This window comes from Halostella pelagica, assembly GCF_004762015.1.
In the GTDB taxonomy this organism is placed as follows: Archaea; Halobacteriota; Halobacteria; order Halobacteriales; family Natronoarchaeaceae; genus Halostella; species Halostella pelagica.
Genome location: NZ_SJES01000002.1, coordinates 272,581 through 384,905, shown reverse-complemented (window position 1 = coordinate 384,905; position 112,325 = coordinate 272,581). Strand labels below are relative to the sequence as shown.

The 112,325-nt window shown below is 62.6% G+C and carries 116 protein-coding genes and 1 pseudogene (2 of these 117 only partly in view); 57 read left to right on the top strand and 60 right to left on the bottom strand.

What is annotated here, in order from left to right; all coding sequences use genetic code 11:
* Positions 1-249: the 3' portion of an acyl-CoA thioesterase gene (locus EYW42_RS06380; protein WP_135534417.1), read on the top strand. The gene continues 192 nt to the left of window position 1, outside the view; only the last 249 of its 441 coding nucleotides appear in the window; the start codon falls outside the window, past its left edge; its stop codon occupies positions 247-249.
* On the opposite strand, the gene hflX is transcribed toward EYW42_RS06380, so the two are convergent.
* Positions 250-1,545: a GTPase HflX gene (gene hflX / locus EYW42_RS06375; protein WP_135534760.1), complete on the bottom strand. Its 1,296-nt coding sequence runs from the start codon at positions 1,543-1,545 to the stop codon at positions 250-252.
* A 214-nt stretch (positions 1,546-1,759) separates the two neighbouring features.
* On the opposite strand from hflX, the gene EYW42_RS06370 reads away from it, so the two are divergent.
* Positions 1,760-2,071, top strand: coding sequence for an FUN14 domain-containing protein (locus EYW42_RS06370; RefSeq protein WP_135534416.1), 312 nt, complete (start codon positions 1,760-1,762; stop codon positions 2,069-2,071).
* Between the two features lie 188 nt (positions 2,072-2,259).
* Here the strand turns inward: EYW42_RS06370 and EYW42_RS06365 are convergent, their stop codons facing one another.
* The 5 genes from EYW42_RS06365 to EYW42_RS06345 form a co-directional block, all read right to left on the bottom strand.
* Positions 2,260-2,985: a ribosome assembly factor SBDS gene (locus EYW42_RS06365; protein WP_135534415.1), complete on the bottom strand. Its 726-nt coding sequence runs from the start codon at positions 2,983-2,985 to the stop codon at positions 2,260-2,262.
* Positions 2,986-3,053: 68 nt separating this feature from the next.
* On the bottom strand, positions 3,054-3,845 hold the full coding sequence (gene psmA, locus EYW42_RS06360; protein ID WP_135534414.1) for an archaeal proteasome endopeptidase complex subunit alpha: 792 nt from the start codon (positions 3,843-3,845) through the stop codon (positions 3,054-3,056).
* A gap of 4 nt (positions 3,846-3,849) precedes the next feature.
* Positions 3,850-4,329, bottom strand: coding sequence for an Rpp14/Pop5 family protein (locus tag EYW42_RS06355; protein ID WP_135534413.1), 480 nt, complete (start codon positions 4,327-4,329; stop codon positions 3,850-3,852).
* A complete protein-coding gene (locus EYW42_RS06350) occupies positions 4,326-5,039 on the bottom strand; it encodes a class I SAM-dependent methyltransferase (RefSeq protein WP_135534412.1) in 714 nt (237 codons plus the stop codon). The genes EYW42_RS06355 and EYW42_RS06350 overlap by 4 nt, the downstream gene beginning before the upstream one ends.
* Positions 5,023-5,727: an RNase P subunit p30 family protein gene (locus EYW42_RS06345; protein ID WP_135534411.1), complete on the bottom strand. Its 705-nt coding sequence runs from the start codon at positions 5,725-5,727 to the stop codon at positions 5,023-5,025. The genes EYW42_RS06350 and EYW42_RS06345 overlap by 17 nt, the downstream gene beginning before the upstream one ends.
* 157 nt (positions 5,728-5,884) lie before the next feature.
* Between EYW42_RS06345 and EYW42_RS06340 the strand changes: the two genes are divergently transcribed.
* Positions 5,885-6,595 carry a DUF2270 domain-containing protein gene (locus EYW42_RS06340; protein ID WP_135534410.1) on the top strand — a complete coding sequence of 237 codons (711 nt, stop codon included), beginning with the start codon at positions 5,885-5,887 and terminating at the stop codon, positions 6,593-6,595.
* 26 nt (positions 6,596-6,621) lie between these two features.
* Here the strand turns inward: EYW42_RS06340 and EYW42_RS06335 are convergent, their stop codons facing one another.
* Together EYW42_RS06335 and EYW42_RS06330 are read right to left on the bottom strand one after the other, a co-directional pair.
* Entirely contained in the window at positions 6,622-6,900 is a 279-nt protein-coding gene (locus EYW42_RS06335; RefSeq protein ID WP_135534409.1) for an acylphosphatase, read from the bottom strand.
* Positions 6,901-6,981: 81 nt separating this feature from the next.
* Complete coding sequence (locus EYW42_RS06330; RefSeq protein WP_135534408.1) at positions 6,982-7,914, bottom strand: DNA-3-methyladenine glycosylase family protein; 933 nt, start codon at positions 7,912-7,914, stop codon at positions 6,982-6,984.
* A 91-nt stretch (positions 7,915-8,005) separates the two neighbouring features.
* On the opposite strand from EYW42_RS06330, the gene EYW42_RS06325 reads away from it, so the two are divergent.
* On the top strand, positions 8,006-8,464 hold the full coding sequence (locus EYW42_RS06325) for a DUF555 domain-containing protein (protein ID WP_135534407.1): 459 nt from the start codon (positions 8,006-8,008) through the stop codon (positions 8,462-8,464).
* Between the two features lie 155 nt (positions 8,465-8,619).
* Here EYW42_RS06325 and EYW42_RS06320 read toward each other — a convergent pair whose 3' ends face one another.
* Complete coding sequence (locus EYW42_RS06320; RefSeq protein ID WP_135534406.1) at positions 8,620-8,859, bottom strand: UPF0058 family protein; 240 nt, start codon at positions 8,857-8,859, stop codon at positions 8,620-8,622.
* A gap of 304 nt (positions 8,860-9,163) precedes the next feature.
* Here EYW42_RS06320 and EYW42_RS06315 point away from each other — a divergent pair, with 304 nt between their 5' ends.
* Positions 9,164-9,568 (top strand): translation initiation factor IF-2 subunit beta, encoded by a 405-nt coding sequence (locus tag EYW42_RS06315; protein WP_135534405.1) that lies wholly within the window; start codon positions 9,164-9,166, stop codon positions 9,566-9,568.
* Here EYW42_RS06315 and EYW42_RS20085 read toward each other — a convergent pair whose 3' ends face one another.
* The 8 genes from EYW42_RS20085 to EYW42_RS06275 form a co-directional block, all read right to left on the bottom strand.
* Positions 9,569-9,748 carry a DUF7836 family putative zinc-binding protein gene (locus EYW42_RS20085; protein ID WP_135534404.1) on the bottom strand — a complete coding sequence of 60 codons (180 nt, stop codon included), beginning with the start codon at positions 9,746-9,748 and terminating at the stop codon, positions 9,569-9,571.
* 353 nt (positions 9,749-10,101) lie between these two features.
* Entirely contained in the window at positions 10,102-11,898 is a 1,797-nt protein-coding gene (gene glmS, locus EYW42_RS06305; RefSeq protein WP_135534403.1) for a glutamine--fructose-6-phosphate transaminase (isomerizing), read from the bottom strand.
* A gap of 1 nt (position 11,899) precedes the next feature.
* Positions 11,900-13,066, bottom strand: coding sequence for a sugar phosphate nucleotidyltransferase (locus EYW42_RS06300; RefSeq protein WP_135534402.1), 1,167 nt, complete (start codon positions 13,064-13,066; stop codon positions 11,900-11,902).
* 36 nt (positions 13,067-13,102) lie between these two features.
* On the bottom strand, positions 13,103-14,323 hold the full coding sequence (gene glmU, locus EYW42_RS06295; RefSeq protein WP_135534401.1) for a bifunctional sugar-1-phosphate nucleotidylyltransferase/acetyltransferase: 1,221 nt from the start codon (positions 14,321-14,323) through the stop codon (positions 13,103-13,105).
* A gap of 31 nt (positions 14,324-14,354) precedes the next feature.
* Positions 14,355-15,299: an NAD-dependent epimerase/dehydratase family protein gene (locus tag EYW42_RS06290; RefSeq protein ID WP_135534400.1), complete on the bottom strand. Its 945-nt coding sequence runs from the start codon at positions 15,297-15,299 to the stop codon at positions 14,355-14,357.
* A gap of 59 nt (positions 15,300-15,358) precedes the next feature.
* On the bottom strand, positions 15,359-16,255 hold the full coding sequence (locus tag EYW42_RS06285) for an NAD-dependent epimerase/dehydratase family protein (protein WP_135534399.1): 897 nt from the start codon (positions 16,253-16,255) through the stop codon (positions 15,359-15,361).
* Positions 16,251-17,393: an NAD-dependent epimerase/dehydratase family protein gene (locus EYW42_RS06280; protein ID WP_135534398.1), complete on the bottom strand. Its 1,143-nt coding sequence runs from the start codon at positions 17,391-17,393 to the stop codon at positions 16,251-16,253. Before EYW42_RS06280 ends, EYW42_RS06285 begins: the two co-directional genes overlap by 5 nt.
* Before the next feature lie 311 nt (positions 17,394-17,704).
* Positions 17,705-18,553 (bottom strand): TrmB family transcriptional regulator, encoded by an 849-nt coding sequence (locus tag EYW42_RS06275; protein ID WP_135534397.1) that lies wholly within the window; start codon positions 18,551-18,553, stop codon positions 17,705-17,707.
* A 94-nt stretch (positions 18,554-18,647) separates the two neighbouring features.
* On the opposite strand from EYW42_RS06275, the gene EYW42_RS20310 reads away from it, so the two are divergent.
* Positions 18,648-18,782 carry a hypothetical protein gene (locus EYW42_RS20310; RefSeq protein WP_259371278.1) on the top strand — a complete coding sequence of 45 codons (135 nt, stop codon included), beginning with the start codon at positions 18,648-18,650 and terminating at the stop codon, positions 18,780-18,782.
* Positions 18,783-19,125: 343 nt separating this feature from the next.
* Complete coding sequence (aglJ, locus tag EYW42_RS06270; protein ID WP_135534396.1) at positions 19,126-20,220, top strand: S-layer glycoprotein N-glycosyltransferase AglJ; 1,095 nt, start codon at positions 19,126-19,128, stop codon at positions 20,218-20,220.
* Here the strand turns inward: aglJ and EYW42_RS06265 are convergent.
* The gene (locus tag EYW42_RS06265) at positions 20,217-20,543 is read right to left on the bottom strand and encodes a hypothetical protein (RefSeq protein WP_135534395.1); all 327 of its coding nucleotides are present in this window, start codon (positions 20,541-20,543) and stop codon (positions 20,217-20,219) included. The two genes, aglJ and EYW42_RS06265, sit on opposite strands and share 4 nt — an antisense overlap.
* A 101-nt stretch (positions 20,544-20,644) precedes the next feature.
* On the opposite strand from EYW42_RS06265, the gene EYW42_RS06260 reads away from it, so the two are divergent.
* Complete coding sequence (locus tag EYW42_RS06260; RefSeq protein WP_135534394.1) at positions 20,645-20,854, top strand: ribbon-helix-helix domain-containing protein; 210 nt, start codon at positions 20,645-20,647, stop codon at positions 20,852-20,854.
* A 97-nt stretch (positions 20,855-20,951) separates the two neighbouring features.
* Here the strand turns inward: EYW42_RS06260 and EYW42_RS06255 are convergent, their stop codons facing one another.
* Positions 20,952-21,365 (bottom strand): hypothetical protein, encoded by a 414-nt coding sequence (locus EYW42_RS06255; RefSeq protein WP_135534393.1) that lies wholly within the window; start codon positions 21,363-21,365, stop codon positions 20,952-20,954.
* Positions 21,366-21,597: 232 nt separating this feature from the next.
* Here EYW42_RS06255 and EYW42_RS06250 point away from each other — a divergent pair, with 232 nt between their 5' ends.
* The 5 genes from EYW42_RS06250 to EYW42_RS06235 all read left to right on the top strand — a co-directional run bounded on the left by EYW42_RS06250 (position 21,598) and on the right by EYW42_RS06235 (position 26,131).
* Positions 21,598-22,416, top strand: a complete 819-nt coding sequence (locus EYW42_RS06250) for an undecaprenyl-diphosphate phosphatase (RefSeq protein ID WP_135534392.1) — start codon at positions 21,598-21,600, stop codon at positions 22,414-22,416.
* A 120-nt stretch (positions 22,417-22,536) separates the two neighbouring features.
* A complete protein-coding gene (locus tag EYW42_RS06245) occupies positions 22,537-23,019 on the top strand; it encodes a hypothetical protein (RefSeq protein ID WP_135534391.1) in 483 nt (160 codons plus the stop codon).
* Between the two features lie 15 nt (positions 23,020-23,034).
* Complete coding sequence (locus EYW42_RS20420; protein WP_310732942.1) at positions 23,035-23,160, top strand: hypothetical protein; 126 nt, start codon at positions 23,035-23,037, stop codon at positions 23,158-23,160.
* Positions 23,118-23,525, top strand: a complete 408-nt coding sequence (locus EYW42_RS06240; RefSeq protein ID WP_310732941.1) for a hypothetical protein — start codon at positions 23,118-23,120, stop codon at positions 23,523-23,525. Before EYW42_RS20420 ends, EYW42_RS06240 begins: the two co-directional genes overlap by 43 nt.
* A gap of 140 nt (positions 23,526-23,665) precedes the next feature.
* Positions 23,666-26,131 (top strand): STT3 domain-containing protein, encoded by a 2,466-nt coding sequence (locus EYW42_RS06235; RefSeq protein WP_135534390.1) that lies wholly within the window; start codon positions 23,666-23,668, stop codon positions 26,129-26,131.
* A 34-nt stretch (positions 26,132-26,165) separates the two neighbouring features.
* Here EYW42_RS06235 and EYW42_RS06230 read toward each other — a convergent pair whose 3' ends face one another.
* Positions 26,166-26,849: a hypothetical protein gene (locus tag EYW42_RS06230; protein ID WP_135534389.1), complete on the bottom strand. Its 684-nt coding sequence runs from the start codon at positions 26,847-26,849 to the stop codon at positions 26,166-26,168.
* A gap of 118 nt (positions 26,850-26,967) precedes the next feature.
* Between EYW42_RS06230 and EYW42_RS06225 the strand changes: the two genes are divergently transcribed.
* Both EYW42_RS06225 and EYW42_RS06220 read left to right on the top strand, forming a co-directional pair.
* A complete protein-coding gene (locus EYW42_RS06225) occupies positions 26,968-27,648 on the top strand; it encodes a VOC family protein (RefSeq protein ID WP_135534388.1) in 681 nt (226 codons plus the stop codon).
* 207 nt (positions 27,649-27,855) lie between these two features.
* Positions 27,856-28,614, top strand: a complete 759-nt coding sequence (locus EYW42_RS06220; protein WP_135534387.1) for an MBL fold metallo-hydrolase — start codon at positions 27,856-27,858, stop codon at positions 28,612-28,614.
* 124 nt (positions 28,615-28,738) lie between these two features.
* On the opposite strand, the gene EYW42_RS06215 is transcribed toward EYW42_RS06220, so the two are convergent.
* The 4 genes from EYW42_RS06215 to EYW42_RS06200 form a co-directional block, all read right to left on the bottom strand.
* The gene (locus EYW42_RS06215) at positions 28,739-29,974 is read right to left on the bottom strand and encodes a Cdc6/Cdc18 family protein (RefSeq protein WP_135534386.1); all 1,236 of its coding nucleotides are present in this window, start codon (positions 29,972-29,974) and stop codon (positions 28,739-28,741) included.
* Between the two features lie 967 nt (positions 29,975-30,941).
* Complete coding sequence (locus EYW42_RS06210; RefSeq protein ID WP_135534385.1) at positions 30,942-31,652, bottom strand: sugar phosphate nucleotidyltransferase; 711 nt, start codon at positions 31,650-31,652, stop codon at positions 30,942-30,944.
* 233 nt (positions 31,653-31,885) lie between these two features.
* Entirely contained in the window at positions 31,886-32,185 is a 300-nt protein-coding gene (locus tag EYW42_RS06205; RefSeq protein ID WP_135534384.1) for a DUF5779 family protein, read from the bottom strand.
* A 65-nt stretch (positions 32,186-32,250) separates the two neighbouring features.
* Positions 32,251-32,706, bottom strand: coding sequence for a ferritin-like domain-containing protein (locus EYW42_RS06200; protein ID WP_135534383.1), 456 nt, complete (start codon positions 32,704-32,706; stop codon positions 32,251-32,253).
* A 480-nt stretch (positions 32,707-33,186) separates the two neighbouring features.
* On the opposite strand from EYW42_RS06200, the gene EYW42_RS06195 reads away from it, so the two are divergent.
* From EYW42_RS06195 to leuD, 7 genes are all read left to right on the top strand, one after another.
* Positions 33,187-34,431: a LeuA family protein gene (locus tag EYW42_RS06195; RefSeq protein ID WP_135534759.1), complete on the top strand. Its 1,245-nt coding sequence runs from the start codon at positions 33,187-33,189 to the stop codon at positions 34,429-34,431.
* A 586-nt stretch (positions 34,432-35,017) separates the two neighbouring features.
* A complete protein-coding gene (gene ilvB, locus EYW42_RS06190; protein WP_135534382.1) occupies positions 35,018-36,814 on the top strand; it encodes a biosynthetic-type acetolactate synthase large subunit in 1,797 nt (598 codons plus the stop codon).
* 55 nt (positions 36,815-36,869) lie between these two features.
* Positions 36,870-37,460, top strand: coding sequence for an acetolactate synthase small subunit (ilvN, locus tag EYW42_RS06185; RefSeq protein ID WP_135534381.1), 591 nt, complete (start codon positions 36,870-36,872; stop codon positions 37,458-37,460).
* A 28-nt stretch (positions 37,461-37,488) separates the two neighbouring features.
* Complete coding sequence (gene ilvC, locus EYW42_RS06180; RefSeq protein ID WP_135534380.1) at positions 37,489-38,541, top strand: ketol-acid reductoisomerase; 1,053 nt, start codon at positions 37,489-37,491, stop codon at positions 38,539-38,541.
* Complete coding sequence (locus EYW42_RS06175; protein WP_135534379.1) at positions 38,534-38,803, top strand: hypothetical protein; 270 nt, start codon at positions 38,534-38,536, stop codon at positions 38,801-38,803. The genes ilvC and EYW42_RS06175 overlap by 8 nt, the downstream gene beginning before the upstream one ends.
* 55 nt (positions 38,804-38,858) lie before the next feature.
* A complete protein-coding gene (leuC, locus tag EYW42_RS06170) occupies positions 38,859-40,277 on the top strand; it encodes a 3-isopropylmalate dehydratase large subunit (RefSeq protein WP_135534378.1) in 1,419 nt (472 codons plus the stop codon).
* A complete protein-coding gene (gene leuD / locus EYW42_RS06165; RefSeq protein ID WP_135534377.1) occupies positions 40,274-40,900 on the top strand; it encodes a 3-isopropylmalate dehydratase small subunit in 627 nt (208 codons plus the stop codon). Before leuC ends, leuD begins: the two co-directional genes overlap by 4 nt.
* 21 nt (positions 40,901-40,921) lie before the next feature.
* On the opposite strand, the gene EYW42_RS06160 is transcribed toward leuD, so the two are convergent.
* The 3 genes from EYW42_RS06160 to EYW42_RS06150 form a co-directional block, all read right to left on the bottom strand.
* Positions 40,922-41,368, bottom strand: coding sequence for a RidA family protein (locus EYW42_RS06160; protein WP_135534376.1), 447 nt, complete (start codon positions 41,366-41,368; stop codon positions 40,922-40,924).
* Positions 41,365-42,675, bottom strand: a complete 1,311-nt coding sequence (locus EYW42_RS06155; RefSeq protein WP_161972914.1) for an acyl-CoA thioester hydrolase/BAAT C-terminal domain-containing protein — start codon at positions 42,673-42,675, stop codon at positions 41,365-41,367. Before EYW42_RS06155 ends, EYW42_RS06160 begins: the two co-directional genes overlap by 4 nt.
* 112 nt (positions 42,676-42,787) lie before the next feature.
* A complete protein-coding gene (locus tag EYW42_RS06150; protein WP_135534374.1) occupies positions 42,788-43,321 on the bottom strand; it encodes a hypothetical protein in 534 nt (177 codons plus the stop codon).
* 468 nt (positions 43,322-43,789) lie between these two features.
* Between EYW42_RS06150 and EYW42_RS06145 the strand changes: the two genes are divergently transcribed.
* The 3 genes and pseudogenes from EYW42_RS06145 to EYW42_RS19750 all read left to right on the top strand — a co-directional run bounded on the left by EYW42_RS06145 (position 43,790) and on the right by EYW42_RS19750 (position 45,376).
* Positions 43,790-44,770 carry an isocitrate/isopropylmalate dehydrogenase family protein gene (locus EYW42_RS06145; protein WP_135534373.1) on the top strand — a complete coding sequence of 327 codons (981 nt, stop codon included), beginning with the start codon at positions 43,790-43,792 and terminating at the stop codon, positions 44,768-44,770.
* A 137-nt stretch (positions 44,771-44,907) separates the two neighbouring features.
* Positions 44,908-45,093 (top strand): annotated as a pseudogene (locus EYW42_RS06140) (twin-arginine translocase TatA/TatE family subunit); the annotation flags it as partial.
* A 136-nt stretch (positions 45,094-45,229) separates the two neighbouring features.
* Entirely contained in the window at positions 45,230-45,376 is a 147-nt protein-coding gene (locus tag EYW42_RS19750; RefSeq protein ID WP_168192963.1) for a DUF7557 family protein, read from the top strand.
* A 77-nt stretch (positions 45,377-45,453) separates the two neighbouring features.
* On the opposite strand, the gene EYW42_RS06135 is transcribed toward EYW42_RS19750, so the two are convergent.
* The 3 genes from EYW42_RS06135 to EYW42_RS06125 all read right to left on the bottom strand — a co-directional run bounded on the left by EYW42_RS06135 (position 45,454) and on the right by EYW42_RS06125 (position 47,396).
* Positions 45,454-45,924 (bottom strand): DUF5799 family protein, encoded by a 471-nt coding sequence (locus tag EYW42_RS06135; RefSeq protein ID WP_135534371.1) that lies wholly within the window; start codon positions 45,922-45,924, stop codon positions 45,454-45,456.
* A gap of 91 nt (positions 45,925-46,015) precedes the next feature.
* Complete coding sequence (locus tag EYW42_RS06130; protein ID WP_135534370.1) at positions 46,016-46,399, bottom strand: OsmC family protein; 384 nt, start codon at positions 46,397-46,399, stop codon at positions 46,016-46,018.
* A 262-nt stretch (positions 46,400-46,661) separates the two neighbouring features.
* Complete coding sequence (locus tag EYW42_RS06125) at positions 46,662-47,396, bottom strand: metal-dependent hydrolase (protein WP_135534369.1); 735 nt, start codon at positions 47,394-47,396, stop codon at positions 46,662-46,664.
* Positions 47,397-47,656: 260 nt separating this feature from the next.
* Here EYW42_RS06125 and EYW42_RS06120 point away from each other — a divergent pair, with 260 nt between their 5' ends.
* Both EYW42_RS06120 and EYW42_RS06115 read left to right on the top strand, forming a co-directional pair.
* On the top strand, positions 47,657-47,920 hold the full coding sequence (locus EYW42_RS06120) for a hypothetical protein (protein WP_135534368.1): 264 nt from the start codon (positions 47,657-47,659) through the stop codon (positions 47,918-47,920).
* A 50-nt stretch (positions 47,921-47,970) separates the two neighbouring features.
* On the top strand, positions 47,971-50,022 hold the full coding sequence (locus EYW42_RS06115) for a DHH family phosphoesterase (protein ID WP_135534367.1): 2,052 nt from the start codon (positions 47,971-47,973) through the stop codon (positions 50,020-50,022).
* Positions 50,023-50,069: 47 nt separating this feature from the next.
* On the opposite strand, the gene EYW42_RS06110 is transcribed toward EYW42_RS06115, so the two are convergent.
* Positions 50,070-51,410 (bottom strand): hemolysin family protein, encoded by a 1,341-nt coding sequence (locus EYW42_RS06110; RefSeq protein WP_135534366.1) that lies wholly within the window; start codon positions 51,408-51,410, stop codon positions 50,070-50,072.
* Positions 51,411-51,647: 237 nt separating this feature from the next.
* On the opposite strand from EYW42_RS06110, the gene EYW42_RS06105 reads away from it, so the two are divergent.
* Complete coding sequence (locus EYW42_RS06105) at positions 51,648-53,300, top strand: tRNA uridine(34) 5-carboxymethylaminomethyl modification radical SAM/GNAT enzyme Elp3 (RefSeq protein WP_135534365.1); 1,653 nt, start codon at positions 51,648-51,650, stop codon at positions 53,298-53,300.
* Positions 53,301-53,366: 66 nt separating this feature from the next.
* Here EYW42_RS06105 and EYW42_RS06100 read toward each other — a convergent pair whose 3' ends face one another.
* Together EYW42_RS06100 and EYW42_RS06095 are read right to left on the bottom strand one after the other, a co-directional pair.
* Entirely contained in the window at positions 53,367-53,699 is a 333-nt protein-coding gene (locus EYW42_RS06100) for a HalOD1 output domain-containing protein (RefSeq protein ID WP_135534364.1), read from the bottom strand.
* A 142-nt stretch (positions 53,700-53,841) separates the two neighbouring features.
* A complete protein-coding gene (locus tag EYW42_RS06095; protein ID WP_135534363.1) occupies positions 53,842-54,663 on the bottom strand; it encodes a ZIP family metal transporter in 822 nt (273 codons plus the stop codon).
* Positions 54,664-54,784: 121 nt separating this feature from the next.
* Here EYW42_RS06095 and rqcH point away from each other — a divergent pair, with 121 nt between their 5' ends.
* Complete coding sequence (rqcH, locus tag EYW42_RS06090) at positions 54,785-56,890, top strand: ribosome rescue protein RqcH (protein WP_135534362.1); 2,106 nt, start codon at positions 54,785-54,787, stop codon at positions 56,888-56,890.
* 114 nt (positions 56,891-57,004) lie between these two features.
* Here rqcH and EYW42_RS19435 read toward each other — a convergent pair whose 3' ends face one another.
* Positions 57,005-57,334 carry an EthD family reductase gene (locus EYW42_RS19435; protein WP_161972913.1) on the bottom strand — a complete coding sequence of 110 codons (330 nt, stop codon included), beginning with the start codon at positions 57,332-57,334 and terminating at the stop codon, positions 57,005-57,007.
* 671 nt (positions 57,335-58,005) lie between these two features.
* Positions 58,006-59,073, bottom strand: a complete 1,068-nt coding sequence (locus tag EYW42_RS06080) for a S66 family peptidase (RefSeq protein ID WP_135534758.1) — start codon at positions 59,071-59,073, stop codon at positions 58,006-58,008.
* 476 nt (positions 59,074-59,549) lie between these two features.
* Between EYW42_RS06080 and EYW42_RS06075 the strand changes: the two genes are divergently transcribed.
* Positions 59,550-59,966, top strand: coding sequence for a VOC family protein (locus EYW42_RS06075; RefSeq protein WP_135534360.1), 417 nt, complete (start codon positions 59,550-59,552; stop codon positions 59,964-59,966).
* Positions 59,967-60,029: 63 nt separating this feature from the next.
* On the opposite strand, the gene EYW42_RS06070 is transcribed toward EYW42_RS06075, so the two are convergent.
* On the bottom strand, positions 60,030-60,812 hold the full coding sequence (locus tag EYW42_RS06070) for an IclR family transcriptional regulator (protein WP_135534359.1): 783 nt from the start codon (positions 60,810-60,812) through the stop codon (positions 60,030-60,032).
* 339 nt (positions 60,813-61,151) lie between these two features.
* Here EYW42_RS06070 and EYW42_RS06065 point away from each other — a divergent pair, with 339 nt between their 5' ends.
* The 6 genes from EYW42_RS06065 to EYW42_RS06040 all read left to right on the top strand — a co-directional run bounded on the left by EYW42_RS06065 (position 61,152) and on the right by EYW42_RS06040 (position 68,113).
* On the top strand, positions 61,152-63,212 hold the full coding sequence (locus tag EYW42_RS06065) for an oxidoreductase (RefSeq protein ID WP_135534358.1): 2,061 nt from the start codon (positions 61,152-61,154) through the stop codon (positions 63,210-63,212).
* Positions 63,213-63,394: 182 nt separating this feature from the next.
* Complete coding sequence (locus EYW42_RS06060; protein WP_135534357.1) at positions 63,395-63,574, top strand: hypothetical protein; 180 nt, start codon at positions 63,395-63,397, stop codon at positions 63,572-63,574.
* A complete protein-coding gene (locus tag EYW42_RS06055; RefSeq protein WP_135534356.1) occupies positions 63,571-65,187 on the top strand; it encodes a sodium:solute symporter family transporter in 1,617 nt (538 codons plus the stop codon). The genes EYW42_RS06060 and EYW42_RS06055 overlap by 4 nt, the downstream gene beginning before the upstream one ends.
* Positions 65,188-65,306: 119 nt before the next feature.
* Positions 65,307-66,575, top strand: a complete 1,269-nt coding sequence (locus EYW42_RS06050) for a M24 family metallopeptidase (RefSeq protein WP_135534757.1) — start codon at positions 65,307-65,309, stop codon at positions 66,573-66,575.
* Positions 66,576-66,807: 232 nt separating this feature from the next.
* Positions 66,808-67,524, top strand: coding sequence for an EthD domain-containing protein (locus tag EYW42_RS06045; protein WP_135534355.1), 717 nt, complete (start codon positions 66,808-66,810; stop codon positions 67,522-67,524).
* Position 67,525: 1 nt separating this feature from the next.
* Entirely contained in the window at positions 67,526-68,113 is a 588-nt protein-coding gene (locus EYW42_RS06040) for an HD domain-containing protein (protein ID WP_135534354.1), read from the top strand.
* A gap of 146 nt (positions 68,114-68,259) precedes the next feature.
* Here the strand turns inward: EYW42_RS06040 and EYW42_RS06035 are convergent, their stop codons facing one another.
* Both EYW42_RS06035 and npdG read right to left on the bottom strand, forming a co-directional pair.
* Positions 68,260-69,621 carry an NAD-dependent succinate-semialdehyde dehydrogenase gene (locus EYW42_RS06035; protein WP_135534353.1) on the bottom strand — a complete coding sequence of 454 codons (1,362 nt, stop codon included), beginning with the start codon at positions 69,619-69,621 and terminating at the stop codon, positions 68,260-68,262.
* 129 nt (positions 69,622-69,750) lie between these two features.
* On the bottom strand, positions 69,751-70,416 hold the full coding sequence (npdG, locus tag EYW42_RS06030; protein WP_135534352.1) for an NADPH-dependent F420 reductase: 666 nt from the start codon (positions 70,414-70,416) through the stop codon (positions 69,751-69,753).
* Between the two features lie 529 nt (positions 70,417-70,945).
* Here npdG and EYW42_RS06025 point away from each other — a divergent pair.
* The 3 genes from EYW42_RS06025 to EYW42_RS06015 all read left to right on the top strand — a co-directional run bounded on the left by EYW42_RS06025 (position 70,946) and on the right by EYW42_RS06015 (position 72,814).
* On the top strand, positions 70,946-71,950 hold the full coding sequence (locus tag EYW42_RS06025; protein WP_135534351.1) for an LLM class flavin-dependent oxidoreductase: 1,005 nt from the start codon (positions 70,946-70,948) through the stop codon (positions 71,948-71,950).
* A 225-nt stretch (positions 71,951-72,175) separates the two neighbouring features.
* A complete protein-coding gene (locus EYW42_RS06020) occupies positions 72,176-72,427 on the top strand; it encodes a BolA family protein (protein ID WP_375137123.1) in 252 nt (83 codons plus the stop codon).
* Positions 72,428-72,472: 45 nt separating this feature from the next.
* Positions 72,473-72,814 carry a glutaredoxin family protein gene (locus EYW42_RS06015; RefSeq protein ID WP_135534350.1) on the top strand — a complete coding sequence of 114 codons (342 nt, stop codon included), beginning with the start codon at positions 72,473-72,475 and terminating at the stop codon, positions 72,812-72,814.
* Positions 72,815-72,988: 174 nt separating this feature from the next.
* On the opposite strand, the gene gfo6 is transcribed toward EYW42_RS06015, so the two are convergent.
* The gene (gfo6, locus tag EYW42_RS06010; protein ID WP_135534349.1) at positions 72,989-74,059 is read right to left on the bottom strand and encodes a D-xylose 1-dehydrogenase Gfo6; all 1,071 of its coding nucleotides are present in this window, start codon (positions 74,057-74,059) and stop codon (positions 72,989-72,991) included.
* A gap of 262 nt (positions 74,060-74,321) precedes the next feature.
* Here gfo6 and EYW42_RS06005 point away from each other — a divergent pair, with 262 nt between their 5' ends.
* Positions 74,322-76,268 (top strand): archaea-specific SMC-related protein, encoded by a 1,947-nt coding sequence (locus tag EYW42_RS06005; protein ID WP_135534348.1) that lies wholly within the window; start codon positions 74,322-74,324, stop codon positions 76,266-76,268.
* A gap of 446 nt (positions 76,269-76,714) precedes the next feature.
* Here the strand turns inward: EYW42_RS06005 and EYW42_RS06000 are convergent, their stop codons facing one another.
* The 4 genes from EYW42_RS06000 to EYW42_RS05985 form a co-directional block, all read right to left on the bottom strand.
* Complete coding sequence (locus EYW42_RS06000) at positions 76,715-77,485, bottom strand: creatininase family protein (protein ID WP_135534347.1); 771 nt, start codon at positions 77,483-77,485, stop codon at positions 76,715-76,717.
* Between the two features lie 157 nt (positions 77,486-77,642).
* Positions 77,643-77,864 (bottom strand): hypothetical protein, encoded by a 222-nt coding sequence (locus EYW42_RS05995; protein WP_135534346.1) that lies wholly within the window; start codon positions 77,862-77,864, stop codon positions 77,643-77,645.
* Between the two features lie 130 nt (positions 77,865-77,994).
* On the bottom strand, positions 77,995-79,182 hold the full coding sequence (locus tag EYW42_RS05990; RefSeq protein ID WP_135534345.1) for an AI-2E family transporter: 1,188 nt from the start codon (positions 79,180-79,182) through the stop codon (positions 77,995-77,997).
* A gap of 53 nt (positions 79,183-79,235) precedes the next feature.
* A complete protein-coding gene (locus EYW42_RS05985) occupies positions 79,236-80,462 on the bottom strand; it encodes an iron-containing alcohol dehydrogenase family protein (protein WP_135534344.1) in 1,227 nt (408 codons plus the stop codon).
* A 201-nt stretch (positions 80,463-80,663) separates the two neighbouring features.
* Between EYW42_RS05985 and EYW42_RS05980 the strand changes: the two genes are divergently transcribed.
* Complete coding sequence (locus EYW42_RS05980; RefSeq protein WP_135534343.1) at positions 80,664-81,005, top strand: helix-turn-helix domain-containing protein; 342 nt, start codon at positions 80,664-80,666, stop codon at positions 81,003-81,005.
* Between the two features lie 2 nt (positions 81,006-81,007).
* A complete protein-coding gene (locus EYW42_RS05975) occupies positions 81,008-81,310 on the top strand; it encodes a DUF7521 family protein (RefSeq protein ID WP_135534342.1) in 303 nt (100 codons plus the stop codon).
* 98 nt (positions 81,311-81,408) lie between these two features.
* Here the strand turns inward: EYW42_RS05975 and EYW42_RS05970 are convergent, their stop codons facing one another.
* The 5 genes from EYW42_RS05970 to EYW42_RS05950 all read right to left on the bottom strand — a co-directional run bounded on the left by EYW42_RS05970 (position 81,409) and on the right by EYW42_RS05950 (position 86,523).
* Entirely contained in the window at positions 81,409-82,008 is a 600-nt protein-coding gene (locus tag EYW42_RS05970) for a SprT-like domain-containing protein (protein WP_135534341.1), read from the bottom strand.
* An 81-nt stretch (positions 82,009-82,089) separates the two neighbouring features.
* On the bottom strand, positions 82,090-82,752 hold the full coding sequence (locus EYW42_RS05965; RefSeq protein ID WP_202613820.1) for a sirohydrochlorin chelatase: 663 nt from the start codon (positions 82,750-82,752) through the stop codon (positions 82,090-82,092).
* A gap of 243 nt (positions 82,753-82,995) precedes the next feature.
* On the bottom strand, positions 82,996-83,805 hold the full coding sequence (locus tag EYW42_RS05960) for a class I SAM-dependent methyltransferase (RefSeq protein WP_135534340.1): 810 nt from the start codon (positions 83,803-83,805) through the stop codon (positions 82,996-82,998).
* Complete coding sequence (locus tag EYW42_RS05955) at positions 83,798-84,544, bottom strand: phytanoyl-CoA dioxygenase family protein (protein ID WP_135534339.1); 747 nt, start codon at positions 84,542-84,544, stop codon at positions 83,798-83,800. Before EYW42_RS05955 ends, EYW42_RS05960 begins: the two co-directional genes overlap by 8 nt.
* A gap of 68 nt (positions 84,545-84,612) precedes the next feature.
* Positions 84,613-86,523: an ABC transporter ATP-binding protein gene (locus EYW42_RS05950; protein WP_135534338.1), complete on the bottom strand. Its 1,911-nt coding sequence runs from the start codon at positions 86,521-86,523 to the stop codon at positions 84,613-84,615.
* A gap of 900 nt (positions 86,524-87,423) precedes the next feature.
* Between EYW42_RS05950 and EYW42_RS05945 the strand changes: the two genes are divergently transcribed.
* The 3 genes from EYW42_RS05945 (at position 87,424) to EYW42_RS05935 (ending at position 90,384) form a co-directional block, all read left to right on the top strand.
* Positions 87,424-88,251: a class I SAM-dependent methyltransferase gene (locus tag EYW42_RS05945; RefSeq protein WP_237561285.1), complete on the top strand. Its 828-nt coding sequence runs from the start codon at positions 87,424-87,426 to the stop codon at positions 88,249-88,251.
* A 244-nt stretch (positions 88,252-88,495) separates the two neighbouring features.
* A complete protein-coding gene (gene hisD / locus EYW42_RS05940) occupies positions 88,496-89,770 on the top strand; it encodes a histidinol dehydrogenase (protein ID WP_135534337.1) in 1,275 nt (424 codons plus the stop codon).
* A gap of 245 nt (positions 89,771-90,015) precedes the next feature.
* Positions 90,016-90,384 carry a HesB/IscA family protein gene (locus EYW42_RS05935; RefSeq protein ID WP_135534336.1) on the top strand — a complete coding sequence of 123 codons (369 nt, stop codon included), beginning with the start codon at positions 90,016-90,018 and terminating at the stop codon, positions 90,382-90,384.
* Here EYW42_RS05935 and EYW42_RS05930 read toward each other — a convergent pair.
* From EYW42_RS05930 to EYW42_RS05895, 8 genes are all read right to left on the bottom strand, one after another.
* The gene (locus EYW42_RS05930) at positions 90,381-91,622 is read right to left on the bottom strand and encodes an MFS transporter (protein ID WP_135534335.1); all 1,242 of its coding nucleotides are present in this window, start codon (positions 91,620-91,622) and stop codon (positions 90,381-90,383) included. The two genes, EYW42_RS05935 and EYW42_RS05930, sit on opposite strands and share 4 nt — an antisense overlap.
* 137 nt (positions 91,623-91,759) lie before the next feature.
* On the bottom strand, positions 91,760-91,960 hold the full coding sequence (locus EYW42_RS05925) for a dodecin (protein ID WP_135534334.1): 201 nt from the start codon (positions 91,958-91,960) through the stop codon (positions 91,760-91,762).
* 46 nt (positions 91,961-92,006) lie between these two features.
* On the bottom strand, positions 92,007-92,852 hold the full coding sequence (locus EYW42_RS05920; protein WP_135534333.1) for a phosphatase PAP2 family protein: 846 nt from the start codon (positions 92,850-92,852) through the stop codon (positions 92,007-92,009).
* A 66-nt stretch (positions 92,853-92,918) separates the two neighbouring features.
* Positions 92,919-94,700, bottom strand: coding sequence for an ABC transporter substrate-binding protein (locus tag EYW42_RS05915; protein WP_135534332.1), 1,782 nt, complete (start codon positions 94,698-94,700; stop codon positions 92,919-92,921).
* 63 nt (positions 94,701-94,763) lie between these two features.
* Positions 94,764-95,429, bottom strand: coding sequence for a hypothetical protein (locus EYW42_RS05910; protein WP_135534331.1), 666 nt, complete (start codon positions 95,427-95,429; stop codon positions 94,764-94,766).
* The gene (locus EYW42_RS05905; RefSeq protein ID WP_135534330.1) at positions 95,426-96,043 is read right to left on the bottom strand and encodes a hypothetical protein; all 618 of its coding nucleotides are present in this window, start codon (positions 96,041-96,043) and stop codon (positions 95,426-95,428) included. Before EYW42_RS05905 ends, EYW42_RS05910 begins: the two co-directional genes overlap by 4 nt.
* Before the next feature lie 161 nt (positions 96,044-96,204).
* Positions 96,205-97,182 carry a metal-dependent hydrolase gene (locus tag EYW42_RS05900; protein WP_135534329.1) on the bottom strand — a complete coding sequence of 326 codons (978 nt, stop codon included), beginning with the start codon at positions 97,180-97,182 and terminating at the stop codon, positions 96,205-96,207.
* A gap of 71 nt (positions 97,183-97,253) precedes the next feature.
* Positions 97,254-97,811: a mechanosensitive ion channel family protein gene (locus EYW42_RS05895; protein ID WP_135534328.1), complete on the bottom strand. Its 558-nt coding sequence runs from the start codon at positions 97,809-97,811 to the stop codon at positions 97,254-97,256.
* Between the two features lie 87 nt (positions 97,812-97,898).
* On the opposite strand from EYW42_RS05895, the gene EYW42_RS05890 reads away from it, so the two are divergent.
* Positions 97,899-99,095: a pyridoxal-phosphate-dependent aminotransferase family protein gene (locus EYW42_RS05890; protein WP_135534327.1), complete on the top strand. Its 1,197-nt coding sequence runs from the start codon at positions 97,899-97,901 to the stop codon at positions 99,093-99,095.
* Here the strand turns inward: EYW42_RS05890 and EYW42_RS05885 are convergent.
* On the bottom strand, positions 99,092-99,412 hold the full coding sequence (locus EYW42_RS05885; protein ID WP_135534326.1) for a DUF7116 family protein: 321 nt from the start codon (positions 99,410-99,412) through the stop codon (positions 99,092-99,094). The genes EYW42_RS05890 and EYW42_RS05885 overlap by 4 nt on opposite strands.
* A gap of 59 nt (positions 99,413-99,471) precedes the next feature.
* On the bottom strand, positions 99,472-99,711 hold the full coding sequence (locus EYW42_RS05880) for a DUF5816 domain-containing protein (protein ID WP_135534325.1): 240 nt from the start codon (positions 99,709-99,711) through the stop codon (positions 99,472-99,474).
* Between the two features lie 193 nt (positions 99,712-99,904).
* Here EYW42_RS05880 and EYW42_RS05875 point away from each other — a divergent pair, with 193 nt between their 5' ends.
* Complete coding sequence (locus EYW42_RS05875; protein ID WP_135534324.1) at positions 99,905-100,309, top strand: universal stress protein; 405 nt, start codon at positions 99,905-99,907, stop codon at positions 100,307-100,309.
* 83 nt (positions 100,310-100,392) lie between these two features.
* Here the strand turns inward: EYW42_RS05875 and EYW42_RS05870 are convergent, their stop codons facing one another.
* Positions 100,393-101,358 (bottom strand): mechanosensitive ion channel family protein, encoded by a 966-nt coding sequence (locus EYW42_RS05870; protein ID WP_310732940.1) that lies wholly within the window; start codon positions 101,356-101,358, stop codon positions 100,393-100,395.
* A gap of 84 nt (positions 101,359-101,442) precedes the next feature.
* On the opposite strand from EYW42_RS05870, the gene EYW42_RS05865 reads away from it, so the two are divergent.
* Both EYW42_RS05865 and trmB read left to right on the top strand, forming a co-directional pair.
* On the top strand, positions 101,443-102,186 hold the full coding sequence (locus EYW42_RS05865) for a proteasome assembly chaperone family protein (RefSeq protein WP_135534323.1): 744 nt from the start codon (positions 101,443-101,445) through the stop codon (positions 102,184-102,186).
* 90 nt (positions 102,187-102,276) lie between these two features.
* Complete coding sequence (trmB, locus tag EYW42_RS05860) at positions 102,277-103,341, top strand: HTH-type sugar sensing transcriptional regulator TrmB (protein ID WP_135534322.1); 1,065 nt, start codon at positions 102,277-102,279, stop codon at positions 103,339-103,341.
* An 82-nt stretch (positions 103,342-103,423) separates the two neighbouring features.
* Here trmB and EYW42_RS05855 read toward each other — a convergent pair whose 3' ends face one another.
* A complete protein-coding gene (locus EYW42_RS05855) occupies positions 103,424-104,215 on the bottom strand; it encodes a hypothetical protein (protein ID WP_135534321.1) in 792 nt (263 codons plus the stop codon).
* Between the two features lie 240 nt (positions 104,216-104,455).
* Between EYW42_RS05855 and EYW42_RS05850 the strand changes: the two genes are divergently transcribed.
* From EYW42_RS05850 to EYW42_RS05815, 8 genes are all read left to right on the top strand, one after another.
* Positions 104,456-105,445 carry an aldo/keto reductase gene (locus tag EYW42_RS05850; RefSeq protein ID WP_135534320.1) on the top strand — a complete coding sequence of 330 codons (990 nt, stop codon included), beginning with the start codon at positions 104,456-104,458 and terminating at the stop codon, positions 105,443-105,445.
* Between the two features lie 58 nt (positions 105,446-105,503).
* Positions 105,504-106,580 (top strand): TrmB family transcriptional regulator, encoded by a 1,077-nt coding sequence (locus tag EYW42_RS05845; protein WP_135534319.1) that lies wholly within the window; start codon positions 105,504-105,506, stop codon positions 106,578-106,580.
* Positions 106,581-106,719: 139 nt separating this feature from the next.
* Positions 106,720-108,162 (top strand): substrate-binding domain-containing protein, encoded by a 1,443-nt coding sequence (locus EYW42_RS05840; RefSeq protein WP_135534318.1) that lies wholly within the window; start codon positions 106,720-106,722, stop codon positions 108,160-108,162.
* A gap of 3 nt (positions 108,163-108,165) precedes the next feature.
* Positions 108,166-109,188 carry a carbohydrate ABC transporter permease gene (locus tag EYW42_RS05835; RefSeq protein ID WP_135534317.1) on the top strand — a complete coding sequence of 341 codons (1,023 nt, stop codon included), beginning with the start codon at positions 108,166-108,168 and terminating at the stop codon, positions 109,186-109,188.
* Position 109,189: 1 nt separating this feature from the next.
* The gene (locus EYW42_RS05830; RefSeq protein ID WP_135534316.1) at positions 109,190-110,146 is read left to right on the top strand and encodes a carbohydrate ABC transporter permease; all 957 of its coding nucleotides are present in this window, start codon (positions 109,190-109,192) and stop codon (positions 110,144-110,146) included.
* Between the two features lie 3 nt (positions 110,147-110,149).
* Positions 110,150-111,340, top strand: a complete 1,191-nt coding sequence (locus EYW42_RS05825) for an ABC transporter ATP-binding protein (RefSeq protein ID WP_135534315.1) — start codon at positions 110,150-110,152, stop codon at positions 111,338-111,340.
* A 1-nt stretch (position 111,341) separates the two neighbouring features.
* A complete protein-coding gene (locus EYW42_RS05820; RefSeq protein WP_135534314.1) occupies positions 111,342-111,545 on the top strand; it encodes a hypothetical protein in 204 nt (67 codons plus the stop codon).
* Positions 111,546-111,628: 83 nt separating this feature from the next.
* Positions 111,629-112,325, top strand: partial view of a Gfo/Idh/MocA family protein gene (locus EYW42_RS05815; protein ID WP_135534313.1) — the 5' portion only. It continues 398 nt past the right edge of the window; 697 of the gene's 1,095 nt are visible here — the first part of the coding sequence; the start codon lies at positions 111,629-111,631; its stop codon lies beyond the right edge, outside the window.

Below are 112,325 nucleotides of genomic sequence, written 5' to 3'. Positions count from 1 at the left end.
GTACCGACTGGCGACACCGTCGCCATCGAGGCGTACGTTCACGGGTCAGGGCGAACGAGCGTCCGGACGCGGGTCCGGGCGTTCCGTGAGAACCCCCGGACTGGGGAACGCGAACAGACCACGGAATCGCAGTTCGTCTTCGTCGCCGTCGACGAGAACGGAACCCCGACGACGGTCCCGGACCTCACCGTCGAAAGCGACCGCGGCGAACGTCTGCTACGGGACGCTAAAGCGGGCGAGAACGAGTAACTACGCCGACTCGACGACCGAGAGGTCGGACGCCTTCGCGCGGGACTGTTCGACGACGGCGGGACGGGCCTCGAACTCGATAACCACGTCGCCATCGCCGTAGGTCACGTCCTGAACGCGGGCGTGGTCGTGGAGCCACGAGACGACGCTCATCGTGTCGTCGGTCATCGGCATGACGAGCGTCTCGTGTTCCCAGTCCGGGAGTTCGCTGTCGATGCGCTCGCGGAGGCGGTCGATGTCGATACCCTCCTTGCCGCTTACGGGGATCGGGTTCGGAGCCAGTGCCGACAGCGCTTCGCGCTTCTCGTCGAGTTCCTCGTCGTCGACGATGTCGACCTTGTTCAACACCGTGACGATCGGCGCCTGGTTGCGCTCGTAGAGGGTGTCGTGACTGGTGACGAGTTTCTCGCGAATGTCCGCGACCGGTTCGCTCACGTCGACGACGAGCAGAACGAGGTCGGCCTGATACACCTCGTCGAGCGTGGATTTGAACGATTCGACGAGCCAGTGCGGGAGATCGCTGATGAATCCGACGGTGTCCGTAAGCAACACGTCGCGCCGTTTCATGTCCATTCGGCGTGTCGTCGTGCCGAGAGTGGTAAACAGCTGGTCCTCCGACTCCGCGGTCTCGTCGAGGTCGGGGTGGAGGTCCTCGTTCTCATCGACGTCTAGGTCTTCCGCCAGGCGGCGCATCAGCGTCGACTTGCCGGCGTTCGTGTAGCCGGCGAGAGCGACGAGGTCGAACCCGGACTCGCGTCGCTGGTCACGCCGGTGTTTCTCGGTCTGTTCTATCTTCGCTAGCTCGTCCTTGATACGGCTTATCTGGGCCTTGAGGTCCTGTTCGCGGCTCTCGTCGTACTCGCCGAGACCCATGAACCCGGGCCGTTCCTCCCGCTTTGCGAGGCTGGCTTTCGCCTCGGCCCGCGGGAGTTCGTACCGCAGTTCGGCCAGTTCGACCTGAAGTTGGGCCTTTCGCGTTTGCGCTCGCTGGCCGAAGATGTCCAGAATGAGCGTGAAGCGGTCGACGACTTCGACCCCACCGGGGAGTTTCTTCCCGAGATTGAACGTCTGGTAGGGGCCGAGTCGGTTATCGAAGATAACGGTCTCTGCTCCGGTCCGTCTCGCCTTCGCCGCGAGTTCCTCGACTTTCCCCTCCCCGAGTTCCAGCGCGGAATCCTCCTCGCGGGTCTGGGTTACTTCGTCGACGACGGTGTATCCTCCAGCGCGTGCCAGGTCCGCGATCTCCTCGGTGTCTGCGGTCCCTGAGTCGACGCGCTTGGCGATTATGGCCTTCATCGTGTGTCCGCTGGTGCGTGCGATATCGCTGTCACCCTTTGTCGGGAGTACGCGCTCGACCCATTTAAACCCGGTCCGCCCCGCGGCGATGCGTTCAGAGTCCAAGAGATACTGGTGCTGATGTATCTGCAGTGACGGATACCTGCCGGCAGGGTTCCGTTCCTGTCGATTCATGGCACAAAGCTCATAACTACTAGCGCTCGTCGTATCGAACATGATAGAACTCGACCCACAACAGCTGGGTCTGGAGTTTGGAAGCGGGGCCTTTATCGGCGCGGTCATCGGCTTCGCGGCCAAGAAAATAGCCAAGATCCTCGCGATCATCGTCGGCGTCCAGCTGGCGCTTTTCAAGTTCCTCGAAGCGAAGGGTATCCTGTTCGTCGACTGGAACCGCCTCTCCGCGGGTCTGCTGAAAACAGGCGACACGGTCGAGAACACAAACGACTGGATTCAGCCGATCATCTCCACGCTCTCTCTCGGCGTCGGATTCACCGGCGGCTTCCTGGTCGGATTCAAGAAGGGGTAGTCCGCTCAGAAGGAATTCGAAACCGAAAGGAGTCGATTCGAACGGACCCCGAACTTTTCTGCGTCTACGTGCGGTTCCCACCGTCTCGCGGTACGCTGTCGGCGTCTCGTAAGGACCGTTGCAACTGTGTACCGGTATTCGCCGTCACCGCGTCGTCGAAAAACCGAACTGAATTACGATAGTCCCTCTCAGCGCGTGCTGATCTCGTCTTCGTCACGGACGATCTGAGTTTCCGCCTCGCCGCTCGTCAGTTCGTTCACAGTGTCGTAGAAGTCGTTCTGGAGTCCGGCCGGGAACGTCAGGACGCCTATCCACGACCCGTCAGGTTGCCACTCTTCGCGCTCTAAGTCGCCGTACTCGCGGATCTTTGCCTGCGCGCTCCCCGCGTGGTCCGCCGGAACGCTGACCGCGACAGTCACCTCGTCGAACCGGATCGGAATGATCGGGCGGAGGTCGTCGAGCGCCTCGTCGACCTGGTTCTCGACGGGTTCCATCGGGTCGACGGTGAAACCGGCTTCCTCCAGCGCGTTCTCGATGCGGTCGGGAGGATGGGGAGCGTCGTCCATCTGGGGGTTGACCGCGTTGCGCGCGATGCGCTGAACGAGTTGTTTGTGCTTTTGCTCTTGCATCTCCCGACGCTGGTCGGCGGTGATCTGGATCTCTCCGCGCTGTATCACCTCGGGGATGATCTCCAGTGGGTCTGTCGTTCCGAACACCTCTTCGAGGTCGGCTTCCGCGGGACGGTCTCCCCTGCTCGCGTTTTCGAAGACGTCCTCCGCGGCGATAACGTCCTCCAGTTCACCCTCGAACTCGTCTCGTTTGATCTCGAGGGCAGCGTCGGGGTCGACGAGTACCTCGAAGCGCGCCCCGTGGGACTCGAGCCGCGCCGTCACCGCGTCCTCTAGCGAAATCATATCCGTCAGTAACGCGGCCCGGTTAAAAGGTGTTTCCCGCGAGAGAACTCTCTGTCGAGCGAGCGAGATTACTCCTCGCTGCCGTCGTCGTCGGACTCCTCGCTGTCGGCGGGTTCGTCGCCGGTCTCGTCGGCAAGCAGGTCGTGCTCCGAAAGGTACTCGGCTATCTCGTCGTCGGTGAGTTCGATGTACGACTCCGATTCAGCGTCGACCGTCGCGAGACCGAGCCGCTGCGGCGAGAGTTCGCCGTCGTTGGCGGTAGCGAGCGCTTCGAGCGCCAGCGTGATGCCGCCGTCGAGATCACCGTCCTCTTCGTAGTTCTCTTCGAGGTACTCTTGGATCTCGCCGCGGTCAGCGCCGACGGCGAGCGCCTTCCACTCGTAGGGAGTTCCCGACGGGTCCGTCTCGAACAGGCGCGGTTCGCCGTTCTCGATACCGCCGACGATGAGGGCGACGCCGAACGGGCGAGCGCCGCCGACCTGCGTGTACTGCTGTATGTGGTCGGTAACGTCTTTCGTCAGCATCTCGACGCCGATCGGTTCGCCGTAGCGCAACTGGTTGACCTGTGCGCGGCGTCGGGCGAAGTCGATGAGCTGACGCGCGTCGGCGACGTGGCCGGCGCTCGCGATGCCGACGTGATCGTCGACCTTGTGCAGTTTCTCGACGCTCGTTCCCTCGATGAGCGGCGAGCGGATGCGCTTGTCGACGGCGAGAACCACGCCGTCCGCCGTCCGAACGCCGATACTCGCCGTCCCTCGCTTGACAGCCTCGCGAGCGTACTCGACCTGATACAGACGGCCGTCCGGTGAGAAGATAGTGATTCCGCGGTCGTAGGCCTGCTGTTTAGCTTGTCCCTGCATAGTATCACTCGAAATCGAGTTCCGTCGCGCCCGAAAACGATCCGTCGGTTCGAACGTCGTAGGTGCCGTTTCGAACGACGGCAGTCCGTTCCTGGTTCTCGAACGCGACCGTTCTCTGGGCTGAGAATTCCCCACGCCGTCCTAAATACTTTTCTTCACAGGCGCGAATGGTCCCACTCATCCCCCGAACGACGACGCCGACGGGGTGACCGTCGACCTCGTCGATACAGGCGATCGCCGCCCGCGCCTCGTCCGTGTGACCGTGGCGGACGCGGACGATGGTCTCGCCGTACCCGTCCTCGAACTCGAAGTCGAGCAGCGTCAGATCCGCGTCCGCGCTCCCGGCATCGCCGACGAGGTTCTGGGCGGCGTACCACAGTTCGCGCTGGAACGGGCCGCGCTCTACCTCGCCGTCAGGCCAGGTCTCGATGCCGACTGCGAGGTAGCGCCATTTCGGTCTGAGATGTTTCGGGAGGTGCTTCATGCGCCCCGGTCAGGCTCGTCGATAGACGGGACGCCGTCAGTGTCGGCCGCCACGCCCGGGACGCGTTCCGCGGCGAGGACGCCGACCTGGTCGTGGACCATCTCGACGGCCGTCAGCGCGAACCCGGAGTCGGTCAGTGCGTCAGCGAGGACGCCGACCGTCGCGGGGTCGTCGACCTCGGGGCTGTAAAACGGCACGTCCGGGTTCGGTTCCCCGAAGAACATCACGTCGCCGATGACGACGCGTCGCGGCTCCAAGTCGGCGATTGCGGCGATCCCCTCTCGCTTCTCGTCGTCGCTCAGATGGTGCATGGCGAAGTTGGTTGTCACGACATCCACGTCCGCGTCGGCGGGGGCGTTAGGGTCTCGAAAGCGTCCCTCCCCGAACTCGACGTTGCCGAGGCCGCGTTCCTCGGCCTTGGACTCGGCCTGTTCGAGCATCCCCTCGCTGATGTCGCGGCCGATCACGCGGCCGGCCGGGGCGGTTCCCGACTGACCGTTCGGTGCCCCGGAGTCGCTTTCGTCGGAGGCAAGCGCCAGTGCGATAGCGCCGGTTCCACAACCGAGGTCGAGAACGGTGTCGTCAGCCTCGGGAGCGGCGTGTTCGACCACAAGGTCCGCACAGGCACGGTACTCCGGCGAGTTATCGTCGTCGTACTCGTCGGCTATCTCGCTGAACCGCGCTGCGTGTTCCTCAAGGCTCTTTTTCATACGTACCTCGTTTGACTCCGGGTTCAATGAATGACTCGGACTGGCGCTCCCGATTGCGCTCCGCGAGACGGTGCCACTCCCGGAGGCCGTCCGCCATCCACTCCCGAGAGAACCCGACCAGTTCGCCGACCGCGATCAGTTCTCGTGGCGCGCGGAGCTGTAAGTGCGAATAGGGGTTCGCGCTGACGACGTACGGCGCGTCGTACTGGTCGACAACCTCCCGGAGTTTCCGCATGTCGGAGAGCGCCTGCACGCGCGGGCCGCCGGTGAGGCCCAGGACCGGCGAGAAGTCGAACTCGACGCGGACGCCATTTTCGCGGGCGGCCTTTGCCAGCACGTGGTTGAAATCGCCGTCACCGGCCATCGGCCGCGCAAGTACGTCGACGCGTGGCTGTTCGACGGCGAAGCGGTTCAGTTCGGGCGTTCCGCCCTCCAAGAGGAGAACGGTCACGTCGCGGCGGTAGTTTCCGACGTACCCACTCGCCTGCTCTGGGCCGTCGGCGCGGATTTCCAGCCCGTCGACCACGTCGACGCCGTACTCGTCGCCGATGCGGTCGGCGTCGTAGTCGGGGCGTGCGTCGCTCCGGTTGCGGACGACCACGCCGTCGTAGCCGTACTCGCCGGCCGTTCGGGCGAGCCTGGCGACGGTGCTGTCGCCGTCCGGGTGGGCGTGGACCGCCTCGTACATGCCACGATAACGGCGGCGACGGGTCTTTGCAGTTGCGAAAGCCAGCCGAGGCTGGCCCAACCTGTTCGTTTCCTCCGGTCCGTACCGAACGGAACCGCCGGACTCGTCGGCCACGGGGAGTTCGGGAACTATGGCTGTGGCCGTGGACAGTCGTCGCATGGCTGCTGACGACGAGCACACGGATAGACCGCTTCATCGAGAGGACGAGGATATCGCCGCCGAAATCGCCGACGACACTGAAACTCTCCTCACGCTCCTCTCCGATTTTTACAGGGGCGGGATCAGCCAGGCGACCAGTAATCAGAACCGGATCGACCAGACGACGAACTGGGCGATAACCCTCATCGCCGCACTGCTATCAGTCGTGTTTTCAAGCCCGGATATGCCGGCGTATCTGCTAATAGTGGGAATCGTCATACTGTGTGTCTTCCTCTCGTACGAAGTGCGTCGCTACCGCTTTTTCGACCTGTACCGTTCGCGCGTCCGGTTCGTGGAAGAGAACGTTTACGCGAACGCGTTAGAACCGACCGGCGTCGAGCATTCGAACTGGCGCGAAGAGTTGAGTGACGACCTCCGAAACCCGACGTTCAAAGTGACGGTGACCGAAGCGTTGTCTCGGCGCGTTCACCGCGTATACGGGCTCTTGTTCGGCATTCTCGGCATCGGGTGGGTCGCGAAGGTCACGATGTTCACACCGGAAGCGCGGTGGACCGAGGCGGCGGAATTACCGGGCGTTAGCGGAGTCGTCGTGGCCGTGATTCTCGGCGCGTTTTACCTCAGTATCGTCGTGATCGCAAAGTGGCCGAGCGACCGCGAAGCAAAGGGCGAAATACACGGTGAGGAGCCCGGAGAGTGGAAAAACCAGTGAACGGTCACAGCCGGTGCCACGACCCGCTACCGCCGTATCCGGAACCCGTCCTCGCTCTCCGGTTCCTCGTACTCTACCTCGACTGTTTCCACGTCGGCGCTCGAACTGCCCTCGTGACAGAACTCGACCATCTCCTCGACGGCGTCCTCGGGACCCTCGAAGACGGCCTCGACGCGGCCGTCTTGCAGGTTACGAACCCAGCCGTCGACGCCGTTCTCCCGGGCGGTGTCCCGGGTGGTCGCGCGGAAGTAGACGCCCTGAACCCGGCCCGAGACGAACACGTGTGCGCGCGAGCGGTCGCTCATGGCTGGCGTATCGACTGCACACAGTAAGAAGCTATCGCGTCCAGATCGGGGTTCGAGACAGGCGTCCGTTGTCCTCGTCGCTCACGCCGTCCGGAGATGATGAAATACGTAGGTCTGGACGTAACCGGCGTACGTCCCCTCGCCAGCCGACCCTGACGAACCGCCGTCCGCGGCGCTTGCCGGTGCGCCGAAGCGTTGGCGGATCGCGCGCGAGGTGTCCGCGTAGTTCCCGCGGTCGGCCTCGGGGTAGTACTCCTCGATAGTCGATCGGATCCAGGTGTCGAGCGGAACGGCTTCGAGGAAGTCGAGCGAGAACAGCAAGACGCAGTCGGCCACCTTGTCTCCGACGCCGACGAACTGCGTGAGGTAGTCGCGGGCCTCCTCGTACGGCAGGTCCCGCGCGTCGGCGGGGTGTGCCTCGCCGTCGGCGACCATCTCGGCGGTGCGCTGGACGTAGGGTGCGCGGTAGCCCAGTCCGAGATCCCGGAGTTCCGCCTCGGTCGCGCCCGCGAGTTGCTCCGGCGTCGGGAAGGCGTAATACGTCCCGCCGTCGAACTCGACGGGAGTGCCGTAGGCCTCGGCGAGTGCAGTCACCATCGAGTGGATGCGAGAGACGCGCATCTGTGCCGAGCAGATAAAGGAGACGAGACAGCCGAACGGGGGGTCCCGGACGAGTCGCAGCCCGCGGTAGGTGTCGTACGCCTCGCGGATCAGGTCGTCGTTGGGCGACGCCGCGACGATAGCCTCTAGGTCGTCGTCGAGTCGAAGGAGGTCGAACAGGTACGGTTCGGCGTCGGTCGTCGATTCCCACCGTAGTTCGGTCCCCTCCTGGCGCGCCCGGATCACCTCGCCGTCGACCACGGTGTAATACTGATCCGACCCGCCGTAGGGGTCGTCGGTCTCGTACATCCGTCCGTCTTCACGCCGCCAGAGATACGATTGACCGCTCTCGACAGTCGATTGCAGATCGAAGCCGCCGGGGAGCGCCGCCACGTCGATAACACCCGATTCCATCGGTCGTGTACAGGGCGGGACGGGGCTTGTCGGTTTCGAGTTCGGGGAGGGCTAAGCTTCTTACTGTTGGCCAATGAAGAACAATATACAGATGAACTGCAGAGTTGTCGTTGAGGCGGCAGTGCCGGTGTACGACGTAGGGAGTTCGGACGAAGCCGTCCGGATTGCCATCTCGAAAACGGGCGAGATGTTGAATCCGGATCTCAACTACGTCGAAATAAATATGGGAGAACGGACCTGCCCCCACTGCGGTGAGGGACAGGACCCTGCGTTCATCGCGGCCGACGAGAGCCTCGTCGCGCTGGAGCTCGAAATGACGGTGTTCAACGTCGAGCGCGAAGAGCACGCCTCTCGCATCGCCCGAAAGGAGATAGGGCAGCGACTGGAGAACATCCCGCTGGAGGTGATCGAGGTCGAAGTCATCGAAGACGAATCGGCCGACGAGGATTCGGAGGAACAGACCACCGACAGCGCCGACACGGACGAGGAGGCGGCGTCCGAGAGCGACGACGACGAGGTTCTCCCCGAGTTCGAGGACCTCATCGAGTAACGCAGGTCGTTCCGTACCGCTCGTCGACGAAACGACATTTCTGCAGTTTTCCCGAACGCCGAGGTGTAGCAGTGAGAACGAAAGAGAACGTGAGTTCTACTGGAACGCAGTAGCTACGGGGTGTAGTGAGCCACAGAACGCACGCGAGTTACCGTTCAGTCGGCGGTTGCGTGGACCGTTTCCGACTCTTCGTCGCCTTCCATCTGAGAAGTAATGCCGTTTGCCAGTGCAAAGACTGCGGCCTTGTGGTCTGTTTTTGATTTGTGAATCGATGTCGGTCGTACACCGAGAGCCTCGTATTCACTCAGATCGACGGTAACCTCGTGTCGCTCTTCGTGGTGATTGGAAACCTCTGCAAGCAGGCCGTGAAGGTGGATGAGCTCCTGCTTTTTCATAGACATCCACTGCTTACGACTGGAGGGTTATATTATTATCTTGAGTCCCGTTAACACATATCTCTCTATAGCCGGAGTATGAGGCTTAATACCAATGATTCTGCACGGATCGGATTGTAGATGTAACCCGAAGTACGTTGCAGTTCAAAGCCCTGGACGACGAAGTGATCTGACGGTGATATTACTCAAAGAGGGTGCAACTTCTCCGGCCCGAGTGACGCCGTTGCCCCCATGCAGGGGCCATCAGCACCCTCAATTGAGGAAAGCCGACAGTAATTTGTTCAGGAATCGGCATTGTACGCGTATGGATTACGACGATCAACTGAACCGTGCCATCGAAAAGACACCGGAGATAGAGGGGAGCAGCGACCGGTTCGACGTTCCGGAACCCGACGTACGCCAAGAGGGGAAATCGACCGTGTACGAGAACTTCCAGGACACGGTCGACACGCTCGGCAGGGACCACGACCACGTCGTGAAATATCTGCAGGACGAACTCGGAACCAGCGGCCACATCGACGAGAGCGGCCGGGCCAGACTGACTGGTGAGTTCGGCCAGGATCGGATCGCAGATGCCGTCGACGAGTACACTGAGGAGTTCGTTCTCTGCGACGAGTGCGGCCTACCCGATACGCGGATCGAACGCGAACAGGGCGTCCCGGTTCTCCGGTGTGAGGCTTGCGGCGCGCGCTCGGCGACCAGTTCGTGACTACTGGAGCGATTTCAACGTCTCCAGGTCGCGATTGGTCCGCGCGAACTCTGCCGTGCGTCGAGTGGCGTGACAGTTCGGGCAGTGGAACATACTGTCGTAGCGAGGCAGTTCGCTCGGCGACGACTCCCAATCTTTGGTACATTCAGGACAGACCAACTGGACAAACGCTTCCTCCATGAAAGGGACCCTCACGCGGAAGGGTGAAAAATCTTGTCGGCAGTTCGAGCGCCGGTGTGCAACGTAGCTAGCTTCGGACGAATCCGACAGTTCGGGTCCGCCTTTCGGTTGTCTCGCCGTCTGAGAGGGACTACTGTATAGTAGCGCTTGCAAGTCATCACACACTCGATCGCACGACTGCGTGCGATCGGATCTGTAAACAGTTGCAAGCGCTACTATAACTGTTTCCCGCTACGACCGCACGAGAACGTGCGGTCGATGCCGAAATGACTCACAGCAGTCCCTATCAGTGGCCGACCGCGTCGGAAGGGACGCGAACCGCCTCAGCCCCTACCGACCGCGGGGACTACTGGCTACTCGACTGTGACGCTTTTCGCGAGGTTCCGTGGCTTGTCGATAGAGCGCCCCATGATCTTCGCCACGTGGTAGGCGAACAATTGCAGGTAGACGTTCGCCAGGAGCGGTTCCAGTCGCCCGAGTTCGGGCACGTCGAACGTCGCATCGAGGAACTTTTCGGCTCCCTCATACGAGGAGATGCCGATGACGGGCGCGCCGCGGGATTCGACCTCCTTTACGTTGTTGAGCGTCGCCTTCGGGTTCGCCCCCTCCGTGAGAACCGCAAGCACGGGCGTGTTCGGCGTCACCAGCGCGAGGGTGCCGTGTTTCAGTTCGCCCGCGGCGAACCCCTCCGCGTGGGCGTAGGATATCTCCTTGAGTTTCAGCGCGCCTTCCAGCGCGACTGGACAGCCGAGTTTTCGGCCGACGAAGAAAAACGCCTCGCCGTCTACGTACTCCTCCGCCACCTCGCGGATCTCGTCTTCGACGTCCAGGATCTGCTGGATAGCCCCGGGGAGTCCGCGAGCGTTTTCGAGCAGTTCGCTCGCGTCGTCGGCCGACAGCATACCGCGTTCGCGCCCGAGATAGACGGACAGAAGCGACAGCGTCGTCACCTGCGCGGCGAACGTCTTCGTCGCCGCCACGCCGATCTCCGGGCCGGCACGGATGTAGATAGCGTCGTCGGCCTCGCGGGCGGCCGTGCTTCCGACGGTGTTCGTGACCGCCATCGTCCGAGCGCCGGCGCGGGCGGCCTCGCGCATCGCCGAGAGCGTGTCGGCCGTCTCGCCGCTCTGGGTGACGGCGACAACGAGCGTCCGCCACGGGTCGCGCCCGCCGGTGAACTCGTACTCGCTCGCAACCTTCACGGAGACGCGAACGTCCGCCAGTTCCTCGATCAACTGCTGGGCGTACAGGCCGGCGTGATAGGACGTGCCGCAGGCGACGACCTGTACCTCCTCGACGGACTGGAGATACTGCTCGGGCATGTCGAGTTCGAGGTCGACATCTCCGCCGACCGCGTCGACCCGACCCGAGAGCGTCTGGCGGAGCGAGCGGGGTTGCTCGTGGATCTCCTTCAGCATGTAGTGATCGTAGCCGCCCTTCTCCGCCGCTTCGGCTTCCCAGTCGACCGTCCGGACGGCCCGGTCGACGACACCCTCGTCGCCGTACACCGTGATGCCGTCGGCCGAGGCCGAGACGACGTCGCCGTCCTCGACATAGGACACCTCGCGGGTGTGTTCGAGGAACGCGGTGACGTCGCTGGCAAGGAAGTTCCCGTCCTCTCCGTGGCCGACGACGAGCGGGCTGTCCATCCGCGCGGCGACCATGCCGTCGTGGCCGACCGCCGTAACCGCGAAGGCGTAGCTCCCTTCCAGTCGGTCGAGAACGGCCTGTACCGCGCCGACCAGGTCGTCGCCGACGTACACCTCTTCCAGCAAGTGCGGGATGACTTCCGTGTCGGTTTCGCTGGTGAACTCGTGGTCCGAGAGTTCGTCCTGCAGGCTGTCGTAGTTCTCGATGATCCCGTTGTGGACCACGGCGATCCGCCCCTCGCAGTCGGTGTGCGGGTGGGCGTTCTCGTCGGTCGGTTCGCCGTGAGTCGACCAGCGCGTGTGGCCGATACCCAGTTTCGCGTCCGTCGACTCGGGCAGTTGGAGGTCGTCGATCTCGCCTTGCTGCTTGTACACCTCGATGGCACCGTCGTTGAGGGCGACCCCCGCGGAGTCGTAGCCGCGGTACTCCAGGTTCTTCAGGCCGGTCGCGACGACCGAGATGGGGGACGTATCGCCGACGTAGCCGATGATTCCACACATGCTATCCCCCCCGCACCTCCGCGTCGGGCGGAACGCGCCCGGAGACGGTGACCCCGTCTCCGACGCGCGCGCCGTCGCCAATGACCGTTCCCTCGTCCAGGACGACGCCCGCCCCGACGCTCGCGTTGTCCCCGACGACGGCCCCGAGGTCGACATCCTCGAAGTACGTGCCGTCGACGATCACGTCCGCGGGACCGCCGGGGGACGTGGAATTCGGCCCCACAGTCGCGTTCTCCGCGACGACGCAGTCGCGGAGGACCGCGCCGTCGTGGATAGTGGCGTCGTCGAACGCGACGACGTTCGAGAGGACGGCGTTCGCGCCGACAGTGACGTTGTTTCCGAGCGCTGTTCCCCGCCTGATGGTCGCGTTGGAACCGACGCGGGTCCCCGACCCGATCCGAACGTTATCGGCGACGTGGGCGCCCGCCTCGACGGTGCCGTTCTGTACCGGGTCGTCCGCCGCATCGAGAACCTGCGCCGTGACGGCCGTAACGTCCCAGAGATAGGAGACGTCGACCCAGAGGCCGCGGTATCGGACTGCGCGTACCGGACGGTCGCCGATCATGGCCTCTATCGCGGCGGTGAGCGCACGCTCGCCGTCGGAACCAGGGTCGATAGCGCGGATATACTCGAACACGGACTGGTCGAAGGCGTACACGCCGGCGTTGACGATATCGGACGGGACAGCGGCCGCGCGCGGTTTCTCCGTAATCCCCGAGACGCCGTCCCCGTCCAGCGTGACGACGCCGTACTCGCTCGGGTCGTCGGCGGGCGTGACGGCCATCAGCGTCCCGTCCGTCTCGGCGTGGTTTTCGACCAGCCGTTCGACCAGGCCGGCGGTGATGATCCGGTCGCCGTTGAGTACCAGAAAATCGTCGCCGACGGCCGATTCGGCCTGCAAAACGGCGTGACCGGTCCCGAGCTGTTTCCCCTGAGTCGCGTACTCGATGTCGACGCCCCAGCGGTGGCCGTCGCCGAAGTACGTCTGGATGCGTTCGCGCTTGTACCCAACGACGAGGACTATCTCGTCGATCCCCGCGTCTGAAACGGCTTCGATGACGTACTCCAGAAGCGGCTGGTTGGCGATGGGAACCATCGGCTTCGGTCGGCGGTTCGTCAGCGGTTCGAGCCGCTGGCCTTCGCCCGCCGCGAGGATAACTGCTTTCATAGCACGGTCCCTCTCATTGTGACTCACCGGTCGGATTCATATCGAATCACCTCTGTCTTCCATGACGGACTCCCCCGGCCGCGTCATCGCGCCGGCACTGAGTTTCGTCCCGGGGTTGAGACTCGTGTTGATCCCGGTTTTTACCCCGTCACCGAAGACGACGCCGAGCTTGCGACGGCCGGTGTCGACGCGTTCGCCCTTGACCGTCATCTTCACGTTGTCGTCGTCGTGCCGGAGGTTGGCGACGGTCGTCCCGGCCCCGAAGTTCGCGTCGCGGCCGACCACCGAATCGCCCACGTACGAGAGGTGGCCGGCGGACGCGCCGGCCATCAGGATGGAGTTTTTCACCTCGACGGCGTTGCCGACGCGGACGTCCGGCCCGATGACGCTCGCGCCGCGAACGTAGGCGTTCGGCCCGACGTCGGCTCCGGACTGGATGATCACCGGCCCTTCGACGTACGCGCCGTCGCGAACGCGAGCCCCTTCCTCGACGACGACGGGGCCTTTCAGCGTCGCTCGTTCCTCGACCTCGCCGTCGATCCGGCTCTCCAGGTCGTCGAGTTTCGCCTCGGTGGCGTCAAGCAACTCCCACGGCCGGCCGACGTCTAGCCAGCGGTCGTCGTGTTCGACGACGGCGACCTGATGGTCATCATCCAGCAGCATCTCCAGCGATTCGGTTATCTCGTACTCGCCGCGCTGGCTCATTCCGGTCCGCTCGATGTAGTCGAAGATAGCCGGGTCGAACGCGTACAGGCCGAGGTTCGCCAGGTTAGACGGCGGGTCGTCGGGTTTCTCGACGATGCTGTCGGCGTGCCTGAGACCGTCCGCACCGGTGCCGTCCAGTCCGACCACGCCGTACGAGGTGGGGTCGTCGACGCGCATCGTGGCGATGGTCGTCGTCCCGGTCTCCGCGAGGCGTCGGACGAGGCCGGGGTCGAAGACGACGTCGCCGTTCAGCGCGAGGAACCGCTCGTCGACGTGCGGTTCGGCTGTCCCGATGGCGTGGGCCGTTCCGAGTTGTTCATCCTGTTCGACGTAGTCGACCGGGAGGTTGCGAAACTCGTCGCCGACGTGCTCGCGGATAGCGTCGGCGTGATAGCCGACGACGAGGACGTAGCCGTCGACGACGCTCTCGCAGGCATCCATGACGTGTTCGAGCATGGGTTTGCCCGCGACGGGGAGCATCGGCTTCGGCCGGTTCGCGGTCAGCGGCCGCATCCGCGTCCCCTCGCCGGCGGCGACGACGACCGCTTTCATCGCGCCACCTCTCGGACTGTGCGGTCGACGGTCATCGTATCATCTCCCGGACCGCGCGTTCCACGTCGTACTCGGCCTCGAAGCCGATAGCCGTCTCGGCCTCGCTCGTGTCGACGGTGAAATCGCTCACGTCCGTCTCGCTCTCTCGGGGGTTCTCGACCATCTCGATAGGGACCTCGTATCCGCGCTCCTCGGCGACGGTAGCCTGGACGACCTCCGCGATGTCCTTGATGCTCCGGTCGTCGCCGCTCGCGAGCGTGAACGTCGTCGCGCCGTCGTCGCTCCCGACGAGTTCGTCGAGCGAGTGGGCGTACGCCCGGGCAACGTCTTTCACGTGTATGAAGTCGCGGGCCTGAGTGCCGGGTTCGTGGACGGTCAGCGGTTCCTCGGAGAGCGCCTTGTCGACGAAGATGTTGATGACGGTGTTCTTGCCGATCTCGCGGCCGCCGAGTTCGTGGTGGCCGTAGAGGTTCGATTTGACGTACACGTGTGCGGGGAACTGCCCGTCGGCGAGCTGATGGATGTCGTCCTCGGAGAGCGCCTTGCTCCGCCCGTAGAAGTTAAGCGGGTTCCGGGGATGGTCGGACGAGATGGGGAACTCGACGGGGTCGCCGATGATCGCCATGCTGCAGGGGAACACGAGCGGCGTCCCCCACTCGTGACAGAGCCACGCGACGTTTTCGGTGCCGCCGACGTTGACGTCGAACGCCCGCTCTTTGTTCTCTTCGCAGTCCGGAACGCCGCTAATGCCGGCCAGATGCATGATCGCATCCGTGTCGCTGAAGGCGGTACGGAGCGCGTCGCGGTCGCGGATGTCGACGCTCTCGACGGGTAGCCCGTCTATCTCCTCGACGTCGCCGGTCGAGAAGTCATCGATCGGGACGACCTCGTGGCCGGCGTCGAGCAGTATCTTCGTGACGCGGGAGCCGATATAGCCCGCGGCCCCGGTCACGCCTACGGTGTGCGTTTCTGTCATGTATGGGTTCTCAATGTGGTATCGGAAAGGCCTTCTGTGGGTTTTCGTCGTACGGTTCGTCAGTTCGCCGGTCCGTCGAACCTGTTCGAGAGGTCCGTAATGCCGTCGTGGAGGGAGTACTCGGGGACGAACTCTCGGTCCGCCATGCGGTCGAACGTCACGCTGTACGACGGCCCCGGGTCCTCGTCTTCGAGGTAGTCCGTTTCCACTTCGGTACCGACCGCGTCGGCCACCGCCGCGGCGATGTCCTCGATACGGTAGTTGCCCTCGCCGACGTTGTATCGGCCTTCCGGCCAGTGGAGGGCAGCCGCGAACGCACGGGCGGTGTCCTGGACGTGGAGGAACGGCCGCCAGTTCCGACCGTCGCCGTAGACGGTCAACGGTTCGCCCATCGTGGCGCGGAAGACGAAGGAGTTGACGACGAGGTTGAACCTGACGCCCGGACTCCACCCGTAGTTCGTCGCCAGGCGGAGCGCCACGGTTTCGACGTCGGCGTCGAAACAGGCGTCCTCCGCGGCGAGTTTGGACTCCGCGTAGGGGTTTCCGGGGTCAGTCGGGGAGGACTCGTCGAGGTCCGTCTCGTACGTTTCGCCGTACACGTTGCACGAACTGGCGAGGACGACCCGGTCGACGCCGGCGTCCTCCGCCGCCCGCAGGACCGTCTCGGTGCCGCCGAGGTTCACGTCGAACGTCTCTTCCCGGATGTCGTGAGTCTGGGCCGCGCCGGTGATCGCCGCGAGGTGGATCACCGCGTCGATGCCCGCCATGGCCTCTCGCACCCGTTCCTCGTCGCGGACGTCGCCGCGGACGAACTCCACGGCGGGCGCGTCGAGCAGGTTTCGCGGCGAGGACAGCGAGAAGTCGTCGAGGACCCGTATCTCGTGGGCCTCCTCGTCCAGCACCGGCAACAGGGCGCTGCCGACGTAGCCTGCGCCCCCCGTGACGAGGACGTTAATCGAGCAACACCTCCGGCAAGAACCGGTCCTCGTGTGCGGTGATCCGGCCGTCGTGGCGGGTCAGCGTGGTCAACACGTCGCGGATCCCCGCTTCGAGCGACTGCGGTTCGCCGACGAGGTCACCGAACTCCTCGTTTTCCATCTCCATCTTATGTTCCTCGTCCTCGTCGCGCGGGTTCTCGACGTGGGTGATCTCCACGTCCAGGTCGAACTCCTCGCCCACCTCCTGGATGGTCTCGGCGAGTTCGATGATCGAGACGGGGCGTGCGACCTGGTTGTACACGTCGACGTCGCCGCTGTCGCTGTGACCGCGTTCGACGAGCGTCGCGAGGCTCTCGACCGTGTCGCGGAGGCCTACCATCGGCTTGCGCTGTTCGCCCTTGCCGTAGACGGTGAGCGGGTAGCCCGCGACGGCCTGAGCGCAGAAGCGGTTGACCACGGTCCCGAAGTAGTAGTCGAAGTCGAACCGGGTCGGCAGTTCGAGTTCCTCCGTCTCCCCGGTTTCGGTCCCGAAGACGATAGCGGTACGGACGTCACTGACGGGTTGTCCCCACTGCGTGTTGGCGAGGCGCGCGTTCGCGTTGTCGAAGGACTTGGTGACGTGGTACCAGGACCCGCCCATCGCCGGGAACGGCACGTCGTCTCGCTCGCCCTGGTTCTCCATCGTCGCGCCGCCTTCGGGGATGGGGAACTCGGGCGCGCCGTAAACGCCGGTCGTGGTCGTCTCGATGAAGTGCGTGTCCTCCAGACCGGCCTCTTTCAGGCCGTAGAGCAGGTTGACGTTCATCGAGAGGTTGTTGCGCTGCGTGTACAGCGCACGTTCGCCGTTGATCTGGGAGTACGGCGCGCTCGGTTGGGCCGCCGCGTGGACGACCGTGTGCGGTTCGTGAACGTCGAGCAACTGCGTCACTTCGTCACGGTCCGCCAGGTCGGCGTAGACGAAACTCAGGTTCGGTTCCGCTGCGAAACGATGTTCCGGGTCGTCGACAGGGACCGCGGAGACGCTCCCCGCGTCTTCTACCCAATCGCGCCGTGCGAGGTTGTCAACGCCGACGACTCGCTCGTCGAGTCGTCGCGCCAGTCTGAGAGCGGTCGGCCAACCGACGTAGCCATCTGCACCGGTGACGAGAACCGTCATAGTTACTCAGGATATGAGTAACTTGGTTCATAAGCCTTTTGTCTGCCATACAATGTTTCGAGGGCTGAGGCCGCAGATCACCCGATAGTGGACGACAGACGGTGCGTCCTCGATAGCCGGTCTACGGCCAGCAGTCGGTACGGGCTCGGCAATCGATGCGTATTCGACAGACGGTGCACACTCGACAGTAGGAATACGGTCCACAGTCGATGCGACCTCGTCAGTCGAGACACTCTCGGCCGAGCGCTTGCGGCGGTCGATACGAGAATCAGTCCGTGGGAAATCGTTCCGTATGCGACCAGTGCGGACCGTTACTCTGGGTACTCGGTGACGCTCTCGTACTCCCAGATGAGGTCGAAATACCGTTTCATTCCCGCCACGAACGATCCGTTCTCGGTGATCGCCGCCTGCCGTCTGTGGTTCGGTACGTCGCGCTCTTCGACGAGGAAGAGGGCTTTCCCGCTGTCGTACTCCATGCTAGGGTCGACGAACGTCCCGCGCCACGGGAGCCGTTCCTCGGAGAAACGGATGTCGACCTGCGGGTACTCCTCGGCGATCCGGTCGACGATGTCCGCCTGGATCTCCTGTTTCTCCTCGGGGAGGTGCCGCGGGTGAAGGAAGAGAACGTCGACGCCGACGCGGTCGACCGCGTCGCTGAAGGCGGATTCGATCCCGTCGAAGTACTCGAAGCTGTTCGTGATGACGTGGACGCCGTCAGTCGCCGAGTTGTACAGCTGCCGCGTCTCCGATTCGCTTGGCTCGCCCACGTCGACGACGTAGAACAGTTCGGCAGTGGGCGAACGGTCCTGGTCCGCTTGCTCGAACCGCGGGCGGAACTCCGCGAGGAACTCGTCGCGGAGGTCCTCTACCTCGTTACAGTACCGTTCGTACTCCTGGCGACGGTTTTCCTTCACCCGTTCGAGGATCGTTTCCGGCGGTTTCGGCTGGTACTCCTTCGGCCGACCGGGATACACCTTGATGTATCCCATCTCCGCGAGCGAGTCGAGCACGCCGTAGATGCGAGCCTTCGGAATCCCTGTCGCCTCCGCGATGTCCGGCGCAGTCGTCCGGCCGGCGGAGAGCAGATGCGACAGCGCAGTCGCCTCGTACTCTTTCAGATCGAGTTGTTCGAGAAGTTCTGTTGGGTCACGTGCGGCCATTAGACACCGATTGAGACCCATCCCACGTAAATCGGCCGTTGCTCCCAAAGGTTTATGTCCCGCTCCACATTTGTTACTCACGAACTGAGTAACTATGTCCGACGGTACACCCGAAGACGAACCGGAAGCGTGCAGGGTCGACGACCACCTCGACGACGTCGACGACGGATGCGGGTGTACCGAGATCTGGGAACACCTGAGCGAGCGTCGCGAGGCGGCGGACGACTAACCGGACGTTCGGTCGGTGACTGCACGACGGACAGACGGATGTACGACTGGTGACTGTCTGGCTGACGGTTCTACGGCTGACAACTGACGGTTCTACGACAGACGGTTCTACGGCTGACAACTGACGGTTCTACGACAGACGGTTCTACGACTGACGACTCTACGAGGTTCGATTGTACACCGGGCGACTGCCTAGGAACGTTCTATGGTGACGGCGAGTGCGCTACTGATGAACTGCCGAGCGATCTTTCTCTGTCGAGCGATCTATCGAAGTGGACGGACTCGCCCGACGACCGATATCTGTGAAAGCAAACCTTTTGCGCCCGTGGATCGGAGTCACGGTAATGGCGGACTACCGGGACGTATGCGTGCTGATCCCGACACTGAACGAGGCGGCTACTATCGGCGAGGTCATCGACGGGTTTCGCGACCAGGGACTCGACACCATCCTCGTCATCGACGGCGATTCGTCGGACGGGACCCGAGAGATCGCCGAAGAGCACGGCGCTCGCGTCGTAACGCAGTCCGGGTCAGGAAAGGGACAGGCGATCCAGGAAGCGCTCTCGTACATCGACAGCGAATACGTACTGATGCTCGACGGTGACGGCACCTATCGCCCGGAGGACGCGCCGACGATGCTGGAACCGTTGCTCGCGGGCGACGCGGAACACGTCATCGGCAACCGCTTCGCCGACATGGAGGAGGGAGCGATGACTAGCCTCAACCAGTTCGGAAACGGGATCATCGACCGCGCGTTCCACTACATCCACGGGAAAGAACAGTACGACATCCTCAGCGGCTACCGGGCGTTCACCCACGAATCGGTCGACCGCCTTCGTCTGAACTCCGAGGGATTCGGCATCGAGACGGAACTCGCCGTAGAATGCGTGAAAAACGGCGTCGAGATAACCGAGGTCCCGATCAGCTATCTTGCTCGGCCCGAATCGTCCGAGACGAACCTCCACCCACTCTGGGACGGCGGCACGATCATCCTGACGCTGTATCGCCTCGCGAAAACCAACAACCCGCTGTTTTACTTCGGCAGCGTGGGGCTATCGGGGGGTCTGATCGGCGGCGGCCTCGCCGCGTACGTCGGCTACGAATGGTTCGCTCGGGGCGTGAGCCACGAAGTGATCGCCATCGTCGCCGCGTTTTTCGTCCTGTTCGGCGTCCAGTTGCTCATCTTCGGCGTCCTATCGGACGTGATGGTGACGCTACATCGCGACCAGATGCACCGGTTAGAGCGGATCGAGACTGAGCAAAAGCGGACTGATTCGCCTGGGATGCGTGACGAACCCGCACAGACGGGAACGGACCCAGTGGGCGAACACGTCGAGTCCGAACCTGAAGGCGAACACGTCGAATCCGAACCTGAAGGCGAACACGTCGAATCCGAACCTGAAGGCGAACACGTCGAATCCGAACCCGGAGACGACTAGAAGGGGAGCATCGCCTTCACCTGGTCGATGATGCCCGCGGGTGACGATCGGTGTTTCTCGAAGACCGGATGCAGAGCGTTCAGGAGGTCCTGTTCGGACTCGAACTCCCGTCGGCCCGTCTCCTCGATGGCGTCTGCGAGCGAAACGGTGCGCCCGGTCGCGTCGTACGGCACGTCGGGGTGATTCAGCACACCGACGATGTCGCCTCTGGTCGCCGGGAACGTCACGTCCACGCCGTCGAGTCTCGCGTCGACCGCTGCGATACCGAACTCGACCGCGTCGGGTTCGTCACCGTCGTCGTTCGCGGGCGGTCGTACTCCCATGCTCGCGGATACGAACGCCGCGGCAAAAAAGTTCGCTGAAACGCCGGACCTGCCCTCTGCGGGACGCAAAACCTTTCGGTCGGCCGACCCGCATCTCTGGTATGACTGACTACACGACCGTCTCGATCCCGAAAGACCTCGCCGACCGCGTCGACGAGACCATCGAGGGGACGAGTTTCCAGAGCACGAGCGACCTCGTCCGGTTTCTCCTCCGGAGCATCGTCATCCAGCACCAGCAACAGGGGGAACTGACGGAGGCCGAGTTCGACGAGATAACGGACCAGCTACAGGATCTCGGCTATCTGGAGTGAACGAGGTTCTCGGCTGTCTGGAGAGAATCAAGGTCCCAGCTATACGGAGTGAGCCGCATCCGACTACCGCCGCATCACGCTGCGCCCGATCGGACGGTCACGCTATCGTGTCCTGCGGCGGTTCTGCGTCGACGATCGTCAGTTCCTGGCGGCGGCCCCGGCGGTCGAACGCAGCGAGGGTCTCCGCCTCCCAGGGCGGGACTGCAACGAACACGACCTGTGCCAGGTCGTCCGTTCGGGACACTTCGAGATCCCCCTGGGGGTGCGAGACGAACCGGCCCTGCGTCTGGCCAGACGGCGTGGAGAGGTCCACTCCGAACACCGCCGTGACCGACCGGCCGCTGTCCGGGAGATAGAAATCGGTAAACACCGGTGCCTCCGGCGGCAGGTCGTCCGCCCCCGTCAATTCGCTTGCGTCCGTGACCGCCAGTCTCGCTGTGACGGACCCCGGCTCCGCGTCGCGGGCGATATCGAGCAGGACCGTTACGAGACCGCGGGTAACGTACACCACACTCGTGTTCGGACGGCAGGCGGCAAAGATGTATCGCCGGTTCGTGATTTCGCCGGCGGTGATATCGCACGGGGGCCAGGGGCGTTATCGCGCAGCAGTCAGAGGTGTTCTCGCGCGGCAGTCGGGGGATCTCCCCACGCATTGGAAGCGGTATCGCGCCCACGTCGGAAGTGATGTCCCGCTTTCACCGAGGATCCGAAGACATTTCTCCGACGGGTGAGCGGAGTAGCGCATGGACCGCGCCACGCTCGTCGCGCTCGTCGCCGGAATCCTTCAGGGGATCTTCGAGTGGCTGCCGATATCGAGCGAGGGCAACGTCGCCGTCTTTCTCACCGCCGTTGGTTCCTCACCGGGCGCTGCCGTCCAGTTTTCCCTGTTCCTACACGTCGGGACCGCGCTCTCGGCGTCCGTCTACTACCGCGAAGAGATACTGGAAGCGGTACGCCTCGCTCCTGACTGGCGAGCATCCGACGCGTTCGACGGCGAAACTGCCGACCTCTCCTTTCTCGTGATCGCGACGTTCGCCTCCTTCTGCGTGGGCCTTCTCGCGTATCTCACGCTCGACCACGTGGTCGGCGAACTGAGCGGTGGCCTGTTCGTCGCGGGCGTCGGCGTCTTGCTCGTTGCGACCGGAGTGTTCCAGCGCCTCGCCGACGAACAACCGATCAGTACGCGGACGACCCCCACACTCGTTGACGCGGTACTCGTGGGCGCGCTGCAGGGGCTGGCCGTCCTCCCTGGCGTCTCCCGGTCCGGGACGACCGTCGGGGCGTTACTCTTGCGCGGCCACGACGGTCCCGAGTCGTTCCGCCTCTCGTTCCTGCTCAGCGTGCCCGCCGCCCTCGGCGCTGGCGCGCTGACGGTTCTCGACGAGGGCGGGATCCCAAGCGTCGACCCCCTCCCCGCGCTCGTCGCCCTGACGGCCGCCGCGATCGTCGGCTACCTGACCATCGACGCCCTCATGCGCGTCGTCGAACGCGTCGACTTCTGGGCCGTCTGTCTCGGCCTCGGCAGTCTGGCGACGCTCGGCGGCGTCGTACTCCTGCTCTGATAGGGCCCGTTGTACGTCAGTTCAGTATTTCGCCGACGCGGGGGCGGCGAATATCGTGACACAGTTCTAACAGCCCTATGAAACCGACAGGCTCATTTCGACTCTCACGACACGTCGGGTATGTCACCGATCCGACGCGGAGTGATGTTTCTGCTCCTTGTCGGGGCGATCGGCGGGCTCTGCGTCCACTACGAGGTCACAGAGGACCAGCGGGACCCCTACCCCGCGGCTGAGGATATCGATGCCGACTACGACCGGCACGTCGGGGAGACTGCGTTGCTGATCGGCACCGTCGAGAGCGTCGACCGCGACGCCGGAACGGCGCGTCTCCGGGTGGATCACGACGGCGGGGCGTTCACGATGACGCTGGCTGAGTTTCGCACGACCGTCGAACCGGGCGGCACGGTGCAGGCGTACGGTACGCTCGAAGCCGAGCGGACGCTCCGCGTCTCGCGGACCGTCGTCGTCAACGAGAGCGGCGGCTCGAAACTGTACAAGTACGCCGTCTCGGTCGCCGGAGCGGCGCTCGTTCTCGGCCTCTTCTTCCGACACTGGCGGATAAACCTGGAGACGGTCGCGTTCGAGGTGAGAAACCGTGATTGATCGGGGGGACCGCTGATGGCTGATCTGCTCTCGCACGTCCTCGTCGCGTACGCCGCCTTCACCGTCGCGAGCTGGCAGGCGGACTGGTTAACTGACGAGTGGATCGCAGTCGGCACCGGCGGAGCGGCGATCCCGACCTGATCAAAGTCGAGATAGTGGTCGGTAGCGGGACGATCGAGACGGTACTCGGCGTCCCGTTCGACGTGAGTGCCGTCGGAACGCTCGGCGGCGTTCTCCTCGTCGCCGGCGCGATCGCGCTCCTGTTCGGTGAGCGACGATATCGCGCGTACTGTCTTCTCGTGGCCGGTGGCTGTTCTGCGCTCGTCCTCGACGGGATGCGGAAGTACGCCGACGGACGGGCGGGCGACTGGCTGTACCCCGTCCCGTGGAACCCGCCGTCGCCGAACCTCTACGTCTCATCGGACTCGACCGTACTCGGCGTCGCGCTCCTCGTGGCGCTCATCGTCGGAACGCTAAACCGACGCGTGTTCGGCGGCTCTGAGTGAGTGAACTGGCTACGATGTCGGGGTTCCCCTGTGTCGCCTAGTACGGGGTGGAACACCGTCCGAGCTGGAGCGCGGACTACCGTCGCGGGTCGCGACGCGGAGTAGTTGGATTTATGCGAGTGTGAACTCTCCGGCAGAACATGACTGCTCCGCGTGAGGAGATATCCGACCTCCTCGCGGGCCGCCCCGAGTTCGAGTCCGCCCTCCGGGAGATATTGGACGTCGACGAGCGTCGGGAGACGTGGACGTTCGACGACGTTTCTGCCGATTCCGGGACCTTCGGCGAACTCGTCTCGCGGGACGTGGTCGAACGCGTCGGCGACGAGTATCGACTGGCCGACCCGACGGCAGTCCGGGCGGCACTGGACGGCGAGTCGTCCCCAGAGGGTTCGCACCGTTCGGAGTCGGCGTCGACCGGAGACCGCGCCACTGCGGGGACGAACGCGGCCGCGAACGGACGCGGCGTGGCGGACGAGCTATCGAGGCTTCGCGAGCGTCTTCCGTCGCCGTCGCGCAACACCGTTGTCGGGATCGTCGCCGCACTCGCTCTCGTCGCCGCCTTCCGTCTCGTCGCCTATCCGAGCGTGTTCCGAGACGGCGACATCGTTCTGCTCGCGAACGATCCGTACTTCTACCGCTACTGGCTTCTCGAACTCGTCGCCGAGGGCGCGGGGCCGTTCGCGGTTCCCGAGGGGGTCCTGAACGGCGAGCCCCTGCTCGTCGCCGTCCTCTGGACCGCGACGCTCGCTGTCGGCGGTGATGCCCGCGCGGTTGACCTCGTACTCGCGTGGTATCCAGTCGTCGCTGCTCTGGTCACGGGGCTAGCCGTGTACGGGGCAACCGTCCGCCTTACGGACGACGCGCGGATCGGACTCGCCGCGACGGGCTTGCTCGCCGTGATGCCGATTCACGCCTACCGGTCTGCGGTGGGCTTCGGCGACCACCACGCGTTCGACTACATGATCGTCGCCGTGTCGCTGTACGCCCTCGTCGGCCTCGCGAGCGTCGACAGGGACCTGTCGCCGCGGTCGCTTACCGCTCGTGCCGCCCCCTGGGCGGTTCTACTCGGAGGAGCGCTCGCCGCGCAGGTGCTGGCGTGGAACGCCGGACCGCTTCTGATACTGCCGGCCGGACTCTACCTGCTGGCCCGGTCGTTGCTGGAACTGCGCGCCGGCCGGTCGCCGCTTCGCGGCGTCGCACCGACGCTCGCCGCTGCCGGCCTGGCCGCCACACTGGTCTGGGCCGCCCACGGGGCGTGGCAGTGGCAAGCGAGCTACGTCGCGCTCACGCCCGTATTCCTGTTCGGAGGTGGGCTCGCGGCGGCGCTCGTCGGCGAGGGGAGTCACAGAGCGGGCCTCTCGTGGAAGGCCGCGAGCGGTACTCTAACCGCCGCGTCGGTCGGCGTCTTCGCCATCGCGTGGACGCAGTTCCCGGAGTTCGCAACGGAGTTCCGGGAGGAGACGGAGCGTCTCGCGCTGAAAGCCGGCCAGAGCGAGATCGTAGAGACGGCGTCGCTGTTCGACGCCGACCTCGGCGGGCCGTTCGCGCCGATCTTCTACTTCGGTCTCGTGCTCTTTCTGGCGCTGCCTTACGCGGTCTGGGGCGTGTGGGTCGCCGAATCGCGCGACCGTCCGGACTGGCTGGCCGCGTCGACGTTCGTGGGCCTGTTGCTGGTCCTCGGAACCCTTCAGGTCCGGTTCGCGGGGGCCCTCGCGGTCCCAGTCGCCGTCTTCGCGGGCGTTGGCTTCGTCCACCTCGCGAGCGTGGTCGACCTCGCACGTCGCCCCGCGTGTCTCTCCGGGAGCGATGATACCGACAATCATCGTTCGGACTTCGGGGAGAACCGGAACGATGCGAGTCGTTCGACAGTCCAGATCGGCAACGTAGACGGCCGTAGCCTCGGGCTACTCCTTGCGGTAACGGTGCTGATAGCGGGTCTCGGCGCGTTCCTGACGCCCCTGCTCACGAACGACCTCACTGTCGAATCGGAGTCCTATCAGGCGGCGACGTGGATCCAGGGCGACGCCGCCGAGCGCGGACTGGCGGAAAACGAACGGTACGTGTTCAGCCAGTGGGACCGGAACCGGATGTACAACGCGTTCGCGAGCGGTGACTCCCGATCGTACGGGTTCGCACGCTCGAACTACGACGGGTTCCTCGCGGCGACGAACGGAACCGAGTGGTACGAACGACTCGACGGTCGGGTCCAGTACGTCGTTACCGCTGACCGAACGATAGGTGATAGCGTCTCCGAGGACGCGATGTACTACCGACTTCACGAGGAGTATGGCGTCGACACCGACCACTACCGCGCGGTGTACGCTACCGACGACGGCACTCGAAAGGTCTTCACGCTCGTCTCCGGGGCCACGGTAACCGGACCGACGTCGTCGAACGACACTGTGAACGTTTCGAGAACGGAAGACGTCGACCTCGGGGAAACGTCGGTCGACTACGAACGGACGGCGGCGGTCGAGAACGGCACGTTCAGCGTCGTCATCACCCAGCCGGGCGAGTATTCGGTCGGTGGACGAACCGTGACGGTCTCCGAAGCGGCGGTGGTAAACGGTACGGCCGTCGAAGTGTCCGAGAACTCGACGACGTAATCGGAGACGCCGCGCGGGACCCTGACGGCGTCTGTTACACCGGCAGTAGTTTCTTGGCGTTTTTGAGGTAGAGTTCCGGCGCTGTCCGTCGAGCGTTGCGGAGCGCGGCGTCCAGAGCTTTCTCGGCGTCTTTCGACACACCTTCGCCGTGACCGACGAGCAACCGGTCGATAACCAGGCCGCTGAGTGCGTCACGCGGCGGCAGTGCGCGAAGCATCGGATGCACGCCGAGGCGTTTCGACCCGGTCCGGAAGTAGTCGACGGTCCCGACGGCTTCCGGAACGACGAGCGTTCGCGAATCGGCGTCGTACAGCGCCACTTCGTGCCAGATCGGGTTATCGACGACGGATATCGCGTGAAAGTTCGTGTTCCCAAGCGTTTTATCGAACGTTTTGGTTCGCGCGTGGATATCCTCGGCGACGCCGCTGAGCGTTCGCGGGAGATGGACCGACACGTCGTGGCGGGATGCGAGGGCGTCGGCGTCGCGCGTGTGTCGGTCGAGAAGGACAACGACTCCTGCCACGTCGCCGAACGGAGCGATCAGGTCGTCCAGGCCGTCACAGTCGACTGGGTCGACGAGCCAAACATCACCGTCGTTTACGAGTGCGTGACTGGCCCGTTGCATGGTTTCGTCGGGGTGAGCGATCCACCCGACGCCACCGTTCCAGCGGTCAGTTTCTCGGAAGCCGCTCGTTCGGCCGTCACCTGTAGGCGACATACACGGACACAGGGATTCGAGGTGTATAAACGGTCGTCAAAATCGCCTTTCAGCCCGGTAACGGCCGCTTGTTGAATCTCTGCCGAGATATTAAGTCACCGCCGGAAGTAGTGACGGTATGCTCAGCGGACTGCGGTGGCTCGCCCTCGAAGTGAAATCCATCGACCGAGCCAGGGAGTTCTACGCCGAGGCGCTTGATATGACGGTCGAACGCGAGGGCGAGTGCGAGGTCGAACTGCGGGCAGGAGACAGTACTCTGATTCTCCGGCGTCCGCAGGAGATACCCCGCGGTGGTCTGCACACTCACTACGCGTTCGCTATTCCCGCTGACGAATACCAGTACTGGTGGGACCGACTCAGTCGAGAGTTCGATCTGCAGGAACGACAGTTCGGGTCGGGGAAATCACTGTACCTGTACGATCCCGACGGTAACTGCGTCGAACTCGCTCAGCGACCGGTCGACGGCGACGGTATCTGCGGGATCTTCGAAGTCGTTCTGGAAGTGGCTGACCTCGACCGCGCGGAGGAGTTTTACACGTCGCTCGGTTTCGAGACTGTAGACCGCGGGAAAGACCGGAGACGAGTCCGTCTCGGCGGGCCGGTCGATCTCGAACTGTGGGAACCACAGTTGGGGATCGCCGACGGCCGCGGTGGCGTTCACGTCGACCTCGGCTTCGACACTGACGACAGCCCCGGCGTGGCCGTCGACGCGGTTCTTAACCGCGCTTCGAAGGTCACCATGATCGGCGAGAACGTCAGGATCACCGACCCCGACAACCACCACTTGCAGTTCTGCTGAACTTCCGTTGTGTGATACCGCTTCCGGTCAAACGCGATCCGCGTCGGCGTTCTCTTTCAGCCGTGGATTTCAATGAAGAGCTATGATTTTCCGATGAAGAGCTAAGGTTTTCCGATGAAGAGTCGTGATCGAGGAAACGGCGTTTTCCACACACACACGTTTCGGGGCCACAGACTTTTGCCAGTCTCCGTGGAAGTGACCCAACGCATGCGCGTTACTCTCCTGGGGACTGGCACCGCATTACCGACGGGCGACAGATACCAGAGCGGTGCGCTTGTGGAATCTGCTGACCGGTCCCGACGGATACTGGTAGACTGCGGGAGCGGCGTTCTCCATCGCCTCGCAGACACAGATGCAGGATACGAGTCGGTCGACGCCGTACTGTTAACCCACACACATCTCGATCACGTTGCCGACCTCCCCTCGCTGGTGAAAGCCAGAGTACTCTCCGGAGTTTCGGAGTTGGAGATCGTCGGACCGAACGGAACGGACGAGACGCTCGATCACCTACTGGCGGTCGATAACGTCCAAGAACGGGCCGACCTGACGGTTCGGGAAATCGGCCCCGGGCAGTTCGACGCCGCCGGATTCCAGATGCGTGCCTGTGAGGCAGACCACTCCGTGCAGACGTTAGGATACAGGTTCGACGATGATGGGTCGGATACCGAGACCGACGGCATCACCTTTAGCGGCGATACCAGAGCGACCGAGAGCGTCGCGGAACTCGCGGACGGTTCGTCGGTACTCGTGCACGACTGCGCGCATCCGGACGGGGAAGGTGGAGGTGACCACGCGTCACCATCAGAGTTAGCCGGGACGCTCGCCGGACGAAACATCGACACGGTGTATCTGACACATCTATATCCGGGGACCAGAGGAAAGGAAGGTGCGATGGTAGCGGCGGTCGAAGGGCGGTTCGACGGGGACGTGAAAGTCGCACTCGACCGGGAATCGTTCGAAGTGTGACTACCAGTCGGTCAGTGTTGGCGATAGCTGTCTTGCGGCGACATCTCCGGTACTCGCTTGGAACCGTCCGTTTGCGGTAGTGGAGGGGTTGTCAGTCGCAGTAGTGGAGGCGACCGGTTTGTGACTATGCGGCGTCGTCTGCCCACTGCGTCATTCGGTTGTCTTCAAGCAGGATCTCTCGGACGATGTCCGGATCCTCGATGAGCCGGTTCTTCAGGGTCACACCGCCGGCCAGACCCTGGTTGAGTTTTTCGACATCGACGATGCCGAGGAACGCCTGCTCTTTCAGGATATCGCGGAAACGGCGCTCGGAGAGCGTGTCCATGTCGATCTCACCGCAGATGACGCGGTACTGTTTGAACACTTCACGCGTCGGAAACGCCTCGGTGTCGTTGTTGAGAGAGAGTTCAGCGAGCGAGAGGAGCGCAGTTTTGGCCTGGGTTGGCGCGCCGTCGATGAGTTCGCGGAAGCGGTCCTTCTCAGCGAGTTGCTGGGCGTCGCGGACGTGCTCTTCGGTAACGACGTCTGAGCCGTTCTTGTAGGCTATCTTGCCCGCGTGCCGAAGGATGTCGATCGCCTTTCTGGCGTCACCGTGTTCCTGTGCGGCGAACGCCGCACAGAGCGGGATCACGTCGTCGGTGAGCACATCCTCCTGAAAGGCGTCCGCGCGGTTTCGCATGATCTCGCGGAGTTGCGTCGCGTCGTACGGCTGGAAGAACAGTTCCTTGTGCTGAAGGCTGGATTTGACCCGTTCGTTCAGGTTCTCGGCGTACTGGATCTTGTTACTTATCGCGATGACGCCGATGTGGCAGTCGACCTTGTTCGCCTCCTCGGCGCGGGAGAGTTTCATCAGGAGGTCGTCGTCGGCCATCAGGTCGACCTCGTCAAGGATCACCATCATCACGTCGTAGCGCCGGTCGAGTATCTGCCACAGGCGCTTGTAGTATTTCGACGTGCTGAGACCCGTCTGCGGGACGGAAATGTCCGTTTCGATCTCTTCGTTTAACGTGTTGGCCAGCGAAGAGACGGCCTGCGTTTCGGTGTTGTCCTCGGAGCAGTCGAGATACGCGGTTCCGACCGAGACGTCGTCCTCCGAGAGGTCTTGCGCACGTCCCATCACGTATTTCGAAACGAGCGATTTCCCGGTCCCCGTCTTCCCGTAGACGATGACGTTGTCGGGGGAGTACCCCTCGATAGCGCCGCGCAACTGCTCGGCCAGGTCGCGGATCTCGTCGTCGCGGCCGACGATCCGGTCGGGTTCGGGGACGTGCCCGATGCTCAAGAGCTGCTTGTTCGCGAAGATCTGGTCTTCCTGCTCGAACACTTCCTTCGCGATGTCCGCTGACTCTCGACTTCCCATCGTATCCCTCAATCGATGGGTCACTGATAAACTACGCGGTTTCGCCCACCCCGGACTTCCGATGCTTCGGCGTACAGAACACGCCGGATGATCTCACGGTTCGGATCGGTTCTGGATCGGGATTTTCCCCTGAACTGGAGGCCCACCCCGTGTTTCCGATGCTACCGGGTCACAGATAGTGGGTACGGGAACCAGTTACACCCACCCCACGTTTCCGATGCTTCCGGTCGAGAAGGCCGGGGGGAAGATCGGTCAGTTACGAATCCCCATCGTATCGAATGCCTTGACTGTCACACCCCTCGTTTCCGATGCTTTCGAGGATATCAGTCCACCAATCGCGGGAGAATCAGGCTTAGTAGACCGACACTCAGTCCTGTAAGTCCCGATAGTCCTGCATCGGCTCTCGTTTTTCCCACCATTCTCGTCTTTCTACCTGAAGGGTATCCGAGAGAGCGTCCGTGTTTTGCTCGACCGGATTAACGCGAGTTACTCTATTCTCTCTCGCGTCGAAGAACACTGAAACCACTGACACTGTCGTCAGATCCGCACGAAGATCGATCTTCATCTGGGCTCTTTTATTCGGCTAGTGGACTATTTCCAACATGACATATTAAAGCTTTTCTAAATAATATTCAGATTATTCGGCGGTAAGCTAGAAACGAACATCTTTCGTCGACTCCCGGCCGAAGAACTCCGCTACCCCCACTCTATCTCTCTCAAAGCATCGGAAACGTGGGGTGGGTGTCTGAGGGATCGTCACAGCTATCTACTCGAGTTCGTGTCCGGCCAGATCGTGTTCTTGTCCAGATCCGCGAGACTGTCCCGAAGGCAACGTAGCAACTCGTTCGGGTCCGCCGCATCTACAAATCTACCGAGTATAGGACGGATGAACGGGGTGAGTGCTCAAACGAGTGTCAGCAGTCGAACGAGTGTAAGCGCTCGACGTGATAGCAAAAGCTTCGTCGGGTCACTGGCCGAGTTGTCGTTCGACCCCTTCGATGTCGGACTCCGTGTTGACGTTCACCCGCCAACCGTCGAGTTCGACCGTCTCGACCGTCCTGCCGCTTCCGATCAGGAGGCCGATGGCGTCGGTTAGTTCGTACTCCCCCCGGTCGCTCGGCTGGACTAAATGACAGGCGTGGAATATCAAGGTCGAAAAGACGAAAAACCCGGTCTGAATGAGCGTCGACGGCGGATCGTCCGGTTTCTCGACCAGCGAAACGAGCGTACCGTCCGCCCCGGTTTCCGCGACACCTGTCGTTTTGGCTTTCTCTTCGGTAACGTCCTCGACGAGGAGCGTCGCCTCCGACTCACTCTCTCGATGCCGGTCAACCACCGTCGTCAGATCCGCGCGAAAGACGTTATCGCCGTTGACCAACACGAAGTCGTCGTCTACGTACGGTTCGGCCTGCAACAGTGCGTGCGCCAGTCCTAACTGTTCCCGCTGGTGGACGTACGTTATCGGTACGCCGCCGTACTGGTCGCCGTAGTGGTCAATAACGTCGGCCTTGCGATAGCCGACGACGACGACGAGTTCGTCGACCCCAATGTCGACCAGCGCATCGAAACAGTGCGTCAACAGCGGTTTACCGGCGACATCGACGAGTCCTTTCGGTCGTTGGTCAGTCAGCGGTCGGAGTCTCGACCCTTCCCCGGCGGCGAGAACAACGGCGTCCATGTCTGTACGAACACGAACGCGCGGACGCTGGAAAAAACCACACCGTGAGTGATGCCCGGCATCGATCCTCCTACTACGTCGTCACCTACTGCCACGTCGACGCCTCCTACCCTGTCGACACCCCTACCACGTCGACGTTACAGCACCGCTTCAGAGCTCCACGGACCGATACCGAAATCCGACAGTCCGACCGAGGCACCGGCGGACGCCGTCGCGATACGAACGGTCGACTGCTATTCCAACCGGTCCGTGTCGATGTGAACGCCGGGTGGCGCAGCGAGCAAGAACCCCCTGAAGTGAACGAGTTCGCCGCCCTCGTCTCTCACGTCGCGTGCGAACCCGGCGGCGAGTTCGTTCACGTCTCCCTCGACGTTTAGTACGAGTATCGTTCCCTGTTCGATGGTTTCGATCCACTCCTCGTCCGGCGTCGTCCCGTCGAGTACGCCGAGTTCGATCCGCGCGGCCCCCATCCCGTCGTCTTCATCCTCGATGTGGTCCTCGACCGACCTGAGGTCGAGACTGAAGTCGCTCATACTTCGGGGTCGTCCCCCCATGAGAAAAATCCTCGCCCCACAGAACCGTTCGGCGGGGATTTGGGTCAGTCGTTCCGGTACTCTTTCCGGAACCCGCGGAACTCGGTTCGGTGGGCCTCCTCGTCAGCGAGGATGGTGACGGCGAGGTCCTCAGTCACCGGATCGTCGGCATCCTCGGCGGCGGTAATGATGGAGCGATACGTTTCGATAGCGTCTTCCTCGGCCTCCAGAACCCCCTCGATAACCGAGAGGACGTCCGTGCTATCCTCGGGCGGTTGGAGGCTCTGTTGGTTAGCCTGGAAGTCCATCGACGCCGGCGGCCGCTGGTCTAGTTGCTTCAGTCGCTGGCCGATCATCCGAGCATGGTCGAGTTCCTCCTGAATGTCCGCTTCCAGGCTCTCTTTGACCTCTTCGGCGCTGACTCCGTCCAGCACGATTGAGTTGGTCAAGTAGTTCATCACCGTCTCGATTTCGTCCCCGTACGCCTTTCTGAGTAACTGCGTTACCTGATCGCTCGTCATCCCCACGGACGTACCACATCCAGCGGCTTAGTTGCGGGCCTGAACGGGCCAACTGCTCAATCAAAACGGACTCGTCGTTCGGCCCAACCCCCACCGTTTGGCCAACCCTCCACCGTTTGGCCACGTCCTACCCTATTCGGTCCTTCCTCCGGAGCGTCGGAGCGAGTGTCTCCGACAGTTTTCTACGTGACGGCCGGACTGTCATCGACAGTCCGCAACTGATCACTCTGCACCGCTCGAAGCGCGTGCGAGTTCACGCACGGATTATTTTACGGCTCTAGGCGGAAACTATTCAATATCACTATCGATGACGTCGTTCATCTCCCTCCGTGCCTTCCGTAGTGTATAAGGAATATGTAGAAAACAAGGCCGTCTACGTCTTGCGATTTGCCGAATACGACTGTGTTATCATGTTCGAAACATATACGCCGAAACCTGTCACAGGGACACCTTTATATATTGGAAAGGGCCCCTACACAGATACCATGCCTGAGCGCAATACGCAGTCCATGGATTCGTCCTCCGGTACAAGCCGGGGGGATCGAGTTCTTCCAGGGCACGTTAGATTCCACTAGCGAGATAGACAGCGCACGAGTTTTCGACACGACGCTCCGTGACGGGGAGCAGTCGCCGCGCACGTCATTCTCCTATGAGGACAAACGCGAGATAGCCACGGCACTCGACCGGATGGGAACTCACGTCATCGAAGCCGGGTTCCCCGTCAACTCCGACGCCGAGTTCGAGGCCGTAAGCGACATCGCTAAAAGCACAGATACGACGGTTTGCGGGTTGGCCCGCGTCGTCGACAAGGACATCGAAGCGGCCCTCGACGCTGGCGTCGAGATGGTGCACGTGTTCGCGTCCACCAGCGACGTACAGATAGAGGATTCGATGCACGCGACCCGCGAGCAGGTGATGGAACGGTCCGTCGACGCCGTCTCCCGCCTGCGAGATGCCGGCGTCGAAGTAATGTACTCGCCGATGGACGCCACGCGGACGGACGAGGCGTTCCTGGTCGAGATAATCGAGGCCGTCACCGAGGCGGGAACCGACTGGATCAACGTCCCCGACACCTGCGGTGTCGCGACGCCGCGGCGGTTCCACGACCTGATCGAGATGGTCTGTGAGCACACGACCGCCCGCGTCGACGTGCACACGCACGACGACTTCGGGATGGCGACCGCGAACGCCATCTCCGGCATCGAGGCCGGGGCCGACCAGGCGCAGGTCAGCGTCAACTCCATCGGGGAGCGCGCGGGCAACGCAGCCTACGAGGAGTTCGTGATGGCGATAGAGAGCGTCTATCAGGTCGACACCGGCATCGACACGACCGGTATCACCGCGCTCTCGCGGCTAGTCGAGGAGAAGTCGGGCGTCGACGTACCGGGCAACAAGCCCGTCGTCGGCGACAACGCGTTCGCTCACGAAAGCGGCATCCACGCCGCGGGCGTCATCGAGAACTCCGACACCTTCGAGCCGGGCGTCATGACGCCCGGGATGGTCGGTGCACAGCGGGAACTGGTACTGGGCAAGCACACCGGCAATCACTCGGTACGAGAACGCCTGCAGGACGCGGGCTTCGACCCGAGCGACGACGAGGTACGTGCCGTCACTCGACGCGTCAAGGACTACGGCGCGGAGAAACAGCGCGTCACCATGACCGACCTGAAACAGTTCGCCCGAGAGGAGGGCGTCGACCGCGAACAGGAGGAGGTCCACGCCTGATGATGCCCGCCCGGTTCGCCCCCGTCCGCCAGCGGCAGGTAGACGATATCGGCCAGCGGACAGTCCGCGACTCGGGCGCATCCGATCACCCCTTCGGGGTCACCTGTTCGAACCGAGGGGTCCACCACTCACACCGCCGGACTAACAACTCGCACTGCCGGAGTCGTTACTCACACCGCCGGACTCACCACGCACCGCGGGGAACTCATCGCTCGCGCGAAGTGTGTTACTGTTCACCCGATGTGAGCAATCATTGCGACTCGCACAAGAGTTATACTGCCGGAACTCACTACCTCACTATCAATGAGACAGTCACTGACTTCCGCTCCCGTGCAGTCGCGGAGCGGCGGGGCTGTCCTGGTAGCTCTTCTCGGCGAGATTATTGTAGGGGCACACTAGCCCCTACACTACTCCATTCTCGACCGGCGTTCGTATCGACCTTCGACCCAGCACCTGCCCCAACCATGTCCAGTACACCTACAGCAGTCACACAGTATCGCCCGACGACCACATCCCTCGCAAACCGCCAACCGGCAACCGCGGAGTCCGGACCGTACCGACCGACACCGTTCGGAGGAGGGACCAGATGACCGAGCAAGTTCCACCGACCACTCAGACGAAGGCGGAGGCGCAAGCGAGCGACGCTGAGGACGCTGAAGCGGCAGCGAAACAGGCCGTGTCGACCGGCGCGGGGTCGGTCGTCGCGACCCTCGAAAGCGCGGGCGTCGAACACCTCTTCGGCGTCCAGGGGGGCGCGATCATGCCCGTCTACGACGCTCTGTACTACTCCGACCTGAACCACGTCACAATGGCCCACGAGCAGGGCGCGGCCCACGCCGCTGACGCGTTCGGCATCGTCTCCGGCGACCCGGGCGTCTGCCTGGCGACGTCCGGTCCCGGCGCGACGAACCTGGTGACCGGCATCGCCGACGCGAGCATGGACTCAGACCCCCTGATCGCGCTGACCGGTCAGGTTCCGACGGATTTCGTCGGTAACGACGCCTTTCAGGAGACTGACACGACCGGCGTCACCGACCCGATCACGAAGACGAACTACTTCGCCGACGACGCGGAAACCATCGGCGACGTAGTCGGCGAGGCGTTCGCCGTCGCGGACGAAGGTCGACAGGGGCCGACGCTGGTCGACCTGCCGAAGAACATCACGCAGGAAGAGACCGAAACGAACTCCGGCGAGACGACGACGCCGGACACGTACAACCCGCCGGAGGAAGCCGACGAGGGAACCGTCGGGGCAGCCGCTGACGCGCTCGCGGCCGCCGAGAAACCCGTTATCCTGGCCGGCGGCGGCGTTATAAAAGGCGAGGCGACCGACGAACTGCGGGCGTTCGCACGGGAGTACGAGATCCCAGTCATCACGACGATGCCCGGAATCGGGGCGTTCCCCGAGGACGAAGAGCTCTCGCTGGAGGTCGCCGGCATGCACGGCACCGGGTACGCCAACATGGCGGTCACCCACTGCGACGTGTTGCTCGGCGTCGGCACGCGGTTCGACGACCGCCTGACGGGCGGCGTCGACTCGTTCGCGCCGGAGGCCGAGGTCATCCACGTCGATATCGACCCGGCCGAGATATCGAAGAACATCCACGCGGACTACCCGCTGATCGGCGACGCCGGGCGTGTGATAGACCAGCTAGACGACGAGTTAGATAACCGCCCCGACCCCGCCGACCGCTATGCCGAGTGGCGCGAGCAGGTCGGGACATGGAAGGAAGAGTACCCGATGGATTACGCCACACCCGACGACGAGCCGCTGAAGCCGCAGTTCGTCGTCGAAGTGCTGGACGAGGCGACCGAAGACGACACCGTCGTCACCACCGGCGTCGGCCAGCATCAGATGTGGGCGTTCCAGTTCTGGACCTACACTGAGCCCCGGACGTGGGTCTCTTCGCACGGTCTGGGCACGATGGGGTACGGCTTGCCGGCCGCCATCGGCGCTCGTCTCGCGGCCGACGACGACCAGTCGGTCGTCTGCTTCGAAGGCGACGGCTCTTTCCTGATGACGGTGCAGGAACTGTCTGTCGCGGTCCGCGAGAACCTGGATATCACCGTGGCCGTCCTGAACAACGAGTACGTCGGGATGGTCCGACAGTGGCAGGACGGCTTCTTCGAAGGCCGACGGATGGCCTCGGAGTACTCGTGGTGTCCGGACTTCGCGAAACTCGCGGAGGCATTCGGCGCGCGCGGGTTCACCGTCGCGGACTACGACGGCGTCGAGGACGCGGTGGAAGCCGCGGTCGAGTACGACGGGCCCGCCGTCATCGACTTCCACATTGACCCCGAGGAGAACGTCTTCCCGATGGTTCCCAGCGGCGGGAAAAACGGGAAGTTCGCACTGCAAACGGACCATCTGGACCAGCTATGACGAACGCCGAACCACCGCTGACGACTGTCGAAATCGCTCGAACGGAGGGCAGACGATGACCGGAGGGCTCCCCGGACCCGATCCGGGTGCGCGGCCACATCCCGACGGCCGCCGCAACTCTCAGGGCGCTCGCATCGACCCCGCGGTCGAGGCAGAGCCGGAGGCCCAGCGCGCCGTGCTGTCGGCGACGGTCAAACACGAGCCAGGCGTGCTGGCCGCCGTCTCGGGGCTGTTCTCCCGGCGGCAGTTCAACATCGAGAGCCTCACGGTCGGGCCCACAGAGGAGGAAAACCGCGCCCGGATCACCCTCGTCATCGAGGAGCCCGAACCGGGCATCGAACAGGCGAAAAAGCAACTGGAGAAGCTCATCCCCGTCGTCTCGGTGACGGAACTGGAAACCGACGCCACCCAGCGCGAACTCGCGTTGATCAAGGTGTCGGGCGAGAAGCCCGACCAGGTCCAGTCCGTCGCCGAGATGTACGGCGGCGAGGCCGTCGACGTCAGCCAGGAGACGGTCACCGTCGAGATAACGGGAAGCAGACAGAAGATAGAGGCCGCTGTCGACACCTTCCACCGGTTCGAGATACTGGAGGTCGTCCGCACCGGCACGGCCGCGCTCGAACGGGGCGCGGAGGAAACGAGATGACGAACGCGTTCACCCCCCACCGACACCAATGACAGAGGAATTCACCACCACGGTATACTACGACGAGGATGCGAACAGTGCGGCGATCGACGACAAGACCGTAGCGGTCCTGGGTTACGGTAGCCAGGGCCACGCCCACGCGCTCAACCTACACGAGAGCGGTGTGGACGTGGTCGTCGGCCTGCGAGAGAACTCCTCCTCGCGTGCGGCCGCCGAGGACGAGGGACTGACGGTCGCGACGCCGGACGACGCGGCGGCAGCGGCGGACATCGTCTCCGTCCTCGTGCCCGACACCGTCCAGCCCGCCGTCTTCGAGGCCATCGAGGACGAACTGGACGAGGGCGACACCCTGCAGTTCGCCCACGGGTTCAACATCCACTACAATCAGATCCAGCCCCCGGAGCACGTCGACGTGACGATGGTCGCGCCGAAGTCGCCGGGCCACCTCGTTCGCCGGAACTACGAGCAGAATCAGGGGACGCCCGGACTGATCGCGGTGTATCAGGACGTCTCCGGCGAGGCCAAGGAGGAGGCGCTGGCGTACGCCGAGGGGATCGGCTGTACCCGTGCGGGCGTCATCGAGACGACGTTCCAGGAGGAGGTCGAGACTGACCTGTTCGGCGAGCAGGCCGTCCTCTGTGGCGGCGTCACCAGCCTCGTCAAGCACGGCTACGAAACGCTCGTCGACGCGGGGTACAGTCCCGAGATGGCCTACTTCGAGTGCATGAACGAGCTGAAACTCATCGTCGACCTGATGTACGAGGGCGGGCTCGGCGAGATGTGGGACTCCGTCTCCGACACCGCCGAGTACGGTGGCCTCGTCAAGGGCGACGAGATCGTCGACGACCACGCCCGCGAGAAGATGGAGGCGACGCTCGAAGAGATCCAGACCGGCGAGTTCGCCCGGGAGTGGATCGCGGAGAACCAGGCCGGCCGCCCGAGCTACACCCAGCTTCGGCAGGCCGAGAAGAACCACGATGTCGAGAACGTCGGCGAGCGCCTGCGCGACCTGTTCGCGTGGGCCGAAGCCCAAGACGAAGCCGAGGAAACCGATAAAGAACAGGTGAGAGCAGATGACTAAAATGAACGACGTCGACCACACGCATCCGTACGACGACCGCACAGCCGGCAAACTGTTCCGACGCGGCCCCACCGTCGCGGCGGACGGAGGAAAAGCGGAGGCGGAGCCGGAAGAAACGGAAGAACAGTCTAAAAACCAGATGCGCGACGTGAGCCACGACGACCCGGAAGGCGAGGGTGCGAACCGCGTCTTCGAACGGGGCCGGGAACACACCGACGACGACGAGGACGAGGCTGTAACGGAGCACGTGACCGAAGAATGAGTTCCGATAGTCTAGCCTCGGCCGACCACACGCTCGCTGTAGCCGGGTGGTTCGCGTGAGTCAGGGCACGCTGTACGACAAGGTCTGGGAGAACCACAAGGTGACCGAACTCCCGACGGGTCAGGACCAGCTGTTCGTCGGCCTCCACCTCATTCACGAGGTGACGAGCCCGCAGGCGTTCGGCATGCTCCGCGAGCGCGAACTCGAGGTCGCCTACCCCGAACTGACACACGCGACGGTCGACCACATCGTCCCGACATCGGACCAGTCACGGCCCTACGGTGACGACTCCGCCGAGGAGATGATGGCCGAACTGGAGGAGAACGTCCGCGATGCGGGCATCGACTTCTCCGACCCGACGACGGGCGATCAGGGGATCGTCCACGTCATCGGCCCGGAACAGGGCCTCACCCAGCCCGGAACGACTATCGTCTGCGGCGACAGCCACACGTCGACACACGGCGCGTTCGGCGCGCTGGCGTTCGGTATCGGCACGAGCCAGATCCGGGACGTGCTCGCGACGGGCACCATCGCGATGGAGAAACAGAAGGTCCGGAAGATCGAGGTGACGGGAGAACTACCGGACGGCGTCGAGGCGAAAGACGTCATACTCGAGATCATCCGACGCCTCGGCACCGAGGGCGGCGTCGGATACGTGTACGAGTACGCCGGCGAGGCCATCGAGAACCTCGACATGGAAGGCCGAATGTCCATCTGCAACATGTCGATCGAGGGCGGCGCTCGCGCGGGGTACGTAAACCCCGACGAGACCACCTATGAGTGGCTCGAAGGCCGCGACGAGATCCCAGAGGGCGAGGCGTTCGAGGAGCGAACGGAGTACTGGGAGTCCATTCGCTCGGACGAGGACGCCGAGTACGACGACGTCGTCACCATCGACGGCTCCGAACTCGAACCTGTCGTCACCTGGGGCACCACGCCCGGCCAGGGCGTCGGCGTCACCGAACCGATCCCGGAACCCGAATCCCTGCCCGAGGAGAAACGAGACACCGCCCGGCGCGCCCAGGAACACATGCGCGTCGAACCCGGGGACACGATGGAAGGGTACGACATCGACGTCGCCTTCCTCGGCTCCTGCACTAACGCTCGCCTGCCCGACCTGCGCCGCGCGGCGCGCATCGTCGAAGGCCGAGAGGTCCACGACGATGTCCGCGCGATGGTCGTCCCCGGCAGCCAGCGCGTCCAGCGGGCCGCCGAGGAGGAGGGGCTGAAAGAGACCTTCGAGGCGGCTGGATTCGACTGGCGCAACGCCGGTTGTTCGATGTGTCTCGGCATGAACGAGGACCAGCTAGAGGGCGACGAAGCCTGCGCTTCCTCGTCGAACCGCAACTTCGTCGGCCGACAGGGAAGCAAGGACGGTCGGACCGTCCTGATGAACCCCCGGATGGTCGTCGCGGCGGCGGTCAACGGCGAAGTCACTGACGTCCGCGACCTGAAGGAGGTGACCTCCGCATGAGCGACGACATCGAAATCCCCGAGGTCAACTACGTCTCCGGGTCCGGCGTCCCGATCCGCGGCAACGACATCGACACCGACCAGATCATCCCGGCGCGGTTCATGAAGGTGGTCACGTTCGACGGCCTGGGCCAGTTCTCGTTTTTCGACTTGCGGTTCGACGAGGACGACAACCAGAAGGACCACCCGTTCAACGAGGAGCGCTACCAGGACGCGAACGTCATGGTCGTCAACGCCAACTTCGGCTGCGGGTCGTCCCGCGAGCACGCTCCGCAGGCGCTGATGCGCTGGGGCATCGACGCGATCATCGGCGAGTCGTTCGCGGAGATATTCGCTGGAAACTGCCTTGCGCTCGGCATCCCGACAGTTACGGCCGATAGCGAGACTATCGAGGCGCTGCAGGACTGGGTTGACGAGAATCCCGACGGCGACATCGAGGTCGACGTCGAGGCCGAGACGGTGACGTACGGAGAGACGACCGTCGACGTCACCGTCGACGACGCCCAGCGGAAGGCGCTGGTCGACGGCGTCTGGGACACGACCGCGCTGATGAAATCGAACGAGGAGGCGATCCGCGACACCGCGGAACGACTGCCGTACGTCGAGGACGGCAAGCGCGTCTGAGTTAGCTGCGCCTGCGACCGTTCACTTTTCTTCCCCGGCTATCGTCTCGACGGTCCACCCGTCGTCGGGGATCGTCGCCGTCGCGTCGAGTTCGAGAACCGCTCCCGAAACAGGTATTGCTGGTGTCTCGACCACACACCCTGCCGGATAGTGGGGCCGGTCGACGAACTCGGACTGCACCTCTTGAACGGTCCCCCGCGTCGACGGAGAGTACACCCCCGTCTCGACGTACCAGCGTAGCTTGACGAGGTCGTTCGGGGTGCCGTCGAGGTCGTCGAGCATCTTCTCGACGAGGCCGAACAGTTCGCGAGTCTGCTCGCGAACGTCGCCCTCCGGATAGACGAGCCCGTTACACTCGACGTGAATGCAGTCCTCGAGATGGGTCGCGACCGCCAGGGAGGTCTGCGGTTCGTCCAGTTCGTCGGACTCTATCGTACCCTGACCGGGTGCGATGACCGTCTTCTTCATCGGTCGTTCGCCACCTCCGTGGCGTCGAGTCCCCGTTCGAGATAGTCAAGCACCGTCGGCCACGAGTCCGCTGCCGCGTGTGCGGTCCCACGCGGCGTGCCACCGCCCTTCTCGAAGCCCGTCGTCGGAACGTACGGTACCGAGATGAGGTGGCCCGCGTCGTCGTAGGTTCGATGAGCGTACTCGTGCGGGAAATCAGCCTCTTTCAGACGCTCCAGCGCGATATTCGACAGTCGTCTCGCGTCCCAGAGCCGGTCGTCGCCGCCCGAGAGTAGCAGAACCGGCCCCTGCGTCTCCTCGACCGCGATAGACGCGGCGTCGACTGGTTCGTCTTCCAGTCCCGCCCGGATCGTCTCCCGCGGGATGTCCTTGCCTTCGAGGTGCGGGACGGCCTCGCCGCCGTCGACCCAGCCGGGTTCGCCGCTCGGCGTGTCCCACGCGACGCCGCTTCCGGCGTAGGAGACGACCGCCCCGACCCAGTCGCGGCGCGCACCCAGCAGGAGTGCGAGCTCGCCGCCGCGGGACCCGCCGACGACGCCGAGTCGGGCGTCTTTCACCGCCGGTTGCTCGCGGAGCCAGTCCGCCGCCTCGTCGAAGTACGCCAGCGGGATACTTCGGTGGTCGTCGGGGATCGCATCGTCCTCGCCGAAGTACTGGACCGCCAACGTAGCGTACCCGTGCGAGGCGAGTAGCTGTACGGTTCGGACCGGTGTCTTGCCGCCGGATCCGTGTAGCGAGAGCACGCCCGAATGCGGGCCGTCACCCGCCGGTTCGTAGAGCGTGCCGACGAGGCCGTCGCGTTTGACGGGCCGCGACGTGATCCCGTCGTCGTACAGTTGCCGGGTGATGGTTCGCTTGGCGTGACGCTCGCCGCTCGCCGCTCGCAGGTTGACCGTGACCGCGGGATCGGTGTTCAGTTCGGGCATCAGCGCGTCGGCGTCGGTCGTCATGGACCACAGCCAGCCCATCGGATCGAGGCCGTCGTAGGTTCCGTTTTCGGGCGAGCGTTCGGTCAGGTCGACGACGCCCTCCGCGTCCGCGGTAAACGTCGCCCGGGAGCGCCACTCGACGCCGTCGTCGTCGACCAGCGCCGCCTCGAACTCGACCGTCGCGTTCGGGGTCGCACCCGTTATCCTGACGGTGATCGGTTCGTCGTTCGGGCTGGTCGCTGGCGCTCGTATTGCGAAGCCGGTAGTCGTGCTTGAACCGTCGGTCGTGCGTGAACTGTCGGACGTGCTTGAGTCGTGAGGCGGATTTGAGTCGCCAGTCACACTTGAGTCGCCGGTCGCACTTGAGTCGCCAGTCACACTCGGATCGTGTCGTGCAGATCGGTCGGACATAGCTGTTGCTGTCTGTTGGGTTTGGTCGCGTTCGGTGCCGCGTGTCGCTGGTCGCGGTGTGTGTCTGCGAAGGGGTCGGTCAGTCGACGAACAGTCGCACGTCGTCGCTCGGGGGTGCGTCGTCGTCCAGCAGGTCAGCAGGGACGGTGTCGTGCCACTCGACCGTCCAGGATTCGTCGCCGTCGACGGACGCCTCGGTGTACTCGTCGGCGGGGGTCGCCGAGAAGACGAGATGGGTGGTCTCGTCGAAGGGGTCGTCCTCGCCCTCGACGACGTGTTCGGCGTGTCGAACGCGTTCGACCCCGGTTATCTCGACGTCGATACCCGCCACGTCGGCGACCTCTTCCTTCGCGGCGGCGACGTAGTCGCCGTCGGTCTCGACCTTCGGGCTCGGCAGGACCGCAGCGCCCGCATCGCGGTCGACGATGATCAGAGTCTCCCCCTCCTCGTTCGTCACGCCGACGATGGCTCGTCCCGCGTAGTCGGCCTCGCAGTGGTCCTGCTCCGGGTGGGGGAAGCTGTCAGTGACTTCGTCGATAGCTTCGCGGTCGCTGAACGCGGTGGGGTCGGTCACTGATTCGAGTGCGTCGTCTGCTGTCGTTCGGTCTTGCATGTATGGATCTGTGTCGCGATGGTTGGGTGCCAGTGCGGTTTCGGTCGGGTGTCGGTGCAGTTTCGATCGGGACCCGATCTCTCGGATGGGTGTTTTCCGGCGTCTCTCCCCGAAAGCGGCGCGTGGATGGTCGGCCAATGGGACGGAACGGGCTGACCGATGGCGGTGACGGGTCGGTTTCGGTCGCATCCTCACGATACGGATACGGTTCAGAGTGCGCCGTTACTGGGGTCAAACGTCGGAACAGAATATACTGGGAACCGATACAAGAAGCTACCGATTTAATTCCGCGCGGCGTCTCTACTTAATAATTCGTTCCCCGGGGATAAATAGCTTGGGGTGGTTGTTGAGGTGTTCAGCGGCTACACCGTTCGGCACGCCCGGCGGCCCCGCGAACCAGCGGCCGAACTCTGGAGAAGTCCTACCGGTACCGAATCCCTTTCCAACCACCGCTACGTTTCGGTAGCTATGACTCACCAGATCGCCGTCATCCCCGGCGACGGTATCGGACAGGAAGTGACGCCCGCCGCAGTCGACGTACTAGAGGCGCTGGCCCCCGACTTCGAGTTCGTCGAGGGCGATGCCGGCGACGCCGTGAAAGCAGAGACCGGAGAGGCGCTGCCGCAGGACACCCGAGATATCGCCGCGAACAGCGACGCAACGCTGTTCGGCGCAGCGGGCGAGACGGCGGCGGACGTCATCCTCCCGCTCCGCGACGTGGTCGGCTCTTTCGCGAACGTCCGCCCGGCCGTCTCGTACCCCGGACTCGACGCCGTCCAGCCGGATACCGATATCGTGTTCATCCGCGAGAACACGGAGGGTGTCTACTCCGGTATCGAGAGCGAGATCGCCGACGGCGTGACGACGCTCACTCGCGTCGTCACCGAGGACGCGTCCCGCGACATCGCCGAGTTCGGCTTCGACTACGCCGCGGCCAACGGCTACGATGATGTCACCGTCGCCCACAAGGCAAACGTAATGCGCGAGACGGACGGGTTGTTCCTCGAAACGGCCGAGGCCGTCGCCGAAGAGCGCGACGCGGCGTACGACACCGCGCTGATGGACGCGCTGGCGATGCATCTCGTCATGCATCCTGAGGAGTACGGCGTCGTCATCTGTCCGAACCTCGCCGGCGACATGCTGTCGGACCTCGCGGCGGGGCTCGTCGGCGGACTCGGTCTCTTGCCGAGCGCCAACGTCGGTTCGGAGAACGCGCTGTTCGAACCGGTCCACGGCTCCGCGCCGGACATCGCGGGGAAGGGCATCGCTAACCCTTCGGCGATGATCCTTTCGGCTGCGATGCTGCTCGACCACCTCGGATACGGTGACGAGGCCGACCGCGTGCGCGCCGCCGTCGAGGGCGTTCTCGACGAGGGGCCGCGAACACCGGACCTCGGCGGCGACGCGACTACGTCGGACGTCACAGAGGCAGTGATCGACCGCCTCTGAGCGTAGCTCTCCGGCGCTGACGACATCGAGACCGCTGGTAACGGTGGCCGTTCTGCAGGCGGTCGTTCCCGCGGAGTCGGAACGACGAGAAAATATTACTATTCTCGCACCTAACACTCGAACAGGTGTACTACACGATGCCAGTAGCAACACCGCTGTTCGCGCCCGGCGGCCTCGAACTCGTCGCAGTACTGCTGCTCGTCGGCCTGCTGTTCGGCGCAAAGAAGATCCCGAAACTCGCACGGTCAAGCGGCGAAGCCATCGGCGAGTTCAGGAAAGGGCGCGAGAAGACCAGACAGGAACTGGAAGAACTCCGCGACGAGGACTAACGCCGTCAGTCCGTCCGTGTCGACGCGAGCGGACGCACGTCCGGAGACGCCGTTACCTGACGCACTGACGGCCCGTCACCTGACGCACTGACGGCTCATGTTTAAGCCGTTTGCGTGCGTTGGTTCTGCCATGCCAAAGGTCGATCTTGACGAGGAAACCGTCGAGCGGTTAGACGCGCTTCGCGTCGACGACGAATCCTACGACGAACTCGTCAACGAACTCATCAACATCTACCAGGCCGAGGAGCTGACGCTGTTTCGGTCGGGCGACGGCTAGAGCGGCGATTAACAGTCGTTTCACCCTCGATCACCCGTATGCAGGCGATCGATGGGTAAACCGTTTCGATGGCTACTCTACCCCTGCGCAGCCGTCCGGACCTCCTCCCACTTCCCCTTCTGTTCGAGGTGCGCCTGTAACTCGTCGGCGTACTCCTGTGCCAACGTTGCGGCGGCTTCGGCGCGTTCACCGTCTCCGCCGCTCTCGCCGCCGCCAAGACCGAGCGCGTCCTTGATTCCGGAGAGAAACCCCTCTGATGATCCCGAGCGAGCGCCGCCGCTGGGACCGCCACCGCCGCCTGCGCCCATCCCGCCCATCTTCGAACGGGCCTCTTCGATCGCCGGCATCACCTGATCGATGTTGTCGGTAACGGCGACGATGCGCGCCGCTTCCGGGTCGCCGGGGTTCTCTATGTCCAGTTCGACGGCGGTCATGATCATCCCCCACTCCTGGTTCGAGAACCGGGAGTTCTGAACGTGCCGAGAGAACTCCTGATCGACCGCCATTCGGTCGCCGACGATACGGTCGGTCCACTCGCTGTCTGTCATACCAGTCGATTAGTAACAAAGCGGTATCAGGGTTTCCCCCGCTGTACGCCGTTATGCGGTCGGAAACCGCCAGGAAACCGGCGAACCGACTTTAGCGGATCGAAACTTCGGCCTTGAGGTCGCCTTTGACGGCGTCGCCGACCTTGCACAGTTCGTCCGCTCGCTCGATGATCGCTTCCTTCTTGTCGTCGTCTACGTCGGCGTCAGTCGTGACGTCGAACGATACTGATTCGAGTTTGTCGTCGTCGTTGAGGTCGCCTGTCGCGTCGATTTCGATGCGACCCAGGTCGCCGGCGTCGCGTTGCTCGGCTCCGACGCGGAGAGCGGGAACGTAACAGGAGGCGTACGCCGCGAGCAGGGCCTCCAGCGTGTCCGGTGCTTCCTCGCCGGTTGCGTCCACGGTCGTCTCGAAATCGCGGATCTGATTCGTCGTGCTGTACCCCTCTTCGGAGACGCTGTGGACTTCTTTTGCCATTGCAACTGCAACATCAACGGCCGGTGTCGTAAGCGTTGCTCACTCGGAAAATACGACGGACCCACAGGATGGCACCGAGACCCTCCGGCGGTGACACACCCTGCGTAGAGGGGACCGACCGAGGGAACGCCGAGGAGCGGAACTCGCCTCGACGGGAAAGAACGGCCGCATGTCGCCGTGTACAACGGCGTAAAGCAGGACGCGGGCGTAGACGCCGCCGACCAATCTGGCGGAGATCCGCAGTCGGGTACAGCCGTCGGTATCAGTACCCTTCGCTCAGGTCGAACGTCTCGTCGCCGTCCAGCACGTGGGCCTCGGCGTCGCTACCGGTTCCTTTGACCTCGTTGACGAAGTCGTCGGTATCTATCTCGATCGGCGGGAACGTGTCGTAATGCATGGGGAACGCGTGGTCGACGTCCAGCCAGTCGACGGCGATGGCGGCCTGCATCGGTCCCATCGTGAAGTGGTCGCCGGCCGGGACGGCGGCTGCGTCCGGTTCGAGGTGCGGGCCGATAACGTCGCGCATCTCCGTCATCAGGCCGGTGTCGCCCGCGTGGTAGAACGTCTCGCTCTCCTCGTCCGAAACCTGCGTGGGTTTCGTGTCGCTGATGACGTAGCCGACGGGCGGACCGGCGGAGTACTCGTAGCCAGTGTTGATGCCGCTCGTGTGGTCGGCGCGGTGCATCGTCACGTACGCGTCGCCGCACTCCACGGTGCCGCCGAGGTTCATCCCCATCCCGCCGACGGCGTCCTCGAAGCCGAACTCGTCCTCGGCGAACGCGGCGAGTTCCGGTACCGCGACCAGCGTTGCGTCGGAAAAGTGACCCGCGTCGCCGACGTGGTCCGCGTGGCCGTGCGTCAGCAGGACGTAGTCGGGTTGCTCGACGTCCGACGGGTCAAGCGACGTGTGCGGGTTGTCGAAGAACGGGTCGATCAAAAGCGACGTTTCACCGACTTCGACGTGCCACGTGGCGTGGCCGTGCCAGGTCAGTTCCATAGTCGTCCGGACATACGTCCGAACTGCACTTAAACGTGGGCGGAGCGAACCCTGAAACGCGGACGGAGAAACCGGAGACAGTGGTTGTTTGCGGTAGACGGGCGCGAACGACCGGAGTCTGCCACTCGACACGTGTGAACACGGATCTACCTGCCGATACGTATTACCCACCGACACGTGTGAACGACGACGGCGAACTGATTCTGCTTCCGGCGGTTTTCGTGCGTACCGTTTTAGCGATGTCTCCCCAACGGTCTCTCGTGCTAACGCTTCAACTGGACGATTTCATGGTCGAACTGAAAGACGGCGCTATCAAGAACGTCGGTCCGTCGAACAAGTCCGCCTCGGCGAAACTGTTCGACGTGACCGACGCGGAGGCAAGGGAGTTCGGGGACAAGCGCGTCAAACTGGTCTTCGAGGACGAGGACGGAAACGAGGTGCAAGTGGCGCTGTTTCCGGAGGACGTACGATCGATAGTCGACGACGTGGAGGCGCTGGAGGACGATAGCCCGGTTTTCGAGTAGCGAGTTCGTTTCGACAACCGTTTTAGGCCAGGGATATTTATCTCTGTCAAATGGGTACCTGTATCATCTGCGGTACGCCCGCCGACGGGCGGATCTGCAGTAGCCATGAAGAAGACGTCCTCTTCGAATTCAGAGGCGACAGTGCAGACGAACTGACCCCCGGCCGCTACTACCGCGGCACCGTCGACGGCTTCGCCGAATTCGGCGTGTTCGTCGACGTCGGTGACAGCGTCACCGGCCTCCTCCACAAGAGTGAACTCGACAAGCGCCTGGAGAGTCTCGACTGGGACTCGGGCGACACCGTCTACGTCCAGGTGACGGACGTTCGAGACAACGGCAACGTCGACCTTGGGTGGTCGATCCGACAGGGCGAAGACGAGTTCCGCGGAACGCTCGTCGACGACCCCCACGCCGATGCGCCGGAGGCGAGTCCGACGGGAAATGAAGACGCGGCCGCAGAGCCCTCAGGAGGCGGTGCGGCCGCAGCGAGCGCCAGTGCGGTAGCGACGACCGACTCGGTCGAAGACGAGGCCGAGACCGAAGCGACCGACGAGGAACCCGAATCGGACCCGTCGCGGGTCACGATCGAGTCCCTCTCGGAGCGGGTCGGTGACAGCGTCCGGATCGAGGGAGAGGTCGCCGGCGTTCGACAGACCTCCGGTCCCACGGTGTTCGAACTCCGCGACGAGACCAGCACGGTCGAATGTGCCGCGTTCAAGGAGGCCGGCGTCCGGGCCTACCCCGACGTCGAAACCGACGATCACGTCCGCCTCGACGGCGAGGTCGAACTCCGACGCGACGAACTGCAGGTCGAAACCGAATCGCTGGTCGTCCTCGACGACGAGGAGGCCGCCGCCGTCGACGAGCGGTTGACGGCCGCGATGACCGACCGCGCCCGCCTGGGCGAAGTCAACCTGCTCGCCGCCGACGACCCCGCCGATACCGTCGAAACCGCGATCGGCGACGCCGCCGAGGCGGTCCGGCGCGCCGTCTTCGAAGCGCGACCCGTCATCGTCCGCCACAGTGCGACGGCTGACGGCTACGCCGCCGGTGCCGCGATCGAGCGTGCGGTCCTGCCGCTCGTCCGCGATGAACACGTCAAGGCTGACGCCGAGTACCACTACGTCGAACGCCGTCCGCTCGACGGCGAAGTGTACGACATGGACGCCGCGACGAACGACGCTACCCAGATGCTCGAAGCGCAGGAGCGACACGGCGAGAAGCTCCCGCTCGTCGTCCTCGTGGACGCCGGTAGCACCCTGGAATCCAGCGACGGCTACCGCCTCCTCGACGTGTACGGCGCTCACCGCGTCGTCGTTGACGCCAGCCATCCCGACGACGATATCGTCGACGACGTCGATACCATCGTCAACCCCGGTCTGGCCGACGGTGACACCGACGACAACCTCACCACTACGGCGCTCGCCGCGAACGTCGCCGCGCACGTCCGCGACGACATCCGCGACGACCTTCGACACCTGCCGGCGGTGAGCTACTGGGGCGACGCACCCGAACAGTACGCCGCCCTCGCCGACGAGGCCGGCTACGACGAGACGGCCCTCCGAGAGCGGCGCGAGGCCATCGCACTGGAGGCGTACTACCAGTCCTACGACGACAAGCGCGAACTCGTCGCCGACCTCCTGTTCGGGCAGGCCGAGGCTCCCGGCGATGCGGAGAGCCTCGCCGCCCACGTGAGCGAGCAGTTCCGAGAGAAGTTAGACACCGAAGTCGAAACGGCCGACCGGAACCTCTCGGTCCGCGGCGAGAACGGCGTCACCTTCGCCGTCCTCGACACCGACGACTTCACCCACCGCTTCGACTTCCCGCCGACGACGCTGCTACTGGACGAACTCCACCGTCGTCGCCGAGACGACGCCGACGAACCGTTCGTCACTCTCGGTGCAGGTGACGACGAGATCCACCTCCGCAGTACCCAGGCAGTCGACGTTCGCGCCGTCGCCGAGACGGCGAGCGAGTACGCCGACGATGCCGGTATCTCCGTCGTGGGCGGCCGCGACGGCCATCTCGAATTCCTGACCGGCGAGCGCGACGAAGTCCTCGACGGCGTCGTCACCGCCGTCGCCGAAGAACTGGGCGAATAGACGCCACCGCGTTTTCCGTCGTTCTCTCCGAACAGCGGCGACGCCGGCTACTCCGACTCGCTCGTCGCCTCGCTGTCGGGCTCTTTCTCTCGAACGACGACCTCCGAGATCCGAACCCCGTCTAACCCATTGACCTTCAGGTCGTAGCCGTTCATCGTGATCCGGTCGCCGATCTCCGGAGCGCGGCCGAGTCGGTCCAGCACCAGTCCGCCGATCGTTCCGACCTCGTCGGCCTCGAACTCGGTGTCCAGTGTCTCGTTGACCTCGGCGATCGTCACGCCGCCGTCGATGGCGTACGTCCCCTCGCTGCGACGGTCGATCGTCGGTTCGCGCTCGTTTACGTCGAACTCGTCCCTGATGTCGCCGACGATCACTTCCACGACGTCTTCGACCGTCGCGATCCCTTCGAACGACCCCCACTCGTCGATCACGGCGGCAATCTGGGTCTGTTCGGTCTGGAACTCGGTCAGGAGGTCGTTGACTCGCCCGGTCTCCGGAACGACGGGGATATCGCGCGCGAGGTCACCGGCCGTGACGGCGTCCCCGTCGACGGAGTCGATCGCCCGCAGAACGTCCTTGACGTCGACGAATCCGGTTATCTGTTCCCCGTCCGCCTCGATGACCGGGTATCTGGTGTGTCCCGCCTCGGTTATCAGGGTGCGTAGGTCGGACAGGGGGAGGTCGGCGGAGACGGTCACCACGTCCGGCCGCGGGACCATGACCTCGCGGACGGAGGTGTCGTCGAGTTCGAAGACATGCTCGATCATCTCGACCTCCTCTCTGTCGATGTGGCCTTCCCGTCCGGAGCGAGTCAGCACCGTTAGTATCTCCTCTTCCTGAAGCGTCTCGTTCGTCTCGGACGCTGGCGAGACGCCGACCATGCGGGTGAAGAAGTTCGCCGTACCGTTGAACACCACGATACCGGGGACAAACAGGAAGTAGAAGAACTTCATCGGCGGCGAGACGAGCAAGGCGATCCGCTCGGCTCTCGCGATCGCGATAGTCTTCGGCGCGAGTTCACCGAAGACGACGTGTAGGAACGTGATGAAGCCGAACCCGACCGCGAACGCGACGAGGTGAACGGCTGACGACGGCAGGACGGGAGCGAGGACTGGTTCGATGAGCGCCGCTACGGCCGGTTCCCCGATCCAGCCGAGGCCGAGGGAAGCGATCGTGATCCCGAGTTGGGTGACCGCGAGGTAATCGTCGAGGTTCTCGAGGGCGTCCTGCAACGTGTCCGCGCCCGCTCTCCCCTCTTCGACGAGCATATCCACGGCCGTCGACCGGACCCGAACGTAGGCGAACTCTGCGGCCACGAAGAACCCGTTCAGAAGCACCAGCAACAACGCGCCCAAGAGACGCGCTGCCGAGAACAGGACGTCTACCATCCGCGTCCGCTCCGGGAACGAGCCCGCAGTGGTGTCGAGCCGATCCGCGTACCTTCCGCCGGGGTTCGGGAGGTCGTTTCTCTTGTGGCTACGACGCAGAACGGAGCGTCATCGTCTCGTGGGGGGACGACGTTCATGATCCAGGATACGCAGTGAAATCACAAAACGGTGATGACATGATACGCCCGTCTCCCCCGAGCGACACGCTTAACCGCTCGACGGAGCCATTTATCCACAATGAGTATCGAGTCGGACGCCACCGAGTCGGACGCGTTCGAGCGTGTCTGCGAGGAGTTGGTCGACCGCATCCTCGAAGGCGACCTGGAACGCGACGACGTCGAGAAGGCGAAACTGGAGGTCTGCTCGGAGCACTCTTCGCCGAAGGTGCCGAAGAACTCCGAGATCCTCGATTTCGCTCCCCAGGAGCGCCGCGAGGAACTCGAATCGGTGCTACAGCGCAAGCCGGTCCGGACGGCGTCGGGCGTTTCACCCGTCGCCATCATGACGAGCCCGCACAACTGCCCGCACGGGAAATGCCTCTACTGTCCAGGCGGTCCCGACTCGGAGTTCTCCAGTTCGCAGAGCTACACCGGCAACGAACCCGCCGCCGCTCGCGGCGTACAGAACGATTACGACCCGTACGGACAGGTCCGCCTCCGCCTGGAGCAGTTACGGGAGATCGGCCATCCTGTCGACAAAGTGGAGCTAATCCTGATGGGCGGGACGATGACCGCCCGGAGCCACGACTACCAGGAGTGGTTCGTCAAGCGGGCGCTACAGGCCATGAACGAGTACGACGTGGACAAACAGCCCGAACCCGCCCAGGGCGAAAGCTTCGCTCAGGAACCCGAGGAGTACGACTTCGAGTACGTCGAGGACGTGATCGCCCGCAACGAGACGGCCGACGTCCGTAACATCGGGACGACGTTCGAGACGAAGCCCGACTGGTGCGACCAGGAGCAGATAGACCGGATGCTCCGCCTGGGCGGGACGAAAGTCGAGGTCGGTGTCCAGACCACCTTCGAACGGATCAACCGCGAGATGCACCGGGGCCACGGCGCACAGGCCTCTATCGATGCCAACCGCCGCTTGCGCGACGCCGCGTTCAAGGTCGGATTCCACATGATGCCGGGTCAGCCAGGCATGACCGAAGAGATGTGTCTGGAGGACTTCCGGCGACTGTTCGAGGACGAGAAGTGGAAGCCTGACTACCTGAAGATCTACCCGACTCTGGTCGTCCGCGGAACCCAGACGTACGACATGTGGCACAACGACGAGTACGACCCCCTCGGCAACGAACAGGCGGCGGAACTGGTCGCCGAGATCAAGTCGATGATCCCCAAGTACACGCGCCTCCAGCGGGTCCAGCGGGACATTCCCGCGGACTTCATCGACGCCGGCGTCTGGAAGTCCAACCTCCGGCAACTCGCCCGGAAGAAGATGGACGAACACGGCTGGACCTGCGACTGCATCCGCTGTCGCGAGGTCGGCATGAACGACGAAGCCCCGGAGGACGTCGAACTCGACGTGACGACGTACGAGGCCGGGGGCGGGACGGAACACTTCATCAGCTACGAGGACCCCGACAACGACCTGTTGATCGGTTTCTGTCGTCTACGGTTCCCCGGGAACACCCAGCGCGAAGAACTGCACGACGCCGCGCTCGTCCGTGAACTCCACGTGTACGGACCGATGGTAGAGGTCGGAAACGAGAGCTACGACTGGCAGCACAAGGGGTACGGCCGGAAACTCCTCCGACGGGCCGAGGCCATCGCGGCCGACGCCGGCTACGAGAAGGTGAGCGTTATCAGCGGTATCGGCGCGCGGGAGTACTACCGCGAGAAGTTGGGCTACTATCAGGACGGGCCGTACGTTAGCAAACGACTGTAGCGTCCGAGAGCGACCCGAGCGGTCGGGCACGCGGACTAGGCCGAGAAGCAGCGGTGGGACCGTCTTTCACCGCACGTTGTTACCCCCGCTGGCCGCCTCGCCCGGCGCTCCGACGACGACGCGGCCGTCGCCGTGTATTGTCACCGAACACTCGTTCAAGCGGAGCGTTAGGGTCGCCCCCGAGCGCTCAGCCCCGCCGTGTCTGTTCTCGAAGATGGTGTTTAACGCGTCAGGGTCGACCGCCTCGTTCAACGGATCTATAGCGGTCGGTTCGACGTTTCTGATGGCGGCGACGGCAGTGACCACTGTCGAACTGAGCGAATCGTCTTCGTCCCAGTCGTGATAGACTACGTAGGTGTCTCCGTCGGAGTCGGGAGTGTCCCTATCCGAGTCTCTCATCTGCCGTCGTCCTCACCGTTCCGGGGTGCCATCCGATCGGTGACCGGTTCTTGCAGCCACACGTACAGAACGGTGTTGCGAATACGGATAAGGATTATGTCTAATTAATTTGAACTGGAAAAATCGCGTCCGTGCGGGCCGTTCATACCGTAAACGTCGTATCGATAAACGTCATCACGGCGAACCCCGCGATGAACGTCAGCGTCGCAGCGTCTGCGTACCCGTGCGCGTGGCTTTCAGGGATCATCTCGCGGAAGATGACGGCCATCATCGCGCCCGCTGCGACGCCCGCGGCAAGTGGGAACGCATCGACGACGAACTCGACGAGCAAAAACCCGATGACGGCGGCGACCGGTTCCGGCACGCCGCCGGACAGCGTGGTAAACAGCACGGTCTTGGCCTTCGAGACGCCCGCCTGACTCGCGGGGACAGCCATCGCGAACCCGTCGGGCACGTTCTGGACGGCGATGGCGGCGGCGATAGCGAACCCGATCCCTTCCTGTCCGCTGGCGAAGGCGATGCCGACGGCGAGGCCCTCTGGGATGTTGTGGATCGTGATCGCGCTGCCGACCAGCATCGCCTTCCGCATCTTGTCGTCGATGTCCGGTTCCTTCGGCACGTCGACGACCGCTTCGGCATCTATCGGGGTCGCGTCTTGTCCCTTGCCTTCGCCGCGTTCCCGCCCGAACAGGAGGTGGATGTGCGGGACGAGTCGATTCGCGCCGAGGAGGAACAGCCCACCGCCGGCGAGGCCGACAAGTACCTCCGTCATCGACCCGAGTTCCAGTCCCGGGACGACGAGGGTAAACACCGCCGCACCGAACATGATCCCGGCGGCGAACCCGAGCGCCGAGTCGTACATTTTGTGACTGATGCGGGAAGTGACGAGGACTGGAAGCGCGCCGATGCCGGTGGCGCTTCCCGCCAGAAGGGCGACCGTGACGACTTCGCCGAGCGACGACATGGGAACGGCAACGCATCGCCCCGGTAAAAAACCCGCGTGGCGGCCGGTCTGACAGTGATCCGAGGCGATACCGGGAGAGCCGATCGGTCAGCCTTTTCCCGCGGCCACGAGAAGAACGGACATGGAGCAAAAGCGGGAACTGACGAGCGTCGACCTCGCGGCCCTCGTCGGCGAACTCGGGAGCTACGAGGGGGCGAAAGTCGACAAGGCCTACCTCTACGGCGACGATTTCTTGCGCCTCAAGATGCGGGATTTCGACCGCGGGCGGGTGGAGCTGCTGGTGGAGGTCGGAGACGTCAAGCGCGCACACGTCGCGGATCCGGACAACGTACCGGACGCGCCGGGGCGGCCGCCGAACTTCGCGATGATGCTGCGAAACCGGTTGTCCGGCGCTGATTTCGCGGGCGTCGAGCAGTTCGAGTTCGACCGGATTCTGGAGTTTCACTTCGAGCGCGGGGACGAGAACACGACGATAATCGCCGAACTGTTCGGCCCCGGCAACGTCGCCGTTCTCGACGCGAACGACGAGGTCGTGGATTCGCTCGACACCGTCCGTCTCAAGTCCCGGACCGTCGCGCCGGGTTCGCAGTACGAGTTCCCCGATTCACAGGGGAATCCCTTGCGGATGGACTTCGAACAGTTCGCCGCGTCGATGGACCAGTCGGATTCGGACATCGTGCGGACGCTCGCGACGCAGTTGAACCTCGGCGGCCTGTACGCGGAGGAGCTCTGCTCCCGCGCAGGCGTCGAGAAGGGGACGGACATCGCCGACGCGACGGAGGAGCAGTACGAGGCGCTGTTCGACGCCGCGGAGCGCCTCCGCGAACAACTCGAAAACGCCGAGCTCGACCCCCGGATCTACGAGGAAGACGGACAGGACGTCGACGTGACGCCGTTCCCGCTCAGCGAGTACGAAGGCCTCGACAGCCGTTCGGCCGACACGTTCAACGCGGCCGTCGACGAGTACTTCTACGAACTCGACCGCTCGGACGACGACGACCAACCCGCGGTCGACGACTCGCCCGACTTCGAGTCCGAGATAGAGAAAAACGAGCGTATTATCGAACAGCAACAGAACGCGATCCAAGGGTTCGAGCAACAGGCACAGGAGGAACGGCAACGGGCCGAACTCCTCTACGAACGCTACGGTCTCGTGGACGACGTGCTTTCGACGGTACAGGACGCCCGCAAGCGCGACACTTCGTGGGAAGAGATCGCGGACACCTTCGAAGACGGTGCGGACCGGGGCATCGAGGCCGCCGAGGCAGTCGTCGACGTAAACGGCGACGAGGGAACGGTGACCGTTCGCCTGGACGGGACCGACGTGGAACTCGACGCCAGCGAGGGCGTCGAACACAACGCCGACCGCCTCTACACCGAGGCGAAACGCATCGAGGAGAAGAAAGAGGGCGCGCAGGCCGCGATCGAGGACACCCGCGAGGCGTTAGCGGAAGTCCGCGAACGCAAAAAGCAGTGGAAGCAAAGCGACGACGAGGGCAACGAGGGGACCGAGGACGAGGAAGAGACGGAAGACATCGACTGGCTTTCGCGGCCCTCGATCCCGGTCCGGCGCTCAGAACAGTGGTACGAGCGGTTCCGCTGGTTCTACACGAGCGACGACTTCCTCGTCATCGGCGGCCGCGACGCCGACCAGAACGAGGAACTCGTCAAGAAGTACCTCGAACCCGGCGACCTGTTCTTCCACGCGCAGGCCCACGGCGGCCCCGTCACGGTGATCAAGGCGACGGGGCCGAGCGAGTCCGGGAAAAACGTCGATATCCCCCAGCAGAGCAAAGACGAGGCGGCCCAGTTCGCGGTTTCGTACTCCTCGGTGTGGAAAGACGGGCGCTTCGCCGGGGACGCGTACATGGTCACCCCGGACCAAGTGAGCAAGACGCCGGAGAGCGGCGAGTTCCTGGAGAAGGGCGGATTCGCCATCCGCGGCGACCGCACGTACTTCCGTGACGTTGCGGTCGGCGTCGCGGTCGGCATCACCTGCGAGCCCTCGACGCGGGTGATCGGCGGGCCGCCGTCGACCATCCGCGACCAGGCCGAGACGTGGGTCGAGGTGGAACCCGGCCAGTACGCGCAGGCCGACGTGGGCAAGAAGCTGTACCGCGAGTTCCGCGAACGCTTCGAGGACACGTCGTTCGTCCGCAAGGTGGCCAGTCCCGACCGGATCCAGCATTTCCTCCCTCCTGGCGGCAGTCGAATCTCGGAGGACTGACGCCGGTCGGAGACGGACACCTGTCGCTCACACTCGTCGCCGTCCGTTGGGGTGTCGGCCTCAGAAGCGCCACCGTCCGTTGCCCGCCGCTGTCGATGAGCGCTTACGGGAAGTTCACTCGGACCGGTCGAGATACGTCGTTTCCTCGCCGACGGCGACCATTTCGGTCGCGTCCATGTCGAGAAACGAAGCGGCATCGTCCTGGACGCGGCTGCCGGCGTCAGAGCCGAACGCTTCGTCCATGGCCGCCGGACTTTCGAAGTGAAGCTGAGCGACGTAGTCGACGCCGCTACGGTCGGGGTCGAAGGGAATAGAGTACGTGTACGTCTGGACGCCGTCCATCTCCTCGACGAGCGGCGCGTGTTCGGTTTCCATGTACTCGATGCACTCCTCGTGTGACGAACCGTCCTCGCGTTGTGCCAGAATGACCATTTTGGCTGCCATACCGTCAGATCGATCCTCGACCGTACTGAAACTACGGGTATTTCGTTTGCGACCGACCGAGTTGATCGACACCTCGGTTCCGACGGAGCGACCGACGCCTGCGAGACGAGTTTCGACCCAGTGACCGACTGCTGGTTCAATAGTAATATTAATTATCACTATCAAGAAATACCAGTATATACGGATTCGAATTCTCGTGTCTTCTCTATACATAGCGTCTCGAAACGAACCCGAGAGGGACCTGGCTAGCGCGGCAGTCACTGCCTGTACTAGTAGAGCATCCACGGCGATTCATCGCCGAAAAGCACGGAATATTCTACCGATAGAGCGATCGTTGTTGTGGACGGAAAAGAAGCTAAAGCGCCCATAGTGGTTTCAAAACCGCGATTATGTGCGAATCCCTCCGGCAGAGATGATGCCGCAGAATATCTGATATCATCCACGGAGACGACGTGGCTACGGTCGTCCCGAACATCGCTGCCGCTGGGACCTATGCCGTCGCGGGGGAACGGCGAGAGCAATACACGGACGTTCAAAACTCACTATTATAAAAATAAAATATATTATTGGAATCAGACCAATATGGCTGACGAACGATATTCCTGCCGAACGTCACGCGGTTCGTGTCGTGTCTCGACACCGCGCGCTCGCGGCCGGAAATTCCGCTGGGTTCAGCCGTCCCGTTCCGGGAACGTCACGGCCTCGGCCTGCGGGTCGACGCTTACCTGGCCGCCGACCGGGAGCGGGACGACGGGATTCGTATGGCCCCAATCGAGTCCCAGAACGACCGGTGCGTCGGGGTTGTATCGCCCGACCTCGTCGACGATGGCGTCGTACACCCGCCGTCGGTAGGACTCGCGTTCCTCGCGCGGCGGTTCTTCGAGGTAGCTTCGGCCCGGCGGCCGACCGACGAGAACGGCCGAGAACCGTCCGAGGAGGCCGCGTTCGCCCAGACACATCAGCGTGGCGGCGATTTCGGACGGACTTGGGATCGTCTCGGCCATCTCGAACGCGAGAACGGCACCGTCGAGGTCCGCTGGGTCGGGGAGATACCGATCGGTCGCGAGCTGCCACTCGATGATCGCGCGAGAGCCACCCCAGATCCGTCCTTCGGCCGGTTCCGCGCCGCCCGCCCACCGCCATCCGGGGTTCGACTCGTACGTGGGCGGCGTCTCCAGTTCGTCGGGGTTCGTCCACCAGGTGCTCGGTTCGTCAGTCCACTCGGCGGAGGGCTCTAGGCTTCCGAGGGAGTCCTCGAAGAACGCCCGTCGGCAGTATCGCTCGGTGTAGTCGGGGAGTTCGCCGGGGACGGCGAGTTCGTTCATCAGTTGCGCCCCGTTGTAGGAGACGATACCGGCGTTCCACAGCGCGAGCGAGAGGTTAGTGTTGTCGCTCATCCCGAAGAAGCGGGTCGGGTTTTTGCGGAGGACCGCCGTGTCCAGATGTCGCAGTATCCGCAACTGGTCCCAGCCGCCGATAGTCGCGAAGACGGCCCGGATGTCGGGGTCCCGGAACGCGTCGTGGACATCTGCTGCGCGGGCCCGCGGATTGGCAGCCAGAAACTCGTCGCTCTGACGAGCCGTCGGGTAGACGACCGGGTTGAGGTCGAACGTTGACCGGAGTCGTTCCAGCGCGAGTTCGAAGACGTGCGGCGCGTTCCGCGCGCCGCCGCTAGAGGGCGCGATAACGGCCACCGAATCTCCGGGCGACAGCGCGGGTGGAGTGTCGAACTTCATCAGGCCATACGTTACCACGCTCGTAAAAGGGGTTTTCGACGGTGTGGGACGAAATCACAAGTTGTGACACAGTCGACGAAGGGTCCCTGCTCGCCGTCGCCGCGCTATAGGGGCATTGCGGAACAGTACGCGTGGGTTCGTGGATATATTCGGAAGGCTCGAATGAAATAGAACTTTCTATCCGTTTTACTGATCTAATCGTACCGCGATCGTTCTGGCCTGGAACACGCGGGGAGAACCTTAGCCGGACGTGTTCGGTACATATCACGGGAGAGACCGATTCCGGCTGTATTCGAGGCTACCCCGGCCAGTCCGTCGGCATAGCGGCGGCTACTGCTGTCCGAGTAATTCGAATATAAAGTACCCGAACGGTCCGATCCCGAGAAAAGGTTACAGTTCTACCTCTGTAAAACCGGCTGCGAGCGAAAGGCGGCCTGTTCGAAGAGTATTTGCCCGTGACAACCTCAAAACCAGATACGATGGCACTCAGCGCAAACCATTACGGCATTACGGTGTCCGACCTCGACCGCGCTGTCGAATTCTACCGCGACGCCGTCGGACTGGACGAAATCGACCGGTTTTCCGTGTCGGGCGAAGCGTTCGCGACCGGCGTCGGCGTCGATGGTGCTTCAGGGGATTTCGTGCATCTCGATGCCGGCGAGACTCGGGTCGAACTGGTCGAGTACGGCCCGACAGACGAGAACGCTACCGCCGAGAACGTCACCCAGGCCGGCGCGAAGCATCTGGGACTCTCCGTTTCGGACCTGGACGCGTTCTACGACGAGTTACCGGACCGCATCGACACGGTGAGCGAACCGCAGACGACGGAAAGCGGCACCCGGATACTGTTCCTCCGCGATCCGGAGGGTAACATGGTCGAAGTTCTGGAAGCCTGAATCGCCGTCGAGACGCCGCGGAGAATCCGGCGAGAGAGGTGATGGCCGAACTGTCCCTGACCGTTACGATTCGGCGTAGCTGAGGTTGATCTCGATCTCGTTGGTCACGCCGAGGAGCCGTTCGGGGAGTTCCTCGGTGAGATACGTTCCCTTGACACGGTTCGAGGGTCCGGAAACGCTGATCGCGGCGATCGCTTCCCCGTCGCTATCGGTTATCGGTGCGCCGACGGCGTTGAGTTTCGGTATCGACTCGCCGCGGTTGAACGCGACCCCTCGCTCCCGTATGCTCGCGAGTTCGTCGAACAGTTTGTCCCTATCAGTGATCGTCGCTTCTGTTTCAGCGGGAAGCCCGTACTCGTCGGCGATCGAACGCACGCGCTCTTCCGAAAAGGACGCCAGAATTGCCTTGCCTGCGGCGAGTTGGTGGAGATACCCCTGATTACCTTCGCGCGCGGGCGTCCGCACCGAGCGCGCCCCAGTCGCGCTGAACAGGTGGACGCTCCGACCGCGTTCGTGGGTTATCAGCCACACTTTCTCGCCTGTCTCGTCGGCTAACTCCTCGACTCTGTCTTTCCCTTCGTGAAACACCGACTGTTGGTCCCGAGCGTAGATCCCGAAATCAAGCGTCCGGAGGCCGATACGATATCCGTCGTCCCCTTCCACTACGAAATCCAGGTTCTCCAGCGTTTTGAGGTGGCGGTGGACGGTGCTTTTCGCCATGTCGAGTTCGTCCGTCAGTTCGGGTAGCGTCGCCCCGTCCCGTCCCTTGATGAGTTCCAGGATCCCGACAGCGGTTTCGACCGTCTTGACCGGGCGGCGTTGACCGGTCCCCGAATCTGTCGTCATAGGTAACCGATCGTTTTCCTCTTGCATAAGTCTATTCGAATTACTTGAACTTTGATCCGGTCGTTCTCGGGTGTTCGAATGTGAATTCCGCGTCTGTACACTCTGCTTCGTTCGCTCTGACAGGTGCCGTATCAGCAGTATCGAGCGATATACTTTCCTTCCGAACGCCTTTGGTAGTCTGATCTGTTTCGTTTCCGTTCTCTCATCCGCCCCTGTTCGTCCGTATTATTCGAATATACTGGTGCCGTGTCCTTGTCTCTCTATCCGGCTCCGTCTCATTGATGACTGTTGCCGTGTCCCAAACTACTATTAAAGATCGTCGTGGAATCTCGAACGATTATGGACAGTGATCAGGCGGTATTAGCCGACGATACCCCCAACGAACACGAGTTCGAGGAACTCTTCGAATCCACGTCTATCGGGAACGTCGATCTCCGGAACCGGTTGATGATGACCGGACACACGACGAACTACGCCAGCGGCACGGAGATAACGGACAAACTGATCGATTACTACGTCGAACGCGCGAAAGGCGGTATCGGTCTCATCGTGATGGCCTATCTCGCCAACCATCCGTCGTCGATGAGCGGGAGCGCGATCTGCGGGTGGGACGGCGAGACGATGGCCCCGCAGCTACGGGAACTGACGGACGCGGTTCACGACGAGGGTGCGAAGATCATCTGCCAGAACCTCCACTACGGCAGACAGATAACGAGTCTCCAGTCCGAGCAACCGGTGCTCTCGGCGAGCGACATCCCCGGCCCTGTAAACGGGGAGATGCCCCACGAACTGACTTCCGACGAGATCAGTGAGATCGTCGACGCGTACGCACGTACGTCCGAAGTGATTCAGCAGGGTGGCTTCGACGGCGTGGAGATCCACTCCGGCTACGGCGGCTACTTCCTCTCGCAGTTCATCTCGCCGTACTCCAACGACCGCGACGACGAGTACGGCGGGAGTCTCGAAAACCGACTTCGGGTCGTCCGCGAGACGCTCGATGCGACGCGGGAGCGCGTCGGTGACGACTTCGTCGTTGGACTGCAGATCAACGCGAAGGATTTCGCACCTGGCGGGATGGATGTCGACGAGTACACCGAAGTCGCTCGCCGACTCGCGGCCACCGGACAGGTCGACTATCTGGTCGTGAAAGCGGGGACGTATCTCAGACAGGATTACATCATCCCCGATATGCAACACGAACAGGAGTTGTACGCGCCGCTGGCGAACCAGATCGCCGAGACCGTCCAGTCCGATTATCCGGATGTCACTGTCGCGACGGTCGGGCGAGTCACTGACCCGCGAGACGCGGACCGTCTCCTCGCGGAGGGGAGCGTGGATCTCGTCTCGATGACCCGCGGTCACATCGCCGACCCCGCTATCGCGAACAAAGCGAAGGAGGGCCGACTCGACGAACTCATCGAGTGTATGGGATGCAACCAGGGATGCATCGAACGCATCTACGACGGTGCGGAGTGTCGATGCGTCCTCAACCCGGCGACGGGGTTCGAGGACGAACTCGGAATGGGGACGCTCTCACACACCGATGACCCGAAGTCCGTCCTCGTCGTCGGCGGCGGTCCGGGCGGGATGAAAGCCGCGGAGGCCGCCGCGCGGATGGGACACCGGGTGACGCTGTACGAGCGCGACGACGAACTCGGCGGGCAGGTCCGGTCGGCGAAGGAGATATCCAACCGCGAGGAGTTCGAGAAACCGATCATGTGGCTGGAGACGGCGCTGGAGCGAGAGGACGTGACGGTCGAAACCGGAACCGAAGTGACAGCGGAGCTAGTAGAGGAGCAGGACCCTCACGCAGTCGTCGTCGCGACGGGATCCAGCCCGCCTGATTTCCCCCGCGGCTACCGGAGTTTCGGGACTAGACGAGCGGACGTTACGGGGTGGGACGACGCGAGGATCCTCCACAGTCCCGACGTTCTCGGCGAAGGGGACGGCGCTGCGAGCGACCCCGGCGACCGCGTCGTCGTCGTCGATGACGGCGAACACCACTGGAAAGGTATCGGGACGGCGAAGACGCTCGCCGAAGACGGGTGCGACGTCCACTTCGTCATGCCGGGCGCGGAACCGGCGAGCGATCTGACCGGGCCGACCAAGTCGAAACTCCACGCGGATCTGTTCTCGCTGGACAACCCGGTCGACCTCCACACGTTCGCGACGGTGAGCGAGATCGAGTGGCCCGATGTCCTGTTAGAGGAACAGGGGCAGTCGGTGCGGATCGACGGGGTCGACAGCGTCGTCCTCGCGGGCTTTCACCGTGCGAACGACGACCTCTGGCGTGCACTCGACGACCGCCGCGTCGAGATCATCGGCGACGCGGCCGCGCCGCGAACGATCATGGAAGCGATCCACGAGGGCGAACGCGCTGTTCGAGAAATGTTGAACTAACACCACTATTGGGTTGGAAAACCTGGGCAATTTTCCATATGGACGTATACTCTGGCCTGATAACGGAGGAAGTTTTATTAATATACATTATGTCTCTCGAACTGTATGGTAAACGTTGACTGTCGTCATTATCCGGCACGGCGTAACAAACAATCGCGGCGCTCGCTCGGAGGTCAATGAAGATGCTGTATCTGCTCGGATTTCCGACTCCCGTTCTGGAGATCTATCTGCTGCTCGCGGGGTCGGTGATCGCCTTCGCGCTCTACTTCGCGCTCACGTTCGAAGACGTCGACAGGACTGAGACGGCAGACCGAACGGAGGGCCCGGAGGACGACGAGCAGGTCACGGAGGTGAGCGGATGACGGCCTCGTCGCTCGCGCCGCTTCAGACCTGGGGCGGCGAGATAGGAGTCGAATACTACTCCCAGACCGCCGTGTTGTTTCTCGTCATCTTCTCGCTCCTGATGATCGGGATCGGCATCGTTGCCTCCCGGTACCAGACGAACCAGGAGGAGTACTTCGCGGCCGGTCGCCGCGGTGGCCTCATCGTCATCGCGCTGTCGATGTTCGCGTCGATCCAGAGCGGGTGGGGGATGATCGGCGTGACCGGAACCGGTTCGCTGCTCGGACCCGAGTACCTGATGCTCGTCGCCGCAGGGACGCCGTTCGGGTTCGTCCTCTCGTACTGGTTGCTCGGGCGGAAGATGCGGATGCTCGGCGAACTCCGCAACGCGATGACCGCCCCGGACGCGATGTACTACCGGTTCGAGGACGAACGGGTGCGTCTCCTCGGTATCGCGTCGGTGATCCTCGGTAGTATGGGCTACCTCGCGGCCCAGTACGCGGCGTTAGGGATTATCGGGGCGCTCATCCTCCCGGTCAACTTCTTCGAAGCGTTGCTGATCGGCCTCGTCATCGTCGGTTTCTACACGGTCGTAGGCGGTATGCTCGCGGCGATCTGGTCCGACGCGATCCAGGGGGCCATGATGGTGATGGGAGCGATCCTGACGGCCTATTTCATCATCACGAACTATCCGGGCGGGACCGACGCGATGGTGAGCACCATCTCGACGCAACAGCCCGAGTTCTTCAACTTCACGCTCCTGGGGATGGACGGTATCGCCGGGATTGGACTCTTGCTGTCCGTCATCGTCATCCAGTTGACCGTGGCCGGACAGCCCCACGCGACGACGAAGTTCTACATGATCAAGGACGTCTCGCTTCTCAAGTGGGGCGCGCTGATCACGGCCTTCAGTTACATGCTGACCGCGCTGTACTGGGTTGCCGCGCCGTTCGTCCGAGCAGGGATCCTCAGCGGGGAGATCCCTGATCCCGGGAACCCCGACGCGGCGCTGCCGCTCGCGCTCGTCGAGTTCGCGCCGGACATCGTCGTCGCGTTCGTCCTTACATCGGTCATCGCCGCCATCATGTCGACGAGCAACGGGTTCCTCAACATGAGTTCGGCGGCCGTCGTCCACGACTACTTTGTCGAACACCTCGACCGGGACCTCACCGACGGTCAGGAGGTCCTGTACGGTCGGGTCACGACGATCGCCATCCTCGCCGCCGCCGGGCTCCTCGCGGCGACGTTCCCCGGGCTCATCTTCGTGCTCGGTGCAGCCGGCTGGGCTATCTTCGCCGCCGTCATCTTCCCCTGTGTCGCGATCGCCTACAACTGGAAGGGCGCGACCGCCGAAGGCGCTCTCTGGGGAAGCCTTACCGGTCTCGGCCTCACGCTCGTTCTGGCCTACGGCGTGGAGTATCTCAGCCTGAGCCTCCCGATGGGTATCCTCGGCGGTCAGCTTGCGATGGTCATCGGATACGTCGTGTTCGTCGCCGTGTCGCTCGTGACGTCGACGAACACCTACGAGGACCTCGATCCGGACATCCAGGAGATCATGGACCTCGGACGGACCCGCGGCGGCAGCGTCTCGTCGCGGCGGATACCGGACGAACGTGCGTCTGACGACGACTGACGCGCTCTCGGCTCCGTTTTTGACTGTCGCGTTCGACGCCCGGAACTGACGGATCGTCCCGCGGAATTGTCCAGACCGATGGTTCTTAGTAGAGCAACGGAGATGTATCACTCATGTCGTTGTACGAGCGGGACTTCATGGAAGGCACCCGCGGCACGCAGGCGGTCGACTGGGAGGAACGGATAGACGTCAAGCGTCTCCGCGAGGAGCGATACGAGAAGGCGCTCTCGCGGCTACAGGACTCCGAGATGGGGTCGATGCTCCTCGTCTCGGACCCGAACATCCGCTACGTCACTGGGCTGGCGATGACCGGCGGGTCCGGGGCGGACCACTACACGCTCCTCACCGAGGACGGAGATGTCGTCCACTGGGACACCGCAGACCACGCGTCGAACCAGCGGTTCAACTGCCCGTGGCTGAACGACATCCGGTACGCCTGCCCCGGTCTCGGTAACGTCCCGCGAGCATCCGGGCGCGACTCGGCGCGGACCTGGCTCAAACAGAAGATGGCCGACCTCGTCTACGAGGCAATGGAAGAGTACGGCGTCGACAAGGCTCCGATGGGGCTCGACGTGGGTAATCAGGGACTCATCTCCGCGTTCGAGAACGACGGCGTCGACGTCCGGACCAAGGAGTGCGTCGACGTGATGCACGACGCCCGGAAAGTGAAGACCGAGGACGAGATCGAGTGCCTCCGGATGGTCGCGGCCATCTGCGAGGCCGGGTTCCAGCAGATCGTCGACAACGCCAAGCCGGGCAAGCGCGAGTCCGAAGTCTGGGGCGACGCCGTCCGAGAGATCTGGCGACACGGCGCGATGGCACAGGGCGGCTACGTCACCTCGGGACCCAACACCTGGCCGAAACACCAGGCGAACACGACCGACCGGATGATCCGCCCGGGCGACATCGTCTACGCCGACTTCTACAACATCGGCTACCTCGGCTACCGCTCCTGTTACTACCGGACGTTCTCCATGGGCGAACCGTCGCAGGCGCAGAAAGACGCCTACGAGAAGGCGCGTGACGACCTCTACGACGTGCTCGAACGCATCGAACCCGGCGCGACGACCGACGAGATCTGCAAAGGGTTCCCCGACGAGGAGGGCGAGCACATGGACTGGTACGACGCCGACGAGTTCTGGCAGATGACGACCAACCACTGGGCCCACGGGCTCGGCCTGCAGCTCTACGAACAGCCGCTCATCTGGCGCGGTCTCTCGCCGGACCATCCCATCGAGATCGAGGAAGGGATGACGATGGCCGTCGAGACGATGCAGCCCGCGGACAATCAGGGCGTCCGCGTCGAGGAAATGGTCGTCGTCCGCGAGAACGGCGTCGAGATCCTCAGCCAGTGGCCCGTCGAGGAGATCACACAGATCGACTGCTGAACTGCGCGGTCTGTTACGCTCTCTGGCGTAGCTGTTTCGAGCATAACTGTTTCGCAGCTATCTCTGCTGTAACTGGTTCAGATAGCTCGCGTGGCTGTCCCGCGAACCCCTCCAGCGATCCACCCATTAGCGAACTCGCGACGACAAGCGCTGTTCGGTGTCTGTCGACGGATTCGAAGGGATGGAAGGCACATGATTTATAATACGGCGTAGCGATTAGGATCGTGAACGCATGTACAAGCACGTAGCCCTGCTCGTCCGCAAGGACGGGATGAGCCACGACGAGTTCGTCGACTACTGGCAGAACAATCACACGCCGATCGCCCGCGACATCGAGGGCGTCACGCGGTATCAAACAGTTCTCCCGACAGATCCGGAAAACGCCGAGTTCGACGGCCTCGCTGAACTGTACTTCGATAACCTCGACGACCTTCACGAGGCGCTCGGGAGTCCCGGAAGCCGGGATTACGACCCGACGAAGGAGGTGGCGGCCGAGGCCCGCGATGACGTGGACAACTTCCTCGACGTGCAGGAACGACCCCGAGTCATCGGCGAGGAGATCATCCAGAAAGACGAAACTGACGGCGATACGACCGACCTCTACAAACACTCCGCGTTCCTCGTGCGCCAGGACGGAATGAGCCACGAGGAGTTCGTCGACTACTGGCAGAACAACCACACGCCGATCGCCCGCGAGATAGAGGGCGTCGTTCGGTACGCGACCGTGTTGCCGACCGACCCGGAGAACGCCGAGTTCGACGGCATCGCCGAACTGTACTTCGAGGACAAGGACGCGCTTTACGACGCGTTAGGGAGCGAGGGGTCGCGCGATTACGACCCCGACCGCGGCAAGGCAAAGGAAGCACGGGAAGACGTGGACAACTTCCTCGCTCTGGAGAAGCGCCCCCGGTTTATCGGGCAAGAAACAGTCCAGAAAGACGAGTCGTAAAATGACGGATCACGAGGCGCAGATCCGCGAGGCGTTTCCGGAACTAGACGGCATCGACGACGAGGTGCTCCGGGACAAGGTCGTCGAAGCGTGGCGTCTCGGTCTCGAACGCGGCGGATGGCAGGATATCTTCGACATTCCGTACGCCTGGAACATCCACGAGGTAACGAACGTCGAACACGTCCGTGGCGTTACGCGCATCGCCGTCGATGCCGCGAAACAGCAGCGGGACTTCCACGGCGCAGACCCGGACATGGACGTGGTACGGGCCGCGTGCTTGCTTCACGACGTCGGCAAATGCTACGAGTACGTCGACCACGTCGACGAGGAGGTCCTCGATGGGACGGACCCGGAGTACGCGACCGAAGAGATCCCGCACTCCATATCCGGGTACGCGCTGGCTCACGAAGTCGGCTGTCCGCTGTCGGTCCAGCGCGCCATCCCGCATTTCATCGGCGAGGTGCCGACGCGAACGCTGGAGGCGGAACTCGTCAAGAGCGCGAACTCCGCGTCCTCCAACGCTATCACGCAGGCTGCGATGGGGATCAGTCTCCAGGAGTGGGTCGACCAGTACTCGCAGACGCAGTGACGACGCGGCCGGTGCTGTTACGGTTTCGGTGACGTTTCCGTTTTGTTGTCTATCTCTTCTGTGCCAGTCGAACCGTCAGCGGGTGCGCCGCCGAAGCAGACCGGCCGCAGCGGCTTGTGACCGTGCGCACCCGCCCGGCTGACAGCCTACTCGACCCAGACCGTCTTCCGGTTGACGAACTCCTTGATACCGGCCTCCGAGAGTTCGCGGCCGTAGCCCGAGTCTCCGATACCGCCGAACGGCACGCGCGGGTCGGACTTCGTTAGCTGGTTGATGTACACGCACCCGGCCTCGATATCGCGGGCGAGGCGCTGGCCGCGGTCGCGGTCCGCCGTCCAGAGGCTCGCGCCGAGTCCGAAGGGGCTGTCGTTCGCGAGCGAGACGGCCTCCTCCTCGTCGGAAACCTCGTACACGGCGGCGACCGGTCCGAACGTCTCCTCCGTATCGACGGGACAGCCGTCGGGGATCTCCGTGAGGACGGTCGGCGGGTAGTACGCGCCGTCTCGGTCGAGGGGTTCGCCGCCGGTCCGGAGCGTCGCGCCGGCGTCGACGCTCGCCGCGACCTGGTCGTGAAGTTCGGCCATCAGGTCCGGGTCGGCTTGCGGGCCGACGTCGGTCGCTTCGTTCATCGGGTCGCCGACGGTCTGGCTCTCGAACGCCGCTATCAGCCGGTCGACGTACTCGTCGTAGACGGCTTCGTGCACGATGAACCGCTTCGCGGCGATGCAGGACTGTCCGCCGTTCTTGTTGCGGGCGAGGACGCCCGCTTCCACCGCCTCGTCGATGTCAGCATCGTCGAGAACGATGAAGGGGTCGTTTCCGCCGAGTTCCAGCACGGTCTTTTTCAGCGACTCGCCGGCGGTCGCGGCGACGGCCCGGCCCGCCGGACCGCTGCCGGTCAACGTGGCCGCGCGAACGCGGTCGTCTTCGAGCACGTCGTCTACTGCCCCCGACCCGATCATGAGCGTCTGGAAGACGCCCTCGGGGTAGCCCGCTTCGAGGAAGACCTCTTCGAGCGCCTGCGCACAGCCGGGAACGTTCGACGCGTGCTTGAGAAGCCCGACGTTGCCGGCGGTCAGATACGGCGCGGCGAACCGGATGACCTGCCAGAAGGGGTAGTTCCACGGCATCACCGCAAGAACCGGTCCGAGCGGGTCGTGAACGGTCCTGACGTTCGACCCGGGCGGGCTCGGGTGATGGTCGGCTTCGAGGTAGGCGCTCGCGTGTTGGGCGTAGTGATCACAGACCCACGCGCACTTTTGCACCTCGCCGCGTGCCTGCGAGATGGGCTTGCCCATCTCGCGGGTCATCAGTTTCGCGTACTTGTCCTCGTTCTCGCGAAGGACGTCGGCGGCCGCCGCGAGCAGTTCCTCCCGCTCTCGCATGGGGCGCTCGCGCCAGTCTTCGAACGTCTTCACCGCGGTCCCGAGTTTCGCTTCGACCGTGTCGGGACCATCTTCTTCGTACGTTTCGAGATGCTCACCGGTAGCGGGGTTGATCGAATCCATCCTACGGTTACTTCTCGGATCCCGGCAATAATGTTTGCGCTCCGAACAAGTGGGGGTCGGACCGTGTGAGAGATCACGACCCCGTCGGCGACGCCGGCTAACGCGGCGATACCCTCTCCCCGTCTGGGATCAGTGAAACGAGACGCCCAGGTCGTGCATTCCGTCGTTCTCCATCGCGAGGTTGATCAGTAGCGGGGTCATCGATTCGACCTCGGCGCTGTTTCGCAACGAACCACCGTCAAGCGCTCGCAGGCCGTCGATCTCCTCGGCCAGCGTCAGGACTGTGGCCTTCGCGTCGTCGTCGTCGCCGGTGACGATGACGTCAAACCCGAGTTCGTGGTCGAGATCGGTCAACGCGCCGGCCGCGAGGTTCTGAAACGCACCGACTACCGGTACCTCGTCGGGCGCGGCGTCGGCGACCAACTCGGCGACGCTTCCGTGGGACGGCGGGTCGTAGTGAAAGCCGTCGTCGTCCCGGTCGATTCCGACTGCAGGCGTGACGAGGACGGTGTCTTCGGTCAGTTCGTCTGCGACGGCTTCGACGGTGTCCGAGACGTGATACGGCGGGACGCAGACGACGACCACGTTCGCGCCGGAAGCGGCTTCCGCGTTCGCCGCGCTCGCGAGGTCGGCAGTCAGGTCGTCGCCGAGTCGCTCGACGTACTCCTCCGACGCCGCGGCGGCTTTCTCCGCTTTCCGCGATCCGATGACGACCTCGTGGGCCGTGTCGCGCGCCAACCGAAGCGCTAGTCCTTTACCGATATCACCAGTCCCTCCGAGTAACGCGATTCGCATACGGTACGCGTTCGGCCGCCGACGTCAATATCCTTCCTATTCCGGCAGGTTCCGATCCTGTTCGAGCGGGAACGCCGACGCCCCAAACAGTTGGTATATGTTAACTCGCACATCCTTCGAATAGCTCGGACAAATATTGTAGTGATCTGTATGTATCGTCCTAGGGAAGGCGTTGTGCCGACGCATCTCTCAGGGCTGTCGACCCCGATCATCCGGTCAGGACGCCTTCTCACTCTGCGTTACGGACTCGACATCAGGCGATCGAATCACCGTTCTATTCGATATTTTCGAATCAGGCTGTCGTCGGCTACTGCGTTTGATACAGCCGAAGACCTGCGGTACGGGGCGATAGACGGCGTATTTTCACGCGGAGTACGGGTTCGTTTACAGGATTATCTCTGTAATACTGTGTCCGATCTCGCGATGTCGCTCTTTCGGATCTGGGGCGGACGGAGCGGGTCGAGTTTCGCCGTCTCTACACGAAGTGTGCCTTCAGAACTATTATTACGGTCGATCTGCACTATTACGTATGGAAATCGGCACTGGGTTGTTCACCTGTCAGCAGCGGCCTGACGACGACCGGTCGATGGGTACGATCTATCAGGAAATGTTGACGCTCGCCCGAGAGATAGAAGACGCCGGGCTCGCGAGCGCCTGGGTCTCGGAACACCACTTCATGGAGGACGGCTATCTCTCCGGAACCATGCCGTCGCTCGGGGCGCTCGCCGCCGAGACGACTGACATCGAGATCGGGACCTGTATCGGACTCGCGCCGCTTTATGACTCCGTCCGCCTCGCAGAGGACGCTGCGACGGTTGACCTGCTCTCGGAAGGGAGGTCGACGCTCGGCCTCGCTATCGGATCGAACCCGGACGAGTTCGAGGCGTTCGGCGTTCCGATCGAGGAACGAGCGGAACGCCTCGCTGACACCGTCGAAGTCGTTCGGAACGCGTGGTCGGAGGGACCGCTGGAGTACGAATCGGAGTTCCACGACATCGATCCGGACGTGACTGTCACGCCGAAACCGGAGCGGGAGGCCCCGATCATGCTGGGCGGTGCCGCAAAACCCGCAGTCCGACGAGCGGCGAGAACCGCCGACGGCTGGTGTGCACCGTCCTCGCTCTCGGTCGAGGGGGTCCGCAAGCGGAAAGAGGACCTCGAACGCGTTCGCGAGGAAGAGGGTCTCGACGACGACTTCACCGTCTACGTACTTCAACACGGGTTCATCGGCGACTCGAAAGAAGACGCCTGGGAACAGATGCGCGACGGTTACTTCTTCATCCAGCGTCGGTACGCGGAGATATTCTCCGGCGAGACGGTCGACGAGCTATCCGACGAGCGGAAACAGGAACTGAAAGACCAGGCTATCTTCGGCACCCCCGAGCAGGTGATCGACGAACTCGAAACGTACCGCGATGCTCTCGGCGACGACGTTCACTTCATCTTCCGGACGTACCACCCCGGGATAGGCACTGAGACCATGACGGAGTGCATCGAACGCCTCGGTACCGAAGTCGCTCCGCACTTCGACTGACCCCGCGGTTCTTTTCGCTGTCGTTTCACCCACGGCCGTGGTGTTTCTCGCGGGCGTTCTCGACATACCAATCAGATCCCGAATTATATCTATCTACCTTATATTTCACCGCCTCTGCCCTCGTCGGTGATTTCTCGTCGTGCCCTTTCGATCTCGTCCGCAGTACGCTTGCGGGACTCGGGCCCGATAGGCAACGTTTTTTCGCTCCGACCCGTCTGCTCCGTCATGGACCTGGAACTCGACGATATTGAACGGATAATCGAATCGAACGTTCCTGACGCGGACGCGGACGTAACTCAACCGCGCGGACCGGAGGACGACGACCATCTGGCGGCCGTCGTCGTCTCCCCGGCTTTCGAGGATCAGTCGCTCGTCGACCAGCACGAAATGGTGTACGACGCGCTCGATGACCACATGACGACGGACATCCACGCCCTGGAACTGAAGACGTACACGCCCGCGGACGCTCCGGAGTGATCCTCTGCCGGTAGCCATTTATTCGAGTACGCATCACTAGTGCGCATGGGATTCGAACCCGAAGCCGATCTTTCGGCCGAAGAAGTCAGCGAACGCGTCGACGCCGCCATCGAAGAGAACGACGTTGTACTGTTCATGAAAGGGACGGAACTCATGCCCCAATGTGGCTTCTCCCGTCGCGCGCTCGGCCTGATCAACCAGTATCGGGACGACGTGGAGACGGTAAACACGCTCGATGCGCTCGACGAATACCGCGCGGCACTCGAAGACCACAGCGGATGGGAGACGATCCCACAGACGTACGTCGACGGCGAGTTCATCGGCGGAAGTGACATTCTCGCGGAACTCGACGAACAAGGCGATCTGGAGGACGAACTCCAGGCCTGAACCGATCGTAGCGTTTCGCAGTTCCCTGCTGTGAGTAGCTGCGACGGCCGCTCGTAGAGGATCACACCGTACAGCTCGGAGCGAGTAGAGCAAGCATTGATGGTTACCTGGCTGTCTAAAGCGCACACTTATCACTATCCGAGAACTAATAGGAGCAGGTTTTACGGACTGAGGTCACGGCTCGATAGTCTCCCCGCTGTCGGCAGAGTCGTGGATGGCCTCGATGATGTGCATATCCGCTAACCCGTGCCGGCCGTCGGGGTAGATATCGCCGTCGCCAAGCAGGCGGTCCGCGAAGTAATCGAACTCCGCCTCCATCTCCTGCTCGGCGTCGAACCCGTCGTGATCTACCGTGACTGACACGTCCCCTCGGGAGAGGTGCAACGTCGCATCGCCGTGGAACGCGGGACGCAGTTCGACCTGTCCCTCGGTCCCGGTGATCGTCAGTTGCGTGTCGGAGTGGGCGTTCTGACTCGACGTGGAGACCATCTGAACGTCGTCCTCGAAGGCGATCATCGTCGATGCCCGCTCGTCGGGCACCTCGGAGAATGCCTCGTGACGCGACGCCATGCGGGATTCCACGGCGACTGCTTCCCGCCGCAGGAGGTATCGCGCAGTGTTGATCGAGTAGATCCCGAGATCCATCACCGAAGTACCGTAGCCGCTAACGTCTGGGTCGAGCCGCCACTGGTCGGGGTCGGGGATCATCTCCAAGAGCGGCTGGCTGTTGTGGCCGTAGACGGAGACGGGATCGCCGAGGAACCCGTCCTCTATCAACTCGCGGGCGCGTCGAACCGCCGGATCCGTCTGCATCCGGTAAGCGATCATGAGCGCCACGTCCGCCGATTCGCAGGCCTCCACCATCCGTTCGGCGCGCTCGACCGACGCCTCCATGGGTTTCTCGCAGAGGACCGCCTTGCCGAGGTCCGCAGCCGTCTCGACGTACTCTAGGTGGTACGCGTTCGGCGTCCCGACGTAAACCGCGTCGTACTCCTCGCTCGCCTCGCCCTCGTGGAACTCGTCGTAACTAATGCCTCTGGAGACGCCGTTCTCGTCCGCAAGGCGTTCCGCTTTGCCAGTCGAACTACTTACCAGTACGGTGGCCGCTCCGAGGTCCGATGACTCTATCGCCGGGAGTGCAACGTCTATCGTCCACCATCCGAGACCGAGCAGCGCGTATCGGATCTCTCCCTCAGTCGCGGTCTGCCAGTCCCGCGCATCGTATCCGTCGATCCAGGATTTCATCGCCGTAAGTACCATCTCGTTCAGTATAAATCTCGGGCCCCGCTGCCTGTCACCAAAAAGTGCGTTAGCAGTGCTTCGATAGACACCGTCTCCGGGTCGTAGAGCAGACGCGACTGATATCCACGAAGTACGTCGCCTTCGACCAGACAGGAACCCGTTCGATAGCGGATAAAGCGCAGGATAACCGGTGCGAACGACCCGTTTATCGAACTGGGCAGGGCGAATCAGAATTTATTAGTGTCGTAGATGCGTTAAACGAGGTATGGGAACGGCTAATATCGTTATCGAAAACATCGGTGGCATCGAGTCCGCGAAAGCGGAGCTACCACCTGGCGTGACGGTTCTCGCGGGGCCTAACGCATCGAATAAAACATCATTCCTCCGGGCGATCATGGCCGGACTCGGCAGCAACGAAGTATCGCTCAAGGGCGACGCTGACGAAGGGCGCGTAGAACTCGAACTTCAGGGCGAAACGTACGAACGGTCTTTCACCCGCGCCGGATCGGATGTCGTCGCAGAGGGTGACCAGTATCTCGACGACCCCGACCTCGCGGACCTCTTTGCGTTCCTGCTGAAGTCGAACGAGGCGCGCCGGGCCGTCGAGACGGACGCGGATCTGCGGGAAATCATCATGCGTCCCGTAGATACGGCGGCGATCCAGAACGATATCGAACGCCTGCAAGAAGAGAAGGTTCGACTGGACGACGAACTCGACGAGGTCGAATCGCTGAAACGGAAACTCCCGGACCTGGAACAACGAAAACAGTCGATAGAGGACGACATCGAAGCGAAACGCGAGGAACTCCAGGCGGCCGAAAACGACCTCGAAGAGGTCGACGCGTCGGTCGAGGACCAACGCGAAGAGAAAGACGAACTCGACGAAAAGCTCTCAGAGCTCAGTGACATCCGGTCCGAACTGGAGGACGTCCGATACGACATCGAAACGAAACGCGAGAGCCTGACCTCGTTGAAAGAGGAACGTCGCGAACTGGAAGAGCGGGAGGAGTCTATCGAAGCGGTACCTGACGAGAAGCTAGAGAACATAGAGGACCACGTCGAGGACCTCCGACGGCGGAAGCAGTCAGTCAACGCCGAGATCAGTGAACTCCAGAACACGATCCGCTTCAACGAGAAGATGATCGACGAGGCCAACGAGGGGAAACACCCTGCTATCGAAACCGTTCCGGACGGCGGCGGCGACAAGGGCGCACTCACCGATCAGTTGCTGGAGGGTGAGCAAGAGACAGTCTGCTGGACGTGCGGATCGCAAGTGGAGATAGAACGGATCGAGAACACGCTCGAAAACCTCAGAGACCTCCGGCGACAGAAACACGACACCAAAGGCGACCTCGAATCCGAACTCGAAGAGTACAAGCAGCGACAAAGCGAGTTCGAAAAACGGCAGCGGCAGTTCGACCGGGTACAGGAACGCCTGGCACGGACGGACACCGAAATCGATCAGACCGAGAAGGATATCGAACGCCTGACCGGCCGTAAGGAGTCGTTGATGGACGACGTCGAACGCCTCGAAACCGAGGTCGAGGAACTCGAATCGGAAACCTACGAGGAGGTGCTTGACCTCCACCGAACCGCGAACGAACTGGAGTACGAACTCGGGAAACTGGAGAACCAGCGCGACGAAGTGGCCGCCGAGATAGACGAGATCGAGTCCGAGTTCGAGCGCAAATCCGTCCTCGAGGACCAGCGTGAGGAGATCAAAGAGGAACTGGTCGACCTCAGAACGAAGATCGACCGGATCGAGGCGGACGCAGTCGAACAGTTCAACGAGCATATGGACGAAGTGCTGACTATCCTCGATTACGAGAACATCGAACGGATATGGATCGAAATCGTCGAGAAAGAGATCAGGGAGGGCCGTCGAACGGTCCAGCAGAACGCCTTCGAACTCCACGTCGTCCGCAGCAGTGACAGCGGCGTCGCGTACGAGGACACCGTCAACCACCTGAGTGAGAGCGAACGTGAGGTCACCGGTCTCGTGTTCGCACTGGCCGGATACCTCGTTCACGACGTGTACGAGAACGTCCCGTTCATGCTCGTGGACGCTCTCGAACCGATCGACTCCGACCGCATCGCGGCGCTCGTCGAGTACGTCGAGACGTACGTCGACTTCCTCGTGGTCGCGCTACTCACGGAGGACGCGGATGCACTGGAGATAGACCACCACCGCGTCGCCGAGGTCGGGTCGTAAACCGCTGTCCCCATCCGGTAACTGCTTTACGAACCTATTTGTGTAATACTCTCCGAGGTCGGAAATGATAGATAGTTTTCATGCTCTCCAAATGTGGTTCTTTATATTTGACTATATGAAAGATATAATACGGAACTGTTATTATTGGGTATGTTATCTCATTAACGTGCCTCGAAACAGGACGATAAAGCCAGATTGGTGGGCACTGTGGTAGTCCTACAGTGATATCCGATATTACCGGATAGATATCCTTGTGTACGGGCCAAAATCTGCGACTTCGCGACTACGTTCCGTTGGATATTCATAGAACTGTCGTCACGACTCCAATCAGGAGTCGTATCTCTCCATTCATCGGTGGAACCATAATATTCGCATATATGGATTCTATTTTATGTATAATGCCTATACTGGTATACAAAATTTGATAGTTGCGTGTGGCCGCGTTTTCACACGTGCTCGCGTGGGAGGAGGTCGTCGAACTCCTGACGAGAGAGCCACTCGCAGAGCGCGACGAGTTGCTCGGTGGCCGCCTCGAACATGCGCTCGCCCTTTGCTGCGGTGGAGTCAGTTTGATCTCCGAGGACGCCGTTTTCCGTGTTGTCCGCGGCGTCGTAAAACGTCCGCGCCCCGTGGCGTACCGTCCCTGCGTCGGCGACGCTCGGGATGCCCCCGTCTCGCGCATCGGCGAGTCGGTCGTCGTGGACCAGTTCGGGGGCTAAGTGCTGTATCATCGCTGTCTCCTTCGGCCCGCCGTGGGGACCGCTCTGTTCGAACAGTTCGTCGACCAGATCCGGGATGCTCTCGTTCCACATCCACTCGATAGCGTACGCGTCGTGGTCCTCGCGCAGTCGCCGTCCGACTTCGCGCAGGTGCGGAATGTTTCCTCCGTGCGCGTTCACGTAGACGACGCGGTCAACGCCGTGATACGTTAGATTCCGGGTGAGCGACTCGACGTACTCGCGAAAGGCCGGCGGACTGACCCACATCGTCCCGTGAAACTGTCGGTGGTGGGAACTGACGCCGATGTTGACTGTCGGTGTGCAGAGAAAGCCGGTCCGCTCCGCGGCTTCCCTGGCGAACGCCTCGGCGATGAGATGGTCCGTCGCTTCGGGCAGATGAGGGCCGTGTTGCTCTGTCGACCCGAGCGGAACTATGGCGAGTGATTCGTCGTCGAAGTACGAGCCCAGGTCCGGCCATGCTTCCGCGCCCAGATACATCGTCGGAACGAACGTTCTCAAACCGCTTCAAAAGTAGGGATCCGGGCAGTTCACGGCACTCCGTATTTATCCTCAGTCCCGGAGTCAGCGGTTCCCGCTCCCTTGGAGAACAGGCCGCTTGACCGCCGATACCCGGAAAACACCGGTATGGGGCTTGTTACACTTCAACTAAGGTCTCGGAGGGACACTGCGAGCATTTGTCGCTCGCGGGTTCGATGAGGACGGAGCCACAGGAGGGACACTCGTACAGGTCGGCGTTCGAGGCGTCCTCAGTCTGTGAAGGAGCATCACTGATGTTCGGCTCTTCGTCCGCTGACTCGGTGTCTGCGGGTGCTTCCGTACTCAGCGTGTTCCTTATGATCGTGATCACACTTTTCATATTCAGATGCGAAGCTACGGACACTGAATAGCTATCCTCCTAAACACTTGGGTCTGTGCGGTACTGACGTATACTCCCTGAGATGTCGTCGCTACCCGTTGTTTGCGGTCGATCCACGGACACCCACGACTTAGTCGTCTGACGTGCCGTCGTCATCCGGCTCCGCCTCGCTGCTGTCGATATCCTCGGCCGCGGACTGGGGGTCAGTTCCGACCGAGTCTCCCATAGATGCCGACGGAGTGATCCGCTCTCCATGGACGAGTTCCGGGAGGACGATTCTGACAGCCTCTAGCATCAGCACGAAAACGATCGGGAGGAGGAAAAACCCGTACCAGCCGAACAGGATCGGGCCGAGCAGGTAAGCGAACATCATCACTACCATGTCGAGCTGTCTGCCCGTGATGTACGGCTGGAGAAACGTCTGCGGGAGGATGTCGAGGAGGAGAAAGTAGACGAGAAGGGTCCCGCCGACGAACACCAAATGCGTCTCGTCCGTTCCAGTCGCCCGGACCGCGAGATAGGCGACCACCGGGAGGTACACGACCTTCCCGACGACGATCGGGATCAGACTAGCGATACCGGTCAGAACGGCGAGGACGAATATCATGGGGACGTGGAGGCCTTGCGGCGCGAGGACGTTCGTCCCCCAGTAGGTGACCCCCGCGATGATCGTCATGGCGACGACGAACAGGAGGTTACCGAAGAAGACGGACTCTAGGTCCTGGTCGACGGCCGCGGCGTACGCGTAGGCCGTAGTGTCGCGACCACCCGCTAACTCGAGGAATCCCTCGGTGAGTCCGTCGTCGTTTTCCAGGAGGAAGTACGTTAACGTCAGGGAGAGCGCCAGTAGCACGAGCGTTCCGAACACGGCCGAGAACACTCGCTGGCCCGTTTGGAGTATCGTCCGGAGTACCTGCTCGGGATTTTGGATCGACTGACCCGGGTTCTGGACGACGGCGAACAGCGTCTGTCGCTGCGACTCCGTCAGTAACTGAAGGTACTCTCCGAAAACCGGGACGGTAGCCGATCCGTTGAGAGACTGTTGAACTTCCTGAAACGCTCTGAAGCCGGTGTAAAACACCAGCAGAAAAACCGGGACGACGATCAGAAGGACCGTCACCCACGCCGCGACCCCGTCCGAGTCAATGAACCGTTCTAACTGTCTGTTGATCGGGCGAGTGGCGTAATATCCAAACGCACCGAGCGCGATCATCCCTACGAAGTTGTAAGCGATGAACGCCGCCACCACGGCGAGCAAGGCGACGAACGCCCACCATCCGGTTCGAGCACGTTCGTTCGGAACGTCGCCGTCTAGCATTCTATACGGAAATACGACATCCAGCGTGAAACGGATCGGGGCCGGCTACTGTCTCACCACGCCTCGCGAAGTACGGACTCAATGTCGGCCTGCGTCAGGTGGAGATCCGCCGGGGCGTTCGCCGTGAAACTGTCGTTCAGGACGACCTCGGCGACGTCGGGGAACGCGTCGCGGTCGAGGTCATCGATAGTCCGAAGCCGCGACGGCAAGCCGAGCGAGTTCCGGACCGCTGTGACGGCGTCGACGACGTCCGCCGCCACCTCCTCTGTGGACTTCCCGTCGTGCGGGACGCCGAGTACTTCGGCAAGCAGGTCGCGACGACCGTCGACCTCTCCGAACAGATACCGGAGCGCGTGGGGAGCGACGATAGCGTGAGCCTTCCCCTGTTGCACGTCGGAGTGCGCTGTTAGACCGTGACCGAACGCGTGGATCAGCGAAAGAGTCGTCCCGTCGGGGCGCGAGATGCCGTACTGGACGAGGAGCACTCCCTCGACGATCCGGTCCAGTGAGTCGCTCTCGTCGGAGGTTCCCCCAAGGGACGGTAGCCCTGAGCGCAGTAACGACAGACCCCGTGACGCTGTCGCGTCGGTGACGGGGGTCGCCCGCTGTGAGTACAGCGTCTCGATGCCCTTGTCGAAGCCGTTCATCGCGGACCCGGCGAGGATATCGCGAGGGGTGGTTTCGAACAGTTCCGGGTCGGAAAACACGGCGGTCGGCATCAACTGGGGGTCGCTGACGCCGCCGCTTACGTGTGTCTCGACGAAACTGTTCTCCGGCGACGCCGTGACACCGGCGACCTGCGAGAGCTCCGCGCCGGCAAGCGTCGTCGGAACGGCCACGATAGGCGGAATGTCGTCCGGAACTGAAACCGTTCCCCGCTCCGCGAACTCCTCGCCGACCGCCGCGGCCGAACGGTCCGACGCCGCGAGGACGGCGATGACTTTCGCCGTGTCGAGGCTACTCCCCCCGCCGAGGCTCACGACGACATCCGCGTCCGCCGCACGCATCGCTTCGACGCCCTCGACTGCGGTCCCCAGGCGCTTGGCCGGCGTCGTCTCGGCGAAGACGCCGGCCAACCGGTCGCCGAGCCCGGATTTCACGGGGTCGATCACCGCCGGCGTCGCTCCGACAGTCTCGCCACAGACCACGAGCGCCCGGTCGAGTCCCTGCGCGTCGAGTTCGTCGTCGAGGCGGGCAACGCACCCTCGCCCGAACCGGATCACGCCCGAATCGTAGGCAAACCGTTCGGCGCGTTTCGAACCGTTCTCCGTCTCGTCCATAGCGGAGCAACGAACCCACGAACACGTAACGGTACGGGATGGGACGGCGTCAGCCGAAGCGACCGTTCCTGCCGACGCGAGTGCCGGCGACACCCGACAAAACGTCATCCCGTCGCGTGCGGATGCGTTATCGGCCGCTGTCGCGCTAGGGGTTCTGATTTCATCTGTAACTTTAAGTCGGCTCCCCATCATATCTCGTCCGTGAGCGAAGATCCGGATGTAACCGCGGTCGCGACCGTCCTCGAGGACGACTGTGCCCGTTGCATCCTTCTTCGCGCCCGGAACGAACCTATGTCAGCAAGCGACCTGTCCGAGCGGTGTGGCGTGTCCGAGGCGACTATCTATCGACGGTTAGAGCCCCTCCGCGAGCACGATCTAGTCGTCGAACGAACGAAACCGGCCGAAGGCGGTCACCATTACAAGGAGTACCGGACGAACCTCGACCGGTTGACTGTTGATCTCACTGACGACGGGTTCGAAGTACAGGTCCGTCATCGCGAATCGATGGCTGACCGCTTCACGCGTCTCATCGAGGACATGTAACCATGATCGGACAACTCTCCGATATCGAACTCACCGCGCGGACGCTCGTCATGGCCAGCCAGATACTGGTCATCTTGCTCGGTTTCACTATCGTCTACATCGCTTTCCAGGGGTATCGGCGCAACCGGAGCAGACCGATGCTGTTCATCGCCGTCGGTTTCACGCTTATTATCGGCGTCCAGGCGATATCGGCCGGAGTGTACGTCGTTTTCGACGTGAGTGAACTCGCCGCGGGTGCCGTCTCGCAAGCGGCCCAGCTTTCAGGGCTGATATGCATACTCTACGCCCTCCGAATGGAGGGGTGACTCCTCCCACTCGGAAACGGTGGCGGTGACGACTGCCCGTCGCGGATGGCTGTGTCCTATTCTGAGCCAGCCAGTTCGTCGGCCTCGCCGTGTGTCGGTCACCACTCGTCGCCGATCCGTTCGCGAGCGTTCTCGTACTCGTTTTTCGTTTCCCATCGTTCACCGGTTTCGACGTGTTCGACGAGATATCGCGCTCCGCACGTTCCGCACCGCCTGTCGGCCGGGTCGGTGACAACCGTCGAGGCCCGGTGTCGGTCTGCAGTCCAACCGCAGTCGTCGTCCGTACAGCGGAGTCGCACCCGCGGTTCGGCGAAGGTCCGACAGTGTCTGGAGGCACCCACTTCGTCGGCTTTCCTGCGGAAGCGTTCACCGTGATCCGACTCACCGTACTGCTGGAACTCCCACGCGTGGACCAGTTCGTGACGGATCACGTCGGTGAACTCCGTCCACCCGTACGACTGGTACGCGTCCCAGGTCAGCCGTATCGTTACGGATCCGTCGCCGTCGTACAGACAGACCCCTGCCCGCCGTTTCGCCCGGTCGGATATCTCCCACGAGACTGCGTCGAGGTCGACGGCGATGTCGACCGTCGAGGCGTATGACGATGCCCGGGCGAGTAGTGCGTCCTCATCTTGGGGCGCTACGGGACTGTTCCCCTCCACAGCGGCACGATTTCGGGTTCTGTCGTGCGCGTCCATCGGATGCTGTAGCAGTTGTGGGTTGGCGTATTAGCCCCTTTGGTACTGTACCTGTAGGGGGCTGTCCTCGTAGCGAGGTGACTATCTGACTGAGTGGCTTTCGACGGAGCCGTTCTGGAGCATCTCATCTTCACGGGTAGTTGATGGCGGGCCGTCGTCGAGAGCCCGTTGCTTCTCGACTTCTGCTCTAATCGCGTCTGTTATGTGCGGATGGCTACTGAACGGGTCGATCCAGTCGACGTTTCCGCGTTCGAATCCGAGCTTACGCGACAGTTTAGACGTGTTCTCGTTCCGTGTGAAAAACAGCGGAACGGCGACTACACGACCGTTGGAAACCTCATAACGGACACATTCGATAGCCGGATCCTGAACGAGATGGCACGTTACCACGTCAGTATAGCTGGACTGATCCCGGATCCGGGCCGCGTGGTACTCGGCCGCCTGACGGTGATACGGTTTCGAACTACACCCCGAACTGACAAGTATCATAGAGGATTCCTCGTCAGCCGAGACCAGCCCCGACGTTCGGCGAACAATGATCTCGGTGACTGCGGGACTTCGGCCCACCGGTTCACAGTATCGAACGTCTCCAGAGATGTACGAGAGGGCTGTCGGAAGCCTCTCCATTGTGGTACTGGTGTGGGCAGTTATCACTGGAATCGCGTACACTCGCTCCGTCGTGATATCCGTGAATTGGCCTCGTAGCTCGCGCACTGGGTCTGTTTCGAACGTTGCGGTGTCCACTTCGTCAGCGAAACTCCGCTGACTGAGCCGTTTTGCGTGGCTGTCGAGAACGCCCGATGCGGTGTTCGTGCTGGGGCCGATGAGAAGGACTGTTTCGGTGGTCATTAATGTAGCTCGCGTTCTTACCCACAGTTTAGCCGTATTTCCTGTGGTAAAATAACCTTGAATATAATGAAACAAATAACTTGAGGCCGATCCGGGTGGACAGAACCGGACTCGCAGTTAGCTACTCCAAGAAACAGATCAGAGGTAGATGATCCCGATTCCGGCCCACGTTTGCTCCTGGCGTCCGACGATTTCTCTCGTCCTGTATCTCTCCTTGATTTCGTCCCAGAATCGGCTCACCTCGCAGTACGGGGTTTCCGGCCCCTTGATATCGTGTACCGCGACGATAGCGTCGTCCGCGAGGATCCGTTTGTACAGGTCGAAATCGGCTTTCACGCCCCCATACGTGTGATCCCCGTCGATGAATAGGAAATCGATATCCCGGTCTCCGAGGACGTTTTCGATCTGTCTTACCGTATCGTAACTGTGGGAGTTCTGTCGAACGAATTCCAGCCGTTTGTCGGCCGCGAACGAACGCATGAACTCCGCTCTCCCAGTCGAGTACCCACCGCCCATTCCGTCGCCAGGAACCCCGCCCGGGACATCGACACTCACGATCAGATCTGTCGTTTGAAGGTATCGACACAAGACGTAGAACGTTCCGCCCGTTGCAGTACCGATCTCTACGATGCTTTCGGGGGCGTGTTCGTCGAGAAGGACGGCGAGTTCCCGTAGTTCCTCCCGGACCTGCATCGGTTGAATCGTGAAGTACCGACCGTAGCCTCGAAAGGTATACCCCGTGTCGAGTACGTCTTCCAACGACGATTCCGTTTCCTGCCGGTCGTTCAGTTTCGAGAGGGACACCTTCCGGCAAAGGGAATCAACGACCTCGCTTCGCGATGCCGCAGTTAACGCTCGATGGATCTTGTACGGATCGCGGTTCGGGGTATGGTCGTGGCCCTCGTGGAGGAAGTAATTATCCACGGCGAAGGTCGCAGAATCACCCATCTTTGGAGACCCCTCGAACGTTCCCTCTCCGTATCATAACCGGGCACCCAACGTCGGGTAACTCCGACGGAACCGGCCGTTGATACATTACGCGATACGCGTATCGCGGCTGGGCGGTTGTCACATCGTCGCTACCGTGTATGAGATGGTGGTGAAACAGTAGAACGTCTCCAGCGTTCATTTCGATGTAGCTCATCGCCTCAGGGTCGTAGCGTTCGACGCCCCGGTCGGTACTCGTTTCTCTCCAAGTTGCGACTTCTTCCGGCGTATGTGACCCCTCGATCGCTTTCAGACAGCCGTTTTCCTCTGTGACATCGCACAACGGGATCCAGGCGATATATCTCGGCGAACCGGTGTACTGGGGATCCACCTCTCGGTGAACGCTGACTTCGTTGTCCGTTCCTGATGGTTTGTATATGATGTAGTTACTGTTCGTACAGATGTTCTCACCGAGTAGTCGTTCGACGATTTCGATAATTCGTTCGTCCTCGGCCAGTTCTCTGAACCCGGGATACTTCTTGTAGACATCTGGAACGATGCCTGCATCTCGTTGCGGGAGTAAGTACTCGTCTCGTAAACTGAACGGGTCGACGAGTCCGTCTTCTTGCTGGCTAATGATCTCGTTTATCAGTCCGCGTTTGGCCTCCACTACGTCCGTATCAAAAACATCGGTCAGAATGCAGTACCCGTCTTCGCTTAACTTCTTGACTGTCCGCTGAGTGTTATCGTCTTGATCCATAAAAAATGTATTAAACAAGGATTTATATAAATATTATCTATGGGGTGCTGAATACTCCCGATCCGAATTCAACTGGATTCCGACCGGCGCTTGAGTACTCGTTCGGTGAAATCCTCCGGAAGAGCGCCCACGTTGCCCGCCTGAATCTCCCACAGGTTCGCGTAGAGGCCGTCGCGAGCAAGCAGTTCCTCGTGAGTCCCTCGCTCTACGATCTGCCCGTCTTCCAAGACCAGGATCCGATCCGCGTCCCGGATAGTCGAAAGCCGATGAGCGATCGCGAACGTCGTGCGGTCCTCGGCCAAGCGGTTGATACTCCGCTGGATCAGGAGTTCCGTTTCCGTGTCGACGTCCGACGTCGCTTCATCGAGGAGGAGTATCTCCGGATCTTTAAACAACGTACGAGCGATCGCGACCCTCTGACGCTGCCCACCTGATAGCTTCACCCCCTGTTCACCGATCTGGGTTTCGTATCCGTCGGGCAGTTTTCGAACGAACGAATGGGCTTCCGCGGCCTTTGCGGCTTCGATAACCTCCGATTCGGACGCGTCGGGTGTCCCATACGCTATGTTCTGTTTGATAGTACCGGAAAACAGGAACGTCTCTTGGCCGACGTACCCGATGGTACTTCGAAGACTCTCGATCGTTACCGAAGATATGTCGGTCCCGTCAACGCTGACTGTTCCGCCGTCCGGATCGTACAGTCGAGGGAGCAGTTTTAGCAGCGTCGTCTTTCCCGACCCGGTTGGTCCGACGAGACCGATGTACTGACCCCCCTCGGCAGTGAAATCCACGCTCTCAAGCACTGCAGTGTCTTCGTACCCGAAGGTGACATCGTCGTACGAGACACGACCGTCAGTCACCGTCAACTCTTCAGCGTCGTCTCTTTCCGAGACCTGATTCGGCGTCGTGAGAAGCCCGAAGATCCGCTCGCTGGACGCTCGGGCCTGCTGATACAGGTTGATGATCTGGCCGACCGTCGAGAGTGGCCAGATGAGCTGTCTCGTGTAAAAGAAAAAGAGAACTAGCTCTCCCGCGGTTACGGTCCCCGCAAGTGGCCCCGGAGGACCGGTGAGCATCCACACACCCCCTACGAGGAAGGTGAGTGTGAAGCCGATCCCGGCAGGGAGCCTGATGCCCGGATGCATCGTCACTTCTGTCCGGATCACGTCCCACCTTGCGTCGTAGTAATCCTGTGACGCCTCGGCAAACCGGGTGGATTCGTACTCTTCAGCGGTGTGGGTTTTAATGACTTCAATGCCGTTGAGAGTGTCTTCGAGTCGAGCGTTGAGTTGGCCGACGCTGGCACGAACCCGCTCGTACCGCGACCCGATCGCCTCGCTAAATTTGTACGAAAATCCTGCGATGAGCGGGACGACAAGGAGCGTGATGAGTGCCAGTTGCCAGTTCGTGTAGAGGAGAACGGAGACGACGCCGACGATAAGCGCCGCTGTTCGGATCGTGTCACTCAGCGCGTCAGTGAGGAAGCTCTCGACGTTGTTGATATCGTTGTTGAGAACTGACATCAGTTCGCCGGTGTTCTCGTCGGTGAAAAATCCCATATCTGCCCGCTGTACTCTCTCATACAGGTCCGTTCGAAGGTCGTGTTGAACGTTCTGCGCAAACGATTTTAACTCCCAACCGCAGAGTACGTGCAACAGAGACTCCGTAAGGAAGGCGACCGCAACGACGAGTACGGCGAAAACCAACTGCTGCAGCGGTTGGTCGGGCACCCATCCGGTCGAGACGAGCGGAATCGCCTGCGGGCGTTGCTCGAGCAGGATAGTGTCGATCGCCGTCGCGAGTATAAACGGTGGAACGATCCCCATGGCACGAGCAGCTACGCCCGAGAAGAGTCCGACGATGAACTGTTTTTTGTAGCCCCATCCGTATTCGAGAAGAAGCTGACGTATGGGATGTCCGGCCTCCTCTCTTCCCCTACCACCCTGCCTCTCGTCCGACCCTACTATCCCCGGCGCCATTTTTGTGGGTGTTGTCGCCGTGAAGTTAAGAAACGTACCGATCGCGAACGACCCGAAGTACCGGTGACGCGATGAAGGAACGCTCCCAAACCATCAATTAATTCACGTACTGCTCGCTCATTGGGTTCGAACGAGTTGATCGAACAGAACTCGGTGGGCGTCCGCTTCGACCGCTCGTTCCCGGCATCCGCCGGCGGAACTCCCCGATAGGTTTTCTACCCTCCGTTGGTGGCCCACTGACCGTTTCAACGCGAACTCACTCCCCGAAAGGTTCTGGGTCCACTTCGCCCGCCGGGGCCATCGTCGTTGAGTTCCCGTGCCCTTGTCTGCTGTCGAGTTCCGTTCACTGATGCTCGTACATCCACTGAGTAATTCTTCGATCTTAAGACGACAACGCGTACACCCGTCTGAATCTACTCTCCCGACAGTCCGATACTACTGAACACGCGGTCGCGCTACGAACTCTCGGATATATAACGACAAATTATTATACGAAATAATGAAATGACGTTTGTTTATCAAATTAGAGGATATAAACTCTCAGTTACAGAAGCTTGGCTGTCGCCGTGTCCTCCCCGTCTCACTAGCGGTAGGGGGACGAAGTGATGAAACCTCGGGGTGTCGATGCGGTTTCTAATATACCGGATCCGCAAGTGATTCCGGGACGGTTTCAGTGGCCGAAACCCGTTCCGTGGATCACGGACGGATCCATTCCAAATGCGTAAAACGGTAAATATCAAAAACCAATCTATAACAGAAATACTATAGTTCCTGCGTATTATTCTTTGCCATTTGGACCCATGGACTGACCGTCGGAGATGACGCTTTGTCCCCCTGTCATCGTTTCAGTCCGATCCACGCTCACGGAACGCTTATGACCGGAGAACGATCAGTCGTTCAGTGAGCCGACCGATGGCGCCAACAGACGTCGATCCGTTCACGAGCACGGAGGTGTACTACGCCAGATACCGGCCCGGATACGGCGGCGGGGCTATCGAATATCTGCAAGAGAAATTCGACTTAGACGAGTCGTCTCGCGTGCTCGACCTCGGCTGCGGTGCTGGTCAAATCACCGTTCCGATCGCGGCGTTCGTCGGCAAAGTAGTGGGAATGGATCCGAACCAAGCGATGATCCGAGAGGCTCAAACGAGAGCCGCCGAGGCAGGTCGAGACAACATCGAGTGGGTCGTCGGCTCGGACTCGGATCTGGACGAGGACCTGGTTCCGGTCCGGCTGACGACGATGGGTCGGTCGTTCCACTGGATGGACCAGGAGCGGACGCTAGAACGGCTTCGTTCGATGACCGAACCCGGCGGCGGCGTCGCGATACTCAACGACGCCGAGTGGTTCACTCGAGGGGAGAAACGGTGGCAGGACGAGGTGTACGAGATCGCTGACGAGTATATCGACGACCTACCTCCCAGAACCGGGCCGGTCGATTACGACGACCCGTGGGACGAAAAGCTCGACGCGTTCGGCTTCCACGACGTCGAGGTTGCGACGTTCGAAACCGAACGCGAGTGGGATGTCGATAGCGTCGTCGGCTACGTCTTCTCGCTGTCGTACTGTTCGCCCGAAACCTTCGGCGACGAGCAGGAAGCGTTCGAACGCGACCTCCGCGCTCGCCTGACCGACTCGGAGCGGGAACCGTTCGTACAACGCGCGGAAACAGAGGTGATTGCGGGCAGAAAGCAATTCGGAGGTATAGAGCGTGAGAACAGTGGGTAAGCTCTGACGGATCAAACAACGAGAATAGACCGATATGAGCGGATCAAGACGGCATAGTGTGGCGTCCAGTCTCTCCGGTCGTTCTCGTCCTCGCTCTCACCCGGATCGTTGACCGCCTCGTCCGCGAGGCCTGAATTCGAGTTCTCCGAGGCGGTGGATCGGCCGCTCGGGAGCGGGGAGACACGACGCCTCGCTCGGGGCACAGATGGGAAACCGTTTTTCGCGCTCCCGCCAACGCAGAGGTATGAACGTCAGGTCACTACCCGACCTCGCTCCGGACGACCGCGCCGCGTTGTTCGACCGCGATGCCGGCGTCGAAACCGTCCGCGGCGATGTCAGAGATATCGTCGACCGCGTCCGCACCGAGGGAGATGTCGCCGTTCGGAAGTTCTGCCGGGAGTTCGACGACGTCGAGGTCGCAAACCTCGTCGTCACGGACGAGGCGGAACGCGCCTACGAGGAGATAGACGACGACATGCGAGACACCATCGAGCGCGCGGCGGATAACGTCCGCGAGTTCCACGAGGCGCAGATGCCCGAGGACTGGCGCGAGGAGTTCGACGGTCGGGAACTCGGCCGTCGGTTCCGCCCGTTGGAACACGTCGGCGTGTATGCGCCAGGCGGCACCGCGGCGTACCCCTCCAGCGCCATCATGGGAATCGTCCCCGCGAAGGTGGCCGGTGTCGAGAACGTCGCCGTCGCCACGCCGCCCGCCGAGGAGATGAATCCCGTGACGCTGGCCGCGATCCACGCCGCCGGCGCTGACACCGTCTACAGCGTCGGCGGGGCCCAGGCCATCTCGGCGCTCGCCTACGGCACCGAATCGGTCCACAGCGTCCAGAAGATAGTCGGCCCGGGCAACCGCTGGGTCACGGCCGCCAAGGCCGAGGTACAGGGCGACGTCGACATCGACTTCCTCGCCGGGCCGAGCGAGATCCTCGTCGTCGCTGACGACACCGCGACCCCGGAGTACGTCGCCGCCGACCTTGTCGCACAGGCCGAACACGACGAGAACGCCTCCGTCGTCGCGGTGACTGACGACGAGTCGACCGCCGAGGCAGTCGCCGACGCGGTCGAAGCGCAGGCGGCCGGCCGGGAGCGCGAAGAGACGATCCGCGCGGCGCTGGAAAACGACGCCAGCGGAATATTCCACGCCCGCTCGATGAGCGAAGTGATCCTCTTCGCCGAGGCGTACGCCGCGGAACACCTTTCGATCCAGGCCGACGACGACGAGACGATCCTGGAGCGCATCGACAGCGCGGGCAGCGTGTTTCTCGGCCCACACACGCCCGTCGCGGCCGGCGACTACGCCAGCGGTACGAACCACGTTCTCCCGACGAACGGCGGCGCGAAGCGAAACGGCGGCCTCTCAGTGGACACGTTCCTGCGCTCGACGTCGGTCCAACGCCTCTCCGAGGATTCGCTCGGCGACCTGCGCGACACCATCACGACGCTTGCGGAGGCCGAGGGGCTCGAAGCGCACGCCGAGAGTGTCCGGAGGCGGTTCGACGAGCGATAGCGCGACGAACCTCGTCGTTTCGCTGCGCTCCACGACGGCGATCTGACGACGTGTGGCGAGTCGAACTATGCCGACCCGCTGGACGGAACGATAGGCGACGCCCGGAACCCGGCCTGCCGCAGTGATTTCATACTGACGGAAGTCAGTGAAGAACTTCGCGGGGACGTTCCCGCGAAATATCTGAAACAGTTACGTCCGACAGTATCAGCGTCAGGGTTAACACGTTCGGCTACGTCGTGTGAAATATGAGTACGGACGCCGCCGGGAACGGGGAAACCCGACCCGAAATCACCGTCACGGAACAGGCCGCGGAACGGGCTCTGGACCTGCTAGAGGGCGAGGACCTGGACGTCACCGAGGCGGGTCTCCGCCTGTTCGTCCAGCAAGGTGGCTGTGCCGGTCTCTCCTACGGGATGCGCTTCGACGACGAGGCAGACGAGGAAGACACCATCTACGAACACCACGACCTTCAGGTGTTCGTCGACCCGGCCAGTCTCAACTACATCGAGGGGAGCGTTCTCGATTACGAGACGGGTCTTCAGGGCGAGGGGTTCAACGTCGAAAACCCGAACGTCGTCAGCGAGTGCGGCTGCGGCGAGTCGTTCCGAACTTAGTCGGCCCCGCCGACTTCGTCCACTGACTCAGCTTTCACCTGCGGATTCAGCGATCCTGTGTGTGAGTAGACACCGACCAGTAGCACTAGCCCCGCTACCGCCGGGATGATCGCACAGGCGGCGTACACCGGGGCAAAACCGACGGCTTTGACGGCGGGCAGAGAGACCATCGGGCCGAGGCCGCCGCCGACATCGCCAAGTACGTTGTTCGTTCCCGTCGCTCGGCCCATCCGGTCGGGTGGCGTCAGGTCGGCGAGGAGCGCCAGCAGCGGCCCGCCGACGCCGCCCTGTCCCGCGCCGATGAGGCAGCAGGCGACCGTCAGCGTCGACGCAGACTGCGCGTCCGCGAGCAGGGCGAACCCGCCACAGGCCGTGACGAGAAACGCGATCAGGATCGGGACGCGAGCGCCGAGTACGTCACTGAGTTTCCCGCCGACGAGCATGAACACTGACCCAGCGAGGACAGTTATCCCCATCAGAAACCCGGATGTCCCCTGCGACGAATAGCCCAGAATACTCACGCTCCGGGCGTCCAGAAAGAGGACGAGCGTCGCGAACAGGACGCCGACGTAGGAGAAGTACAGACCGAAGTTGACCAGTCCGGCCGTCAGTGCGGGAACGCTCCGATCGACGTTCCAGGGGTTTACGCCCGCCTGGTTCTCCTCGACGTGCGTCTCGGGGACCGTGAAATACGCGAGGACGCTGGCGACCAGTGCGACCGCTGCCGCGATAGCGAACGCCGCGGCGATGCTGTACTCGTCGCTGACGATGCCGCCGAGGACGAGGCCGGCGGGAAAGCCGAACGTGATCCCCGCGCGGACGAGGCCCATGCTAGTCCCGCGGGACTCTGCCTGGCTCACGTCTGCTGTGATGGTGTACGCCGTCGCGAACACGAGTGCGCTTCCGACGCCCCACGCGACCCGCGCGATGAGAAACCAGGCCGCGGGGGCGGCCGACGCGATGGCGACGTTGTACCCTAACGTGGCGACCCCCTCGACGAACAGCCCGGCGATAAACGGCGTCCGGGTTCCGATGCGGTCGACGAGCGCGCCGGACGGTGCGTTCGCGAACAGACGGGTGAACCGGTTCGCGCTCAGGATCAGGCCGACGAGAAACGGCGAGATACCGAGAACCGCTTCCAGATTCGGGAGGATCGGAAACACGACGCCCCCGCCGAACCCGACGAAAAACGTGCAGGCTATCACGGTGAAGACGACCGGACGTGACCCCTCGCTCATCAGGCCCACCGCCGCAGTGTACGCTGTTCACCCGCGTCAGGCAGGTATCGAGCAGTCGCTCCGCTGTCTTCGCCGTTACCGTCGAACGACATGGGTGGATATAGCTGGCTGTTGCGGAAGAATTACGTGGTCGAAGCCTACGCTTCGAGTTCGAACGCGACCGTCACCTCGGCCTGATACTCGCGGTCCTCCGCGGTGGCGAGTTCGACGCCGAGCTGGTCTACTTCGATCCACTGGATGTTTTCGAGCGTCGTCTCAGCGCGGTCGATGGCGTCGTCCGCCGCGGCGTCGAAACTCTCCGGGCTCGTACCGATGAGCGTGATCTTCTTGAAGACCATAATGCGTCCACCAGTAGATCCGGCGGAATGATAAAGGTATGACCGATTACGCTCGGTCGAACAGGTTCCACTCCTCGTCGAACGGCCCCCAGCCGGCGAGCATGTCCCGCGAGACGACGTACTCGGCCACGGAGATGCTTATTACGGCGAGGATGGTGCCGGCGACGACGTCCGTTCCCCAGTGGATGCCGAGATACATCGTCGCTATCGAGACGCTGACGGCGAGAACGAACGAGATGGGAACCCACGCCCTGTACTGGTCGCGGGTGCGCCACGCCAACAGGAACACCGTCGTCGCTAGCGAGGCGTGAAGCGAGGGGAAGACGTTGGTGTTGTGGTTCACCTCGCCGGTGAGCAGTTGTGACTGCGGATACGTGACGTAGAGGAGCGAGTCGACGATGTCCGGAATCAGGTTCCGAGGACCGAATGCGATAAAGAGGACGTAGCAGATCAGACCGACGCCGTAGTTGAACGCGTAGGCCACGATGAGTTCTTTCATCGAGGTCATGTCGCTTCGCACGAAGTAAGCGATAAACGGGAACACTAACAGGAAGACGTAGCCGTAGAGGTAGATGAACACGAAGTAATCAGTTAGCATCGGCGATCGTATCGACTGGACGTCAGCGACCAGCGTGCCTTCGAGGCTGTAGATAGACGCCGTGATGTTCAGGTCGAGCAACCAGGAGAGCCCCGACGTATAATCCATAGTTAATTTCCGGATAGCGAGGATGAGAACCAGTATCGTCAGATATGGCCCGATGTCGGCGAGACGCCAGCGGTAATCCCGGAGGGCACGGTAAATGCGCCGCGGACCGACGAGGGCGACTGAGGCGACACTAAGCAGGAGAGCGACCATGACGGTCAGTCGCAAAACTACATCGGCTAGTGCCATACCTGTACGTTCGTCTTCAACGATTTAACAACGGCGGTTCCGCGCTTAACGAAGGCCCGTGACATATTAGGACTGTCCCTGACTGAGGAGTTCGCCGTCGTCGCTGTACCGATATCCTTTGTCGAGAAACAGTTGCTTTGCGGCCTCTACGTCCATGTCTCCGTTCTCACTTGGGAAAGCGCCGACCGCGCTCTCGCCGTTCCATTCGAGATCCGAAGGGACGTATTCGGTGCCGTGGAGCGGCGTATTAGCCGGGGTGGCGTACCCGTCGAAGACGTCTTCGGCGATCTGCTCGCGGTCGAACAGTCGGGCGAGACACCGTCTAAAATGCGGATTGGTGAGGGGGGACCTGCGGGCGTTAAACCCTGCAATGTAAAACTCGCTCGAACTGTCGGTGAGTAAGCGGACCGAGTCAGACTTGTTGGCACGTGGCGCGTCTTCGGGATCGAGCGTCGATCCGACGATGTCCATCTCGTCGTTTTCGATGAGTTCGATCGCCGCCGCACCTGACGGCGTGACAATGTATTCGAGCGTGTCGTAGGCCGGTCCGCCGGCAAACTGCTCGACCGGTGGTTCGAGGTCCTGTTCTCGCTCCTGACTGAGGAAGTGGTCGTCGAACGACTGGAGGGTGAGTTGTTCACCCGCCGTGGCGCTGTCGAACGCAAACATACCGCTGCCGACGGGTTGGCGGTTCTCGTCGACCATCGCCTGCGTCAGGTACTCCTGAATCAGTTCTGTTTCTTCCGACCACACGTGGCGGGGCAACACCGGGACGGTAAACGCGGTAGCGGCTACCTCGCGGCTGCTCGGTTCGAACTCGATCCGACAGCGGGTGTCGGAGAGAGCCTCGGCGTTGGCGACGAGACTCGACTGGGACCGGAACTTCGGCGCTGGGACCGTGCCGTTCGAACCGCCCATCGAAGTGTCCGAGAGGAACTCGAAGGTAAACGCGACATCGTCGGCAGTGAGCGCTTCGCCGTCGTGCCACGTGAGGTCCTCGCGGAGTCTGACGATGGCGGTGGGCGTGTCGCGGTTGTCCAGCCACATCCAGGAGTGAGCGAGCCACGGTTCGACATCGCCGTCGATCCTACGACCGATCTGGTCGTAGATCAGCCCCAGAACGTTGTTCCGGTCGTGATACTCCACGGCGATCGGATTCCGGTTCTTGGTCACCTCGGAGTTCAGAAGGGCGACGCGAAGCGTGTCGAGGTCGTTAGACGCGGTCTCTTTGGGACGTATCCGGAGATAGTCGAGCATCGTCTTTAGACTCGTGACGTTCCAAGTCGTCGCGAGTTCGATATCGACTGCCGTCAGATGCTCCGGACACGTGAGTACGGAAAACGGCTGGACCGAGACGGTAGTTCGGAGGGCGTTTTTGATGGATGCGTCCCGTGTCCGCCCCGACGAGGTGCGTTGTCGCTGTAACTGCTTGTCAAGGGTTACGTTCGTGAGACCGAAGGGATTCTGCCACCCCTGTTCTTCCACGAAGAGGGAGTGCAACGTCGAGTAGAGTTCGTCCGGGTTCTCTATCCCCGGGTGCCGAGTGACAAAGATATCGAACTCGCGATTGAGGAGTACGTCCCGGAGCAGTTCCACTTCGGACTTCGGTTCGATGGTCGCATTGATCCCGACCTCCTGCAGGCGCTCGGCGAACTGTCGGGCGATTATGATCGAGGGAGTGTCGGCGTCGGTGGGGAGAGTCTTGACGTTCAGCGAAATCTGCTGTGGAGCATCGCGAGCCGAGCTAGCCCAGAGGTCCGTGATGCAACCGGCGGAACCAGCGGCCGCCGCGGTACCGAGACCAGCCAGCAACTCGCGCCGTCCAATGCTCGACCCGCATCCGTTCATGACCGAAACAAAAAGCCGGGCGCTATTTGATTGTTTCCTTGATGGCCGAAATGAATTCGACGCTCACTCGGCCCCCGAACGGGCGTCGAGACGGTCCTCGATAGCGCCGACGATGTCGGTGAGGTAGGCAGTTCCCCAGATAGCGACGATGACGCCGCCGATCAGATTGAATAGGAGGTCCTTCATCGTGTCTTCGAGACTGTACTGAGTGAGTACGCGCGGGCCGCCGGTGATATCTGCGACTTCCGCGATGACGAACTCGACGACCTCCCAGAACACGCCGAACGCCATCACGAACATCAGGATGAACACGAAGATGAACCGGTCGGGGAGATAGATGTCGTCGCTGTGTTCCTCGACCGCACGAACGGTTGCGTAACCGACTCCCGCAACCAGCGATGAGGAGAGTGCGTGGGTCATGTGGTCCCACCACCCTAGCGATCGGTAGAACGTTGCGCCCGTACCGGGAATGCCGACCGTCCCGAGCGCATGCAGGAACGCGGCGCTCGTGATCCAGAGCGTCAGCGCGGGGTCCATCGGAACGTCGTAGTCCCGTTCGAGCAGGGGCGGTAACTGGATGACGACCAGACCCACCGCGCAGTTGACCATGACGCCGACGCTGCCGCGCTCCATCCCGAGGAAAAAGAGGACGACCAGACCGATCTCCATGACGTACGTGATCTGTGCCTGCCGGTTCTCCGAGATCCCGACTCTGTCGCGTAGTTTCATTGTACCCCCTCCGCGACCTCTTCAGGAAGCCGTTCGTGCGTGTCAACTCTCCGGCGGAAGTACAGTTCGAACACGACGCCGGCGACGATACCTACCACGAACGAGTAGACGAACTCGATCATCAGCGCGTATTCGGGGTCTTCGTAGCCGACGAGAAATCCGGTTCCGAGTTGGATATCCGCGGCCCACCGGACGACCGCCCACGTCCCGGCCGCGGCCATCGTCGTCACGACGACGAAGAGGATTGCGAACCCGTACGTCATCTCGACCGACGTGAACACTTGCAACTGGACCGCGATGATGAGTGCAACAGCGGCGACTGATAGGTACGTCGCGAGGTTCCCGGTCACCGGCACTGTCGCGACCGTGCGGCCGAGAACCGGGAGCGCGGCGACGGCGACGACCTCCCAGGGAAGCATCACTTCAGCCGACCTGTACGCGACGATGGGGAGCAACGAGAGCACGCAGACGGTCGCCGCGAACCCCGCCCAGAGGAACTCGCCGTCGACTAGTTCGACGACCGCTATCACTCCCAGAAACCCGACGAGGAGCCACGCGATACCGGCGTTGATTCGCCGGTCGCGAAACAGCATGTCGATGTCCGCGTCTGCCATAGCATTGCGTGGACCCGTCACGGGTAAAAGGTTGGTGTTGCGGTATTGTAATTATCCAGTCATGGCGGGAACCAAGACCATCGCTGAAACCGGTACGGAATATCTGTTTGAAAAACCGAGGCGTATCGGTCGTTCGGAAACGGCACGCGCACAGACGGCGCTCAGACGAAAAGTACGTACGCAGCGGTGTACGCGAGCAGTGCCGCAGTGAGGCCGGCGAGACCGGTCAACAGTGCCCTCAGTACCCCCTCCGGCGTCGTCATCCGGTCCGGGAGGCTCAGATCGCCGGGGAATCGCGTTCGAAGCCGCGCCCGACTGAACGGGACCGCAGCGAGGATACCGACGGCGACGATACTGAATACGAACTGGTACGACACCGAGAGCGTCGGCGGATCTATCGCCAGCACGGCGACGCCGTAAACGACGCCCAGCGCGGCCCGTCGATTTACGTTCTCGGAGATAGAGATATTAGAAATATAACAGTACACCAGCGCGGCCAGCCACAGCGTCGCGATCTCCAGGCCGAACGCGCCAAGCAGGTGCAACGTCGGATCCGGTGAGAGTGCGACGCGCTCGACCGCGGCGCTGTCGGTAAGAGGGTAGAACAGGTGCGGCGGCTCCCCGGTGAACATGTCTCCCCAGGGGTGCGACCAGATCCCGACTACTGCGGCCCCGAAGACCGTCACCGGCCCAGCTTTCCCCTGTGAATCCGCCAGCGACGAGACGACGAATCCGCTGACGAGAAACGCGACCATCACGAGCGCCGCGAGCGGACCCGTGATCAGGTGTGCGGCGGTGACGAGCGCAACGGCCAGCGCGGCGGCACTGGCGCGCACGACACGTGACTCCGCCGTCCAGAGCCCGAACGCGACCGCCGCTGGCACCGCGACGACCAGCGAGTGAGTCACTGAGCGATGGACGACCGTGCTCGTCTCCCAGAAGGCCTCTGTGACCGAGAAGACGCTATCGTAGTTCGCGTCGAGGAGGCCGGCCAGGGCGTACACCATGTCCGCGTCAGGGACGACGGCGAATCCGGCGGCGATGAGGCCGACTGAGAGCGCTCGCTCGCGGGAGCGCCCGGCCAGGGAGAGTGTCCCGGCAACCAAGGCGAACGCGAGCAGCGCGTGGCCGACCATCATGATACCGAAACTACGCAGCGACTCCGCATAAGTTCCTCGGCGTCGTGGTAGATCGTGGCACGTCAGGCGGTCTATGTCTCGGATTCGTGTTTCGTCCACTCGGACTCTATCTCGCCGTTCGCGCGGACGAGCGTATCGCCGTCGACCGTCAGGCGGGTCTTGCGCAGTTCGATAGCTTTCACCTCACCGGTCGTGTCGCCCGAGGTAACCGTATCACCGGGCATGAAGTCGGGGTCTCGCAGGAGGTATATCCCGGCGACGGCGTCCTCGATCATCCCCGAGAGCGCGTAGGAGACGCCCAGCGCGACGAACCCGCTCGCCGTCCCGAGCGCGGCCGCGATGCGGCCCAGTCCGACGACGGAGAGAAACGCGAGCGCGACGGCGAACCACAGGAGGATGGCGACGATCCGGGAGAGAAACTGACGATACACCGGTTCTTCGCGCGCGAACACACGCTTCAGGCCCCACCGAACAACCAGCATGACGAACTTGATGCCGACGAGCGCGACGAGGAGAAATATCACACCGGCGATGAGTTTCGGCAGGGCGGCGACGAGATCGCCCACGAAACGTTCGAGCACCTGTTCGACGATACTGGCGGTGCCCTCGCCGGTCTGTGCGAGTGCCATGACGGTCCTATCAGCGTCCGGTAAGTTAAGTGTCGGCCGGAATCCGAGAGACGAGGCTTTTTGATGGATTCCGGCGCAAGTGAGACCATGGTTCGCAACGCTCAGGACGCACCCGAAGTCGGCGAGTTGACGCCTCCGGATAGGACACTCATGGGGCCGGGCCCAAGCGACGTTCATCCGCGGGTTCTCCGAGCAATGAGTACGCCGCTGGTCGGGCATCTCGACCCATCGTTTATCGAACTGATGAACGAGGTCCAGGAGCTGTTGCGGTACACGTTTCGAACCGACAATCAGTGGACGATCCCGGTCTCTGGAACGGGATCGGCCGCGATGGAGGCGGCCATCGGCAACGTCGTCGAACCCGGCGATACGATGCTCGTGCCAACGAACGGCTACTTCGGCGGCCGCATGGAGAGCATGGCGGAACGCGCCGGTGGCGAGGTGGTTCGCGTCGACGCGCCGTGGGGCGAACCGCTTGACCCGGCAGACGTCGAAGCGGCGTTCGATGAGCACCAACCGGACGTGTTCGGGTTCGTCCATGCCGAGACGAGTACCGGGGTCAAACAGCCCGATGTCCCCGAACTAACCGGCATCGCACACGAACACGACGCCTACGTGATCGCCGACTGCGTCACGTCACTCGGCGGCGTCGAGTTGCGGGTCGACGAGTGGGGCGTCGACGTGGCGTACGCCGGCCCGCAGAAGTGTCTCTCCTGTCCGCCCGGCGCGAGTCCACTCACGCTGAACGACAGGGCGATGGACAAGGTACTCGGGCGAGAGAACCCGGTGCGCTCCTGGTATCTGGACCTCTCACTGCTCGAAGGCTACTGGGGGGAGGAGCGAGCGTACCACCACACCGCGCCGATAACGAACGTGTACGCCCTCCGCGAAGCGCTCCGTCTCGTCGCCGAGGAGGGGATCGAGAGCCGCTGGGAGCGTCATCTCGACGTCGCCCGAGCGCTCAAAGCCGGCGTCGAGGCGATGGGTCTCGAAATGAACGCGCCGGACGAGTACTGGCTCCCCAGCCTCAACGCCGTTCGCGTGCCTGACGGGGTTTCCGACGGGGAGGTGATCCAGGCGCTGCTCGACCAGTACGACCTGGAGATAGCCGGCGGCCTCGGCGACCTGTCGGGCGACATCTTCCGCATCGGTTGTATGGGCTACTCGGCGCGGCCGAAGAACGTGTCCTACCTGCTCTCGGCGCTCGGAGACGTGTTGGACGAGAAGGGAGCGGCCGTCGACGTGGAGGTCGGTCTCTCGGCGACGAGCGACCGCCTCGGCTAAAGCGCGGTGCTACGACAGGGCGGCGCGCGAACGACTTCGTAGTCGTTGTCGTCCTCGACGGAGATGATCGCCCACTCGTACTCCGGGTCTGCGCGTGTGAGGCTCCGTCGGAGTCCCGGTGCCTGGTCCTCGGAGGTAACGAAACAGCGCAAGTGGCCGGTGTCCGGCGTTTCGTTGGGCTCTTCGGTCACTGTTACGTGAACGGACTTCCACTCTCGCTCGGCGCGGAACTCCGCCCCGTCGCCGGAGACGGTGTACCCAAGGTCGCTGAAGATCGATCTGGCCTGTTCGTCGAGGTTCGTGTTAACAGGTCCCATTCACGTCGGAGTACCACGGGACGGGTAATAAGCTTTCTCACAGGACAGAAATCGTTCAGTTACTCGTGCGCGGCGTCCCACTCGGTCGGTTTCCGGAAGTTACCGCAGACGTTGCACTCGATGCGTCCCATCGCGTCCATCGCGTTGTCGAACGTCTCGCAGTTAGCGCAGAACCACCCGTACTTTTGCTCTCTCTCGGGCGTTCGATAGGCGACAAAGAAGGGTCCGTCCGACCCGCGTTCGCCGTCGCTTCGGTCGACGTACACCGTCCCGCCTGCCGGCGTCGTACGCGTCTCCATAGCCGACGACTAGGAGATACAGCGGTTTAAGCCCTATCTGTGCGTCGCGGTGGCTGGTCAACCGACTCGCGACAGTAACCCTTGATCGCCGCCGCCGACGTACCTACCCGGTCGTAACCTGGTCTGAAACTGTGATGTCGCTCTGCCCGACGTTTGTGAAGACTTACTGGGATCCGGGGGGTGAGTCTATCTGATGGACTGCATTGTCGTCCCTGTTCGCTATCCGCTCTCTATGCATTCCCGGGAGACGCTCGCCGAGGCTATCAGCATCGCGGACGAAAACGACGCCGAACTCACCGTCCTTCACGTTAACCTCTATCAGAACGGGAAAGACATTACGCGAGCGAGCCTGAGACGGGCCGTCGAACGGGAGTTCGGTGCGCTTTCGAACACTCGTTTCATCGTTCGATCGGGCTTTCTGATCGAGGAGTCGATACTGAACGAAGCCGTCGCCGAGGAGGCGGACGTAGTGGTTATCGGACACAAGCAGATCGGTCGACTACGGCGGATATTCCGGAGACTGTACAACGAACCGGATATCGAGAAATTCCTCAGGGCGCGGCTCTCGTGCGAGATAGTAACTGTCGGTCGCGACTGAAGCCCTATGTTACCGTTTGTCTCCGATTACGTGGCCTTGTCGAGATGCGACGGCACATCCGATTTCTCCTGTGACTGACACCATCACTCGCGCTCCTCGGAACCCGACCGACTGGTTGACCGCCCCTGATTCGGTTCCGATTCGCCGAGAGTCACGTCCGCGGTTCCGCTCGTGTCGTCGAACACGAGGTGTCTGTGCGGATAAGCGATAGTTACATCGTCCGTTTCCTCCAGCGACGACCAGATCCGCTCGTTCACCTTCGAGCGGACAGTCAACAGTTTGTACGGTTGTTTCGCCCAGTACCGTAACGTGAGAAGCACTCCGTCATCGGCGTATTCGTCGACGTAACAGGTCGGTGCGGCCGGATAGCGACCGCCGCCGATCCGGATGCTCGGCCCGCCGGAAATGATTTCCTCGACGTCGCGGGCCGCCCGCTCGGTGATCGTCCGAGCGAGGTCGATGTCGCTCTCGTACGTCACGAGGATCGACAGCGACAGACGGGTTCGCTCGTCCTCCGCGGAGTGGTTTATCACGTCGCGCTCCCGGATGGTCGAATTCGGGATGACGATGAAGGTGTTGTCGAGAGTGAACATCTTCGTGTAGCGAAGCGTGATCTCCTCGACGTAGCCGCGCTCCCCTCTGTCCGCCAGTTCGATCATATCGCCGATCTCGAACGGCTGGTCCGCGAGAACGAATAGGCCGTTGATGATGCTGCCGGCGATGGGCGCGAGGATGATACCGAGAACAGCCGACAGAACTGTCACGGAGATGAGGACTTCCCCCGGCCTGAACCATCCGATCCGCACCGCGGCGGCGCTGACCGCGAGTAACAAAACGGCGGTTCGGATACTTCGCAGGATGGTCCGCGTGATGCTCGGCCGCCGGAACCGACGTGCGACCGGCCGACCGAGCAGTCGGACCGCGAGGATCGAGAGGTACCACCCGACGACGACGATGAGGACCGCCATCCCTGCATCGACGACATAGCCGGGAACGTTCTCCTCTACCCAGCGGAGCGCGGTCGTCTGGAGCACGCCGTTCAGTTGCACGTCTCCCCTCTCGGCACCGGGATAAAAGAGGTGTGTGGTTCGTTCGCCGCCTGTTTGACATGCCTAGCCCCCGTATGAGGCGGTATGACCGCACGTGATCGCGGCGAGCCAACGTTCCGCGTCAGTCAGGAGAGTGCGCCGTCCGAAACCGTCATCGCGGGATTTTCCGGGTTCGGTCTCGCGGGACTGACGGCAGTCGACTACCTCGCCGACCATCTCGAACTCGAACCGCAGGGTCACGTCAGAGCGGAGGGGATCCCCTCTATCACGCCGTTCGAGGAGGGGAGACCCCGCCATCCGACTCAGATCCTCTCTCGTGACGGTCTGGACGCGACGCTCCTGCTGTCGGAACTGTTCGTCCCCGTCTGGGCGGCGGACTCGTTCGGCGAGGCCGTCGTCGATTGGACCGTTGCAAACGACGTTACGGATGTGACGGTTCTCTCGGGAATCCCGTTCGCTCACGGGCCGGACGCTCATCGGACGTTCTACGTGGCGACTGACGATTACCGGGAGGCCCACCTCGACGAGGTCGACGCACCGCCGATGCAGAACGGCTTCCTCGACGGTGCGAACGCCGCGTTGATGGAGCGCGGGATGGAAACGGACCTCCGCGTCGGTGTCCTCGTGACGCCCGTGCACGCGCAAGCGCCGGACGTCGAGGCCGCCCTTCGATTGCTCGACACCGTCAGCGCGATTCACGACGTTCCGATAGATACCGACCCGCTTCGGGAGTTCGCAACACAGGTCCAGCAGTACTACGCCAACCTCTCCGAGCGCATCGACCGGGCTCCCGACGGGGAAAGGCCCGAAGACCGGATGTACATGTGAGCGCTGTCGTTCGCGACAAACTCGTTTTCGTAACCAGGTGCTACTCGGTTTTCGGTAAATCATTTACGCCACGAGTGCAGTGAGTGAGATATGACGACGGACGACCTTCGCTCGACGATGGAACGGGTGGGCGAACGGTTCAATCTGGGCGAATACGAGATAGAGGCGTATCTGGCAGTACTCGAACACGGACAGCTAACCGCCAGCGAGATCGCGGACCGAACGGAGATACCGCAACCGCGCGTGTACGACACGGTCAGAAGCCTCAGCGACCGGGGTCTGGTCGAACTCCGGGAGTCCAGACCGATGAAGATAATCGCCGTCGACCCCGACGACGCGTACTCGGAGATCAAGGGGTCGCTGACCGAGATGATCGACGAACTGGAGTCCCGGTACACGGCACCGGCGCGCGACACCGAGGCGGTGTCTCTGGTCAAATCGCGGTCGACGATCCTCCGATATCTGGAGGAGGTCATCGAGGCGGCGGAGTACGAACTGGCGCTCTCGCTGACGCCGGAACTCCTAGAGCGGTTCGAGGATAAACTCGCGACCGCCCAGCAAAACGGCGTGAGCGTCGAACTCCTGATAACGCCCGCCGCGGAAGCGCCGGACCCTGACGAGTTCGACTACATGCGCGTCTGTACGACCGCCCGAGCCCGTCGAGGTATCACCACGCCGGTCGTCGCCGTAGCCGACGGCGAGTATTCCATCTACGCCACGCAGGACGCCCTCCGGGACGACCAGGACCGCTACGGAGTCATCTTCAACCGGTCGGCGCTCGGGTTCCTCGTCTCGGGGTTCTTCGGGACGGTCCTGTGGACGACCGCGGCGAGGACGCTCGCCGCGGACGGCACGGACCGGCCGTTTCCCCGCCGATACGCGTCGATTCGCCGGTGCGTGAAGAACCTGATCGAGGCCGGCGGCGAGTTCTACGCCACGATCCAGGGGCGAGACGTCACGACCGGGGAGTCGCGACTGATCCGGGGGAAAGTCGTCGACATCGCGTTCGAGGCCAGCGAGGAAGTCGCGGGACTCACCGTTGAATCGCAAGACGGCGAAGAGGTCACTATCGGCGGTCAGGTCGCCGCCTTCGAGGACCTGGAGGCCTACGAGATACGGATCGGCCGCGACGAACCGCCGGAGTTCGAGCCCTGATAGTGACGGTTGTAACTGCGTACCGGTATCGCTGTCCCTGCGTCGGCGACATACGGTCACGACTCACACCCGATCTGACGCGTCAGAGGGTGGCCAGCCGTTCGCCGCAGTCTGCACAGGCAAGCACCGCCTGCGGTCCCTCTCGCGGATTCGTCGGCGCGCCGCAACACTGCTGTGCGGTCGTCTCCTCGACTCGGCCCTCGCAGGACGGGCACGTTTCCAGAAACCGACGGAGCGGTTCGGCCGCCGCTGCCCGGATCCCCGGGTCGGAGACTCGCCCCGCAAGCGCTCTCACGGCACCGACCTCCGCGAGCGCGACGGGATAGGCGAGCCGTCGCTCGTCGGTAACGGACCCCGTGTCCGGTTCGACGACGACGGCAGTGTGTCCGCGTCGCCGCTCGACGCGCGCCCCGGAAGCCCGCGGCGCGGCGTCGGCGACAGCCGCGACGAACCGGCCGTCGGCGAGTTCACGAAGGGCGGCCACCTCCCTACGCCAGCGCTCGCGGAACTCGTCGGTGAGATACAGCGTCTCGCCGTCCGCGACGATTACGTCGGCCGCCACCAGCGCGGCGAGAACGTCCTCGCCGTCGGCTTCACGCCCGAGCGAACCGCTCGGACCGGGTTCTTCGTGGAAATCGACCGGGAACACCGCGCCGAGTGCCGGCGCGAAATGGGGCGTGTACGGCACCAGATAGCCGCGGACGGCGATGGCGACGGCACCGAGGACAAGCACGGCCAGCGCCGCGACCCGGCTGACGAACGCGACGGCGACGCTGACAGCGACGAGAACGAGACTGTTGGCGACGGTACAGGGCCAACACCGACGGTCTCCGGTGTGTTCCGGTCGTCGGACGGAACCGAGCGGCGACGACATGTACACGAACTCCGACATCGAGCGGGTTTAGCGTTCGGGTGGCCCGCCAAACTGGCTTAGCGTTCGGGTGGCCCGCCAAACTGGCTTAGCGTTCGGGCCAGCCAAACTAACTTAGCCTTCGGGCCAGCCAAACTAACTTAGCCTTCGGGAGATCACTCTCAGGGAGTTAGCGGTACAGCAGCCGAACTCCCGTTCACCGCCGCGCCAGTTATTTTACTGCCTGCTGTGGTAGCACTTCACATGACGGACCGTGAGATGGAGTACACGTCGATCGGCGAAACCGGCCTGGAAGTGTCGCGGTTCTGCCTCGGGTGCATGAACTTCGGGTCCGACGAGCCGTGGATGATCGGCGACAGTGAACAGAGCAAGGAGATAATCGACCGGGCGATAGACCTCGGGATCAACTTCCTCGACACCGCCAACGTCTACTCGCAAGGGGAGAGCGAGGAGATAGTCGGTGACGCGATCAGCGGTCGGCGGGACGAACTCGTCCTCGCGACGAAGGTGTACGGTCGGATGCGCGAGGGTCCGAACGGGCAGGGACTGTCGCGAAAACACGTCCTCGAACAGGTGGAAAAGAGCCTCGACCGCCTCGGAACCGAGTACATCGACCTGTACCAGATCCACCGCTGGGACGACAGTACGCCGGTCGAGGAGACGCTGTCGGCGCTCGACCACCTCGTGAACGAGGGGAAAGTCCGATACGTCGGTGCCTCGACGATGCCGAACTGGAAGTTCCAGCGGACGCTGTACACCGCGGATATCGAGAACTACGAGCGGTTCGTCTGCATGCAGCCCGAGTACAACGCCGTGGACCGTCACGAGGAGGCGAATCTCCTGCCCGTCTGCGAACAGGAGGGGGTCGGCGTCATTCCCTGGTCGCCGCTGGCGGGCGGGTTCCTCACCGGGAAGTACGACCGCGATTCGGACCCCGAAGAGGGCCTGCGGGCCGACGCGGACGAGTACACGCAGAACCGCTTTACGGAGGAGAACTGGGAGGTGTTAGACGAGATACGCGATATCGCCGACGAGAAAGACGCGTCGCCCGCACAGGTGAGTCTGGCGTGGCTCCTCCACAAAGACGTTGTCGACGCGCCGATCATCGGCCCGCGTTCGGTCGACCATCTCGAAGAAAACGTCGGCGCGCTACGCGTGTCACTCTCCGAGGCTGAGATAGAGCGCATCGAAGCGCCGAAGCGGCCGTCCTGGCCCGCAAAAGGGAAAGACTGAGGGGGCGGGAAACGAGGTACACAGAGATGCGACGCGACCATCGGACGCTGGAGGAAGCATGGATAGCAGCGATCTGACGGAGACTCTGCAGGACGCCGGCCTGTCGCCGTATCAGGCGGAGGCGTACGTCGCGGTCCTCGAACTCGGCGCGTCCTCGGCAACCGACATCGCCGAGGCGAGTTCGGTGCCTGACCCGCGGATATACGACGTTCTCCGCGATCTGGAGGACAAGGGGTACGTCGAAACGTATCAACAGGATAGTTTGCACGCTCGCGCACACGACCCGGCGGAGGTGCTTCAGGACCTGCAGACGCTCGCCGAGCGGTTCTCCGACGCCGCCGAGGAGATCGAAGAGCGGTGGAACCGTCCCGCGATAGACGACCACAAGGTGAGCATCGTCACGCGGTTCGAAACGGTGATCGAGAGGGCCGAGTCCCGCATCGAATCTGCCGACAACCAGGTGCAACTGTCGGTGCCTGCGAACCGGTACGAGCGTCTGGCTCCCGCGCTCCGGACGGCCCGCGAGGCGGGCGTCGATGTCAAACTCTCCCTGTACGCCCCGGCCGGAGACGCGACTGCGCTTCCAGACGAATCGGAACTCGAAACGACCTGCACCGAGGCCCGCCACCGGGAACTACCGTCACCGTTCGTCGCGCTCGTCGACCGCGCGTGGACGTGTTTCTCGCCGCACGCCAGTTCGGTCAACGAGTACGGCATCCTCGTGGACGACCGGACCCACACGTACGTCTTCCACTGGTTTTTCCTTACCTGTCTCTGGGAACAGTGGGACTCCCTGTACCTCAAAGGGCGGACGGACCCGCCGATAACGTATGTCGAGATCAGACAGTGTGTCCGGGACGTTGGCCCGCTCGTCGACGACGGTGAGACCGTCCGGGCGACCGTCGACGGATACGACACGGAGACCGGCGAACGAGTCGAACTCTCGGGGAACATCGTCGAAACCGACTACGCGAGCGCCTCGGCGTCAGACCGCGACGAGCGCCTGCCCTCACAGCTGGCTGGACAGGTCCAGTTGACGATACACACTGGAACTGAGACTTACACCGTCGGCGGGTGGGGAGCGATGATCGAATCGGTCGAAGCAGAACGTATCACGATCACAGCCATCGAGTAACGAGGTCCTTCTCCCGCCTTCCCCCGCGCCATTCAGCACCGACAGGTACGTTCTCGGACTGGTCGGATCTATTAACAACAGTAGTTGTACCTTACCCCGGTACTTATAAGTGCCGAGACAACTGATAATCTGGTTGGCAATGACTGGCAAAGATCCGCGAAACGGCGGACGGGGGGTGTCCCGTCGGACGTTCGTAAAGGCGGCGGGAGCGTCGGGGGTTGCGACCGGATTAGCGGGCTGTATTTACGGCGACTCCGGCGGTGGCGAAAACACCGTCGTGTGGGGGTACGACCCGAGCGCCGCACAGGAGATCCCGGACCAGATCCGGGATCTCTACCACGAAAACGGGCTCGATGACGAGATCAGCATCGAATTCCAGCAGGGTGCGAACGATACCGGTGAGCGCCGGAGCAATTACGTGGAACTGCTCAACGCCGGAGAAGCGGAACCCGACCTGATGCTGATGGACAACGGCTGGCTGAACGTGTTCATCCAGAACGGTCTGGTCGCGAACATGAGCGACGAACTGGACGATAGCGAACTCCAGACCATCGAGGACGAGTTCTTCGAGGGGTTCACGGCCACCGCCCGCGACCCCGACAGCGGCGACCTCTTCGGCCTCCCGTACTTTCCGGACTTCCCAACGATGCAGTACCGAAAGGACTACGCGCGGGAGGCCGGCTACGACGACTCCGACTTCGAGCAGTGGGCAACCGAACCGATGACCTGGGAGGAGTGGTCGCATCTCACCGCGGAGATAACGGAGGCATCCGATGCCAGTTACGGCCTCGCCACGCAGTGGGAGAACTACGGCGGTACGGCCTGCTGTACGTTCAACGAGGTCATGTCGTCGTGGGGCGGCGCGTACTTCGGCGGGCGGGAGAACCTCTTTGGACCCGTCGGTGACCGGCCGGTGACCGTCAACGAACAGGAGACGATCAACTCGCTCCGCATGATGCGGACGTTCGTAGACGGCGTCGACGAGAGCTTCGGCAACTACGCGGAGGGGATCGCCCCCACCGAGATCACGTCGTGGCAAGAGGAGGACGCTCGCGAGGAGATCCTCAACGGCGAAGCGGTCATGCAGCGAAACTGGCCGTACGCCATCACCCTGAACGCCGACGAACTGGGGACCGACGCGTACGGGGCAATGCCGATCCCCTACTCCGTCCCGGAGGGGGAGGCTGCACAACCCGGTACTGGCGGCACGACGGCGGCGCTCGGCGGATGGCACGTCGTCCTCAACCCCAACTCCAATCGGACGGACGCCGCGATGGAGGTCATCAGGACGGCAATGCAGGACGAGGTGTATCTCGGGATGCTCGACATCTGGGGCTGGCTTCCGCCGAAACCCGAACTGTTCGAGTCCCAGGAGGCAGAGAGCATCGAACCGATCGGCGAGTACATGGACACGCTGCGACTCGCCGGCGAGAACGTGATGCCGCGGCCCGTAACTGAGGTGTGGCCGAATCAGTCCGGCGTCATCGCACAGGAGGCAAACAGCGCCGTCGCCGGGTCGAAAAGCGCCTCCCAGGCGATGGAAGACCTCCAGGGTGCACTGGAGGACACGGAAGAAGGGTAACTGATGAGCGCCGAAGAGCCAGAGAGCGCCCCGACCCGCGAATCGCGGAAATCAGGGGCGCTTGTGTCCGCCGTCCGCTGGATGGAGAACCTCGGCGAGACCGGCTTCGCGTACCTACTACTGACGCCCGTCTTTATCCTGCTCGGGGCCATCGCACTGTACCCGCTACTGCGGACGTTCGAACTGTCGCTGTACACGAACGTCATCGGGGTCGGCGACGCGGAGTGGGTCGGCTTCGAGCATTACGTCGACCTGTTCACCGGCGAGGCCGACAGCAACTTCCCCGGAACCACGCAGTTTCTGTGGGGAGACGTGACGGTAAACGGTGAGTTTCCCTTCGTTCACGTCGAGCGGCTTCTCAGAAGCGCGCTCGCAGTAACGCTCATCTTCACAGTCGTCAGCGTCTTTTTCGAGACCCTCATCGGCTTCGGGCAGGCGCTCGTTCTCGACCAGGACTTCTACGGCCGGCGGTGGGTCCGCGTGGCGATCATCATTCCCTGGGCGATCCCGATCGTCATTCAGGGGATGATCTTCTTCCTGATGTTCCACCCGAGCGCGGGGTTCGCGACGGACATTCTCGCCCCGTACGGCATCGTCGCCGAGACGAACACGCTCAACGACCCGGCGAGCGGGCTGTTGCTCGCTATCGTCGCGGACATCTGGAAGACGTCAGCGTTCATGGCGTTGCTGATCCTGGCGGGCCTCCAGAGCATCGACCGCAGCCTCTACGACGTGGCGAAAGTCGCCGGAGCGTCCCGCTGGCAGCAGTTTCGGTTGATCACGTTCCCGTTGATACTCCCGACGCTCGGCGTCGCGGTCCTGTTCCGGACCATCGACGCGATGCGGATCTACGGGCTGATCGACATCTCGTCGAGTTGCTCCGTCGTCCCATCGCTGTCCTGTATGGTCGTCTCGACGTTCACAACCCAGCGCGGCCTCTCGTCCGCCGTTGCGTTCGTCACCGCCGGCGTCATCGCGATAGCGGTGCTCGGCGTGATATACCAGCAGTACAGGGAGGGGTTCTAACATGGCGTCCGAAACATCAGACGGGCCGCTGGCACGGTGGACGCAGGGCGTGATCGAGGACACCGAGCAGCGGAACCGGCTATACAGGTCGCTGTTTTACGTCGTCACGCTGTTTTTCCTCGTGACGACACTGTTTCCGTTCTACTGGCTGCTCGTTCTGGCGCTGACGCCGAACAGCCTCATCCGCCAGGGCAACTGGGACCTGCCGTTCCTGCGTCCGCAGGGATTCAACTGGGAGGCGTTCGTCGAGGTGTTCCAGCAGATACCGTTCCACCTCTACGTGTTCAACAGTTTCGTGCTGGCGCTCATCACCACGGTCATCGTGCTGTTCATCGCCAGCCTCGCGGGCTACGTCTTCGGCAGGTTGGAGTTCCCCGGACGCGGCGTGTTGATGCTCGGGATCCTCGCGATCTCGTATTTCCCTCCGGCGGCGTTTCTGGTGCCGCTGTTCGAGGCGTTTACCGGGAACGTGGTCGTCCTACCGTTCGTCGGCGTGGAACTGTTCAAGCCGCCGCGACTGGTGAACACGCCCGGGGCTATGGTGCTGCCGTTCAGTGCGCTGTTCCTGCCGCTCTCTATCTTCATCCTCACGACGTTCTACGGGCAGATACCCGAGGGGCTGGAGGACGCCGCCCGCGTGGAGGGGACGACGCGACTCGGAGCCCTGTTCCGGGTCATCATCCCGCTTTCGGCCCCCGGCGTCGCGACCGCATCCGTGCTGACGTTCATCGCCGTGTACAACGAGTACTTCTTCAGTTCGATCATGGCGCTGAGCAACCAACCCGAACAGTGGTCGCCGCTTGTCGGCGGGATACTGAGCTACCAGACGCAGTACACGACGTCGTTCAATCTGATGGCGGCCGCGAGCGTCATCGGCGTGTTGCCGGTCGTCATCCTCGTCGTCGTTGCACAGGAACGGATAGTTAGCGGACTCACCGCAGGTGCGCTCAAGGAGTAATCCATGGCAAAAGTCACACTCGAACACATCACGAAACGGTACGAAGACGTCACCGCCGTCGACGACATGAACCTCGACCTCCGGGACGGGGAGTTCGTCTGTCTCGTCGGCCCGTCGGGCTGTGGGAAGTCGACGACGATGGAGATGATCGCCGGGCTGACGAAACCGACTGAAGGCGAGGTGTACATCGGTGACAGGAACGTTACCAAACTACCGCCGAAAGACCGCGGGGTCGCGATGGTGTTCCAGAACATCGCGCTGTTCCCGCATATGGACGTGTACGACAACATCAGCTTCGGCCTTCGCCTCCGCGATTACGACAAGGAGGAGATAGACCGTCGCGTCGACAACGCGGCCGACATCGTCCAGCTAGAGGGGATGTTAGACCGGATGCCGGACGAGATGTCGGGCGGACAGCGACAGCGCGTCGCCATCGCTCGGGCGATCGTCCGGGAACCGGAGGTGTTCCTGATGGACGAACCGCTGGCCAACCTCGACGCGAAACTCCGCGTTCACATGCGGACGGAGCTTCAGCGGCTCCACAAGGAACTGGACACGACTATCGTGTACGTCACTCACGACCAGGCCGAGGCGATGACAATGTCGGACCGGATCGCCGTGATCGACGCCGGTGAACTCCAGCAGATCGACCCGCCGCTGACCTGTTACAACTCGCCCGAAAACCTGTTCGTCGCGGGATTTATCGGGTCGCCGTCGATGAACTTCGTCGACGGGGAAGTCACGCAGAACGGGCTCGAAACCGAGTATTTCGACGTGGCGCTCGACCCGGGGACGATAGACGGCCTCTCGGTCGGACAGCGGGTGACGATGGGTATCCGACCGGAAGACATCTACCCGGTTGCCGTCGACGAGGGGTTGCAGTACCCGACGAATCGGATCCCCGCACGTACCGACGTTATGGAGCCGATGGGTGACGAGATATTCGTCTACCTACTGCTCGAGGGTGCCCAGGAGGCGACGATGGGTACCGAAAGTCGCGGCAGCGGTCAGCTACTGATGAGTGTCGATCCCGACTCCGACATACAGGAGGACGAAGAGGTGAATATCGTTCTCGACCGCTCGAAGGTCCACCTGTTCGACACTACCTCGGGCGAAGCGATCACCCACGACATCACGACGACGCCCGTCACCGAAGGGCGGGCCGAGCGCGGCGAAACGGGAGGTGACGCCTGAGATGGTCGGTACGGCCGAACTCGTTTACTTCGGTGGCGGGACGATACTGTTTTTCTTCTGGGTGTACGGTATCGTATCGTTCGGTCTCGACCTAAAGCACAAGATCATCCCGGGTATCCGCCAGTATCGGCGGGGCCGGCGGCGACTCAAACGCGAAGCGGAGGAGGAAAAAGAAACCGAAGAACAGGAGAAACAGCTGTACTGATGCGCCACTCGTATCGAACAGTCGTACAGGTTCTGATACTGATCCTGAAAGAGTTAAACGCGGGTACGAGCGAACCCTAAACAATGACTGATACCACGTCGCCCCGAGTCGGGCTTATCGGACTCGGGAACATCGGCCAGTACCACGTCGACCGACTCCGGGAACTCGGCGCGAACGTCGTCGGTGGGATGGATATCGACGCCGAGGCCCGGTCACACTTCACCAGCACGTACGGCATCGCGGCATACGACGACCACACGGAACTGTTCGACATCGCAGACGCCGTGGTCATTACGACGCCGAACAAGTTTCACGAAGAGTACGCAACGGACGCTCTGGACGCCGGCCTCGACGTACTGCTGGAGAAACCTCTCGCGCACTCGATCGAGAGCGCGAAGCGCATCGTCGAGGCTGCGAACGCCGCGGACGGGTTCTGCATGGCGGGGTTCAACAACCGGTACGCCAACCCCGTCGAAGTGATAAAGGGGCATCAGCGGAACGGCCGGTTCGGCGACATTCGCCACATCGAGGCGAATTACATCCGTCGGCGCGGCATCCCGGGACGCGGTTCCTGGTTCACCTCGAAAGAGATCGCTGGCGGGGGATCGCTGATCGACATCGGCGTCCACGCGATCGACCTCGCGCTTTACTTTCTCGACTTCCCCGAAGTCGTCGAGGTGTCCGGCCAGACCCGCGCGCAGTTCGGCGACCGCGAGGAGTACTCGTTCATCGAGATGTGGGGCGAAGACATCGGTCCGGAGGGGTTCAACGTTGACGACT

Bases quoted from the DNA above. Each gene is read 5' to 3' on its own strand.
- hflX (WP_135534760.1), bottom strand. From the start codon at position 1,545: ATGAAGGCCATAATCGCCAAGCGCGTCGACTCAGGGACCGCAGACACC.
- EYW42_RS06370 (WP_135534416.1), top strand. From the start codon at position 1,760: ATGATAGAACTCGACCCACAACAGCTGGGTCTGGAGTTTGGAAGCGGG.
- EYW42_RS06365 (WP_135534415.1), bottom strand. From the start codon at position 2,985: ATGATTTCGCTAGAGGACGCGGTGACGGCGCGGCTCGAGTCCCACGGG.
- psmA (WP_135534414.1), bottom strand. From the start codon at position 3,845: ATGCAGGGACAAGCTAAACAGCAGGCCTACGACCGCGGAATCACTATC.
- EYW42_RS06355 (WP_135534413.1), bottom strand. From the start codon at position 4,329: ATGAAGCACCTCCCGAAACATCTCAGACCGAAATGGCGCTACCTCGCA.
- EYW42_RS06350 (WP_135534412.1), bottom strand. From the start codon at position 5,039: ATGAAAAAGAGCCTTGAGGAACACGCAGCGCGGTTCAGCGAGATAGCC.
- EYW42_RS06345 (WP_135534411.1), bottom strand. From the start codon at position 5,727: ATGTACGAGGCGGTCCACGCCCACCCGGACGGCGACAGCACCGTCGCC.
- EYW42_RS06340 (WP_135534410.1), top strand. From the start codon at position 5,885: ATGGCTGCTGACGACGAGCACACGGATAGACCGCTTCATCGAGAGGAC.
- EYW42_RS06335 (WP_135534409.1), bottom strand. From the start codon at position 6,900: ATGAGCGACCGCTCGCGCGCACACGTGTTCGTCTCGGGCCGGGTTCAG.
- EYW42_RS06330 (WP_135534408.1), bottom strand. From the start codon at position 7,914: ATGGAATCGGGTGTTATCGACGTGGCGGCGCTCCCCGGCGGCTTCGAT.
- EYW42_RS06325 (WP_135534407.1), top strand. From the start codon at position 8,006: ATGAACTGCAGAGTTGTCGTTGAGGCGGCAGTGCCGGTGTACGACGTA.
- EYW42_RS06320 (WP_135534406.1), bottom strand. From the start codon at position 8,859: ATGAAAAAGCAGGAGCTCATCCACCTTCACGGCCTGCTTGCAGAGGTT.
- EYW42_RS06315 (WP_135534405.1), top strand. From the start codon at position 9,164: ATGGATTACGACGATCAACTGAACCGTGCCATCGAAAAGACACCGGAG.
- EYW42_RS20085 (WP_135534404.1), bottom strand. From the start codon at position 9,748: ATGGAGGAAGCGTTTGTCCAGTTGGTCTGTCCTGAATGTACCAAAGAT.
- glmS (WP_135534403.1), bottom strand. From the start codon at position 11,898: ATGTGTGGAATCATCGGCTACGTCGGCGATACGTCCCCCATCTCGGTC.
- EYW42_RS06300 (WP_135534402.1), bottom strand. From the start codon at position 13,066: ATGAAAGCAGTTATCCTCGCGGCGGGCGAAGGCCAGCGGCTCGAACCG.
- glmU (WP_135534401.1), bottom strand. From the start codon at position 14,323: ATGAAAGCGGTCGTCGTCGCCGCCGGCGAGGGGACGCGGATGCGGCCG.
- EYW42_RS06290 (WP_135534400.1), bottom strand. From the start codon at position 15,299: ATGACAGAAACGCACACCGTAGGCGTGACCGGGGCCGCGGGCTATATC.
- EYW42_RS06280 (WP_135534398.1), bottom strand. From the start codon at position 17,393: ATGACGGTTCTCGTCACCGGTGCAGATGGCTACGTCGGTTGGCCGACC.
- EYW42_RS06275 (WP_135534397.1), bottom strand. From the start codon at position 18,553: ATGGCCGCACGTGACCCAACAGAACTTCTCGAACAACTCGATCTGAAA.
- EYW42_RS20310 (WP_259371278.1), top strand. From the start codon at position 18,648: ATGTCCGACGGTACACCCGAAGACGAACCGGAAGCGTGCAGGGTCGAC.
- aglJ (WP_135534396.1), top strand. From the start codon at position 19,126: ATGGCGGACTACCGGGACGTATGCGTGCTGATCCCGACACTGAACGAG.
- EYW42_RS06265 (WP_135534395.1), bottom strand. From the start codon at position 20,543: ATGGGAGTACGACCGCCCGCGAACGACGACGGTGACGAACCCGACGCG.
- EYW42_RS06260 (WP_135534394.1), top strand. From the start codon at position 20,645: ATGACTGACTACACGACCGTCTCGATCCCGAAAGACCTCGCCGACCGC.
- EYW42_RS06250 (WP_135534392.1), top strand. From the start codon at position 21,598: ATGGACCGCGCCACGCTCGTCGCGCTCGTCGCCGGAATCCTTCAGGGG.
- EYW42_RS06245 (WP_135534391.1), top strand. From the start codon at position 22,537: ATGTCACCGATCCGACGCGGAGTGATGTTTCTGCTCCTTGTCGGGGCG.
- EYW42_RS20420 (WP_310732942.1), top strand. From the start codon at position 23,035: ATGGCTGATCTGCTCTCGCACGTCCTCGTCGCGTACGCCGCCTTCACC.
- EYW42_RS06235 (WP_135534390.1), top strand. From the start codon at position 23,666: ATGACTGCTCCGCGTGAGGAGATATCCGACCTCCTCGCGGGCCGCCCC.
- EYW42_RS06230 (WP_135534389.1), bottom strand. From the start codon at position 26,849: ATGTCGCCTACAGGTGACGGCCGAACGAGCGGCTTCCGAGAAACTGAC.
- EYW42_RS06225 (WP_135534388.1), top strand. From the start codon at position 26,968: ATGCTCAGCGGACTGCGGTGGCTCGCCCTCGAAGTGAAATCCATCGAC.
- EYW42_RS06220 (WP_135534387.1), top strand. From the start codon at position 27,856: ATGCGCGTTACTCTCCTGGGGACTGGCACCGCATTACCGACGGGCGAC.
- EYW42_RS06215 (WP_135534386.1), bottom strand. From the start codon at position 29,974: ATGGGAAGTCGAGAGTCAGCGGACATCGCGAAGGAAGTGTTCGAGCAG.
- EYW42_RS06210 (WP_135534385.1), bottom strand. From the start codon at position 31,652: ATGGACGCCGTTGTTCTCGCCGCCGGGGAAGGGTCGAGACTCCGACCG.
- EYW42_RS06205 (WP_135534384.1), bottom strand. From the start codon at position 32,185: ATGAGCGACTTCAGTCTCGACCTCAGGTCGGTCGAGGACCACATCGAG.
- EYW42_RS06200 (WP_135534383.1), bottom strand. From the start codon at position 32,706: ATGACGAGCGATCAGGTAACGCAGTTACTCAGAAAGGCGTACGGGGAC.
- ilvB (WP_135534382.1), top strand. From the start codon at position 35,018: ATGACCGAGCAAGTTCCACCGACCACTCAGACGAAGGCGGAGGCGCAA.
- ilvN (WP_135534381.1), top strand. From the start codon at position 36,870: ATGACCGGAGGGCTCCCCGGACCCGATCCGGGTGCGCGGCCACATCCC.
- ilvC (WP_135534380.1), top strand. From the start codon at position 37,489: ATGACAGAGGAATTCACCACCACGGTATACTACGACGAGGATGCGAAC.
- EYW42_RS06175 (WP_135534379.1), top strand. From the start codon at position 38,534: ATGACTAAAATGAACGACGTCGACCACACGCATCCGTACGACGACCGC.
- leuD (WP_135534377.1), top strand. From the start codon at position 40,274: ATGAGCGACGACATCGAAATCCCCGAGGTCAACTACGTCTCCGGGTCC.
- EYW42_RS06160 (WP_135534376.1), bottom strand. From the start codon at position 41,368: ATGAAGAAGACGGTCATCGCACCCGGTCAGGGTACGATAGAGTCCGAC.
- EYW42_RS06150 (WP_135534374.1), bottom strand. From the start codon at position 43,321: ATGCAAGACCGAACGACAGCAGACGACGCACTCGAATCAGTGACCGAC.
- EYW42_RS06145 (WP_135534373.1), top strand. From the start codon at position 43,790: ATGACTCACCAGATCGCCGTCATCCCCGGCGACGGTATCGGACAGGAA.
- EYW42_RS19750 (WP_168192963.1), top strand. From the start codon at position 45,230: ATGCCAAAGGTCGATCTTGACGAGGAAACCGTCGAGCGGTTAGACGCG.
- EYW42_RS06135 (WP_135534371.1), bottom strand. From the start codon at position 45,924: ATGACAGACAGCGAGTGGACCGACCGTATCGTCGGCGACCGAATGGCG.
- EYW42_RS06130 (WP_135534370.1), bottom strand. From the start codon at position 46,399: ATGGCAAAAGAAGTCCACAGCGTCTCCGAAGAGGGGTACAGCACGACG.
- EYW42_RS06125 (WP_135534369.1), bottom strand. From the start codon at position 47,396: ATGGAACTGACCTGGCACGGCCACGCCACGTGGCACGTCGAAGTCGGT.
- EYW42_RS06115 (WP_135534367.1), top strand. From the start codon at position 47,971: ATGGGTACCTGTATCATCTGCGGTACGCCCGCCGACGGGCGGATCTGC.
- EYW42_RS06110 (WP_135534366.1), bottom strand. From the start codon at position 51,410: ATGGTAGACGTCCTGTTCTCGGCAGCGCGTCTCTTGGGCGCGTTGTTG.
- EYW42_RS06105 (WP_135534365.1), top strand. From the start codon at position 51,648: ATGAGTATCGAGTCGGACGCCACCGAGTCGGACGCGTTCGAGCGTGTC.
- EYW42_RS06100 (WP_135534364.1), bottom strand. From the start codon at position 53,699: ATGAGAGACTCGGATAGGGACACTCCCGACTCCGACGGAGACACCTAC.
- EYW42_RS06095 (WP_135534363.1), bottom strand. From the start codon at position 54,663: ATGTCGTCGCTCGGCGAAGTCGTCACGGTCGCCCTTCTGGCGGGAAGC.
- rqcH (WP_135534362.1), top strand. From the start codon at position 54,785: ATGGAGCAAAAGCGGGAACTGACGAGCGTCGACCTCGCGGCCCTCGTC.
- EYW42_RS19435 (WP_161972913.1), bottom strand. From the start codon at position 57,334: ATGGCAGCCAAAATGGTCATTCTGGCACAACGCGAGGACGGTTCGTCA.
- EYW42_RS06075 (WP_135534360.1), top strand. From the start codon at position 59,550: ATGGCACTCAGCGCAAACCATTACGGCATTACGGTGTCCGACCTCGAC.
- EYW42_RS06070 (WP_135534359.1), bottom strand. From the start codon at position 60,812: ATGACGACAGATTCGGGGACCGGTCAACGCCGCCCGGTCAAGACGGTC.
- EYW42_RS06065 (WP_135534358.1), top strand. From the start codon at position 61,152: ATGGACAGTGATCAGGCGGTATTAGCCGACGATACCCCCAACGAACAC.
- EYW42_RS06060 (WP_135534357.1), top strand. From the start codon at position 63,395: ATGCTGTATCTGCTCGGATTTCCGACTCCCGTTCTGGAGATCTATCTG.
- EYW42_RS06055 (WP_135534356.1), top strand. From the start codon at position 63,571: ATGACGGCCTCGTCGCTCGCGCCGCTTCAGACCTGGGGCGGCGAGATA.
- EYW42_RS06045 (WP_135534355.1), top strand. From the start codon at position 66,808: ATGTACAAGCACGTAGCCCTGCTCGTCCGCAAGGACGGGATGAGCCAC.
- EYW42_RS06040 (WP_135534354.1), top strand. From the start codon at position 67,526: ATGACGGATCACGAGGCGCAGATCCGCGAGGCGTTTCCGGAACTAGAC.
- EYW42_RS06035 (WP_135534353.1), bottom strand. From the start codon at position 69,621: ATGGATTCGATCAACCCCGCTACCGGTGAGCATCTCGAAACGTACGAA.
- npdG (WP_135534352.1), bottom strand. From the start codon at position 70,416: ATGCGAATCGCGTTACTCGGAGGGACTGGTGATATCGGTAAAGGACTA.
- EYW42_RS06025 (WP_135534351.1), top strand. From the start codon at position 70,946: ATGGAAATCGGCACTGGGTTGTTCACCTGTCAGCAGCGGCCTGACGAC.
- EYW42_RS06020 (WP_375137123.1), top strand. From the start codon at position 72,176: ATGGACCTGGAACTCGACGATATTGAACGGATAATCGAATCGAACGTT.
- EYW42_RS06015 (WP_135534350.1), top strand. From the start codon at position 72,473: ATGGGATTCGAACCCGAAGCCGATCTTTCGGCCGAAGAAGTCAGCGAA.
- gfo6 (WP_135534349.1), bottom strand. From the start codon at position 74,059: ATGAAATCCTGGATCGACGGATACGATGCGCGGGACTGGCAGACCGCG.
- EYW42_RS06005 (WP_135534348.1), top strand. From the start codon at position 74,322: ATGGGAACGGCTAATATCGTTATCGAAAACATCGGTGGCATCGAGTCC.
- EYW42_RS06000 (WP_135534347.1), bottom strand. From the start codon at position 77,485: ATGTATCTGGGCGCGGAAGCATGGCCGGACCTGGGCTCGTACTTCGAC.
- EYW42_RS05995 (WP_135534346.1), bottom strand. From the start codon at position 77,864: ATGAAAAGTGTGATCACGATCATAAGGAACACGCTGAGTACGGAAGCA.
- EYW42_RS05990 (WP_135534345.1), bottom strand. From the start codon at position 79,182: ATGCTAGACGGCGACGTTCCGAACGAACGTGCTCGAACCGGATGGTGG.
- EYW42_RS05985 (WP_135534344.1), bottom strand. From the start codon at position 80,462: ATGGACGAGACGGAGAACGGTTCGAAACGCGCCGAACGGTTTGCCTAC.
- EYW42_RS05975 (WP_135534342.1), top strand. From the start codon at position 81,008: ATGATCGGACAACTCTCCGATATCGAACTCACCGCGCGGACGCTCGTC.
- EYW42_RS05970 (WP_135534341.1), bottom strand. From the start codon at position 82,008: ATGGACGCGCACGACAGAACCCGAAATCGTGCCGCTGTGGAGGGGAAC.
- EYW42_RS05960 (WP_135534340.1), bottom strand. From the start codon at position 83,805: ATGGGTGATTCTGCGACCTTCGCCGTGGATAATTACTTCCTCCACGAG.
- EYW42_RS05955 (WP_135534339.1), bottom strand. From the start codon at position 84,544: ATGGATCAAGACGATAACACTCAGCGGACAGTCAAGAAGTTAAGCGAA.
- EYW42_RS05950 (WP_135534338.1), bottom strand. From the start codon at position 86,523: ATGGCGCCGGGGATAGTAGGGTCGGACGAGAGGCAGGGTGGTAGGGGA.
- hisD (WP_135534337.1), top strand. From the start codon at position 88,496: ATGAACGTCAGGTCACTACCCGACCTCGCTCCGGACGACCGCGCCGCG.
- EYW42_RS05935 (WP_135534336.1), top strand. From the start codon at position 90,016: ATGAGTACGGACGCCGCCGGGAACGGGGAAACCCGACCCGAAATCACC.
- EYW42_RS05930 (WP_135534335.1), bottom strand. From the start codon at position 91,622: ATGAGCGAGGGGTCACGTCCGGTCGTCTTCACCGTGATAGCCTGCACG.
- EYW42_RS05925 (WP_135534334.1), bottom strand. From the start codon at position 91,960: ATGGTCTTCAAGAAGATCACGCTCATCGGTACGAGCCCGGAGAGTTTC.
- EYW42_RS05920 (WP_135534333.1), bottom strand. From the start codon at position 92,852: ATGGCACTAGCCGATGTAGTTTTGCGACTGACCGTCATGGTCGCTCTC.
- EYW42_RS05915 (WP_135534332.1), bottom strand. From the start codon at position 94,700: ATGAACGGATGCGGGTCGAGCATTGGACGGCGCGAGTTGCTGGCTGGT.
- EYW42_RS05910 (WP_135534331.1), bottom strand. From the start codon at position 95,429: ATGAAACTACGCGACAGAGTCGGGATCTCGGAGAACCGGCAGGCACAG.
- EYW42_RS05905 (WP_135534330.1), bottom strand. From the start codon at position 96,043: ATGGCAGACGCGGACATCGACATGCTGTTTCGCGACCGGCGAATCAAC.
- EYW42_RS05900 (WP_135534329.1), bottom strand. From the start codon at position 97,182: ATGATGGTCGGCCACGCGCTGCTCGCGTTCGCCTTGGTTGCCGGGACA.
- EYW42_RS05895 (WP_135534328.1), bottom strand. From the start codon at position 97,811: ATGGCACTCGCACAGACCGGCGAGGGCACCGCCAGTATCGTCGAACAG.
- EYW42_RS05890 (WP_135534327.1), top strand. From the start codon at position 97,899: ATGGTTCGCAACGCTCAGGACGCACCCGAAGTCGGCGAGTTGACGCCT.
- EYW42_RS05885 (WP_135534326.1), bottom strand. From the start codon at position 99,412: ATGGGACCTGTTAACACGAACCTCGACGAACAGGCCAGATCGATCTTC.
- EYW42_RS05880 (WP_135534325.1), bottom strand. From the start codon at position 99,711: ATGGAGACGCGTACGACGCCGGCAGGCGGGACGGTGTACGTCGACCGA.
- EYW42_RS05875 (WP_135534324.1), top strand. From the start codon at position 99,905: ATGGACTGCATTGTCGTCCCTGTTCGCTATCCGCTCTCTATGCATTCC.
- EYW42_RS05865 (WP_135534323.1), top strand. From the start codon at position 101,443: ATGACCGCACGTGATCGCGGCGAGCCAACGTTCCGCGTCAGTCAGGAG.
- trmB (WP_135534322.1), top strand. From the start codon at position 102,277: ATGACGACGGACGACCTTCGCTCGACGATGGAACGGGTGGGCGAACGG.
- EYW42_RS05855 (WP_135534321.1), bottom strand. From the start codon at position 104,215: ATGTCGTCGCCGCTCGGTTCCGTCCGACGACCGGAACACACCGGAGAC.
- EYW42_RS05850 (WP_135534320.1), top strand. From the start codon at position 104,456: ATGACGGACCGTGAGATGGAGTACACGTCGATCGGCGAAACCGGCCTG.
- EYW42_RS05845 (WP_135534319.1), top strand. From the start codon at position 105,504: ATGGATAGCAGCGATCTGACGGAGACTCTGCAGGACGCCGGCCTGTCG.
- EYW42_RS05840 (WP_135534318.1), top strand. From the start codon at position 106,720: ATGACTGGCAAAGATCCGCGAAACGGCGGACGGGGGGTGTCCCGTCGG.
- EYW42_RS05835 (WP_135534317.1), top strand. From the start codon at position 108,166: ATGAGCGCCGAAGAGCCAGAGAGCGCCCCGACCCGCGAATCGCGGAAA.
- EYW42_RS05830 (WP_135534316.1), top strand. From the start codon at position 109,190: ATGGCGTCCGAAACATCAGACGGGCCGCTGGCACGGTGGACGCAGGGC.
- EYW42_RS05825 (WP_135534315.1), top strand. From the start codon at position 110,150: ATGGCAAAAGTCACACTCGAACACATCACGAAACGGTACGAAGACGTC.
- EYW42_RS05820 (WP_135534314.1), top strand. From the start codon at position 111,342: ATGGTCGGTACGGCCGAACTCGTTTACTTCGGTGGCGGGACGATACTG.